General features: G+C 65.2%; 99 protein-coding genes, 4 tRNA genes, 3 rRNA genes and 1 pseudogene. 42 read left to right on the top strand and 65 right to left on the bottom strand.

From position 1 onward, the window contains the following. Nucleotides 1-35: 35 nt before the first annotated feature. From EUV02_RS06755 to EUV02_RS06745, 3 genes are all read right to left on the bottom strand, one after another. Entirely contained in the window at nt 36-1952 is a 1917-nt protein-coding gene (locus EUV02_RS06755) for a transglycosylase domain-containing protein (RefSeq protein WP_207790136.1), read from the bottom strand. A 97-nt stretch (nt 1953-2049) separates the two neighbouring features. After that, nucleotides 2050-3642 carry a peptide chain release factor 3 gene (locus tag EUV02_RS06750; protein ID WP_135245496.1) on the bottom strand — a complete coding sequence of 531 codons (1593 nt, stop codon included), beginning with the start codon at nt 3640-3642 and terminating at the stop codon, nt 2050-2052. A gap of 63 nt (nt 3643-3705) precedes the next feature. Then, nucleotides 3706-4905, bottom strand: a complete 1200-nt coding sequence (locus EUV02_RS06745) for a M23 family metallopeptidase (protein ID WP_135245495.1) — start codon at nt 4903-4905, stop codon at nt 3706-3708. Nucleotides 4906-5096: 191 nt separating this feature from the next. Between EUV02_RS06745 and EUV02_RS06740 the strand changes: the two genes are divergently transcribed. From EUV02_RS06740 to EUV02_RS06700, 9 genes are all read left to right on the top strand, one after another. Next, nucleotides 5097-6086 (top strand): D-alanyl-D-alanine carboxypeptidase family protein, encoded by a 990-nt coding sequence (locus EUV02_RS06740; RefSeq protein WP_135245494.1) that lies wholly within the window; start codon nt 5097-5099, stop codon nt 6084-6086. Nucleotides 6087-6092: 6 nt separating this feature from the next. Beyond that, nucleotides 6093-6491, top strand: coding sequence for a RidA family protein (locus EUV02_RS06735; RefSeq protein ID WP_135245493.1), 399 nt, complete (start codon nt 6093-6095; stop codon nt 6489-6491). 677 nt (nt 6492-7168) lie between these two features. After that, nucleotides 7169-7897 carry a PEPxxWA-CTERM sorting domain-containing protein gene (locus tag EUV02_RS06730; protein WP_243445806.1) on the top strand — a complete coding sequence of 243 codons (729 nt, stop codon included), beginning with the start codon at nt 7169-7171 and terminating at the stop codon, nt 7895-7897. A 92-nt stretch (nt 7898-7989) separates the two neighbouring features. Then, complete coding sequence (locus tag EUV02_RS06725; RefSeq protein WP_135245492.1) at nt 7990-8184, top strand: DUF1289 domain-containing protein; 195 nt, start codon at nt 7990-7992, stop codon at nt 8182-8184. Next, a complete protein-coding gene (locus tag EUV02_RS06720; protein WP_135245491.1) occupies nt 8181-9191 on the top strand; it encodes an LLM class flavin-dependent oxidoreductase in 1011 nt (336 codons plus the stop codon). The genes EUV02_RS06725 and EUV02_RS06720 overlap by 4 nt, the downstream gene beginning before the upstream one ends. A gap of 32 nt (nt 9192-9223) precedes the next feature. Next, the gene (locus EUV02_RS06715) at nt 9224-9709 is read left to right on the top strand and encodes a glycosyltransferase family protein (protein WP_135245490.1); all 486 of its coding nucleotides are present in this window, start codon (nt 9224-9226) and stop codon (nt 9707-9709) included. Then, entirely contained in the window at nt 9706-10200 is a 495-nt protein-coding gene (locus EUV02_RS06710; protein WP_166430544.1) for a glycosyltransferase, read from the top strand. Before EUV02_RS06715 ends, EUV02_RS06710 begins: the two co-directional genes overlap by 4 nt. Beyond that, entirely contained in the window at nt 10200-11003 is an 804-nt protein-coding gene (locus tag EUV02_RS06705; protein WP_135245488.1) for an acyl-CoA thioesterase, read from the top strand. Before EUV02_RS06710 ends, EUV02_RS06705 begins: the two co-directional genes overlap by 1 nt. A 152-nt stretch (nt 11004-11155) precedes the next feature. After that, nucleotides 11156-12043: a haloalkane dehalogenase gene (locus tag EUV02_RS06700; RefSeq protein ID WP_341533703.1), complete on the top strand. Its 888-nt coding sequence runs from the start codon at nt 11156-11158 to the stop codon at nt 12041-12043. Nucleotides 12044-12047: 4 nt separating this feature from the next. Here the strand turns inward: EUV02_RS06700 and EUV02_RS16010 are convergent, their stop codons facing one another. Continuing rightward, on the bottom strand, nt 12048-12182 hold the full coding sequence (locus tag EUV02_RS16010) for a hypothetical protein (protein WP_279379504.1): 135 nt from the start codon (nt 12180-12182) through the stop codon (nt 12048-12050). Nucleotides 12183-12192: 10 nt separating this feature from the next. Here EUV02_RS16010 and EUV02_RS06695 point away from each other — a divergent pair, with 10 nt between their 5' ends. Then, nucleotides 12193-13713 (top strand): FAD-binding oxidoreductase, encoded by a 1521-nt coding sequence (locus tag EUV02_RS06695; RefSeq protein ID WP_243445805.1) that lies wholly within the window; start codon nt 12193-12195, stop codon nt 13711-13713. 96 nt (nt 13714-13809) lie between these two features. Here the strand turns inward: EUV02_RS06695 and EUV02_RS06690 are convergent, their stop codons facing one another. Continuing rightward, nucleotides 13810-14082: a GlsB/YeaQ/YmgE family stress response membrane protein gene (locus tag EUV02_RS06690; protein ID WP_243445804.1), complete on the bottom strand. Its 273-nt coding sequence runs from the start codon at nt 14080-14082 to the stop codon at nt 13810-13812. 154 nt (nt 14083-14236) lie between these two features. Here EUV02_RS06690 and EUV02_RS06685 point away from each other — a divergent pair, with 154 nt between their 5' ends. Further along, entirely contained in the window at nt 14237-14719 is a 483-nt protein-coding gene (locus EUV02_RS06685; RefSeq protein ID WP_135245487.1) for a pyridoxamine 5'-phosphate oxidase family protein, read from the top strand. Nucleotides 14720-14759: 40 nt separating this feature from the next. Here the strand turns inward: EUV02_RS06685 and EUV02_RS06680 are convergent, their stop codons facing one another. Genes EUV02_RS06680 through EUV02_RS06670 form a run of 3 tightly spaced genes read right to left on the bottom strand, consistent with a single transcriptional unit; the run spans nt 14760 to nt 19311 of the window. Beyond that, nucleotides 14760-16073 carry an HlyD family type I secretion periplasmic adaptor subunit gene (locus EUV02_RS06680; RefSeq protein ID WP_135245486.1) on the bottom strand — a complete coding sequence of 438 codons (1314 nt, stop codon included), beginning with the start codon at nt 16071-16073 and terminating at the stop codon, nt 14760-14762. Next, entirely contained in the window at nt 16070-17869 is a 1800-nt protein-coding gene (locus tag EUV02_RS06675) for a type I secretion system permease/ATPase (protein ID WP_135245485.1), read from the bottom strand. The genes EUV02_RS06680 and EUV02_RS06675 overlap by 4 nt, the downstream gene beginning before the upstream one ends. Beyond that, nucleotides 17866-19311: a TolC family protein gene (locus tag EUV02_RS06670; protein ID WP_166430543.1), complete on the bottom strand. Its 1446-nt coding sequence runs from the start codon at nt 19309-19311 to the stop codon at nt 17866-17868. The genes EUV02_RS06675 and EUV02_RS06670 overlap by 4 nt, the downstream gene beginning before the upstream one ends. A 144-nt stretch (nt 19312-19455) precedes the next feature. On the opposite strand from EUV02_RS06670, the gene EUV02_RS06665 reads away from it, so the two are divergent. After that, nucleotides 19456-20793, top strand: coding sequence for an amidohydrolase (locus EUV02_RS06665; protein WP_135245483.1), 1338 nt, complete (start codon nt 19456-19458; stop codon nt 20791-20793). A 42-nt stretch (nt 20794-20835) separates the two neighbouring features. Here the strand turns inward: EUV02_RS06665 and EUV02_RS06660 are convergent, their stop codons facing one another. Then, nucleotides 20836-21768, bottom strand: coding sequence for a phytanoyl-CoA dioxygenase family protein (locus EUV02_RS06660; RefSeq protein WP_135245482.1), 933 nt, complete (start codon nt 21766-21768; stop codon nt 20836-20838). Then, the gene (locus tag EUV02_RS06655; RefSeq protein WP_135245481.1) at nt 21765-22040 is read right to left on the bottom strand and encodes a hypothetical protein; all 276 of its coding nucleotides are present in this window, start codon (nt 22038-22040) and stop codon (nt 21765-21767) included. The genes EUV02_RS06660 and EUV02_RS06655 overlap by 4 nt, the downstream gene beginning before the upstream one ends. 155 nt (nt 22041-22195) lie before the next feature. On the opposite strand from EUV02_RS06655, the gene EUV02_RS06650 reads away from it, so the two are divergent. The 3 genes from EUV02_RS06650 to EUV02_RS06640 all read left to right on the top strand — a co-directional run bounded on the left by EUV02_RS06650 (nt 22196) and on the right by EUV02_RS06640 (nt 25880). Further along, nucleotides 22196-23632, top strand: coding sequence for an aldehyde dehydrogenase family protein (locus EUV02_RS06650; protein ID WP_135245480.1), 1437 nt, complete (start codon nt 22196-22198; stop codon nt 23630-23632). A 172-nt stretch (nt 23633-23804) separates the two neighbouring features. Further along, entirely contained in the window at nt 23805-24092 is a 288-nt protein-coding gene (locus EUV02_RS06645) for a DUF1330 domain-containing protein (RefSeq protein WP_135245479.1), read from the top strand. Between the two features lie 33 nt (nt 24093-24125). After that, a complete protein-coding gene (locus EUV02_RS06640; RefSeq protein WP_135245478.1) occupies nt 24126-25880 on the top strand; it encodes an amidohydrolase in 1755 nt (584 codons plus the stop codon). 76 nt (nt 25881-25956) lie between these two features. Here the strand turns inward: EUV02_RS06640 and EUV02_RS06635 are convergent, their stop codons facing one another. Continuing rightward, the gene (locus EUV02_RS06635; protein WP_135245477.1) at nt 25957-26988 is read right to left on the bottom strand and encodes an AI-2E family transporter; all 1032 of its coding nucleotides are present in this window, start codon (nt 26986-26988) and stop codon (nt 25957-25959) included. 125 nt (nt 26989-27113) lie between these two features. On the opposite strand from EUV02_RS06635, the gene EUV02_RS06630 reads away from it, so the two are divergent. Both EUV02_RS06630 and EUV02_RS06625 read left to right on the top strand, forming a co-directional pair. Beyond that, on the top strand, nt 27114-27479 hold the full coding sequence (locus tag EUV02_RS06630; protein WP_135245476.1) for a beta/gamma crystallin-related protein: 366 nt from the start codon (nt 27114-27116) through the stop codon (nt 27477-27479). A 70-nt stretch (nt 27480-27549) separates the two neighbouring features. Next, entirely contained in the window at nt 27550-28506 is a 957-nt protein-coding gene (locus EUV02_RS06625) for an NAD(P)H-dependent flavin oxidoreductase (RefSeq protein ID WP_135245475.1), read from the top strand. 83 nt (nt 28507-28589) lie between these two features. Here EUV02_RS06625 and EUV02_RS06620 read toward each other — a convergent pair whose 3' ends face one another. Together EUV02_RS06620 and EUV02_RS06615 are read right to left on the bottom strand one after the other, a co-directional pair. Continuing rightward, nucleotides 28590-28967: a VOC family protein gene (locus tag EUV02_RS06620; RefSeq protein ID WP_135245474.1), complete on the bottom strand. Its 378-nt coding sequence runs from the start codon at nt 28965-28967 to the stop codon at nt 28590-28592. A 113-nt stretch (nt 28968-29080) separates the two neighbouring features. Continuing rightward, nucleotides 29081-29638, bottom strand: coding sequence for a cupin domain-containing protein (locus tag EUV02_RS06615; RefSeq protein ID WP_341533702.1), 558 nt, complete (start codon nt 29636-29638; stop codon nt 29081-29083). Between EUV02_RS06615 and EUV02_RS06610 the strand changes: the two genes are divergently transcribed. From EUV02_RS06610 to EUV02_RS06590, 5 genes are read left to right on the top strand one after another with little or no spacing between them, the layout of a single operon-like run. Beyond that, nucleotides 29624-31279: a M28 family metallopeptidase gene (locus EUV02_RS06610; RefSeq protein WP_135245473.1), complete on the top strand. Its 1656-nt coding sequence runs from the start codon at nt 29624-29626 to the stop codon at nt 31277-31279. The two genes, EUV02_RS06615 and EUV02_RS06610, sit on opposite strands and share 15 nt — an antisense overlap. A 10-nt stretch (nt 31280-31289) precedes the next feature. Then, complete coding sequence (locus EUV02_RS06605) at nt 31290-31661, top strand: limonene-1,2-epoxide hydrolase family protein (protein ID WP_135245472.1); 372 nt, start codon at nt 31290-31292, stop codon at nt 31659-31661. Continuing rightward, nucleotides 31658-32977: an APC family permease gene (locus EUV02_RS06600; RefSeq protein ID WP_135245471.1), complete on the top strand. Its 1320-nt coding sequence runs from the start codon at nt 31658-31660 to the stop codon at nt 32975-32977. Before EUV02_RS06605 ends, EUV02_RS06600 begins: the two co-directional genes overlap by 4 nt. After that, nucleotides 32974-34122: a succinyl-diaminopimelate desuccinylase gene (gene dapE, locus EUV02_RS06595; RefSeq protein ID WP_135245470.1), complete on the top strand. Its 1149-nt coding sequence runs from the start codon at nt 32974-32976 to the stop codon at nt 34120-34122. Before EUV02_RS06600 ends, dapE begins: the two co-directional genes overlap by 4 nt. Continuing rightward, a complete protein-coding gene (locus EUV02_RS06590) occupies nt 34119-34514 on the top strand; it encodes an OsmC family protein (protein WP_135245469.1) in 396 nt (131 codons plus the stop codon). The genes dapE and EUV02_RS06590 overlap by 4 nt, the downstream gene beginning before the upstream one ends. A 182-nt stretch (nt 34515-34696) precedes the next feature. Here EUV02_RS06590 and EUV02_RS06585 read toward each other — a convergent pair whose 3' ends face one another. The 4 genes and pseudogenes from EUV02_RS06585 to EUV02_RS06570 all read right to left on the bottom strand — a co-directional run bounded on the left by EUV02_RS06585 (nt 34697) and on the right by EUV02_RS06570 (nt 38188). After that, nucleotides 34697-35275 (bottom strand): urate hydroxylase PuuD, encoded by a 579-nt coding sequence (locus EUV02_RS06585; RefSeq protein WP_135245468.1) that lies wholly within the window; start codon nt 35273-35275, stop codon nt 34697-34699. A 147-nt stretch (nt 35276-35422) separates the two neighbouring features. Next, nucleotides 35423-35524: pseudogene (locus EUV02_RS16110) on the bottom strand (PEPxxWA-CTERM sorting domain-containing protein); the annotation flags it as partial. Nucleotides 35525-37161: 1637 nt separating this feature from the next. Next, complete coding sequence (folE, locus tag EUV02_RS06575) at nt 37162-37797, bottom strand: GTP cyclohydrolase I FolE (protein ID WP_424022178.1); 636 nt, start codon at nt 37795-37797, stop codon at nt 37162-37164. A gap of 16 nt (nt 37798-37813) precedes the next feature. Beyond that, entirely contained in the window at nt 37814-38188 is a 375-nt protein-coding gene (locus EUV02_RS06570; protein ID WP_166430542.1) for a hypothetical protein, read from the bottom strand. Here EUV02_RS06570 and EUV02_RS06565 point away from each other — a divergent pair. Together EUV02_RS06565 and EUV02_RS06560 are read left to right on the top strand one after the other, a co-directional pair. Beyond that, entirely contained in the window at nt 38181-40676 is a 2496-nt protein-coding gene (locus tag EUV02_RS06565) for a TonB-dependent receptor (RefSeq protein WP_135245465.1), read from the top strand. The genes EUV02_RS06570 and EUV02_RS06565 overlap by 8 nt on opposite strands. A gap of 139 nt (nt 40677-40815) precedes the next feature. Beyond that, nucleotides 40816-41457 (top strand): GntR family transcriptional regulator, encoded by a 642-nt coding sequence (locus EUV02_RS06560; protein ID WP_135245464.1) that lies wholly within the window; start codon nt 40816-40818, stop codon nt 41455-41457. A 90-nt stretch (nt 41458-41547) separates the two neighbouring features. Here EUV02_RS06560 and EUV02_RS06555 read toward each other — a convergent pair whose 3' ends face one another. Continuing rightward, on the bottom strand, nt 41548-42189 hold the full coding sequence (locus EUV02_RS06555) for an isochorismatase family protein (RefSeq protein ID WP_135245463.1): 642 nt from the start codon (nt 42187-42189) through the stop codon (nt 41548-41550). 10 nt (nt 42190-42199) lie between these two features. Continuing rightward, nucleotides 42200-43396, bottom strand: a complete 1197-nt coding sequence (locus EUV02_RS06550; protein WP_135245462.1) for a CaiB/BaiF CoA transferase family protein — start codon at nt 43394-43396, stop codon at nt 42200-42202. 76 nt (nt 43397-43472) lie between these two features. Between EUV02_RS06550 and EUV02_RS06545 the strand changes: the two genes are divergently transcribed. The 3 genes from EUV02_RS06545 to EUV02_RS06535 are packed head-to-tail and all read left to right on the top strand — an operon-like array spanning nt 43473 to nt 48360. Beyond that, nucleotides 43473-44396, top strand: coding sequence for a hydroxymethylglutaryl-CoA lyase (locus tag EUV02_RS06545; RefSeq protein ID WP_135245461.1), 924 nt, complete (start codon nt 43473-43475; stop codon nt 44394-44396). Nucleotides 44397-44421: 25 nt separating this feature from the next. Then, entirely contained in the window at nt 44422-46464 is a 2043-nt protein-coding gene (locus tag EUV02_RS06540) for a hydantoinase/oxoprolinase family protein (protein ID WP_135245460.1), read from the top strand. Between the two features lie 3 nt (nt 46465-46467). Further along, a complete protein-coding gene (locus tag EUV02_RS06535) occupies nt 46468-48360 on the top strand; it encodes a hydantoinase B/oxoprolinase family protein (protein WP_135245459.1) in 1893 nt (630 codons plus the stop codon). Between the two features lie 136 nt (nt 48361-48496). On the opposite strand, the gene EUV02_RS06530 is transcribed toward EUV02_RS06535, so the two are convergent. The 5 genes from EUV02_RS06530 to EUV02_RS15625 form a co-directional block, all read right to left on the bottom strand. Beyond that, the gene (locus tag EUV02_RS06530) at nt 48497-49306 is read right to left on the bottom strand and encodes an enoyl-CoA hydratase (protein ID WP_135245458.1); all 810 of its coding nucleotides are present in this window, start codon (nt 49304-49306) and stop codon (nt 48497-48499) included. 83 nt (nt 49307-49389) lie between these two features. Further along, nucleotides 49390-50778: an arylsulfotransferase family protein gene (locus EUV02_RS06525; RefSeq protein ID WP_166430541.1), complete on the bottom strand. Its 1389-nt coding sequence runs from the start codon at nt 50776-50778 to the stop codon at nt 49390-49392. A 258-nt stretch (nt 50779-51036) separates the two neighbouring features. Next, nucleotides 51037-54237: an error-prone DNA polymerase gene (locus EUV02_RS06520; RefSeq protein WP_207790135.1), complete on the bottom strand. Its 3201-nt coding sequence runs from the start codon at nt 54235-54237 to the stop codon at nt 51037-51039. After that, nucleotides 54234-55763 (bottom strand): Y-family DNA polymerase, encoded by a 1530-nt coding sequence (locus tag EUV02_RS15775; RefSeq protein ID WP_207790134.1) that lies wholly within the window; start codon nt 55761-55763, stop codon nt 54234-54236. Before EUV02_RS15775 ends, EUV02_RS06520 begins: the two co-directional genes overlap by 4 nt. Continuing rightward, complete coding sequence (locus tag EUV02_RS15625; protein WP_166430540.1) at nt 55663-56424, bottom strand: hypothetical protein; 762 nt, start codon at nt 56422-56424, stop codon at nt 55663-55665. Before EUV02_RS15625 ends, EUV02_RS15775 begins: the two co-directional genes overlap by 101 nt. 189 nt (nt 56425-56613) lie before the next feature. Between EUV02_RS15625 and EUV02_RS06510 the strand changes: the two genes are divergently transcribed. Beyond that, complete coding sequence (locus EUV02_RS06510; protein WP_135245454.1) at nt 56614-57387, top strand: SDR family NAD(P)-dependent oxidoreductase; 774 nt, start codon at nt 56614-56616, stop codon at nt 57385-57387. A 56-nt stretch (nt 57388-57443) separates the two neighbouring features. Here the strand turns inward: EUV02_RS06510 and EUV02_RS06505 are convergent. The 5 genes from EUV02_RS06505 to EUV02_RS06485 form a co-directional block, all read right to left on the bottom strand. Further along, nucleotides 57444-57530 (bottom strand) — tRNA-Leu (locus tag EUV02_RS06505). 86 nt (nt 57531-57616) lie between these two features. Beyond that, the gene (locus EUV02_RS06500; protein WP_135245453.1) at nt 57617-59131 is read right to left on the bottom strand and encodes an acetyl-CoA acetyltransferase; all 1515 of its coding nucleotides are present in this window, start codon (nt 59129-59131) and stop codon (nt 57617-57619) included. 103 nt (nt 59132-59234) lie between these two features. After that, nucleotides 59235-60455, bottom strand: coding sequence for an acyl-CoA dehydrogenase family protein (locus EUV02_RS06495; RefSeq protein WP_135245452.1), 1221 nt, complete (start codon nt 60453-60455; stop codon nt 59235-59237). Nucleotides 60456-60480: 25 nt separating this feature from the next. Then, on the bottom strand, nt 60481-61443 hold the full coding sequence (locus tag EUV02_RS06490; RefSeq protein ID WP_166430539.1) for a 2OG-Fe(II) oxygenase: 963 nt from the start codon (nt 61441-61443) through the stop codon (nt 60481-60483). A gap of 16 nt (nt 61444-61459) precedes the next feature. Next, complete coding sequence (locus EUV02_RS06485) at nt 61460-62134, bottom strand: zinc-ribbon domain-containing protein (protein ID WP_135245450.1); 675 nt, start codon at nt 62132-62134, stop codon at nt 61460-61462. Between the two features lie 224 nt (nt 62135-62358). Here EUV02_RS06485 and serS point away from each other — a divergent pair, with 224 nt between their 5' ends. The 3 genes from serS (at nt 62359) to EUV02_RS06470 (ending at nt 65409) form a co-directional block, all read left to right on the top strand. Then, nucleotides 62359-63639: a serine--tRNA ligase gene (serS, locus tag EUV02_RS06480; RefSeq protein WP_135245449.1), complete on the top strand. Its 1281-nt coding sequence runs from the start codon at nt 62359-62361 to the stop codon at nt 63637-63639. Nucleotides 63640-63713: 74 nt separating this feature from the next. After that, the gene (gene surE, locus EUV02_RS06475; RefSeq protein ID WP_135245448.1) at nt 63714-64502 is read left to right on the top strand and encodes a 5'/3'-nucleotidase SurE; all 789 of its coding nucleotides are present in this window, start codon (nt 63714-63716) and stop codon (nt 64500-64502) included. 40 nt (nt 64503-64542) lie between these two features. Next, nucleotides 64543-65409: a peptidoglycan DD-metalloendopeptidase family protein gene (locus tag EUV02_RS06470; protein WP_243445802.1), complete on the top strand. Its 867-nt coding sequence runs from the start codon at nt 64543-64545 to the stop codon at nt 65407-65409. Nucleotide 65410: 1 nt separating this feature from the next. On the opposite strand, the gene EUV02_RS06465 is transcribed toward EUV02_RS06470, so the two are convergent. Further along, the gene (locus EUV02_RS06465; protein ID WP_135245447.1) at nt 65411-66385 is read right to left on the bottom strand and encodes an NADPH:quinone oxidoreductase family protein; all 975 of its coding nucleotides are present in this window, start codon (nt 66383-66385) and stop codon (nt 65411-65413) included. Between the two features lie 163 nt (nt 66386-66548). On the opposite strand from EUV02_RS06465, the gene EUV02_RS06460 reads away from it, so the two are divergent. The 5 genes from EUV02_RS06460 (at nt 66549) to EUV02_RS06440 (ending at nt 70295) form a co-directional block, all read left to right on the top strand. Further along, nucleotides 66549-66992, top strand: coding sequence for a PaaI family thioesterase (locus EUV02_RS06460; RefSeq protein WP_135245446.1), 444 nt, complete (start codon nt 66549-66551; stop codon nt 66990-66992). Between the two features lie 145 nt (nt 66993-67137). Next, entirely contained in the window at nt 67138-67668 is a 531-nt protein-coding gene (locus EUV02_RS06455) for an RNA polymerase sigma factor (protein WP_341533701.1), read from the top strand. Next, complete coding sequence (locus tag EUV02_RS06450) at nt 67665-68330, top strand: hypothetical protein (RefSeq protein WP_135245445.1); 666 nt, start codon at nt 67665-67667, stop codon at nt 68328-68330. The genes EUV02_RS06455 and EUV02_RS06450 overlap by 4 nt, the downstream gene beginning before the upstream one ends. After that, complete coding sequence (locus EUV02_RS06445; RefSeq protein WP_135245444.1) at nt 68330-69598, top strand: S8 family peptidase; 1269 nt, start codon at nt 68330-68332, stop codon at nt 69596-69598. Before EUV02_RS06450 ends, EUV02_RS06445 begins: the two co-directional genes overlap by 1 nt. Continuing rightward, nucleotides 69483-70295 (top strand): TorF family putative porin, encoded by an 813-nt coding sequence (locus EUV02_RS06440; protein ID WP_135245443.1) that lies wholly within the window; start codon nt 69483-69485, stop codon nt 70293-70295. Before EUV02_RS06445 ends, EUV02_RS06440 begins: the two co-directional genes overlap by 116 nt. 66 nt (nt 70296-70361) lie before the next feature. Here the strand turns inward: EUV02_RS06440 and EUV02_RS06435 are convergent. The 8 genes from EUV02_RS06435 to EUV02_RS06400 form a co-directional block, all read right to left on the bottom strand. Continuing rightward, nucleotides 70362-70438, bottom strand: a tRNA-Met gene (locus EUV02_RS06435). A 92-nt stretch (nt 70439-70530) separates the two neighbouring features. Next, a 5S ribosomal RNA gene (gene rrf, locus EUV02_RS06430) occupies nt 70531-70645 on the bottom strand. A 94-nt stretch (nt 70646-70739) separates the two neighbouring features. Next, nucleotides 70740-73535, bottom strand: a 23S ribosomal RNA gene (locus tag EUV02_RS06425). Between the two features lie 273 nt (nt 73536-73808). After that, nucleotides 73809-73884: transfer RNA gene (locus EUV02_RS06420), tRNA-Ala, on the bottom strand. 38 nt (nt 73885-73922) lie between these two features. Beyond that, a tRNA-Ile gene (locus EUV02_RS06415) sits at nt 73923-73999 on the bottom strand. A 171-nt stretch (nt 74000-74170) separates the two neighbouring features. Continuing rightward, nucleotides 74171-75655, bottom strand: a 16S ribosomal RNA gene (locus tag EUV02_RS06410). Together the 16S, 23S and 5S rRNA genes with 3 tRNA genes alongside form the textbook arrangement of a ribosomal RNA operon. A 675-nt stretch (nt 75656-76330) precedes the next feature. Continuing rightward, nucleotides 76331-76756 carry a CBS domain-containing protein gene (locus EUV02_RS06405; RefSeq protein ID WP_135245442.1) on the bottom strand — a complete coding sequence of 142 codons (426 nt, stop codon included), beginning with the start codon at nt 76754-76756 and terminating at the stop codon, nt 76331-76333. Nucleotides 76757-76890: 134 nt separating this feature from the next. Further along, on the bottom strand, nt 76891-77616 hold the full coding sequence (locus tag EUV02_RS06400) for a haloacid dehalogenase type II (protein WP_135245441.1): 726 nt from the start codon (nt 77614-77616) through the stop codon (nt 76891-76893). 154 nt (nt 77617-77770) lie between these two features. Between EUV02_RS06400 and EUV02_RS06395 the strand changes: the two genes are divergently transcribed. After that, nucleotides 77771-78040 (top strand): hypothetical protein, encoded by a 270-nt coding sequence (locus tag EUV02_RS06395; RefSeq protein ID WP_135245440.1) that lies wholly within the window; start codon nt 77771-77773, stop codon nt 78038-78040. On the opposite strand, the gene EUV02_RS06390 is transcribed toward EUV02_RS06395, so the two are convergent. Both EUV02_RS06390 and EUV02_RS06385 read right to left on the bottom strand, forming a co-directional pair. Next, nucleotides 78037-79566 (bottom strand): OprO/OprP family phosphate-selective porin, encoded by a 1530-nt coding sequence (locus tag EUV02_RS06390; RefSeq protein WP_166430537.1) that lies wholly within the window; start codon nt 79564-79566, stop codon nt 78037-78039. The two genes, EUV02_RS06395 and EUV02_RS06390, sit on opposite strands and share 4 nt — an antisense overlap. A 177-nt stretch (nt 79567-79743) precedes the next feature. Beyond that, the gene (locus EUV02_RS06385) at nt 79744-81300 is read right to left on the bottom strand and encodes an OprO/OprP family phosphate-selective porin (RefSeq protein ID WP_135245438.1); all 1557 of its coding nucleotides are present in this window, start codon (nt 81298-81300) and stop codon (nt 79744-79746) included. Nucleotides 81301-81574: 274 nt separating this feature from the next. Between EUV02_RS06385 and EUV02_RS06380 the strand changes: the two genes are divergently transcribed. Next, nucleotides 81575-82585 carry a sulfate ABC transporter substrate-binding protein gene (locus EUV02_RS06380; protein WP_135245437.1) on the top strand — a complete coding sequence of 337 codons (1011 nt, stop codon included), beginning with the start codon at nt 81575-81577 and terminating at the stop codon, nt 82583-82585. A 133-nt stretch (nt 82586-82718) separates the two neighbouring features. Here the strand turns inward: EUV02_RS06380 and EUV02_RS06375 are convergent, their stop codons facing one another. The 6 genes from EUV02_RS06375 to hisS all read right to left on the bottom strand — a co-directional run bounded on the left by EUV02_RS06375 (nt 82719) and on the right by hisS (nt 89268). Then, nucleotides 82719-84353, bottom strand: coding sequence for a porin (locus EUV02_RS06375; RefSeq protein WP_135245436.1), 1635 nt, complete (start codon nt 84351-84353; stop codon nt 82719-82721). Between the two features lie 181 nt (nt 84354-84534). Then, nucleotides 84535-85128 (bottom strand): pyridoxamine 5'-phosphate oxidase family protein, encoded by a 594-nt coding sequence (locus tag EUV02_RS06370; protein ID WP_135245435.1) that lies wholly within the window; start codon nt 85126-85128, stop codon nt 84535-84537. A 2-nt stretch (nt 85129-85130) separates the two neighbouring features. Then, nucleotides 85131-85955: a DUF4167 domain-containing protein gene (locus EUV02_RS06365; RefSeq protein WP_135245434.1), complete on the bottom strand. Its 825-nt coding sequence runs from the start codon at nt 85953-85955 to the stop codon at nt 85131-85133. A gap of 189 nt (nt 85956-86144) precedes the next feature. Next, nucleotides 86145-86942, bottom strand: coding sequence for a peptide chain release factor N(5)-glutamine methyltransferase (gene prmC, locus EUV02_RS06360; RefSeq protein WP_135245433.1), 798 nt, complete (start codon nt 86940-86942; stop codon nt 86145-86147). Beyond that, on the bottom strand, nt 86942-88018 hold the full coding sequence (gene prfA / locus EUV02_RS06355) for a peptide chain release factor 1 (RefSeq protein ID WP_135245432.1): 1077 nt from the start codon (nt 88016-88018) through the stop codon (nt 86942-86944). The genes prmC and prfA overlap by 1 nt, the downstream gene beginning before the upstream one ends. Next, complete coding sequence (gene hisS / locus EUV02_RS06350; RefSeq protein ID WP_135245431.1) at nt 88015-89268, bottom strand: histidine--tRNA ligase; 1254 nt, start codon at nt 89266-89268, stop codon at nt 88015-88017. The genes prfA and hisS overlap by 4 nt, the downstream gene beginning before the upstream one ends. Before the next feature lie 166 nt (nt 89269-89434). Here hisS and EUV02_RS15900 point away from each other — a divergent pair, with 166 nt between their 5' ends. After that, the gene (locus EUV02_RS15900) at nt 89435-90112 is read left to right on the top strand and encodes a PEPxxWA-CTERM sorting domain-containing protein (protein WP_243445800.1); all 678 of its coding nucleotides are present in this window, start codon (nt 89435-89437) and stop codon (nt 90110-90112) included. Nucleotides 90113-90153: 41 nt separating this feature from the next. Here EUV02_RS15900 and EUV02_RS06340 read toward each other — a convergent pair whose 3' ends face one another. The 11 genes from EUV02_RS06340 to tsaE form a co-directional block, all read right to left on the bottom strand. Continuing rightward, nucleotides 90154-90468, bottom strand: a complete 315-nt coding sequence (locus EUV02_RS06340; protein WP_135245430.1) for a DMT family transporter — start codon at nt 90466-90468, stop codon at nt 90154-90156. Continuing rightward, nucleotides 90468-90944 carry a GNAT family N-acetyltransferase gene (locus EUV02_RS06335; RefSeq protein WP_135245429.1) on the bottom strand — a complete coding sequence of 159 codons (477 nt, stop codon included), beginning with the start codon at nt 90942-90944 and terminating at the stop codon, nt 90468-90470. The genes EUV02_RS06340 and EUV02_RS06335 overlap by 1 nt, the downstream gene beginning before the upstream one ends. Before the next feature lie 34 nt (nt 90945-90978). Continuing rightward, nucleotides 90979-92106 (bottom strand): flavodoxin-dependent (E)-4-hydroxy-3-methylbut-2-enyl-diphosphate synthase, encoded by a 1128-nt coding sequence (gene ispG / locus EUV02_RS06330; RefSeq protein ID WP_135245428.1) that lies wholly within the window; start codon nt 92104-92106, stop codon nt 90979-90981. 4 nt (nt 92107-92110) lie between these two features. Continuing rightward, the gene (gene pal / locus EUV02_RS06325) at nt 92111-92692 is read right to left on the bottom strand and encodes a peptidoglycan-associated lipoprotein Pal (RefSeq protein WP_243445799.1); all 582 of its coding nucleotides are present in this window, start codon (nt 92690-92692) and stop codon (nt 92111-92113) included. Nucleotides 92693-92765: 73 nt separating this feature from the next. Continuing rightward, on the bottom strand, nt 92766-94109 hold the full coding sequence (gene tolB / locus EUV02_RS06320; protein ID WP_424022192.1) for a Tol-Pal system beta propeller repeat protein TolB: 1344 nt from the start codon (nt 94107-94109) through the stop codon (nt 92766-92768). 134 nt (nt 94110-94243) lie between these two features. Further along, nucleotides 94244-94567 (bottom strand): thioredoxin, encoded by a 324-nt coding sequence (gene trxA / locus EUV02_RS06315; protein ID WP_135245425.1) that lies wholly within the window; start codon nt 94565-94567, stop codon nt 94244-94246. 120 nt (nt 94568-94687) lie between these two features. After that, nucleotides 94688-98125 (bottom strand): double-strand break repair helicase AddA, encoded by a 3438-nt coding sequence (gene addA, locus EUV02_RS06310; protein ID WP_135245424.1) that lies wholly within the window; start codon nt 98123-98125, stop codon nt 94688-94690. Then, complete coding sequence (addB, locus tag EUV02_RS06305; protein ID WP_135245423.1) at nt 98122-101091, bottom strand: double-strand break repair protein AddB; 2970 nt, start codon at nt 101089-101091, stop codon at nt 98122-98124. The genes addA and addB overlap by 4 nt, the downstream gene beginning before the upstream one ends. After that, nucleotides 101088-101807, bottom strand: a complete 720-nt coding sequence (locus EUV02_RS06300) for a nucleotidyltransferase family protein (protein ID WP_135245422.1) — start codon at nt 101805-101807, stop codon at nt 101088-101090. The genes addB and EUV02_RS06300 overlap by 4 nt, the downstream gene beginning before the upstream one ends. Continuing rightward, entirely contained in the window at nt 101804-102787 is a 984-nt protein-coding gene (locus tag EUV02_RS06295) for an aminoglycoside phosphotransferase family protein (RefSeq protein WP_135246419.1), read from the bottom strand. Before EUV02_RS06295 ends, EUV02_RS06300 begins: the two co-directional genes overlap by 4 nt. Next, the gene (tsaE, locus tag EUV02_RS06290) at nt 102784-103236 is read right to left on the bottom strand and encodes a tRNA (adenosine(37)-N6)-threonylcarbamoyltransferase complex ATPase subunit type 1 TsaE (protein WP_135245421.1); all 453 of its coding nucleotides are present in this window, start codon (nt 103234-103236) and stop codon (nt 102784-102786) included. Before tsaE ends, EUV02_RS06295 begins: the two co-directional genes overlap by 4 nt. Before the next feature lie 143 nt (nt 103237-103379). Here tsaE and EUV02_RS06285 point away from each other — a divergent pair, with 143 nt between their 5' ends. Then, nucleotides 103380-104054, top strand: a complete 675-nt coding sequence (locus tag EUV02_RS06285) for a nitroreductase (protein WP_135245420.1) — start codon at nt 103380-103382, stop codon at nt 104052-104054. A gap of 46 nt (nt 104055-104100) precedes the next feature. Here the strand turns inward: EUV02_RS06285 and ahcY are convergent, their stop codons facing one another. From ahcY to EUV02_RS06260, 5 genes are all read right to left on the bottom strand, one after another. After that, the gene (ahcY, locus tag EUV02_RS06280) at nt 104101-105510 is read right to left on the bottom strand and encodes an adenosylhomocysteinase (RefSeq protein ID WP_135245419.1); all 1410 of its coding nucleotides are present in this window, start codon (nt 105508-105510) and stop codon (nt 104101-104103) included. Nucleotides 105511-105630: 120 nt separating this feature from the next. Further along, a complete protein-coding gene (locus EUV02_RS06275; RefSeq protein WP_135245418.1) occupies nt 105631-106128 on the bottom strand; it encodes a hypothetical protein in 498 nt (165 codons plus the stop codon). Beyond that, the gene (locus EUV02_RS06270) at nt 106125-106889 is read right to left on the bottom strand and encodes an inositol monophosphatase family protein (RefSeq protein WP_135245417.1); all 765 of its coding nucleotides are present in this window, start codon (nt 106887-106889) and stop codon (nt 106125-106127) included. The genes EUV02_RS06275 and EUV02_RS06270 overlap by 4 nt, the downstream gene beginning before the upstream one ends. Then, complete coding sequence (locus EUV02_RS06265) at nt 106886-108046, bottom strand: CaiB/BaiF CoA transferase family protein (RefSeq protein ID WP_135245416.1); 1161 nt, start codon at nt 108044-108046, stop codon at nt 106886-106888. Before EUV02_RS06265 ends, EUV02_RS06270 begins: the two co-directional genes overlap by 4 nt. A gap of 56 nt (nt 108047-108102) precedes the next feature. Next, on the bottom strand, nt 108103-108693 hold the full coding sequence (locus EUV02_RS06260) for a TMEM175 family protein (RefSeq protein ID WP_135245415.1): 591 nt from the start codon (nt 108691-108693) through the stop codon (nt 108103-108105). Nucleotides 108694-108813: 120 nt separating this feature from the next. On the opposite strand from EUV02_RS06260, the gene EUV02_RS06255 reads away from it, so the two are divergent. Then, the gene (locus EUV02_RS06255; protein WP_135245414.1) at nt 108814-109272 is read left to right on the top strand and encodes a (2Fe-2S)-binding protein; all 459 of its coding nucleotides are present in this window, start codon (nt 108814-108816) and stop codon (nt 109270-109272) included. 3 nt (nt 109273-109275) lie between these two features. After that, entirely contained in the window at nt 109276-111465 is a 2190-nt protein-coding gene (locus EUV02_RS06250; RefSeq protein ID WP_135245413.1) for a xanthine dehydrogenase family protein molybdopterin-binding subunit, read from the top strand. Here the strand turns inward: EUV02_RS06250 and pgaD are convergent. The 3 genes from pgaD to pgaB are packed head-to-tail and all read right to left on the bottom strand — an operon-like array spanning nt 111462 to nt 115188. Next, entirely contained in the window at nt 111462-111905 is a 444-nt protein-coding gene (gene pgaD, locus EUV02_RS06245; protein WP_135245412.1) for a poly-beta-1,6-N-acetyl-D-glucosamine biosynthesis protein PgaD, read from the bottom strand. The two genes, EUV02_RS06250 and pgaD, sit on opposite strands and share 4 nt — an antisense overlap. After that, nucleotides 111905-113269: a poly-beta-1,6-N-acetyl-D-glucosamine synthase gene (gene pgaC, locus EUV02_RS06240; protein WP_207790133.1), complete on the bottom strand. Its 1365-nt coding sequence runs from the start codon at nt 113267-113269 to the stop codon at nt 111905-111907. Before pgaC ends, pgaD begins: the two co-directional genes overlap by 1 nt. Next, the gene (gene pgaB / locus EUV02_RS06235; RefSeq protein ID WP_166430535.1) at nt 113266-115188 is read right to left on the bottom strand and encodes a poly-beta-1,6-N-acetyl-D-glucosamine N-deacetylase PgaB; all 1923 of its coding nucleotides are present in this window, start codon (nt 115186-115188) and stop codon (nt 113266-113268) included. Before pgaB ends, pgaC begins: the two co-directional genes overlap by 4 nt. Nucleotides 115189-115343: the final 155 nt, after the last annotated feature.

The raw sequence follows: 115343 nt of genomic DNA, 5'->3' as shown, positions 1-115343 counted from the left end.
ACCTTAGCCGTGGTTGGTGCAGAATAGAACCGGCACTATTGCGGCGTCGGCGCGGCTTCGGGCGCGGGCTCGGGCGGCGGGGCCGGCGCTTCAGGCGCGGGTTCGGCCACGTCGGGCGCAGGCGCATCGGCAACGGTATCGGCAGTCGCCAGTGCCTCCTCGACCACCGCATCAAGGCTTGGTTGCGGCTTGGACTGGCGCGGTGCCGGTGTGTCGACGCTGCGCGCTGCCACCATGAAGCGCTTCCACAGCTTCGCCGGCACGCTGCCGCCGACGACCGAGCCGCTCATCGGGCTATTGTCGTCATTGCCGACCCAGACGCCGACAACCAGATCGCCGGCAAAGCCGATGAACAGCGCATCGCGGTGGTTCTGGGTGGTACCGGTCTTGCCGTACGTCGGAACACCGAGCTTGGCAGCGTTGCCGGTACCGTTGCGCACCGCGGATTGCAGCAGCTGCATCATTGGCTTGCGCGACGGCCAGTCCATGGGTTTGACGTCAGGCACGGGTTTGGCGAGCCCGGTCGCGACAATCGGATACTGGTCGGCCGCGACCGCGGCATAAGCAGCGGTCATTTCGATCAACGGCACCGCCGAAGTGCCGAGCGCGAGGCTGGGCTGGTCGGTGAGATAGGTGGTGACGCCGAGCTTGCGCGCCTGCTTGATGACGTTGGGGATGCCGACCTTCTGGCCGAGCTGCACCGCGACCGAGTTGCTCGACGCGGCGAAGGCGGTGGCGAGGCTGATCTTGCCGCGGTACTTGCCTTCGTCATTCTTGGGCGACCAGTCGCCGATCGTGATGGGTTCATCGACCATCGTCGTCGACGGCGTGTCGCCTTCGTCGAGCGCGGTCAAATAGACGAACAGCTTGAAGCTCGACCCCGGCTGGCGCATCGCCTGCGTCGCGCGGTTGAACACCGACGCCTTGTAGTTCGAGCCACCGACCATCGCGACGACACGCCCGTCAGGGCGCATCGCCACCAGCGCCGCCTGCGTGACATTGGCGCCCTTGAGCCCCGCCAGCGTGTCGGCGACGGCCCTCTCGGCGGCCTTTTGCATGCGCGTGTCGAGCGTTGTCTGGATGCGCGTGTCGCCGTACGCGCCTTCGTCCAAAGTCGCACGCGCCTGCGGCAGCACCCAGTCAGCGAAGTACGATCCCGTCGGTAGCGGCTTGCGCCCCGGCGTGTAGCGTGCCGGCCTGGCGCTATCGGCCTTGGCCTGCGTCAGCGCGCCGGTTTCAACCATCGCTGCGAGCACCAGATCGGCACGTTCCTGCGCGTCTTCGATATGGCGGCTCGGTGCCAGCCGCGAAGGTGCCTGCACCATGCCCGCCAGCATTGCCGCCTGCCCCAGCGTCAGCTCCTCGGGCGTCGTGTCGAAGAATGTCCGTGCCGCAGCGCGGATGCCGTACGCCCCGTCGCCATAATAGACGCTCGACAGATAGCGGCTGAGGATCTCTTCCTTGCTCAGTCGCGCCTCGAGCCACAGCGCGATGATGACTTCCTGCAGCTTGCGCTTGATGCTGCGCGATGAACTCAGGAAGCTGGTTTTCGCCAGCTGCTGGGTGATCGTCGAGCCGCCTTCGGCGACGCCGCCGGCCTGGGTGTTGCGCACCATGGCGCGCGCGATGCCCTGCGGATCGATCCCCCAATGGCTGTAGAAGCGTCGGTCCTCGATGGCGATCAGCGCGGCGGGCACATATTTGGGCAGCTTGGCGACATCGACCGGCGCTTCCTTGTAATCGCCACGCCGTGCGATCGGTTTGCCGTCCGCCGATAGCAAGACCAGCGAAGGCTCTTTGAGCGGCTCCAACGCCCGCCCCAGCGGTGCAGTGACGATCAGCCACGCCAGCGTTGCGACCAGCAGCAGCGCCAGCACCACCAGCAATTCGCGCCAGTGCCGCGCGGCAAAGCTGCGCGGTTGCGGGGTGGGTTCGGGCTGGATCAGTTCCAAAGAGCCTCCGGCGGGCAGGCCTGAGGCCTGCACCCATTTGTTGGCGCATAACAATCGGGTGCAGGCCTCAGGCCTGCCCGCCGGAGGCTCTTATCGTTCATGCCCGTTCGCGCGTCGCGGTGAACTTCACCGCCTTTTCGCGCTGCTCGGTATAGTTGAGCTCCCATTGGTCGCGCGCCAGGAACACCGGCGCGCCGTCGCGGTCTTCGGCAATGGCGCCGCGGTTGGTATCGATGAAGGTCTTGAGCGCAGCGGGGTCTTCGGCCGAAATCCAGCGCGCGGTATCGAACGGCGACGGCTCGAACCCGGCGGCGACATTGTATTCGGCACCGAGACGCGAAATCAGCACTTCGAGCTGCAACTGACCGACGACGCCGACAATCCACTGCGAGCCGATCATCGGGCGGAACAGCTGCGTCACGCCTTCTTCGGCCATGTCGGTCAACGCGGTGCGCAGCTGCTTCGACTTGGTCGGGTCGCCGAGTTTGACGCGGCGCAGGATTTCGGGGGCGAAATTGGGAATGCCGGTGAAGGTGATGTCATTCGGACCTTCGACGAGGCTGTCGCCGACGCGCAGCACGCCGTGGTTGGGGATGCCGATGATATCGCCGGGGAAGGCCTCGTCGGCGATCTCGCGGTCCTGCGCGAAGAAGAAGATCGGCGAGTTGATCGCGATGACCTTGCCGGTCGCGACCTGCCGCAGCTTCATGCCGCGCCGGAACTTGCCCGACGCGATGCGCATGAACGCGATGCGGTCACGGTGCTGGGGGTTCATGTTGGCCTGCACCTTGAAGATGAAGCCGCTGACCAATGGCGCATCGGGCGACACGGCTTCGGGCAAGGCCGGCTGCGGGCGCGGCGCGGGGGCGTATTCGGCGAGCGCGTCGATCAGCGCCTCGACGCCGAAGTCCTTGAGCGCCGAACCGAACAGCACCGGCGTCAACTGCCCGGCGCGGTAGAGCTCGGGATCGAATTCCGAATAGCCGCCGAGCGCCAGTTCTGCCTGTTCCTGCAGATGCGCCAGCTCGTCGGCGGGTACATAGTCGGCCAAGCGCGGGTCATCGAGACCGCTCATCTGGGTCGTCGCCCCGGCGCTGCGGCTGTCGCTGCCGTCGGGCGCGGTGAAGCGCGACTTGCGCAAGTCCCACAGCCCGCGGAACTGGCCGCCCTGCCCGACCGGCCAGTTGAGCGGTGCGACGTCGAGCGCCAGCATGTCGGCGATCTCGTCGATCAGCGCGAATGGGTCGCGGCCTTCGCGGTCGACCTTGTTGATGAAGGTGATGATCGGCACGTCGCGCAGGCGGCAGACTTCGAAAAGCTTGCGCGTCTGCGCTTCGATACCCTTGGCGGCGTCGATGACCATGACGGCGCTGTCGACGGCGGTCAGCGTGCGGTAGGTGTCCTCGCTGAAGTCCTCGTGCCCCGGCGTGTCGAGCAGGTTGAAGGTGATGCCGTTCCGTTCGAACGTCATCACCGAGCTCGTCACCGAAATGCCGCGCTGCTGCTCGATCTTCATCCAGTCCGATTTGGCGCGGCGGTTCTGGCCGCGGGCGCGAACTTCGCCGGCGAGATGGATGGCGCCACCGAACAGCAGCAGCTTTTCGGTGAGCGTGGTTTTACCGGCGTCGGGATGCGAGATGATCGCAAAGGTCCGGCGCTGATTGATGGAACTGGGATTGGCAGTCGACATAAGCGTTGGGCCTCTCGCACGAACGCGCGTTTCAGGCAATGTCGGGTTGGCGTGGCGATGCGGCTACTCGCCGAAATCGACGAGCTGGTTGTTGAGCGGCAGCCGGTTGACCTGTGGCCCCGCCAGCGCCCTGGCATCGATGACGGCCGCCGCCCCTTGGCTGAACACTGCCTCGCCACTGGCGTCGTCCATTACGCCCTGGCCGGTGAAGCGCGTGAAGACATAGGGCAGGCCGTTGGCATCGAGCGGCGACGGGCCGTCCATGACGTGGAAGTGCAGGTGCGGCGCATCGGTGTTGCCGGTGTTGCCGAGCAAGGCGATGACGTCGCCGGTCTTGACCTTGTCGCCCAGCTTGACGCGCAGGCTGCCGGGCTGGAGGTGCGCGAAGAACGCGTAGTTGCCGCCGCCGATGTCGATGACCAGCATGTTGCCGCCGATGTTTTCGGTTGTGATGCCTTTGGCATCGGCGCCCGGCACTTGCTCGACGGCGCTGGTGTAGATGTTGACCACGGTGCCGTCGGCGACCGCATGCACTGGCGTGCCGAAATAGGCGTAGCTGGTGAGCTGGTCGATCTTGCCGGTGTAGAGCCGGTGCTGGCTGTCGAGCTGCACCCAGTCGATGGCGAAGCGTTCGGGGACGCGCAGCGTGCCGTTCACCGCCATGACAGCGCCGCGGTGCGAGGTCTTGGCGTCGCAGCAGCCGTTGACCGCGACCCAGTTTGCCCCGCGCAGCGGCGGCGCGATAACCACCGCCGGCTTGCCGGGCACGGCGGTCGCGCCGCTGAAGCTGATCGTCGCGGGCACCGGCTCGGTGTTGGGGAACGGCGCCGGCTTGCCGTCGGCGCCGGCGATCTGGCGGGTCAGCGTGACGTGCGCGGTGACGCTGGCGGGTAGTGCGCCGGCGAATGCGGCGTCGAGGAAGATGATCGCGGTGCCGCCCGGCGCGATGGTGGTGCCCTCGCCGCTGTAGAGCGTCGCCATCGCCGCGAGCGCCGGGCCGCTGAGGCTCGACACGACGGCACCCGCCGGATCGACCAGCTCTACACGGTCGAGCGTCAGGAACAGCTTGCTGGCATTGCTCGCCACCAGTTCATACGCCAGATGCGTGCGGTCATCGCTGCCGGCCACCGGGTTGGGCATCGAAATCGGCCGCAGCGCCAGTGAACTCAGGACCTCGCCGGTCTTGAGCGACTGCGCCGCCAGCGGTGTCGCGGTCGCAGCAAGCAGCAGCGCCGCAGCGGTTGCGATCCAGCTTATGACCATATCCGGTGTCCCCCTTTCGCCTGCCCGCACAGTCTAGCGGCCCCGCCAACGAGTGCAATGCGACGGACGCTGTACCGGATGCGTTAAAACGACTTTGCAGCGACTCAGGAATTTGTTATGGTCGTCGTATTAGGTGGGTGAGCGAGATTCAAATGCAGAGTCAAAGCTTTGTTACGCGTTGCTGGCGCAGCATGCTAATTGCTGCGACCGTTCTGACGGCAGCCGCCACACCGGTCGCCGCGAAGAGCCTGTACGCCGAGCCCAAGTATGCCGCGATCCTGCTCGATGCCAAGTCGGGCGAAGTGCTCTATTCGCGCCAGGCCGATGCGCCGCGTTACCCCGCGTCGATCACCAAGGTGCTGACGCTCTACATCGCCTTCGAGGAGCTTTCGAAGGGCCGGATGCAAATGTCGGACAAGATCGTCATGTCGCGCTTCGCGACGACGCAGGCGCCGTCGAAGCTCGGGCTCAAGCAGGGCGCGACCATCACTGTCGAAGACGCGATGAACGTGATCGCCACCAAGTCCGCCAATGACATCGCCGTGGCGCTTGCCGAACATATCTCGGGCTCCGAAATCGCCTTCGCGTCGCGGATGACATCCACTGCGCGCCGGCTCGGCATGAAGTCGAGCACCTTCGTCAACGCCACCGGCCTGCCCGATGACCGCCAGCTGACCACGGCGCGCGATATCGCCACGCTGAGCCGCGCGGTGTTGCGCGACTATCCGCAATATTACCCGATCTTCTCGCAGGAATCGGTCGAATACAAAGGCCAGGAAATCGAAAGCCACAACCATCTGCTCGGCGTGCTGCCGGGCGTTGACGGCATCAAGACCGGCTATACCGCCGCCGCCGGCTTCACGCTGGCCGCCAGCGCCAAGCGCAACAACCAGCGGCTGATCGCTGTCGTGCTCGGCGGCCCGAGCCGGCTGGCGCGCGACAACAACATCACCGACCTGATCGACACCGGCTTCTATGTCATGGACCGCCGCGCGCACGGCGAACGCATCACCGTCGCGATGAACCTCGCCGAGCCCGAAGACCTGTCCGACGGCGCGCTCGAAACGCTGGTCGAACAGGGCTCGGGTGATGACAGCATCCACGTCAACGCCCTGCCGCCCGTGCAGGCCCCGCCGCCGCTGCTGGCGCGCCAGCAACCGAAGAAGTCGCGCGGCGACTGAAGCCGCGTGCAGCGCCGCCGGATTTCGTCGGGCTCAAGCTTCGAAGCGCAAATCGGCTATTCGCGCGCGCTCGTCGTGCCCGATGCGGGCGGTGACTGGATCTTCGTCTCGGGCACCACTGGCTTTGACTATACCGCCATGAAACTCGCCGACGGCGTCGTCGCGCAGTGCGAGACCGCACTCGCCAATATCGCCAGGGCCCTCGCCGACGCCGGCAGCAGCCTCGATGACGCCGTCCGCGTCCGCTACATCCTCCCCGACGGCGGCGATTTCGAAGCCTGCTGGCCGGTGCTGCGCGCGGCGTTCGGCAAGGCGCTGCCGGCCGCGACGATGATCATCGCGCAGTTGATGGACCCGGCGATGCGGATCGAAATCGAGGTCACGGCGCGCAAGATGGCGGGCTGAAGGGCCTCCGGCGGGCAGGGCCTTGGCCCTGCACCCGGTTGTTTGGGGTGCACCCACGACGAATTTCCGGCCAGCGGATATCCCCGCCCCGGTCCATCGTCCTTGGGTACTGACCCCCACCGCCACGGTGGAGATGTAATCCTCTTCCCGATGACGGCGTCCTTGGGAGGGTTGCTGGGTCATCGGGAAGAGGCAGGCTTTGTGACGCTGATCGGGATAGCCGGGTCGGAGGACGTTTTTGCGGTTTCTTACGCCGCTAGCACTAGGGTCAGCACTGGTTTCAGTACAAAGTTTAGCACTAGGGTAGAGGTGTCCTCCTTGGAACACTTGGAGCTGAAGTTCCCGATCTAACAGAGCGCGGGGCTAAAAAGCGCGGCGGTGAGACGTCACGTCCGGGAACGCAAGTGGCGATCGTGAGCCCGGACAGGTTGGACGAGGAACTCCCATTTCCCGCCGCCTTGAGAGCATCACTAACCGATTCGGTTCGTAATGTCAAGTGAAATCGCGTTTTCGGCTCAGTTACCTGCGAGCGCCTCAAGCTTTGCAACGCGGCGAAGGTCGCGCAACGCGAAGAGTCCCCTGCACGAAAATGAACGATTGTGTTCACAACCTGATTATTCTGCTACGGAAACAATCAGGGCCGGCATGCGGTTGACCCTTTAACGGGGAAAACAACCATGATCCGGATTCGCAACCTTGCCGTGGCGGCTACTGCCGCCATACTATTATCAACGACGCCTGCGCTGGCGGTCGTCAAGATCGCCACTTACAGCGGCACTATTGCGGCAGGCTATGACGCCACCGGTGTTTTTGGCATGGCAAATACCGACCTGACGGGTGCCAGCTGGGTCGCAACATTTACCTATGACAAGACGCTCGGCGGCTTCCAGTCAACCGACGGCAGCAGCTTTGACCGCAGCAGTGGCGGCAGCAACAATTCCAATGGCTCGCCGATCATTGCCAGCGCGATCACAATCAAAGGTGTGTCTCGTACGATTCTGGGGCAGTTTGACGGCCAAGTCTATACGGCCTCCACTCCGCGCTTATTCCACCTCGCGGTTGATGTTTCCGATAACGGATTCTTCGGAACCGACAATGAACTCATTTTGGATGTGGTTCCAGTCAGCGCGCCTGGGTCGCTTGATCAGAACTTCGGGCCGGTCGCCGCCACGGTCAATTTCAGCTTTGTTCAGTTTTATACTTACGACGCATTGAGCTTCGCAACGTTGGAATCCGCCAGTGCCGATCTAGGCACCGACGTGACCTATTCGGTGTCAGACCCGCTTCCCGACACCGGCGCAGTCCCCGAACCTGCAAGCTGGGCGTTGATGATCGCCGGCTTCGGCCTCGTCGGCGCGGCGCAACGGCGGGTACTGCGCCGGCGCATGGTTGCTGCCACCGCCTGAACGATTGCGGCGCGACCGCGCGGGGCTATGCCCGGTGCGGTATCGGCTACCAAAGCTTGCCAAACGACCTGCGAGCCGCCACCTACGGCTCCATGGCCGTCCGTTCGCCCTGTAACAACGTCTGCACCATCGACCGTCGCAGTGGCTGGTGCGCGGGCTGCGCGCGCACGGTCGACGAAATCACGCGCTGGCCACTGGCGAGCGAGGCCGAGCGCGTCGCCATTGTCGCGGCGCTGCCCCAGCGGCGCGCCATTCTTGAAACACGCAAACGCTGGTGGCGACGATGAAACTTTCGGTCCTCGACCAAACGCCGATCCCCGACGGCAGCAGCGGTGCGCAGGCACTCGCCAACAGCATCGATCTGGCGCGGCACTGCGAGGCGCTGGGCTATCACCGCTACTGGGTTGCCGAGCACCACGCATCGGCAGCGCTCGCCGGTGCGGCGCCCGAAGTGCTGATCGCGGCGCTGGGGGCCGCAACGTCGCACATCCGGCTCGGGTCTGGCGGCATCATGCTGCCGCACTACAGCCCGTTCAAGATCGCCGAAGTGTTCAGCCTGCTCAGCGCACTCTATCCGGGGCGCATCGACCTCGGGCTCGGCCGCGCGCCGGGCAGCGACCAGCGCACCGCGGTCGCGTTGCAGCGCGACCGGCGCCAGCATGCCCCGAATGACTTCCCCAACCAGCTGGCGGAACTGCGCGGTTATCTCGACGACACTTTGCCCGAAGGCCATCCGTTCGCACCGCTGGCGGCGACCTTGCCCGGCGGCAGCGAAAAGCCCGAATTGTGGATGCTCGGCTCGTCGCCCGACAGCGCCGCCTGGGCCGCCGAGTTCGGCTTGCCCTATTGCTTCGCCGACTTTATCGCCGGGTTCGGCGCGGCCAACACGCGCAACTACCGCGCCGGGTTCAAGCCGTCCGATGCACTCGCCGCGCCGCAGACGATGGTGGCGCTGTGGACGGTGTGCGCCGAAACCGATGCCGAGGCCGAGCGACTGTCGCTGAGTTCGCGGATGATGCTGGCGCACCTGCTGATGGGCAAGTCGATCGCGGTGCCGTCACCCGAAACCGCTGCCGCGTGGCTGGCCGAGCACCCCGAAATGGCGCAGGCCCGCGCCGGCAGGCGGGTCATCGCCGGCTCGCCCGCGACGGTGCGCGCCGGTATCGAGGCCGCCGCCGTCGAATACGGCGCCGACGAGGTCATGCTGGTCAACATCCTGTACGACCATGCAGCACGGCGGCGCAGCTATGCGCTGGTCGCCGAAGCGTTTTCGCTCGACGCCATCGCGGCTTGACAGCAGCGTCGCGCCCGACCTTTAACGCCCGCGTGACGCAGCCAGGAAACGCCAACGTGCCAGCGCAAAAACCGGTCAGGCTCCTCGCCATCGCTTCGGGCGGCGGTCATTGGGTGCAGCTGCTGCGGCTGCGCCCGGCGTGGGAGGGCTGCGCGGTCAGCTATGCCAGCGTCCACGCCAGTTCGGCCGATGATGTGCCGGGCTGCCCCTATTATGATTTCACCGATGCGTCGCGGCGCTCGCTGTGGCGCTTCCCGCTGGTGGCGCTGCAGATGCTGTGGCTGCTGCTGCGGGTGCGCCCGCAGGTCATCGTCACCACCGGTGCGATGCCGCCGCTGATCGCGCTGGTGCTCGGCCGGCTGTTCGGCGCGCGGACGCTGTGGGTCGACAGCATCGCCAACAGCGAGCGGCTGTCGGGGTCGGGCGATATCGCGCGGCGGTTTGCGCACCAGGTCATCACGCAATGGCCCGACCTCGCGCACGGCAACGACCCGGCCTATTGGGGGAGCGTACTTTGATCTTCGTTTCGGTGGGTTCGATGCTGCCGTTCGAGCGGCTGGTGCAGGCGATGGACGCATGGGCGGGCGCACACCCCGACACCAAGGTCGTCATCCAATACGGCAACGGCGCCTACAAGCCGCGCCATGCGCAGGGCTTCGCGATGATCCCGGCGGCGGAATATCGCCGGCTGGTGGCCGATGCGCAGCTGTTCGTCGCGCACGCTGGCATGGGCTCGATCATCACCGCGATCCAGGCCGGCAAGCCGCTGCTGATGCTGCCGCGGTTGCAGACGCTGGGTGAACACAATACCGATCACCAGCTGGCGACGGTCAAGAATGTCGGCAATCGCCCCGGGCTGTATTCGGCCGCTGACGAGGTCGAGCTGGTTGCCACCATCGACCGGCTGCTCGCCGCCGGCGCGGCCATCCCGGCGCCGATTTCGCCGCATGCCTCGCCCGAACTCATCGCCAATATTCGTGGGTTCATCCACGGCAAGAAGGTCGCCTGATGTCGCTCGTTGAAATCAAGTCCACGCACAATCCGTTCCGCTACACGCTGGCGGTCGAGCCGCGCATCAGCGTCGGCCCGCCGGGCAAGCAGTTCCTGTTCGGCGGCGCCGGCATGGCGGCCGCGGTCGCCGCGCTCGAAGCGACGACGCAGCGCCCGACGATCTGGGCGACGGCGCAGTACCTCAGCTACGCGCGCCCGCCGTCGGTGATGGACCTTGACGTGCTGGTGCCGGTTTCGGGCAAGCACACCAGCCAGGCGCGCGTCATCGCGCATGTTGCCGACGCCGAAATCCTGACGGTCAACGCCGCGCTCGGCAGCCGGCCGGGCGATGTTTCGGAGCAATGGGCGGTCGCCCCCAACGTGCCGGCGCCCGAAGACTGCCCGGTGCGTGAACACAGCTGGGCGCGCGACGGCGAAGACATCCACATGCTGTTCGACGAACGCGCCATCAAGGGCCGCTTCGGCAAGCAACGCGAAGGCGGCGCCAGCGACGATGGCCATTGCCTGCTGTGGGTGCGCCCGCGCGACCCCGCAACGCCGATCGACCGTGTCGCACTCGCCGTCATCGCCGACTTCCTGCCATCGGGCATCGGCAGCGCGCTCGGCCGCATGGCCGGCGGCAACAGCCTCGACAATACGCTGCGTATCCGCGGGCTGGTCGAAACCGACTGGGTGCTGTGCGACATCCGCATCCACGCCGCACACGCCGGTTTCGTGCATGGCCGGATGCACCTGTTCGCGCGCGACGGGACGCTGATGGCGACGGCGAGCCAGTCGATGATTTTGCGGATTCACGATTAAGGGCCTCCGGCGGGCAGGCCTGAGGCCTGCACCCGATTGAAGAGCGCCAAACAAATGGGTGCAGGGGTCACCCCTGCCCGCCGGAGGCTCTTTGCTTGACTCGCTATCTTTGATATGACACTCCGAGTGTCATAACTATACCCCAGGGAGCGATGATGAAGATTCTGCGGACGCCCGATGACCGTTTTACCGGCCTGGCCGACTGGCCGTTCGAGCCGCGCTACATGGTGCTGCCGGGCACCGAGCTGCGGCTGCACTATGTCGATGAAGGTCCCAGGGATGCCGCGCCGATCCTGCTGCTCCACGGCGAGCCGAGCTGGGCGTATCTGTACCGCAAGATCATTCCGCTGCTGGTGGCGAAGGGCCACCGCGTGCTGGCGCCCGATTTGATCGGCTTCGGCCGTTCGGACAAGCCGGCGGCGCGCACCGACTATACGTTTGAACGCCATGTCGGCTGGCTCGACAGCTGGTTCATGGGGCTCGACCTCAAGAAAGTGACGCTGTTCTGCCAGGACTGGGGCGGGCTCATAGGGCTGCGGCTGGTCGCGGCGCACCCTGAACGCTTCAAGGCGGTGTGCGCGGGCAATACCGGGCTGCCGGTCGGCACCGGCATGAGCGACGGCTTCAAGGCGTGGCTGCATCTCAGCCAGACAATTCCCGAAATGCCCATCGGCGGCCTGCTCAACATGGGCAGCACCCGCGAGCTGACGCCGGCCGAAATCGCCGCCTATGACGCGCCGTTTCCCGATGAAAGCTACAAGGAGGGCGCGCGCCAGTTCCCGACTTTGGTGCCGGTGACGCCCGAGCATGGCTCGGTCGCCGAGAATATCGCGGCGTGGCAGGTGCTCGAAAAGTTCGACAAGCCGTTCATGACGGCGTTCAGCGACAATGACCCCGTCACCAAGGGCGGCGAGGCGATCTTCAAGGCGCGCATCCCCGGCACCAAGGGGCAGCCGCACGTCATTCTGTCGGGCGGTCACTTCCTGCAGGAAGACAGCCCCGCCGAAATCGCCGCGATTCTCGATCGGTTGGCCAGCTAGCCCGTCAGTACCAGATGGCGACGCCAATCATCGCCAGCACCGACAGCGTCATCGAGATGATCAGCACGTAGCGCACGACGTGCGGCGTGCTGCCGGCGCGGGCCTGTTCGGCGGTCAGGATGATCGGTTTGTCGTCCATATGGAGGTCCTTGTTTTACAAGGCTTCCAACGCCTGTTCGCCGCAGTGGTTCCGATTGCGCGACAAGATGGTGGTGATCGCATTGTCGTGGAGCCTCTACCGCTGCCCGCCCGAAACGCGCTACACCCGCTCCATGACCGCGCCCGACCTAGCCACGCTGCGTGCTGCCTTTGCCGGGCGGCTTCTGACCGATGCGGGTGACATGGCGCCGTTCCTGACCGACTGGCGCGGGCGCTATACCGGTCGGGCGCTAGCGGTGGCGCAACCTGACAGCACCGCCGATGTCGCCGCCGTGGTGCGCTGGTGCGTGGCGCAAGGTGTCGCGGTGGTGCCGCAGGGCGGGAACTCAGGATTGTCGGGGGGCGCGACGCCGGACGCCAGCGGCAATGCGGTGGTCCTGTCGCTCGCACGGTTGAACCGGGTACGCGCGGTTGATCCGGTCGGGAATACGCTGACGGTCGAGGCCGGGTGCATCCTCGCCAATGTCCAGGCCGCTGCCGAGGCGGTCGACCGGCTGTTCCCGCTTAGCCTCGCGGCGGAGGCGACGTGCACGATCGGCGGCAACCTGTCGACCAACGCCGGCGGCACGGCAGTGCTGCGTTACGGCAACGCGCGCGCGCTGTGCCTGGGGCTTGAGGTCGTGACTGCCGACGGCGAGATCTGGGACGGGCTGCGCACGCTGCGCAAGGACAACACCGGCTATGCACTGCGCGAGCTGTTCATCGGCGCCGAGGGCACGCTCGGCATCATCACCGCAGCGGTGCTGAAGCTGTTTCCGCGGCCGCGCGGGCGCGCGGTCGGCTGGGCTGCGGTCGACAGTCCAGCAGCGGCGCTCGACCTGCTGGCACATGCGCAGGCCGGGCTGGGCGACACGCTGACCGCGTTCGAGCTGGTGTCGGACGTCGCGCTGGAGCTAGTCATCGAACATTTCCCCGGCAGCCGTGCGCCGCTGGGCGGCACGTCGCCGTGGCACGTACTAATCGAGGTATCGTCGCTCGAATCAGCGGCGGCAGCGCAAGCGGCGCTCGAAGCGGCGCTCACCAAGGCACTGGTCAGCGACGCAACGCTCGCGGCGAGCGAGGCGCAGGCGACCGCGCTATGGGCGTTGCGCGAAAACATCTCCGAAGCGCAGGCGCGCGCCGGCAAGAACGTCAAGCACGACATTGCCGTACCGATCGCGGCGCTGCCGGCGTTCATCACCGCCGCGTCGCGCGATCTCCACGCGGCGTTTCCCGGCATCCGGTTGGTAGTGTTCGGCCACATGGGCGACGGCAATCTGCACTTCAACGTCTCGCCGCCGGTGGGCGCAGACCATGACGCGTTCCTGCGCAATCAGGACGCGATCAACCGCATCGTCCATGATCTGGTCGCGGGTTTCGACGGGTCAATTTCCGCCGAACACGGCCTTGGTGTGCTGCGCCGCGACGAGGCGGCGCGTTACAAGTCACCGGTCGAACTGGCGCTGATGCGGCGGGTCAAAACGGCGCTCGATCCGGCGGGGCTGATGAATCCGGGGAAAGTGATTCAGTAAGAGCCTCCGGCGGGCAGGCCTGAGGCCTGCACCCATTTGAAGAGCGCCTAATAATTGGGTGCAGGCCTCAGGCCTGCCCGCCGGAGGCCCTTATTCTTAACGCCGTGCGCGAATGACCGCCGCATACACCGACAGCACAATGACAGCGCCGATGACGCCGCCGATGATGCCGGCGCGTTCGCCGGCGCTGTAGATGCCGAGTTGCTGGCCGAGCCAGGTGCCCACGAAGGCGCCGAGGATGCCGAGCGCGACGGTGACGAGGCAGCCTTGCGGATTGGGGCCGGGAGTGACCGCCTTCGCCAATATGCCGGTGATGAAGCCGGCGATGATGGTGCCGATGATGCCGCCCATGTGGACCCCCCAGGTCAATGCAGTGCCGTCAATTCAGGCCATTGTTATCGCATAGGAACTGCATCAAGTCATCGGGTTTTGCCACCGTTCGGCGCGTGCGACACCCTGCACCGGAACCGGCGTTGCGGCGGGTCGTTGTGGTGGTATCGACAACAGCCAATGGAGCGACCGCATGCCCACCCCGCAGGACCTCGAAGCCAAATTCTGGAAGGCGCTTGGCGCCGACATGACGATGATGATCGGCATCGACGGCACCGATGACGGCCATGCCCGGCCGATGACCGCACAGTTCGAAAACGACCGCGGCCCGATCTGGTTCTTCACCTCGACCGACAACGGCCTGGCGCAGTCGCTCATGGCCGGCAGCCGCGCCATCGCCACCTATGCCGCAAAGGACCATGACCTGTTCGCGACGGTGCACGGCAATCTGTCGCGCGATGCCGATGCCGCAACGATTGACCGGCTGTGGAATCGCTATGTCGCGGCCTGGTACACCGGCAAGGATGACCCCAAGCTGGTGCTGTTGCGCCTCGATCCCGAGCGCGCCGAAATCTGGCTCAACGAATCGAACGTCTTCGCCGGGCTGAAGATGCTGTTCGGCATGGACCCGAAGCCCGATTACAAGGACAAGGTCGCCGAAGTCACACTCGGCTGAGGCGTGCGGCGCGCCAGGCTGGCCTTGCGCGCCGACTCCACTATTTCTCGCGGAAAGCGTTGTCGCTCATCTTGCTGACCGGCGTCAGCAGGTACGACAGGATCGAGCGCTTGTGGCCGAGCACATCGACTTCGGCGATCATGCCGACACCGATCGGCAGTGGCTGGCCATCGGGCGAGGTCAGGCCCTTGCCTTTGGTGGTGACGCGGATGGTGAAGAAGCTTTCGCCGGTCTTTTCGTTGACCGTCGCGTCGGGCGAGATGCGTTCGACGACACCTTCGAGGCCGCCATAGACCGAATAGTCGTACGCTGTCAGCTTGACGAAGGCGCGTTGGCCGATGTGGACGAAGGCGATGTCGGCGGGGCGGACTTGCGCTTCGACGACCAGCGTATCGCCAACCGGCACGATTTCGACGAGCGGCTCGCCCGGCCGCACGGTGCCACCGATGGTGGTGACGAGCACGCGGTTGACGGTGCCGGCGATCGGCGCCTTGAGCTGGGTGCGGGCGACGCGGTCTTCGAGCGCCGGCAGCGTTTCGCCCTGCCCGGCGAGTTCGGTGCGGACCTGCGTCAGTTGCTCGACCGCCTGCGCGCGGAAATGGTCGCGGACGTTGCGCAGTTCGGATTCGGATTGCGTCACCGCGCTGGCGGCGCGGCGCACCGCAAGGTCGGCGCTCGTCTTGCCGGCGCGCGCCTGCGCAGCGATCGATTGCGCGCGCACCAGTTCGATCTGTGGCTCGATGCCCTTTTCGACGAGCGGCGCCACCATCGATAGTTCGCGGGCGCGCAGGTCCGATTCCTGCGCGCGCGCCGATGCGGCGGCTTCGGCTTCGCCGAGCGCGCGCCGCGCCTGGTCGAGGCGTGCCTGCGCGGCGCTGGTTTCGGTGGTGAGGTTGGCCATTTGCGCCGAATGGACGGCGCTTTCGGTGGTCACCACCGACGGCGTGCGGGCGGCCAGCCCTTCGGGAAAGCGCAGCGGCGTGCCGGCGACTTCGGCCTGCAACCGTGCGGCACGCGCCACCAGCGCGTCATAATTGCCGCTGGTCTTGCCGAGTTCGGCGCTGAATATCGTCTTGTCGAGTTCGAGCAGCACCTGGCCCGCCGCAACCTTCTGCCCTGGCTTGACGAGGATAGCCTTGACGACGCCGCCTTCGAGGTTCGAGACGATCTGCAACTGCTTCGACGGGATGACGCGGCCTTGCGCGGTCGCGACTTCGTCGACCTTCGAAAACGCCGCCCACAGGATCATCACCACGAAAAATCCGGTGATCGTCCACAACAGCAGCCGCGCCGCGCGCGACGGTTCGAGCCGCGCCGGAATCGATTCGATGGCGTCGGTGAGCGTGTTGGTCATGACGGCCTCCCGCCGGCGAGCGCCTTCAAGACATCGTCGCGCGGGCCGTTGGCGACGATCTTGCCCTTGTCGAGCATCAGGATGCGGTCCACGAGCTTGAGCATCGACTGGCGATGCGTGACGAGCACGACGGTGCGGTCCTTGAGCTTGGTTTCGAGCCGCGCGATCAGCGCATTTTCGGACTGGATATCCATCGCCGAGGTCGGTTCGTCGAACAGCAGGATCGGCCTGTCGAGCGTCAGCGCCCGGGCAATCGCAATCGACTGGCGCTGCCCGCCCGACAGGCCTTCGCCGCGGTCGGCAAGCCGCAAGTCATAGCCGTTCGGCATCTGGCCGACGAAATCATGCGTGCCCGACAGCTGTGCGGCGGCGAGCACCGCGGCATCATCGACGGCATGGTCGCCGAGCGAGATATTCTCGCGGATCGACCCCGACAGCAGGAACACATCCTGCAGCACCGCGCCGATGTTGCGGCGCAGGTCATCGGGGTGGAGCTGGCGGACATCGGCATCATCGACCAGGATGACGCCTTCGTCGGGCTGGTAGAGCCCGAGGATGAGCCGCGCGATCGTCGATTTGCCCGAGCCGACGCGGCCGAGGATCGCGACCTTCTCACCGGCCTTGATGGTGAACGACACATTGTCGAGCACGCGCGTGCTGGCGCCGGGATATTTGAAGCTGACGTTGCGGAATTCGATGGCGCCCGACAGCCGTTCGCGGCGCAGATAGGTGACGTCTTCGCGGGCTTCGTTGCCGCCCTGCATCAGCTTGTCGATCTGCGCATAGGCGGTGCGCGTGTGGTGCAGGCGCGTCAGCAGGCTGGCGATCTGGCCGAGCGGCGCGACGCAACGCCCCGACAGGATCGAGCAGGCGACCAGCCCGCCCATTGTCAGCTCGCGGTTGGCGATCAAATAGACGCCGTAGATGACGACGCCGATATAGGCGATGTTCTGCACCGTGCCGGCGACGTTGATCGTCAACGCCGACACCAGCCGCAGCTTGAGCGACGAGGCGGCCTGATCATCGACGGCATTGGCCCAGCGCCGCGCCAGCAGCGGGCCGGCCTGTGAGGATTTGACGGTTTCGAGGCCCGAAATCGCCTCGACCAGCACGCCCTGCTTCGACAGCCCCTGCCCCAGCCCTTCGGCCGACAACCGCGCCAGTGCCGGCTGCGACAGATAGCCGACGCCGATGACCAGCGGCACCATCAGCAGCGGCACGATGACCAGCGGGCCGCCAATCGCCCAGATAACCACCAGGAACAGAATGATGAACGGCACATCGACGAGCGCGGCGAGCGTCGCGCTGGCGAAGAAGTCGCGCAGCGCTTCGAACTCGCGCAGCAGTCCGGCGAACGCGCCGCTCGAACCGCGGCGGTTTTCGAGGCGCATCGACAGCATGCGGTCGAAGATCGCGGCGCCGACGGTGCGGTCGATGCGCTGCCCGGCGACATCGATGAAATAACCGCGCAGCGACTTCAGGATGAAATCGAACACCAGCACGATGGCGACGCCGATCGACAGCGCGACCAGCGACTGGGTGGCGTTGTTGGGGACGATGCGGTTGTACACCGTCATCGAAAACAGCGAGGTCGCGAGGCTGAACAGGTTGATCATCACCGCCGCGACGGCGACCTGCATATAGATGTGCGCGTTGTCGCGGATCGGGTCCATCAGCCATGGCGAAATGCGCGGTTTCGGTGGGGGGATCGACAGGTCGGGGTGCTTGTCGGCGCGGTACGAACGCGGCGCGCGCGGCGATTCCGGCGCGGCTGCCAGCGGCACGGTCTCGTTCATTGCCCCATCTCCCGGCTGGTCAGTTTGATGCCGAATACCGGCAGCATTTCGCCGGTGCGGGCCAGCAGGACATAGCGTGCGACGTCAAGTTCGACAGCCCCCTGCAGATAGTTCGATGCGCTGTTGAAGAAGTCCTGCTCGGCGCGCAGCAGGTCGAGCAGCGAGCCGCGCGAAACGCGGAACTGTTCGACGAACATGTCGCGCGACCGGCGATTGGCTTCATAGGCATCGGCCAGCGTATCGGTCGAGCTTTCAAGCAGCGCGATGTCGCTCCACGCCACGCCGGCATCGCGCGCGGTTTCGTTGGCGATGCGCGTCGTCACGTCCTCGGCACGCTGGTAGCGTGCCTTGGCCTGCGCGATGCGCGCCTGCGCGGCGCCGCCGGCGGTCAGCGTCTGGCGCAGCAACAGTTGCGCCCGCACGTCATAGTCCTGCGCGCCGCCCGACAGGTCGTACAGGCTGCCGGTGACGCCCGCCGACAGCCGCGGCAGCGCATCGCCCTTCGCCGCCGACCAGTCGCCCTTGGCGGCGGCGGTCTGCGCCGATGCGGCCGATACCGCAGGTGCGTCCTTGCTCAGCGCCAGTGCGTCGGCGAACGAGGTCGCCGATGACTGCGGCGGCAGCGGCCGCGTCAGGTGCAGCGGCGCGTCGACGCCGAACAGCTCACGGTAATTGCCGCGCGCGCTTTCAAGCCGGCGCTGGAAACGAATGCCCTGGACCTGCGTATCCGCGAGAAAGGCCTGTGCCTGCGCGACTTCGCTGCCGCTGCCGAGGCCCTGCTTGAAGCGCGTCTGGGTGTCGGCGAGAATCTGCTGGTGGCGCGTCACGCTGGCGGCATTGAGCTCGATGAGAATCTGGAACGTCAGCACGTCGTAATAGGCGGTGACGGCGCGCAGCGCGGTATCGGTGGCGACGCGCGCGACTTCGGATTCGGCGGCCTTGACGCGCGCACTAGCGGCGGAGACGCGGCTGCTGGTCGCGCCAAAATCGTAAACCAGCTGGTCGACATTGGCGATGGCGTCGTTGCGCAACGTCGGGCTGAGGCGTTCGACTTCGGTCTTGCTGCCCTGCAGGTGACGCGCAATCGAGCGGCTGCCCAGAACCTGCGCATCAAGCTTTGGAAACAGCCCGGCGCGGACTTCGGTGCGCACCGCGCTGGCTTCGACCTGCTGCTGGATGGCGGCGGTGACGGCGGGATGGACCTCGACCGCGTCACCGACGGTTTCGCGGAACGGCGCCGGCGGGGTGGCGTCGCGCATGAAGCGCAGAAACGGATCGCGGCTGAAGTCGATCTTCATCGGATTGCCCGACGGCGGCGGCAAGGTCGCAACGCCCGTCGGCAGCACCGGCCGCACTTCGGCCACCGGCGGCGCCGGCAGCGGCGCGACGGTCTGTGCCGCCAGCGGTGCGGCGAGGCAGGTCAACAGGGCGGGCAGCAACAAACGCAAAACTTGAACTTCCTTCAACGGCTGCGCACGACTTAGCGGCGAAAGCTTATGGCAAACTTACGCCGCCAACTCGGCAATAGCCAATACCGGTAAATCACTGCTAGATATTGGACATCCATAGCGTCGCGGGAGTGAAAAATGCGTGCCAACTTGATCAACACAGTGGCACGCGCCGCGCTTTCGGCACTGATCGTCGTTGGCGCCACCGCGCCGGCGCGCGCAGCTGACGCGCTAACCGCGGCTGCGACTGCCGAAACGCCGTATCTGACCGGGCTCTATACGCACCTCCATAGCAATCCCGAGCTGTCGTTCCAGGAAACCGCCACCGCCGCCCGCATGGCGACCGAGGCGAAGGCCGCAGGTTTCACCGTGACCACCGGCGTCGGCCAGAAGGGCGTCGTCGCTGTCATGGTTAACGGCCCCGGACCGGTGCTGTTAATTCGCACCGATATGGACGGGCTGCCGGTCAAGGAAGAAACCGGGCTGCCCTATGCCAGCACCGCGACCGGCAAGGCCGCCGACGGCAGCCTGACGCCGGTGATGCACGCCTGCGGCCATGACATCCATATGTCGGTGTGGGTCGGCGTGGCGCGCGCCATGGCGAAGGCCAAATCGCAATGGTCGGGCACGCTGGTGATGATCGCGCAACCCGCCGAGGAAATGATCGGCGGCGCCGACGCCATGCTCAAGGACGGGCTGTATTCGCGCTTCCCCAAGCCGCAATATGCCCTCGCCCTGCACGACGACAACCGCATCCCGGCCGGCAAGATGTCGGTGCCGCCGTACCGCGCGCTGGCGGCGGGGTCGTCGCTCGACATGGACGTGTTCGGCATCGGCGGCCACGGCGCCTATCCGGCGACCACCAAGGACCCGATCGTGCTCGCGGCGAACATCATCACCGGCATGCAGACGCTGATCAGCCGCGAGAACGACCCGTTCATGCCCGCGGTCATCACCGTCGGCTCGATCCACGGCGGCACCAAGCGCAACATCATCTCGAACGAGGTCAAGCTGGCACTCACCGTGCGCTCGTACGACAGCAAGCAGCAGGCGCGACTGATCGACAGCATCGGCCGCGTCGCCAAATACGAAGCGCTCGCCGCCGGCCTGCCCGATGACAAGCTGCCGACCGTCAAGGTCGTCGAAAGCACGCCGCCGACGCTCAACACACCGGCGTTCGCCGCGAAGGTCCAGGCGCTGTTCGTTCAACGCTTCGGCAAGGACCGCGTCGTCGACCTCGACCCGTCAATGGCCAGCGAGGACTTCAACGCCTTCGGCCTCGCCGACCCGTCAATCCAGACGGTGATCTTCTGGCTCGGCGCGGTCAAACAATCGACATATGACGCCGCGAAGGCCGCCGGCACCACGACACCATCGCTGCACAGCTCGAAATTCGCCCCCGACCCGGCGCCGACGATCGCCACCGGCGTCGAGGCGATGTCGGCGGCGGCGTTGATGGTTTTGGCGAAGTCGTAGAAAGGGCCTCCGGCGGGCAGGGCTGAGCCCTGCACCCGGCTTTCAGGCGTCGGCGCGGTTTTCGATGCGGGTGAGCCAATAGTCGGCGTCATAGGTCGCGTCGCCGGTGAGGTAGCGCCACAGCTTGATGCGATTCAGGAACTCCAGCCGCCCGGTGTCGTTTTCGAACCAGGGTTCGGGGGTCATCAGAATCTGTTCGACGCTGGGTGGCGGCGGCGCCTTCAGATAGAAAATCGGCCGCTGCGCCGCCTGCGGCACCAGCGTCGACACATCGAACTGGCGCACCTGCGACTGGCTCGGGTTGATGCGGATCTTGAACATCGTGCGGGTGCGGTCCGACAGGTTGACGCCGCCGCCGTGCCAGATGCCCGAATGGATGAACAGCAGCGTGCCGGCCTTGCACACCATGTGCTGCTGGCCGCGGATATTCTGGTAGCGCGCGATCGCCGCCTCGCTGACCTTGCGCAAATGGCTGCCGGGCAGGAAGCGCGTGCCCCCCATGTCGCGCGTCACCTCATGCGGATAGTACATGATCTGGATATCGAAGGCGCGACGCGGGTCGATCGTCGAGTCCTGGTGCAGGTGCTGCGAGACATTCTCGCCGCCGCCGGCTTCGTGATACGCCGGCGGGAAGGTGACGTGCAGGAAATGGTGGTCGAACACCGGCGCGGCGCCGACGAGGCTGCGTACCGCGCCCGCCAGCACCGGCAATTCGAGCAAGCGCGCCAGTGCCGAGCCCTTGGGGTAAACCTCGGCGAGCGGGGTGCCGGCGGCGACTTCGGGGACGCCGGCGCGCGCCATCATCTCGAAATAGGTCCACAGCAGCTTCTGCCCCGGCACCGGCGGCGCGATGTCGCCCATCTCGTCCAGAAACGCCGCGTTGATGTCATCGGGGACGACGGCGTCCATGCGCAGGAAGCCGCACGCGACAAAGCTCGCCATGGCTTCGGCATCAAGCAGCGGCAATGCGGTCATGGCGCCACCTCGACCAGCTTTTCGAAGAAGAATTCATATTTGAGATAGGCGAGGTCGAATTCCTCGCCGCGCGCGTGCGGCAGCAGCTGCGACGCCTGGAACAGCCGCCAGCCGTCCTTGAGCGCATCGAGGCCATTGCCATAGGGCGGCACCTCTTCGTCGCCGGCCATGCGCCGCGTCGCACCGGTGCCGTCATAGACCGACCAGCCGACGACCGCTGAATCGAGCGCCGAATTGGCCAGATAGAGCACCAGAACCTGTTGCCTGCGCATTGCGCCTCCCCTGCCGGCAACGCTAACACAGCGCGCGGCGGTGTCCAGACCGCAGCGACGTGCGGCGCTTCATCGCGCTGTCGCAATCGCAATTCATTCTGTTAGAGTGCCGCTCGAATCACCAAACCCCCACAAAAAACTAAGGAGCCTTGGGAATGCGCGACTATCTGAAATTTTACATCGACGGTGCCTGGGTCGACCCGGTCAAGGCCAACCCGCTCGACGTTATCAACCCGGCGACCGAAGCCGTTGCCGGCCGCATCAGCCTCGGCGGCACTGCCGATGTCGACAAGGCCGTCGCAGCTGCCAAGCGCGCCTTCCCGAGCTTCTCGCAGACCTCGCGCGCCGACCGGCTCGAGCTGCTCAACAACGTCATGGCCGAATACCAGAAGCGCTATGCCGAAATCGCCGCCGCGATCACCGAAGAAATGGGTGCGCCGGGCTGGCTCGCCATGCAGGCGCAGGCCGCCATCGGCATGGGCCATCTGCAGACCGGCATCGCCGTGCTGAAGGACTATAGCTTCGAGGAACTGCGCGGCACGACGATGCTCGCCAAGGAACCGATCGGCGTCTGCGCGTTCATCACGCCGTGGAACTGGCCGATCAACCAGATCGCCTGCAAGGTCGTTCCAGCGCTCGCCGTCGGCTGCACGATGGTGCTGAAGCCGTCCGAAATCGCGCCGTTCTCGGCACAGCTGTGGACCGAAGTCATGCATGCCGCGGGCGTGCCTGCCGGCGTGTTCAACCTCGTCAACGGTGACGGCCCGACTGTGGGCGCGGCACTGTCGTCGCACCCCGATGTAGACATGGTGAGCTTCACCGGTTCGACGCGTGCCGGCATCGAAGTCGCCCGCAACGCTGCGCCGACGGTCAAGCGCGTTGCGCAGGAACTCGGCGGCAAGTCGCCCAACATCATTCTCGATGACGCCAACCTCGAAACCGCGGTCGGCAGCGGCGTGGTCAGCATGATGATGAACTCGGGCCAGTCGTGCAACGCGCCGACGCGCATGCTGGTGCCCGCCGGCAAGATGGAAGCCGCCAAGGCGATCGCCAAGGCCGCTGCCGAAACCGTTACGGTCGGCTCGCCCGACGGCAACGCCAAGATCGGTCCGGTGGTCAGCGAAGTCCAGTGGAACAAGATCCAGGCGCTGATCCAGAAGGGCATCGATGAAGGCGCGACGCTGGTTTCGGGCGGCCCGGGCAAGCCCGAAGGTCTGGAAACCGGCTACTACGTCAAGCCGACGGTGTTCGCCGATGTCACCAACGACATGACCATCGCGCGCGAAGAAATCTTCGGCCCCGTGCTGGCGATGATGCCGTACAAGAGCGAGGAAGAAGCCATCGCCATCGGCAACGACACTGTCTACGGCCTCGCCGCCTATGTGCAGGGCGAGCCCGAGCACGCCCGCAAAGTCGCGCGCCAGATGCGCGCCGGCCAGGTGATCCTCAACTATGCCCAAGGCGACATGATGGCGCCGTTCGGCGGCTACAAGCAGTCGGGCAACGGTCGTGAGTGGGGTGACGCGGCGTTTGCCGAGTTCCTGGAAACCAAGGCTATCATCGGCTACGCTCCGGCTGCCGCAGCAGAATAAGCCGTTTACTTCTCCCCTCCCTGCAAGGGAGGGGTCGGGGGTGGGTAATCCGGCGGACGCCTGAACCACCCCCGACAGCGAAGAGCCCACCCCCGGCCCCTCCCTTGCAGGGAGGGGAGCAGAAGGTGCGAGCTTGTGCTCGCCGCTGCGCCTATCTTGGATTGGATCTCCCATGACCGCCTACATCGTCTTCACCCGCGAACGCCTCCGCGACCCTTCCGAATTCGCCACCTACGGCGAAAAGGCCGGCGCCACGCTCGCCGGTCACACCGCCAAGCCGCTGGTTTTCTACGGCAAGTCCGAAACGCTTGAAGGCGCGCCGATCGAAGGCGCCGTCATCGTCGAGTTCCCGAGCATCGAAGCCGCCAAGGCCTGGTACGATAGCCCGGCCTACAAGGAAGCCCGCGAACACCGCTTCAAGGGCGCCGACTACCGCGTCTTCATCACCGAAGGCATGTAAACAACCGCGCCAGCCAGCGGCGGGAGACAATCGATGAACTACGCATCGGCACTGTCACTACATCGCCGGCTGGCGCTCAGCCTGACAGCAACACTGGCGCTCGGTGCCGCCGCCGCAAGTGCGGCACCGATCACCGTATTCGTCGCGCGCCAGATCGTCACGATGGATGCGGTGCGCCCGACCGCTACGGCGGTGGCAGTGCGCGACGGCAAGATTCTCGGCGTCGGCTCGCTCGCCGACCTCGCGCCGTGGCTCAAGTCCGGCCCCTACACCATCGACGAGACCTTCAAGGACAAGGTGCTGCTGCCGGGCCTCATCGACCCGCACCTGCACCCATTGCTCGGCGCGCTGCAGTTCGGCACCGTGTGGATCACCCCCGAGCCCTGGGACATTATGGGCGTCAAAACCCCGGCAACGCAGGGGGCGGCGGCCTATATGGCGGCGCTCAAGGCAGCGTTCGCGGCGGACAAGGGCGACGATCCGTTCTTCATGACCTGGGGCTATAGCGAACCCGCGCATGGCCCGATGTCGCGGCAGATTCTCGACGGCTTGTCGACGACGCGGCCGATCATGGTGTGGCAGCGCTCGGCGCATGAAATCTACTGCAACACGCCGATGCTCGCCTATCTGGAGGCCCGCGGCGTCACCGAGGCGAAGCTCAAGGGCAACCCGCAAGTCGACTGGGCGAACGGGCATTTCTGGGAAGCCGGCTTCTTCAAGGGCGCGCTGCCGGCGATCGGACCGGCGCTGCTTGCGCCCGCGCGGGTCGACAAGCTGTTCCTGCGGACGCGCGACTATCTCAACTACAACGGCATCACCACCGTCGCCGACATGAACACCGGCGGCACCAACTGGGAGCTTGAAGTCGGCGCGCTGACGCGCAACTTCGGCGCTGCGGACTCACCGGTGCGCGTGCGGCTGACCCCCGATGTCGGGGCGCTGACCGGGTTCAAGGGCGCCGATGCGGCGCAGGCGTTCATCGCCGACGCCGCGCAGCACAACACCGACCATGTCTTCACCAACAACGCCGTCAAGCTGTTCGCCGATGGCGCGATGTTCAGCTTGGCGATGCAGATCCGCCCGCCCGGCTATATCGACGGCCACGCCGGTGAATGGCTGACCGAACCCGCGGCGTTCGAGACGCTGGCGCGGCGCTACTGGAACGCCGGCTACCAGATTCACGTGCATTCGAATGGCGATGCCAGCGACGACATGGTGCTCGACGTACTGCAGAAGCTCGAGGGCGAGCACCCGCGCATCAATCCGCGCTTCACGCTCGAACATTATGGCTACGCGACCGAAGCGACCAACCGCCGCGTCGCCGACCTTGGCGCGCAGGTGTCGGCGAACCCGTTCTACCTTTACGACCTCGGCGACAGCTATGCGCGGGTCGGGCTCGGCGCCGACCGCGCCGCGAGCATGACGCCGCTCGCCGGACTGGTGGCGCGCGGCGTGACGGTGTCGCTACATTCGGACTTTGCCATGGCGCCGGCGCAGCCGCTGCTCCTGGCGTGGACCGCGGTGACGCGCGAAACCATGTCGGGCAAGGTCATGGGGGCCGACCAGCGACTGACGCTCGACCAGGCGATGCGGGCCATCACTATCGATGCGGCCTACATCCTGCACCTTGAGGACAAGATCGGCAGCATCGTCGCGGGCAAACTCGCTGACTTCACCGTCGTCGACCGCAACCCCTATGACGTCGGCGCGGCGGGGCTGCGCGATATCAAGGTGTGGGGGACGGTGTATGAGGGTAGGCCGTTCAAGGCCAAGGCGGCAGTAAAATAGAGCCTCCGGCGGGCAGGCCTGAGGCCTGCACCCGATTGTTGGGTGCAGGGGTCACCCCTGCCCGCCGGAGGCTCTGCTACTTCTTCTCCGGCCCTGCCAGCAGCTCGGCGATCCAGCGCGTTGACGGGCGCTGCTCACACACCGTCAGGATGGCGATGGTCATCGGCACGCCGATGAACGCGCCGGGGATGCCCCACAGGAAACCCCACAGGAACACCGACAGCAGCACCAGGAACGGCGACACCGACACCGCGGTGCCCGCCATGATCGGTTCGAGGTAGCTGCCGATGACGAACTGGATCGCGGTCATGCCGGCCGCCACCAGCAGCACCATCTGCCAGCTGCCGAATTGCACCGCAGCGAAGATCATCGCCGGCACCACAACGATCAGCGGGCCAATGAACGGGATGAAGTTGAGGATGAACGCCAGCACGCCCCACGCCAGCGGCAATTGCAACCCGATGGCATAGGCGAACAACGCGGTGAAGGTGCCGGTCAGCACGCTGGCGACACCGCGCACGCGCATATAGGTCTGGAACTTCTTCGCGATGCTGGCGCCGGCTGCGGCGGGGTCCCAGTCGTCGCCCGCCAGCTTGCGCAATCGTGCGGCAATCGGTTCGACTTCGAGCAGCCCGAGCACGACGAACACGAACGCCAGCATGATGAAGCCGGTGGTATCGCTGAGCCGCGCCGCGACGGTCTGCAACAACGACATGACAGTGGCAGGCGACAGCCGGTTTTCGGTAACGCCGTCGACCAGAAAGCCCTGCGCCTCCAGCCATACCGTCGCATCGACATAGACTGCCTGGACGCGGCCGAAGTTCGCCATCGCCCAGCCGCCGATCTGCCCGGCGCTCAACGCCGCGCCGACCGCGAACACCGCGAGCACGGCGAGTGTCGCCAGCATCGTGATGATCAGCGCCAGCCCCTTCGGCAGCTTCGACGCCAGCGTACGTTGCAGCGGCCAGACCAGCGCCACCAGGAACAGCGCGAACGCCACCGGCTCGAACACCACGCGCGCCAGATGCAGTGCGGTGGCGAGCAGGATAACCGCGCACAGCGTCAGCGCCACGTTGCCGCCGGAGGTTTTGGCAACGGGTGTTGTCATCGGCGGTACTCCGGTGCGGGGGCGGGAATTGGCATGGTCTGGGCTAACAATATGACGGGCGCTTGTCCAACGCCGTTACGCAGCTTAGCATCGGCCAACCATATCGCGATCGGGGAGACGGGTTGATGTCGGGCAAATTCATGCGCGTTGCCGCAACTGTGCTGGCGCTGGCCATCGCGGCGCTGCCGGCGTCGGCGCAAACCACGGTCAATATCAATACCGGCGGCGGCGGTGTCGGGCGCTGGGCGTCGATCGACCTGTTCTCGCAGCCCAACTTTCGCGGCCAGCGCGTCCGGCTGACCACCAGCGTCAGCGACCTGCGCTGGTACGGTTTCGGCGACCGCACCGAAAGCTTCCGTGCGCATGGCCGCTGGCGGCTGTGCAGCCAGACCAATTTCCGCGGCCATTGCACCAGCGTGCGCGGCAACCGCTCGTCGCTCGGCGCGACGGCGGGCGGGCGGGTGCGTTCGGCACGCTTCCTGGGGAACTGACGCACCGGCGCTTGACCGCGCGCGTCGCTTGGTTCACGTTAACGTCAACTAGAACCCTGGGAGACGCGCGATGACCATCCATACCCCGATCTGCGACCTGCTCGGTGTCGAACACCCGGTGCTGCTCGCCGGCATGGGCGGCGTGTCATATGCCGAAATCGCCGCCGCGGTCAGCAACGCCGGCGGCTTCGGCTCGCTCGGCATGGCGGGTTGCACCCCGGAGTTCATCGGGGCGCAGATGCGCGCCGTCAAGGCGCTGACCGACAAGCCGTTCGGCGTCGATCTGCTGACCGCGCAACCCGAATCGCTGACCGCCAGCGTCGATATCATCATCAAGGAAGGCGCCAAGGCGTTCATCGCCGGATTGGGCGTGCCGGTGGCGATCATCGACCGTTTGAAGCAGGCCGGCGTCATCGTGATGTGCATGGCGGGCAATGTCCGCCACGCCGTCAAGGCCGCCGAAGCCGGCTGCGACGTCATCATCGCGCAGGGCACCGAAGGCGGCGGCCACACCGGCAGCGTCGCCTCGGTCGCGCTGTGGCCGCAGTGCGTCGATGCCGTCGATATCCCGGTCATCGCCGCCGGCGGGCTGTTCGATGGCCGCGGGCTGGCAGCGGCGCTCGCCATGGGCTGCCAGGGCGTCTGGATGGGCACGCGCTTCATCGCCAGCGCCGAAGCGCACGCCGGCCAGCCCTACAAGGACGCGCTGGTCAAGATGAGCGAAAGCGACACCGTCATCAGCAAGGTCTTCACTGGCAAGACGCTGCGCGCGCTCGCCAACCGCTCGACCCGCGACTTCGAAGGCCAGACCGCCAAGCCGTTCCCGATGCAGGCGCTCGAATCCGCCGCGATGAACCGCCTCGGCCCGATCGCCGGCGTCGTCGATGATGTCGATCCCGACTTCATGTGCCTCGCCGCCGGCCAGGGCGGCGGCGGCATCCGCGAAATCCTGCCCGCCGGCGAGATCGTGCGGCGGATTGTCAGCGAGGCCGAGGTGGCTTTGGGGCGGCTGAAGAAGTTCGGGTAAGCGAAGGGCCTCCGGCGGGCAGGCCTGAGGCCCTTTGAATCGAAAACCCGGCGACGTTGCCGCCGCCGGGTTTCAATAGTCGCTTACATGCGGTGCAGGGCGCACAGCTTGTTGCCGGCGGGATCGCGGAGGTAGGCGAGGTAGAGGTCGCCCATGCCGCCGCTGCGGACGCCGGGGGGATCTTCGCAAGCGGTGCCGCCGTTGGCGAGGCCGGCGGCGTGCCAGGCGTCGGCCTGGGCGGGCGAGGCGGCGGCGAAGCCGATGGTGCCGCCATTGGCGCATGATGCGGGGGCGCCGTTGATCGGCTTGGTGATGATGAAGATGCCCGTCGGCGTCATGTAGATGGCGCGGCCATTGGGGTCCATGATGCCCGGCGCAATGCCGAACGCGCCAAGCGTGGCGTCATAGAACTTCTTCGAGGCGGCGACATCGTCGGCGCCGAGCATGATGTGACTGAACACGACTCTCTCCCAAGATTCGGATTGGTTGCCGCGTCAGGCGCGACGGCGGTTGGCATGCCCCAGTTTGCCGGCGCTGTCGATTGCAAATGCGTGGGCAAAATGACCCGGCGGTGTCAGCCAGGTTCGCCGGACTTGCGGACGAAGCCGGTAGCACCTGACCAGAACATGTCGATGTCGGGATAATGGCATTCGTCGGTGTCGGGCGCGTCATTGCCGACTGCAAGGAACACAACGTCGGCGCTGGTGCGATTGACCAGATGATGCCCGTTCGCGACGCCGCGCGGGAAGGTCGCGATGTCGCCGGGGCGAAGGAGCGTTTCGCCACCGTCCTCGATCAGCACCGCCTCGCCCGAGACCATGATGACCAGTTCGTCTTCGGCGGTGTGCCAGTGGCGCTGGCTCGACCAGGCGCCGGGCTCCAGCCGCACCAGATTGGCGCCGAACGCCAGCAGGTCATCGGCAACGGCGCGGCGCGACCGCCCGGCGACGGCCTGCGCGTACGGCGGCAGATAGCCGGAGCCGCCCAGCACCGGCAGCGCGTCGAGATCGACCTTGGGCATCGCCCCTCCCCGTTTGTGCGCCGAAGCGCGGCAGATTTCGCGCGACAACATCGCGGCGGGCGCTAGATTGGCGCAATCACCGTGCAGGGGGAAGTCTTGGTCGCGTTTCATTTTCGTTTTGCCGGCGGTCTGGCGCTCGCGCTCGCCGCTGCCCCCGCCATCACCGCGCCGGTGCCGGTGTTTTCACCCGCTTCGATCGAGGCGAATGTCACCTATCTCGCCGATGACCTGCTCGAAGGCCGCGAAACCGGCACGCGCGGGCACGAAATCGCCGCGCGCTATGTCGCGGCGCAGTTCGCCAGCTACGGGTTGCAGCCGGGCGGCAAGGACGGCAGCTGGTTCCAGCGCGTGACGCTGCAGGAAGCGCGGCTGACCGATGATGTTCCGGCGCGCGTGACGATTGCCGGCGCCGGCAAATCGCAAAGCTGGGCGAACGGCACCGATGTCATCGTCGGCCCGAGCCAGGTCCGCGCCGTCACCAATGTCGAGGCCCCGGTGGTGTTCGTAGGCTTCGGGCTCGATGCGCCCGCACAGGGCTTCGACGACTATGCCGGGCTCGATGTGCGCGGTAAGATCGTCGCGGTGTTGAGCGGCGTCCCCAAGGGACCGCCGGATGAAATCTGGGCGCATCTGGCGACGCAGACCGGCCGGATGGCGGCAGCGCGCGGCGCCATCGGCATCGTCAGTATACCGACGATCGAATCGGAAGCGCTGCGCCCCTGGGCGAAGTCGCAGCCTTATGCCAAGCGGCCGCGACTGACGTGGCTGCAGCCCGACGGCAAGCCGTTCGTTTCGGCGCCCGGCATCATCGGCAGTGCGTCGCTCAATGCCGTTTCGGCGGCCGCGCTATTCGCCGGTGCGCCGGTGTCGTTCGCGGCGGTGCAGGCCGAAGCCGACAAGGTCGACGCCAAGGGCTTCGGCGGCCGGCCCAAGGGCTTTACGCTGGCGACGACGGTGCGCATCGAAGCCTCGTCGGCGACGCGGCAGATCACCTCGCCCAATGTCATCGGGCGCATCGAAGGCAGCGACCCCAAATTGCGCGACGAGTATGTCGTGCTGATGGGGCATCTCGACCATCTCGGCATCCGTCCTGAACGCGAGGGCGACAAGATTTATAACGGCGCGCTCGACAATGCCGCCGGCACGGCGATGCTGCTCGAAGTGGCGCGGGCGTTCGGCAAGGATGCGAAGAAACCGAAGCGCTCGCTGCTGTTCGTGTCGAGCACCGCGGAGGAAAAGGGGCTGCTCGGCGCTGAAAGCTTCGCGAATGACCCGAGCGTGCCGATCGGATCGATTGTCAGCGTCGTCGATCTCGACCAGCCGATGCTGCTGTACGATTTCACCGACGTCATCGCGTTCGGCGGCGACCATTCGACGATGGGCACCATCATCGCCAGGGCGGCGGCGCAGGCCGGGGTCAAGGTCGCGGTCGATCCGATGCCGGCGCAGACCATCTTCGTGCGCTCCGACCACTATACCTTCGTCAAGCGCGGCGTGCCGGCGGTGATGCTGGCGACCGGCTATGCCAATGGCGGCGAGGCGGCGTGGACGAAGTTCCTGTCGACCAATTATCACCAGCCGAGCGATGACCTGTCGCAGCCGATCAACTGGGCGGCGGGCGCGAAGTTTGCGCAGGTCAATTATCTGATCGCCCGCGACATCGCCAATGCGCCCGAGCGGCCGCGCTGGTATGCCGGGGATTATTTCGGCACGACGTTCGCGCCCGATGCGCCCACCGCCAAGCGTCCGTGAGGAGAGCCGCATGTCCGACAATGAAACCATCGTCCGCAACTTCGTTGCCGCCTGGTCGCGGCTCGATGCCGAGGAGCTGCTCGGCTATTTCACCGACGATATTGTCTATCACAACATGCCGATGGCGCCTTTGTCGGGGATGGCGATGGTGCGTGTCGGCATCACCACCTTCCTCAAAGACTGGACTGCGACGCGCTGGGAACTGCTCAACATCATGGCGGCGGGCGATGTCGTGATGACCGAGCGCGTCGACAATATCGAGGCGCACGGCAAGACGCTGGCGCTGCCGGTGTGCGGCATTTTCGAACTGCGCGGCGGCAAGATTGCCGTGTGGCGCGACTATTTCGACATGGCAACCTACGCCAAGGCGTTTGCCGGGTGAGCACGCCCGCAAAAGGCCAGTTGCTGCGCGTGCTCGGGCCGGGGTTTGCGCTTGCTGTCGTCATCGGCGGCATTATCGGGTCGGGCATCATGCGGTCGCCGGGGCTGGTGGCGGCCGCCATCCCCGATCCGACGCTGATCATGCTGGCATGGGCGGCGGGCGGCCTGCTGGTGCTGGTCTATGCCTTCCCGACGGTCGAACTCGCGGCCTCGATGCCGCATGCCGGCGGGCCGTATGTGTTTGCCGAGCGCGCCTATGGCCCGCTGACCGGGCTGATCGTCGGCTGGAGCGACTGGCTGCAGGGGACGATTTCGACCGCGTTCATGGCCGTGGTGTTCGCCGAATATGTCCAGCGGCTGGGTTTCGGCACCGGTTTGCCGACAGGCCTGATCGCGGTCATCGAAGTGCTGGTGCTCGGGCTGATCAACCTCAGCGGTACGCGGCTGAGTGGCATGACGCAGAACATCGGCAGCTTCCTCAAGGCGCTGGCGCTGATCGCGCTGATCATCGCAATCTTCGGCTTTACCGACGCCGCCCCCGCACCGGCGCACCCGGTGTCGTTTTCAAATGCGATGACGTTCGCCGGCATCATAACCGCGGCACGGCTGATCACCGGTACCTATGGCGGCTGGCAGGGCGCGGTGTACTTCCTCGAAGAGGTCAAATCGGCCGAGCGCAACGTCGTGCGCGCGACGTTCGGCGGCATCTTGCTGGTCATGGCGATCTACCTGCTGGTCAACGCCGCGCTGCTGCACGCGCTGCCGCTCGACGTGCTGGCGAAATCGAACCTGCCGGTGGCGGATGCGGCGGCGATTGTCGCGGGACCGTGGGGCGACACCATCATCACCGCGCTGGCGGTGCTGTCGGTGTTCACCATAGCCAACCTGCAGGTGATGATGCAGCCGCGCGTGCTGCTCGGCATGGCGCGGTCGCGGCTGCTTCCCGATGTGTTCACGCGCGTTTCGGCCAATGGCACGCCGGTGCCGGGTGTCATCTTTTCGACGGGGCTGATTGCGCTGCTGGCGGGCACTGGCAGCTTCCAGTTGCTGGTCAACATCTATGCGCCGATGGTGACGTTGATGTTCGCGATTCTGGGCTTCGCCGCGATCCGCATGCGGCGCATCGAACCGGGGCTGGCGCGGCCGTACAAGATGCCGCTGTTCCCGCTGCCGGCGCTGATTGCCGGCGGGGTCAACGCGATGTTCACGGTGCTGTTCTTTGTCGAGGACATGGACAATGCGCGTTGGTCACTGTTGCTGCTGGCGCTGCCGCTGCCCTATTATTTCTGGCGCAAATCCAAGGTTGTTTCCGCATGATCGACGCGCTCGCGCTCGCCCGCGACCTCATCCGCTGCCGCAGCGTCACGCCCGCCGATGACGGCGCGCAGGCGGTGCTGGGTGCGGCGCTCGAAGCGCTAGGCTTTGCCGTCCACCGGCTCGAACAGGGCAGCCCGCCCGACGGCCCGATCCACAATCTGTTCGCCACGATCGGCGAAGGCGCGCCGCATTTCGCCTTTGCCGGCCATACCGATGTCGTGCCGGTCGGCGACCACAAGGCATGGAGCGTCGATCCGTTCGCGGGCACGGTGGCGGATGGCCAGCTGGTCGGGCGCGGTGCCAATGACATGAAATCGGCGATTGCCGCATTCGTGGCCGCAGCCGAACGCCATGTCGCGCGCGGCAGCCCCGGCACGCTGTCGCTGATCATTACCGGCGACGAGGAAGGCCCCGCCACGCACGGCACCGCCGACCTGCTGACCTGGATGGCGGTGCGCGGCTTCGACCCCGATGCCTGCCTCGTCGGCGAGCCGACGTCAAACCAGCTGCTCGGCGATATGGTCAAGATCGGCCGGCGCGGCTCGGTCAACGCCTGGATCACCGTCAACGGCGCGCAAGGGCATGTCGCCTATCCGGCGCGCGCCGACAATCCGATCACGCGGCTGGTGGCGATCCTTGCCGAGCTCAAGGCGCGGCCGCTCGACAATGGCACCGACTGGTTCCAGGCGTCGAACCTCGAGGTTACCGACATCAACGTCGGCAACCCCGCGACCAATGTCATTCCGGCGCGCGCCACGGCGCGCATCAACATCCGCTTCAATGATCGCCAGCGCGGCGTGGAACTGGAGAACTGGATCCGCGACACAGTCGAACGTCACGCACCATCGGCCGAGGTGATCGTGAAGATTTCGGGCGAGGCGTTCCTGACACCGCCGGGGCCATTGTCCGACATGGTCGATTTCGCCGTCCAGCGCGTCACCGGGCGCACCCCCGAGCTATCGACCACCGGCGGCACGTCGGACGCGCGTTTCATCCGCAGCGTCTGCCCGGTCGTCGAGTTCGGGCTGGTCGGCAGCACCATGCACCAGGTCGATGAAATGGTGCCGGTCGCCGACATTGCGGCGCTGACCGACATCTATGATCTGGTGCTGCAGCAGTTTTTCAAAAGCGGAGACGCGGCATGATTACCGTCACCCGGTTGCGCAATGACGCGATGGCGCACCGCGTCGATGCCGGCGGGCACAGCTTTGTCGTCGATATTCCGGTGGCTGACGGCGGCGGTGACGAAGGCCCCGACCCGCATGACCTGTATGATGCGGCGCTGGGCGCCTGCAAGGCGACGACGATGGTGTGGTATGCCAACCGCAAGGGGCTGGCGCTGCGCGACGTCGAGGTCAGCGTCGAGCGCGATGCGTCGCAGGAGCGCGCCGGCGTTTACAGCCTGGCGGTGCGGATCCGCATTGACGGTGACCTGACCGAGGCCGAGCGAGTGCAGCTGTTGGGCGTGGCGCAGAAGTGCCCGATCCACAAGCTGATGACGGCGGTCGAGACCGTGGTGACGACCGAGCTGGTTTGAGCTTCTGGCGGTCAAGGAAGAGGCCGCTGCGCGGCGGGTAGGCAGAGGTAGAAAGAGCGTGGCAAAGCCACGCCGTCGGACGGGTTCTTCGGCTTCGCCTCCGCCCCGCCGGCCGGGCGAAACGCGAGTCCGCGCCGAAGCCGAAATTTGCGAAGAGCAAATTTCGGCTTCGGCGCTGGCCGCTACTTCGCCAGGTAAAGCTGCGTCACCATGCAATACAGCATCGGGAAGCTCAGCACGAAGTTGGTGCGCGAGAAGATCATCGCAGTCGTTGCCGACTTCGCCTTGGTGTCGGCGTCGGCTTCGACGATGCCGAGCGCGCGCTTCTGGTTCGGCCAGATGATGAACCAGACGTTGAACGCCATGATCAGGCCGAGGATCATGCCCAGGCCGATGACCTTGAAGCCCGGCTGGAAGGTGAAGGCTTCGTGCGCATAGCCCTTGAGCCACGCGACGATCAGCCCGGTGATGACGGTGCCGAGTGCGGCCCAGCGGAACCAGAACAGCGCAGCAGGTGCGATGTACTTGCCGACCGCCGGCTTCAGTTCGGCGGGCACCTTGGGCATCGTCGGGATCTGCACGAAGTTGAAATAATACAGCAGGCCGATCCACAGAATGCCGTTGAGCACGTGGAAAAACACCATCCACGGCGTCAGATAGTCGCCGCCCATGTCGGCCGCGTGCAGCCCGAACATCGCGAGCAGCAGCAAAACCGCGCCGATAACCAGCGCGTAGTGAAAATTACCCAGAATCTTGGCCATGCATCCGCACCCCGTTTTGTGAATGATGCGCAGTCTTAACGCAGCCGGGGCGCGGTTGGTAGCCGCAAACGCAAAACGCGCCGCCGGCAGGGGAACCGGCGGCGCGAAATGGCTGACTGCGGGGGGCAACAGTCAGTCGGGGGGACCTCAGGCCGTGACGGATTTGAGCTGGCGGCGACGCAGCGTCGTGCCGACCAGACCGAAGCCGGCAATCATCAGCGCCCAGCTCGCGGGCTCGGGAACCGCCGCGTTCGACAGGAAGAACATCTGGCCGCCTTCAGCCAGCGTCGCGGCCGGGAAGCCGGTGCCGTTGAGGCCGTGCGCCTGGACATTGCCGAGGAACAGCGAGCCGCGCTTGGCATAGCCGAACAGCGCCGAGACATCGAGGATGCCCGAGGTTTCCCAGTCGCCGAGGCCCGGCAACGTGTCGATGGCGCCAACCGGCGAGGCAGCGCGAACGATCTCGGCGGCGCGCGAGACCGAACCATCGAGGCCGACGACGAGAACGCTGCCGTCATGCGTGTTCGGCTGTCCGGTCCAGGTCGTGGCGCGATCTTCCATGGCGATAATCGACGTATCGCTGGCCCAATCGATGTTGTCGGGGCTGCGCAGTTCGCGGTTGGGATCAAGGTTACCGTTATAGACGATCGTCGTCGTCCCCGAGATCGGGTCGCCGTTGGCGTCGAAGCCGATCTTCAGCGTGTGGATGCGGCCCCAGGTGTCGGCCGCACCCGAAGCAGTGCTGGTGCCGCCGGTGGTGACGAAGGCAACGAGCGAGCCGTCGGCGGGGTTGGTGGCAACATCTTCAAGGCGCGAATAGGCGAAGCCGCCAAGCGCGCGGCCCTGCGCCTGCAACGTCGAAGCCAGTGCATAGCCCGCAGCGTCATAGCCCGGCGTGCCGGCCTTGCTGGCGTCCTTGACGGTCAGCTGGACCCAGCTGCCATTGCGGCTGTCGCCGTTGGCGCCGTTGAAGGTGTTCGAGTTGACGTCGCCACTGGCCGACTTCCAGACATAGAGCTTGCCGTTCTTGAGGCCGTTGCGATCGAGGAAGTCGCTGCTCGACGGGTTCTTGGTGCCGACATACAGCGTCTGCGGGGCGCCGGTGGTGTCATCAGCGAGCAGGAAGGCGACCTTGCTGGTGGTGCCGGTATCGACCTGCGCGGCGTTTTCGAACGAGGCATAGCCGAACGCCGGAACCGCGTGCATCGTCTTGGTCGCGGTATCGAGCGCGTACATCGTGCCGTTGCCGTTTTCTTCGCCGGTGAAATAGATGCGGTCGGTCAGCCCCTTGCCCGCACCAAAGCTGTTGGCTTCGAAGGCCGACGACGAACAGAAGCGGCTGAAGCTGGCAAAGCTCGACGTGGATGTCACAAGGTTGCCGGCACGGTCGTAGATGTTGTCATACGCCATGCCGCCGTTGACGATGGCCTTCGACGCGATGTTGATGTCGAAATAGCTGACGCGCGCGCCGGTCAGCGATTTGCCGCTGGCGAGCGTGTAGCTCTTGCCGCCCGACGACAGTTCATGGTTGACCATGACGCGCACGGTGCGCTTGTCGAGCTTGTAGGCGCCGATGCCGTCGGGAATGCCGACCGACTGGTAGCCATTCGGCAGCGTGTCGCCGATGGTATAGAGCGGCGTGACGACATAGTTGCCCTGACCGGTAATCATCGGCGCGGCCGAGGTTACAAAGCCGGCGGCACTGGCGTTGCCGGCGATCGAGGCAATGGCGAGCGCGGTGAGCGCGCTGGCAGTTTTCAGGCGAATCATGGAAGTGCTCCCGGGTTGACGAAGGTTGACCCGGGAGCAACTAGTTCCGCTGCATGACACGCACGCGACGCGAAAATGACGTTATTGCGAAGCCTTTGTGACGGCCTTGCCGCGCGTCAGCCCAGCCCCATCAGCGCCAGCACTTCCTTGCGTGAGCGTTCGTCTTCGCGGAACACGCCCATCATGCGGCTGGTGGTCATGGTGACGCCGCTGGTCAGCACGCCGCGCGCGCTCATACAGGCATGCGTCGCCTCGATGACCACCGCGACGCCGCGCGGCTCCAGATGCAGCTGGATGCAGTCGGCGACTTCGGCGGTCAGCCGCTCCTGCACCTGCAGGCGACGCGCATAGCCATGCAGCACGCGTGCCAGCTTGGAAATGCCGACAACGCGGTCCTTGGGCAGATAGGCGATGTGCGCCTTGCCGATGATCGGCGCCATGTGGTGTTCGCAGTGCGACTGGAACGGAATGTCGCGCAGCAGCACGATTTCGTCATAGCCACCGACTTCGCCGAAGGTGCGGCTGAGGTGCGTCCCGGGGTCCTCCAGATAGCCGCGGTAATATTCGCGGAACGCGCGGGCCACACGGGCAGGGGTATCGATCAGCCCCTCGCGCTCGGGGTCATCACCAGCCCAGCGCAGCAATTCGCGGACGGCTTCCTCGGCACGCTCCTGCGGAATCGGGAAATGCGCATGGACATGGGCAGGCAGTTCGGAATCATTGTCGTGATCGTGGTCCATGTGGCTCCCCATAGCATGAGCATTGCAGTCATTGCGGAGCCGATGTCGGACTTGCGGCGGCCGAGCGCAAGCCTGTGCCGATGTCGCAGCCTTGGGCGATTTGGTTATTGTATCCAGAAACATCACGGGTCGCGTTCACGCGATGGCGGTGAAACTGCTGCACAAAGCGATTGAAATACAAGAATTTACCCTTAGCAATTCGTCTGCCGGGCGCCAAAGCGCCGCCGGGCCAATGCGTGGCCGGTGCCGACATTTTTGCCACACTTGGCCGAATTGTATCCAAAATCGTCAAATCCGCATGCACTTTGCTTGACACCGGCGCGGTCACATACCCCAATGTCGCCCTGCTTGAGACGCCCGAACGTCGCGGCGCTTGCACGAAAAGGGGACATTCGATGCGCATTTCTTCCAGCCACCTCGCCGGTACCGCACTTGCTCTCGTGCTGACGGCGTTCGCTGCCGCACCCGCTGCCGCGCAGGATGCCGGCGGCGACATCGTCGTCACCGCGCGCCGCGTTGCGGAAAACCTGCTCGACGTGCCGATGTCGGTCGGCGTCCTGACGTCCGAAACCATCACCAGCGCCAACATCGTCGACACGCAGGAAGCCGTGAAGTTCATCCCCGGCGTCACCATCGTCACCGGCACTGCCGAAGTCGGCGACACGCAGATCAACATCCGCGGCGTCAACGGATCGCGCGACGCTGAATCGAACGTCGCGCTGGTCGTCGACGGCGTCCAGGTCAACAACATCAACTTCCTCAACATGCCGATGGGCACGCTGACGCAGTTCGAAGTCGTCAAGGGTCCGCAGGGCGCCTATTACGGCCGCAACGCCACCGCCGGCGCGATCAACATCACCACGGCGAAGCCCGGCAAGGAACTCGGCGGCTCGGCGCAGGTCGGCGTCGCCAACCACGGCACCTTCACCGGCCGGGCCGAAATCTCGGTGCCGCTGTCGCCCGACACCGGCTTCCTGGTCAACGGTTTCTACCGCAATTCGAACGGCTTCTTCCAGAACGACGGGCCGATTATCGGGCCGGGCGCCAACACCATCGACAACTATGACGGCGGCAACATCAACATCCGCCTCGTCAGCCAGATCACCGACAAGCTCGAGATCGATATCAAGGGCGGCTACAGCTCGCTGACGTCGGGCTCGATCAACTATAACGTCGTGTTCAACTTGCCGAACTTCGCCGGCATCAACCCGGCGTTCAACCTCGATGTCAACGATCAGGACTTCTACTACGATTCGAACTACCCGACCTGGGGTAAGCAGACCGCATGGATCGGCTCGGCGAAAGCGAGCTACGACCTCGATTTCGCCAACCTCGTCGGCTACGTCGCCTACACGAGCTCGGACGCGCAGCTCGCCGCCGACGGCACCGTGGCGGCATTCGGCTTCTTCAATGGCACCTCGCAGTGCCAGGCCACAGTCGCCAGCCTGCACGCGCAGGGCTACAAGCCGCAGACGCCACAGACGCTTGGTTCGGTGCCCACCAACGTGCTGTTCGACCCCAATGGCTCGCTGCTCAGCGCGTTCGGCGCCACGACCTGCGACGGCACCCAGTATCAGAAGCGCACTGAAAACGACTTCTCGATCGATGTCCGGATGATTTCGAACAGCACCGGCGCGTTCAAATGGACCGCGGGCGGCACCTATCTCAACATCAACCGCAACACCGGCGTCAACGTCGGCTGGGACAAGGGTCTGGGCATTACGCGCAACCTGTATAACAGCCCGACGAGCACCAACCCGACCGAGCAGCTGTCGAACGACGAATTCACCACCAACGCCTTTGCGCTGTTCGGCACTGTCGACTGGGAATTCGCGCACAATGTCACGCTGGCGGTCGCGCTGCGCTATGACAATGAAAGCCGGGACGTCCACAACCTCGTCGATCCGGCGTGGCGCAACCAGTGGATCAACGGCGGCAACCAGCCGCTCAACCCGGGCCTCATCTTCGGTCCGCTGGTCGACAAGTCGCAGACCTATGACAAGCTGCAGCCGAAGATCAGCCTGACCTGGAACGCCAGCGACGACTGGACGGTCTACGGCAACTGGGGCATCGGCTGGAAGGCTGGCGGCTTCAACAACCAGGGTTCGAAGGCGACGATCGACGCGGCGTTCAACAACCCGCTGATCAACGCCGGTCTCAACATCTATGATGACTATCAGCCCGAAACCTCGAGCGCATTCGAAGTCGGCGTCAAGGGCCAGGCCCTCGATGGCCGGCTGACGCTGACCGCCGCGGGCTATATCAACAACGTCACCGACATGCAGTTCTTCGAATTCTTCGTCGGCAGCTTCGGTATCCTGCGCGTCGTGTCGAACATCGACAAGGTCAACATCAAGGGCTTCGAAGCCGGCGCGACCTTCAAGATCCTGCCCGGCTGGTCGATGTACGCCGGCGGCAACTACAACGACTCCGAAATCACCGAAAACAACGCGCGTCCGCGCACGGTGGGCGGCAAGTCGCCGTACACGTCGCTGTACACCATCAACGCCGGCACCGACTGGAACGTGCCGGTCAACGACAAGTTCAACTTCGTCGGCCGCGCCGACCTCCGCGTCACCGGCCCGACGTGGTTCTCGACGGCGCAGACCGCCGACTATGCGACGGTGTTCAACGCCATCCTGCCGCTCGCTGGGCTGCCGGCGTTCCTCGGTACCGCGAACTACACCAACTCCGAACGCGACACCTTCACCACTGTCGATGTCCGCGCCGGCTTCACCTATGGCAACGCCTGGCGCGTCGAAGGCTGGGCGACCAACCTGTTCAACGCCCATACCATCGCAGAAGTCCTGCCCGCCCCTGAGTTCGGCGGCAGCTTCGCCTCGCCGGGTGCGCGTCAGGCCTTCGGCCTCGACGTGACGTTCAGCTTCTGATGCTGGCGGCGCCTCCCCCGCCGGGGAGGCGCCGGCCCATACGGCGGGGCTTTGACTTCGCTGCGCCTGCGCCATATCAGCGTTGCAGCAGCACGGCGGCGTCGAACATGAAGCAGACCTAACCATCGGGAACCCGGCCATGTCGCGCGCATCCGATTCAGCCTATGAAACGATCCGCGGCCGCATCGCCAACGGCACGCTGGCGCCCGGCGCGCCGCTGCGCGAGGAAGACCTCGCCGAAATCTGCGGCGTCTCGCGCACCCCCGTCCGCGAAGCGCTGCGCCGCCTCGAGGCTGAACTGTTCGTCCGCCGCGACCAGGGCAGCCGCGCCTTCGTCGCCGACTGGACCGCCGACGACGTCGGAGAGATGTTCGCGCTGCGCGCCCTCCTCGAAGCGCATGCCGCCGCACGCGCCGCCACCCGCATCACCCCCGACGAGCTCGAAGCGCTGCGCGACGTCAACAGCCAGCTGATCGCCGCGATCGATGCCCCCGGCGGCCCCGATGTCGCGGGCTTTCTGGCCAGCAACCGCGACTTCCACGACCGCGTCATCGCCGCCGCCGCCTCCCCGCGCCTCGCCGCCATGCTCGCGCAGCTCATCGAACAACCCGTCGTCCGCCGCACCGCGCGCCTCTACGACCGCGCCCAGCTCGGCCGCAGCGCCGCCGAACACGGCGAACTGCTGGCAGCGTTCGCGCGCGCCGACAGTGACTGGGCGCGTGCGGTGATGACGGGACATATCCGGCGGGCGTTGCATGCGTTTGCAGACCGGAAGGATTAAGGGCCTCCGGCGGGCAGGCCTGAGGCCTGCACCCGATTGTTTGGCGCACTTCAAATGGGTGCAGGCCTCAGGCCTGCCCGCCGGAGGCCCTTAGCCCTTCAACCCTGCAAAATACCGCATCACGTCGCCGCTCTCGACAACGTCCGCGTATTTCGCCTGCAGGTCGAACAGGTTGGCTGCCTGGACGGCGGGGTCGCGGTCGCCGCAGGCGTCGCGGACGATGAGCGGGATGAAGCCGTGGCATAGCGCATCGAGCGCGGTGGCGCGGACGCAGCCCGAGGTGGTGACGCCGGCGATGGCCAGCGTGTCGATGCCGCGTTGGTGGAGGCGGTCGGCGAGGTCGGTGCCGAAGAAGGCGCTGGGGTAATGTTTGGTGATGACGGTGTCGGTTGTGCGCGGGGTCAGGCGCGGGTCGAAGTCGGCGAGCGGGTTGCCGGTATCGAAGCTGCCGAGGATGTGCGGGATCTTGCGGTAGAACAGCCCGCCCTCGGCGCCGCCGGGGCTGTATTCGACGCGGCTGAAGATGACCGGCACGCCCGCGGCATCGGCGGCAGCGCGCAGCGCGATGGTGGTTTCGAATTCGGCCTCGACGCCGGCGTAGAGCGGCGCGCCGGGGGTCAGATAGGCCATGCCGAAATCGACGATGAGCAGCGCCGGGTGCCGGCCGAAGCCGAGCGCGCCGCCGAAACCGGCGGCGGCATAGTCGGCGTCGGTTGTGCGCTGGTCGCTCACCGCGCGCGGCTCAGATGACGCCGGCTTCGGTCAGTTCGGCGCGCTGGGCGCTGTCGAGCCCAAGCAGTTCGCCGTAGATCTCCTCGTTGTGTGCGCCGAGATCGGGGCCGGCCCAGGCGATTTCGCCGGGGGTTTCGGAAAGCTTGGGGAAGACGCTCTGCATCCACAGGTTGGCGAATTCGGGGTGCGCGACTTTCTGCAGCGCGTGGCGCGCGGCGAAGTGCGGGTCGGCCATCATGTCGGGCGCCTTGAAGATCTTGCCCGCGGGCACGCCGCCGGCTTCGAGCAGCGCCAGCAGGTCGTTCGCGGCAAAGTTGATCGTCCATTTGCCGATCAGCGCATCGAGTTCGGCCTGGTGTTCGCCGCGTGCGACATGGCTGTTGTAGCGCGGGTCGCTGCCCAGTTCGGGCTTGCCCATGACCTCAGCCATGCGGCTCCACACCGAGTCCTGGTTGGCGCCGATGAGGATTTCGCCGTCGGCGCACGGATAGACGTTCGACGGCGCGATCTTGGGCAGCACCGAACCGGTGCGTTCGCGGATGATGCCGGCTTCGGTATATTCGGGGACGGTCGATTCCATCATCGCCAGCACGGCTTCGTAGATGGCGCTGTCGACGACCTGGCCTTCGCCGGTGCGGTGACGGTGGTTGAGTGCCATCAGCGCGCCGAGGCAGGCGAATGTCGCGGCGAGGCTGTCACCGATGCTCAAGCCCACGCGGCTCGGCGGGTTCGACGGGTCGCCGGCGAGGTTGCGCATGCCGCCCATCGCCTCGCCGATCGAGCCATAGCCGGCGCGGGCGCTGTACGGGCCGGTCTGGCCGTAGCCCGAGACGCGGATCATGATCAGCGCGCGGTTCAAGGCATGCAACTGGTCGAACCCGAGGTTCCATTTTTCCAGCGTGCCGGGGCGGAAGTTTTCGAGCAGGAAGTCGGATTTCAGCGCCAGCTTGCGGACGATGTCCTGCCCACGCTTGTCGCGCAGGTTGAGCGTGATGCATTTCTTGCCGCGCGCGACGACGGGAAACCACACTGGCTTGCCGCGGCCCCAGGCGCGCATCGGGTCGCCGCCACCCTTGCCGTTCACCGCCGGCGGCTCGATCTTGATGACTTCGGCGCCGTGGTCAGCCATCAGCTGGCCGCAGAACGGCCCGGCGATCAACTGCCCCATTTCAATCAGCCGCAGACCGGCCAGTGCGCCTTGTGTCATACTCTCTCCAACCGATTTCGACCCTATACAGCCCATGCCGGCTTTTGTATACAATTCAGCATCCGGAGACGTTGAAATGTCCACCTCAATTCAGATCGTCGAAGTAGGCGCGCGTGACGGCCTGCAAAACGAGCCAGATATTGTATCCACTTCGGACAAGTTGGCGCTGCTCAACCGACTCATCGACGCCGGTGCCAAACGACTCGAAATCGCCAGCTTTGTCCATCCCGGCCGTGTCCCGCAGATGGCTGACGCCGAAGCCGTCATTGCCGGCATGCCCGATTTGCCCGGCGTTTCGTACATCGGCCTGTGCCTCAACAAGCGCGGCGTGCTGCGCGCGATTGCATCGCGTGACGGCGGCAAGCGCGGCGTTGACGAAGCCGGCTGCGTGATGGTCGCCTCCGACACCTTCGGGCAGAAGAACCAGGGCCAGACGATGGTCGAGGGCCTGCGCGAAAATGCCGAAATGCTGCGCCTCGCCAAGGCCGAGGGGCTGGTCGCGCAAGTGACGATCTCGGCGGCGTTCGGTTGCCCGTTCGAAGGCCATGTGCCGGCGCAGACGGTGGTCGATATCGCCAAACAGTTGGCCGAGTCCGGCCCCGCCGAAATCGCGCTGGCCGATACCATCGGCGTCGGCGTGCCGGCGCAGGTCAGCGACTTGTTCGGCCGCGTCCGTGCTGTGCTGCCGCCCGAAATCCGGCTGCGCGCGCATTTCCACAACACCCGCAACACCGGCATCGCCAACGCCTGGGCGGCGTATCAGGCCGGCGTCGAAGTGCTCGATTCGAGCCTTGGCGGGCTCGGCGGCTGCCCGTTCGCCCCCAAGGCGACTGGCAATATCGCCACCGAGGATCTGGTGTTCCTGCTCGATCGCAGCAACGTCGCCAGCGGTCTCGATCTCGAAAAGCTGATCGCGGTCAATCACTGGTTCGGTGAAATCATGGGCCGGCCATTGCCATCGATGGTCGGCAAAGCCGGCGGGTTCAAAGCGGCAGCATAATGCACAACAAAGGGGTCAAAACGGCATGAGTTATCGTTTGGGTGTCGATGTCGGCGGGACGTTCACCGATTTGCTGGTGATTGACGAGGCGACCGGCCGCACGTTCCGCGACAAGGTGCCGTCGACACCGCACGACCCGTCCGAAGCCGTGGTCGCCGGTGCGCGCAAGCTGACGGAAAGCGCCGGCATCGCGCCGGGGTCGATCGAGCTGTTCCTGCACGGCACCACAGTTGCCACCAACGCCGTGCTCGAAGGCAAGTTCGCGCGCGTCGGGCTGGTGGTCACCGAAGGCTATCGCCACATGCTGCAGATCGCGCGCAGCCTGGTGCCCGGCGGGCTGGCGGCGTGGATCGTCTGGCCCAAGCCCGAGCCGATGGCGCCGCTGGAAGCCACGATCGAAGCTCCCGAACGCATCGGCGCCGACGGCGAAATCGTCCGCGCGCTCGACGAGGCTGAGCTGCGTCGCCGACTGGAAACGCTGCGCCATGAAAAGGTGGAGGCAATTACCGTCTGCCTGATCAATTCGTACGTCAGCGATTTCCATGAACGACGCGTCGCCGAAATCTGCGCCGAGATGTTCCCTGACCTGCCGGTCAGCATCTCCGCCGACATCCTGCCCGAAATGCAGGAATACGAACGCGGGCTGACGACGGTGGCGAACAGTGCGGTGCGCCCGACGGTGTCGCGCTATGTCGCCAACCTCGAACGCGAACTCACCGCCTGGGGCACGCCCGCCAAGCTCAATTTGCTGCGCTCCGACGGCGGGCTGATGTCGGCCGAAAAGAGCCGCGCGGCGCCGGTCAATTTGCTGATGTCGGGGCCGGCCGGCGGTGTCGCGGGTGCGGTGTGGGTGGCGAAATCCGCCGGCTTCCCCAATGTGTTGACGCTCGACATGGGCGGCACCTCGACCGACGTCGCGCTGATCGAAAACTACACGCCGCGCCTGCGCCGTGAGACGTCGGTCGGCCATCTGACGGTGCGCGCCTCGTCACTCGACGTGAAGACCGTCGGCGCCGGTGGCGGCTCGATCGCCTATGTCCCCGAACTGACCGGCGCGCTGCGCGTCGGGCCGCAGTCGGCGGGCGCCGTGCCCGGACCGGCGGCGTACGGCAAGGGCGGCACCGAGCCGACCGTCACCGATGCCAATGTCGTGCTCGGCTATCTGCCCGAAAATCTGCTCGGCGGGTCGTTCAAGCTCGACCGCGCTGCCGCACGCGCGGCGGTGAAGAAGGTCGCCGACGCGCTCGGGCTGGGTATCGAGGACGCAGCAGCGGGCATCATCGCCATCGTCAATGAAAACATGTTCGGCGCGCTGCGGCTGGTGTCAATTGCGCAGGGCTATGACCCGCGTGACTTCGCGCTGATGCCATTCGGTGGCGCCGGGCCGCTGCATGGCAACGCGATGAGCCGGTTGATGGGCAGCTGGCCGGTGCTGGTGCCGCCGTCGCCGGGTGTGCTGTGCGCTTACGGCGATGCCACGACACGGTTGCGCGTTGATGCGCAGCGCAGCTTCAACAAGATCGTCTCGGCCACCAGCGATGCCGAAGTCGCGGCGGTGATGGACGATATCGCCGCGCGCGTCGGCGCCGAACTCGCGGCCGAAGGCGTGTCGGCTGCCGACCAGACGCTCAAGTTCGAAGTCGATGTGCGCTATGCGGGGCAGGCGTTCGAAGTGCCGCTCGAAGTCGAACGCCAGGGCTTCAGCATAGGCGCACTGACCGCGCGGTTCGATGCCGAGCACAAACGCCTGTTCACCTTCAACCTCGGCGTGCCGCAGGAGCTCGTCAACATCCGCGTCGTGGCGCTTGGCAAGGCGGCGAACGTCGGTGCCGAGGAAATCGCCCGCGGTGACGGCAACCCCGCCGCCGCCAAGATGCGCGACCATGAAATGTGGATGGACGGCAAGGCGCAGGCCGGCGCCATCTACGACCGCGCCAAACTGCGCAGCGGCGACACCATCAAGGGGCCGGCGATCGTCATCGAGATGGATTCGACGACGCTGATCCACGCCGGCCATGTCGCGACGGTCGATACGTACGGCAACATTCTCATTCGTCCGGAGGCCTGAGCGATGCCGACCACCATCATCGAAACCAACACCACGCCGTTCGGCAATCCGACGATTGATCCGGTAACGCTCGACATCGTCGAAAATGCGCTGCGCAACGCCCGCGTCGAAATGGACGCGACGCTGGTGCGCACCGCGATGTCGCCGGGCATCCGCGAACAGGGCGACGCCTTCCCGCTGATTGCCGACCGCGCCGGCAAGATGATCGTCGGCCAGTTCGGCAGCTTCATCGGCGGCTTTCTGAAAAGCTGGGACGGCAGCATCGAAGACGGCGACATGATCTTCCTGTCGGACCCGTACAGCTGCGAAGGCGCGATTTCGCACTCGAACGACTGGCTGGTGCTGCTGCCGGTGTTCCGCAAGGGGCGACTAGTCGCCTGGACGGCGATGTTCGGCCACCAGTCCGACATCGGCGGCAAGGTCGCCGGGTCGATGCCGATCGATGCGCGCTCGATTTTCGAGGAAGGCGTCCGCATCCCGCCGGTCAAGATCTACCGCAAGGGCGAATACAACGAAGACCTGATCAAACTGGTGATGCACCAGACGCGCAAGCCCGACTGGTGCGCCGCCGACTTGAACGCGCTGATCGCGTCGTGCCGCGTCGCCGCGCGCCGTGTCGACGAAATGTGCGAGCGTTTCGGTGATGACGTTTATGTCGCCGCGACGCAGGCGCTGCTCGAACGCAACCACCGCGCGATGAAGTCGCTGATTGAAAGCTCGGTCGGCGAGGCGCCGGTGAGCTTTGAGGATTACATCTGCGACGACGGCGTCGGCTACGGGCCGTATAAAATCAAATGCGCGATGTGGCGCGAAGGCGGCCGCGTCATCCTCGATTTCGCCGGTACCGATCCGCAGAGCCAGGCCTCGATCAACTTCTATCTCAACGAGAACATGTTCAAGATGTTCTTCGGCATCTACATGATCATGGTCTTCGACCCGCAGATCATGTTCAACGACGGTTTCTACGACCTGATCGACGTGCGGATTCCCGAAGGCAGCCTGCTCAAGCCGGTCTATCCGGCGGCACTGTCGGGCCGCACGCACGCACTCGGCCGCATCTTCGATATCCTCGGCGGGCTGCTCGGCCAACGCGCGCCCGAATTCCTGTGCGCCGCGGGCTTCTCGTCATCGCCGCACCTGATGTTTTCGGGCACCGACGAACGCGCCGGCAAGGCCAATGAATGGTTCCAGCTGTTCCAGATCGGCTTCGGCGGCATCCCCGGCCGGCCGTTCGGCGACGGCGCCGACGGCCACTCGCTGTGGCCGGGGTTCACCAACGTCCCCAACGAGTTCCTCGAACGCTATTTCCCACTGCGCATCGAAAAGTACGAGGCGCTGGCCGATAGCGGCGGCGCGGGCCAGTATCGCGGCGGCAACGGCATCCACATGACCTACCGTTTCCTCAGCGGCGGCACCGTCAGCATCCATGACGACCGCTGGTTCACCTACCCCTGGGGCGTCAACGGCGGCGACCCCGGCGCCCGCGCGCGCAAAATCCTCGAAAAGGCCGATGGCACGCAGACCATCGTTGCCAACAAGCTCGACCGGCTGACCGTCGAGGCCGGCGATCAGCTGCACTTCATCACCTGGGGCGGCGGCGGCTGGGGCGACCCGCTGCTGCGCGACCCCGCACTGGTGGCGCTCGAAGTGCGCCAGCGGCTGGTCAGCGTCGAAGGCGCGCGGCGCTACGGCGTCGTGCTCGACATCGAAGGCAAGGTCGATGACGTCGCGACAACCAACCTGCGCGCGCACATCGCCGCAACGCGCCCCGCGGCGCCGCTGTTCAACCGCGGCGAGGAGATCGAGGTGCTGCGCGCCAACTGCCTCGCGGAAACCGGGCTTCCGGCTCCGCAGGCGCCGGTGTGGGCGTCACGATTTGCCGAGGCGGCAGAGTAGAGCCTCCGGCGGGCAGGGCCTCAGGCCCTGCACCCAAATGTCGGGCTGGCGTTGCAAGTCCGGCGCCGGCTGATTTGGCAGCGTGCGAACAATCGGGTGCAGGGCCTGCGGCCCTGCCCGCCGGAGGCCCTTCAGCCTATCTCCCCTTGAACACCGGCGCGCGCTTTTCGACGAACGCCAGCGACGCTGCCTTGTGATCGTCGGTCGCCATGGTGCGGACCATGTGGATTGCCTCGATATCGAGCACGTCGGTCAGTGTGCCGTGTTCGGCCATGCCGAGGTTGCGTTTCATGTAACCGATGGCGACGGTCGGCAGCGCGGCGAGCTTGCGCGCCAACTGTCCGGCCTCGTGCGCCAGTTCGTCCGACGGCACGGCATAGTTGACGATGCCGAGTGTGGCGGCCTGTGCGCCGCTGATGACATCGGCGGTGAAGTAGAGCTCGCGCGCCTTGGCGGGGCCGACGAGGTGCGTCAGGAAGTAGCTGCCGCCATAGTCGCCCGACGCACCGATCTTGGAGAAGGCCGTCGTCAGCTTGGCGCTGTCCGAGGCGATGCGCATGTCGCAGGCGAGTGCGATCGACAGCCCGGCGCCGGCGGCGGGTCCGGGGATTACCGCGAGCGTCGGTTTTGGCATGTCGTGGAGGATGCGCGCTAGATCCATGCCGTGGCGCAGGCCGTTGACGCGCGCGTCGAAGCTCGGCGCTTCGGCGGGTTCGCCGGCGTCGGCGTTGCGTGCGACGAAGCCCTTGACGTCGCCGCCGGCGCAGAACGCGCCACCGGCGCCGGTGATGACGACCAGCCGCACCTTGGGATCGAGCGCGAGGCGCTGCGCGGCTTCGGACAGCGTCGCGAGCATGTCCGAGGTCAGCGCGTTGCGCGCTTCCGGCCGGTTCATGGTCAGTGTGGCAATGCCGTCTTCAAAGGTTTCGATGATTTCGTTGGACAATTTGGCCTCCCCGGCTGCGGTTGCGTCAGATTATGCCCGCAAGCCTAGGAGCGCCGGCGGCTTCGCACAAGCCGCACGCGGGGCTAGCGCTTTTCCGCAGCGCCGAGTCCGGCGTCGTTGAACTGCGCATCGGTGACATAATAGACGCCCCACATTTTCATCTGGGCGCGTGTTACCGGGGCCTTGATGCCCTTGGCGGCGAAGTAGGGCGCCAGGTCAAAGCTGTTGCGGTACGACCACAGCGGTTTGCCGCTCGCGACATCGATTTCAAAGGCGCGGCCGGGCTCCTTGCCGACCACGATCGCGCGGCTGCCGTCGGGGCTGACTTCGATATGGCCGGCAGTCTTGGTGAAGAACGGCAGTTCGGCGGTCTCGCCGGGTTGCGGGAACACCGTCGTGCTGGTGCCGGTGTTGAAGTCCAGCCGCACCACGCGGCTGCCGCCCTGCGCCAGCTGGCCGCCCTGGTTGTCGAGCACCAAGGCCGTGCCGTCGGGCAGGAAGCGCGGGCTGTGCTGCGCGGCGCTGCGGCCGGTGATGACTTTCTTGAAGCGGCCGTCGGTGCCGTCGATGATGGCGACGGTGCTGAGTTCACGCAGCGAAATCAGCAGGTCGCCGGCGGTGATGCCGGGGATTTTGGCGGCAATCGCCGGGGTGACGATGTCGATTGAGTTGAGGTGCAGCGGGTCGCAGCCACTGCGCACGCCGTAGAGCAGGCCGGGGAAATCCGATTTGTCGACGGCATCGAGTAGCGATATGCGCCGCAGCTGCTTGCCGTCGGCCGCGTAGACGCCGATGCCTTCGGCGCCGAGATTGGCCTTGCAGCGTGTTTCGACCGCGGTGCCGCCAAAGTGCGTCTTGCCGTCGATGGCTTCACGGTAGGGCGCATAGACGGTGCCGTCTGCCGCGACGGCAATCCAGTGATGGCTGTTGTTCCAGTGCTTCCAGACGACGTTGCCGTTGCGGTCGATACGCACCAGTCCGATCTGGAACGGGTAGGTATTGCGCCCCTGGATCGCCATCACCAGCCCGCCGTCGGGGGTCAGCGCAATGCCCGACGGGTAGAAGTTCTCGGGCTTGGTCTTGCCTGCCAGATGGGGGATCTGCGCGAAGAGCTTGGCGGTATCGACTTCCCAGCTGTGCAGGACATTGCCCTGCCGGTCGATCACCCACGCCATGCAGCCGAAAGTCGGGCAGCGCTGCATGAGTTCATACGGCCCGCCCGAAACCAGCAGCTTTTCGGTACCGGCGGCCGGGCTGAGCGTACGGATGACCGGCCGCGCTGGCGCGTTCTTGTCGAGTTCGTTGACGTTGGGGGGCAGGACATCGGGCTCGATCTCGCGCAGCGCGTGATAGGCGTCCCTGGCGTTGGCGTACAGCTGATAGGGAAACAGTTTGTAGGTTGCCGCCGCGAAGCCATAGGCCATCGCCGCCAGACATAGTGCCGCGACAAACAGCGCAAAGGATATGTCCATGCCGCCGGCTGCAACGCTGCGGACCGGGCGGGATGATGCATGCTCATGGCGCGGATTGTCCGGCACGGGATCATTTCCATTGTCTGCCGACGATGCGGCACATGCGTCCGTACGAGGGTTATCCTGCCAATTCAAGACATTGTGCCGATTCGTGTAGAGCCCCAGTCTGCGCTTCATCGCGCAGCTTCTGCCTGCCTACGATGATAACGTTTAATGTATCGTAACTGCGGTGGCCGATGCCGGTGTTGCGGCGGCGCGTCAGTGAAAATCACGCGAACGCGGCAGAATGCGGACATCGCGCGGATGTCGCCCGCGCATGGGCTCGGGCACAGCCGGGGTAGTGCCGCGCGCACCCAGGTTGGCGAGCAGCACCGAGCGGTCGGTGACGCGCTTGGCCATCAGGTGGACGACGCCTTCCTTGCTGCGCTGAACCTCGCCGTCGATGACCATCAGCCGCGCGCCCATCACCGCGGCGCGCTGCTTTTCGAGTTCGCTCGCCCACAGCAGCGCGTTGACGATGCCGGTCTCGTCCTCGATGGTGATGAACACGGCGTTGCCCTTGCCGGGGCGCTGGCGCACCAGCACGGCGCCGGCGCAGGACACGCGCGCACCATCCTTGGCATTGTTGACCGCGGCGCAGCTCAGCACGCCGCTGGCCGTCAGTTCGGCGCGCAGGAATTGCAGCGGGTGGCCGCGCAGCGACAGCCGGTGCGTCTGGTAATCGGCGACCACCTCTTCGGCGAGATGCATCGGCGGCAGTTCGGCATCGGGCTCAGTGCCGAGTTCGGGTGCAGCCATCGCGTCGAACAGCGATAGCTGTGCGGGATGGCTGCGTGGCGGCGGGATGCGGCGTGCCTCCCAGCCTGCCGCGCGGCGCCCCGTACCCAGCGAGCGCAGCGCATCGGCGTCGCTCAAGAGTTCGAGCGCACGCGGCGGCAACTGCGCACGGCGCGCGAGGTTCTCGATATCGACAAAAGCCCCATCGGCGCGCGCGGTGATGATCGCCTGCGCCCAGTCCTGGCGGAAGCTGCCGATCTGGCGCAGCCCGAGCCGCAGCCGCCGTTCGCCCTCCAGTATCGTATCCCAGTCGCTGATGCCGATATCAATGGGCTGCACGTCGACGCCGTGCGCGCGGCAATCCGCGACCAGTTGTGCCGGCGCATAAAATCCCATCGGCTGGCTGTTGAGCAGCGCGCAGGTGAAGGCCGCCGGAAAATGGCATTTCAGCCATGACGAGACATAGGCCAGCCAGCCGAACGCCTGCGCATGGCTTTCGGGGAAACCATATTCGCCGAAGCCCTTGATCTGTTCGAAGCAGCGTTCGGCAAAGTCGCGGGTGTAGCCGCGCGTCACCATGCCTTCGACGAGCTTCTCCTGATAGTGATGCATCGTACCCATATGGCGGAACGTCGCCATGGCGCGGCGCAAGCCGTCGGCCTGCGCCGGGGTGAAATGCGCTGCGACTATCGCGAGCTTCATCGCCTGTTCCTGGAACAGCGGCACGCCGAGCGTCTTTTCGAGCACGTCGCGCAGCTCATCGGGGCTGCCCGGCGGGCCGGGATATTCCACCCGCTCCTCGCCGTTGCGGCGGCGCAGATAGGGATGCACCATACCGCCCTGGATGGGGCCCGGCCGGACGATCGCCACCTGGATGACGAGGTCGTACAGGCAGGCGGGTTTCATGCGCGGCAGCATGGCGATCTGCGCGCGGCTTTCGACCTGGAACGTGCCGATGCTGTCGGCGCGCTGCAGCATCGCAAATGTCGCCGCGTCATCGGGCGGGACGCTGGCGAGGTCATGGTCGCCCATCCCGTGCCGGCGCATCAGCTCGAAGCATTTGCGGATTGCGGTGAGCATGCCGAGCGCCAGCACATCGACCTTCATCAGCCCGAGCGCATCGATATCGTCCTTGTCCCATTCGATGAAGGTGCGGTCGGGCATCGCGGCGTTGTGGATCGGCACCAGTTCGTCGAGCCGGGTTTCGGTCAGCACGAAGCCGCCGACATGCTGCGACAGATGCCGCGGGCATTCGAGCAGGCGCTCGACCATGTCGCGCAGCCGGACGAGTTCGGGGTTGGCGGCGTCGAGGCCCGCTTCGGCCAGCCGCGTGTCGGGCAGCTGTCCGGGGAGCTGGTCGGCATCCCAGCGGCCCCAGATGGTGCCCGACAGCCGCGCGGTGACATCCTCGGTCAGCCCGAGCGCGCGGCCGACTTCGCGGATCGCGCTTTTCTGGCGGTAATGGATGACGGTGGCGGCGATACCGGCGCGTTCGCGGCCGTAACGGCGGTAGATGTATTGCATCACCTCCTCGCGGCGTTCGTGTTCGAAATCGACATCGATATCGGGCGGCTCGTGGCGTTCTTCGGACATGAAACGCGAAAACAGCAGCTTCTCGCGCACCGGATCGATCGGCGTGACGCCGAGGAAATAGCAGACCAGCGAGTTGGCGGCACTGCCGCGGCCCTGGCACAGGATCGGCGGATCGAGCGAGCGTGCGTAAAACACGATGTCGTGGACGGTGAGGAAATACGGCGCGTACTGCCGCGCGCGGATGAGCTCGAACTCCTCCGCCAGCGTGGCGCGATAGGCATCGGGCAGCCCGTCGGGAAAGCGGGTGCGGCCGCCTTGCGCAACCAGATGTTCGAGCCAGTCCTGCGGCGTCCAGCCTGGCGGCACCGGTTCGTGCGGATATTCGTAGCGCAAATCATCGAGGCTGAATTTGATCGCACCGAATAGCTCGGCGGTTGCTGCTACCGCTTCGGGACAGGCGGCAAACAGCCGCGCTATTTCGGCGGGCGGCTTGAGATGGCGTTCGGCATTGGCGGCAAGCAGGCGACCAGCCGTGCGGACCGTCCGGCCTTCGCGGATGCAGGTCATCACGTCATGCAGCGGGCGACATTCGGGGGTCGCATAGAGCGCGTCGTTGGTGGCGATCAGCGGCACGCCGGCGGCCTGCCCGAGCGCCATGGCGCGCGCCAGTTGCCGTGCATCGCTGCCGGCGCGCAGCATCCGCGCCGCGAGCCAGACCGGGCTGCCGGTTTCGCGCAGCGCGTGCAGCAACGGCGCGTCGGCGGTGACGGCGATCAGCGCCAGCCCGGCGGCATGGTCGAGCAGGTCGCCAAGCTGGAGTTCGCAGTCGCCTTTGATGGTCCGCCGGTTGCCCAGCGTCAGCAAGCGTGTCAGCCGGCTCCAGCCGGCGCGGTCAACCGGATAGGCGATGATGTCGGGGGTCGCATCGGCGAACACCAGCCGCGCGCCGACGATCAGTCGGAAATTGCCGAGCTTTTTCGCCGCCACATGCGCGCGCACCACGCCGGCCACGGTGTTGCGGTCGGCAATGCCGATGCCCGCCATGCCAAGAGCGTGCGCATGCGCCACCATCTCGGCGGGCTGCGACGCGCCGCGCAGAAAGCTGAACGCGGTCGCGGCGACGGGCTCGGCAAAGGCCGGCGCGGTCATGCAAACAGCCCGTGGATATACCAGAGTGGATCGCTGCGTTCTTCGTAAAGACCGTGGCGAAACAGCCAGAAGCGCCGCCCCTCGGCATCCTCGACGCGGTAATAGTCGCGCGTCAGGCCGTGCTGGCCGGGGATATGGCCATCGCGGCGCCGCCACCATTCGGGCGCAATGCGTTCGGGCCCTTCGGCATGGCACACGACATGCACCTGCCCGCGCCAGCGAAAGCGCTGCGGCGGCCCGTCGGGAAAGCTGGTGATGGTGGTGACCGCGGCGGGCGGGTCGAGCAGCAGCAGCGGACGCAGCGGACGGCCGGCGGTGGTAGGCCATGGTGCCGCCGCGCCGGTGGCGGGCACCAGTTGCTGCGCGCTTTCGGGGATATGCGTGTCGCGCGGGCGCAGCTGGCAGATGTTGTCCGGGCCGAGCCGCGTCGCCAGCCGGTCAATCAGCGCCGCGACGCTGTCGTCACCGACACTGGCGCCATCGCCACTGTCGAGCGCAATCTGTCGCGCTGCGAGTGGCTGGGTGCGCGGTACGGCCAGCGTCAGGCTATCGAAGCCGAAGCCGGGGTCGAGCGGGTCGGACAGGCTGTCGATGCGTTCGCGCAGCAGACGCATCACCACCGCGGCGTCGCGCACCGGCAACCCGGTTTCGACTACCAGCCGTCGCCGCGCGCCGTCGCTGCGTTCAAGCGTCACGACAAAGCGCCGCCCGCCGATCTGGCGCGGCTCCATCTGGCGCGCGGTTTGCACCAGCAAGTCTTCGAGCACATCGAGTACGGCTTCGGTATGCGCCAGCGGCTCGGCAAACCGCGCGCGTGCGCCGATGGCGGCGGTTGCCTGGCGCGCGGCGATGGGATTGGACACCTCCCCCATTATCGCGCGCAGACGCTGCACCGCGTCCGCGCCGAAGCGCGCCGCCAGCCCCGCCATTGGCCGCCGTGCCAGATCGCCCAGCGTCGCCAGCCCGGCACGGCGCAGCCCCGACAGCGCGTCCGCAGACAGTTCGAGCGCGGTCACCGGCAGGTCGCGGACATCGCCGCCGGCGCGTCCGTACCGCGCCAGCGCACGTGCGGCCGCCGCATGCGCGGCAAAGGCATGGCGTGTCGTCAGCCCGGCGTCTGCGACTGCCTGCGCCGCCAGCACCGCCTCGCTGCCGAACAGGTGCGCGCAGCCGGTGATGTCGAGGATCAGGCCATCGGGCGGGTCGGTCGCCACCATCGGCGTGAAGCGCTGCATGTGCGCCGCCAGCCGTTCGAGCAGCACGGCATCGGCGGCCGCATCGTGCGGCAGCGTCAGCAAATCGGGGCGGCGCGCCCGCGCATCGGCAAGCGTCATGCCGACGCCCAGCCCGGCCCGCGCGGCCGCCGCACCGACCGCAGACAGCCGCAAGGCATTGCCGGCGCGCACCACCAGCGCGAAGGGGGTTTCAGGCGGCGCGGCTGGCGGCGGCAGCGCCGGCAAGGCCCGCTCGCACGGCAGATAGACGAACCACAGCGCCAGATAGCGGCGTGTCGTGAATGCCGGCATCCGGGGTTGGGGCGGTGTCGGGGGCTTCGCGGTAGCATCCATCTTGGTCATTCCATTCGAGTCGCCAGCGCCCACCGGACATGCCGCCGCGCCGCCGCTGCAGCTCGACATCGAGCGCGGGCAGCCCCGGCGCATTGGCTTCGCGCGGGCTGGCGCGCGCGCTGCGCACCAGCCAGCGCTGGTGCGCAGCACTGGGGCGCACCTCCGCATCGCCGCGCAGCATGATGACCGGCACGCGCGAGCGTTCGGCCGCCAGCACCAGCCGCCGGCTCGCGGTCAGCGCATATTCGGGAAAGCGCCGCCAACTCGCCAGCACTACCGCCGCCAGCCCAGGGCATCGCGCGCCCTCGAGCCCGGCGCGCAGCAGGCCGGTGCCGTCGCGCGCTTCGACCAGCACCAGCCGCGCCGGATCGAGCCCCAGCCCGATCAACCCCTCGCCGTAGGGCTGCATGTTGAGCACCGCCTGACGCGCGGCATGCACCAGCATGACCGGTCGCCGTCCGGCGGCATCAATCGCCGCAAACGCAAACGCCAGCGCTGCCGCCCAGTCATCGGCAGCAGCATGGATTTCGTGCAACTGGCCGCCGCCAAGCGCCGGCAAAGCTTCGGCGCGGGCGGCAAGCGGCAGTCTGGCGACAGCAGATGGTGCGTGTTGAAACATGGTGGCAGATGCCCGAATCGGTATCAATGTTCCTATTATGTTCTATTTTCGCCGACAGAGTCCACTGGCGTCGCGCGCGCCGCATCGGTGCCAATCCCCGACAGCGCCGATTGACGCGCGCCGATTTTCAGTCCCCTTTGTCAGCGTACTGACGATTCAACGCAGACAGACCTTGGGAGACAATTGCCGATGACTTTCATCAATTCGCGATCGGTGCGCGGTTCAATCGCCTTCATCACCGGTGGCGCCAGCGGCATGGGCGCCGCGACCGCACGGCTGTTCGCCGCCGAAGGCGCGCATGTCGCGGTCATCGACCGTGATGCGGCGGGCCTCGACGCCGTGCTCGCCGATATCGCGGCGGCCGGCGGCAGTGCGCGCGGCTGGGCCATCGACATCGGCGACCATGCCGTGGTCGATGCGACAGTGGCCGAGGCGGCAAAGCATTTCGGCGGGATCGACATCATCGTCAACAACGCCGGCATCGCCGGTTTCAGCGCGATCGACGGCGATGGCTATGACGACCTGTGGGAACGCATGCTGCGCATCAACCTGAGCGCGCACCAGTGGATCGTCCGCGCCGCCTTGCCGTGGCTGCGCCAGTCGAAGTCGCCGCGCATCGTCAACATAGCCTCGACCGAAGCACTCGGCGCCACCGCGTATGACAGCGCCTATGCAGCGGCGAAGGCCGGGGTCACCGGGCTGACGCGTGCGCTCGCCGTCGACCTCGGCCCCGAAGCGATCACCGTCAACTGCATCTGCCCCGGCCCGATCGACACCGGCATGACCACCGGCGTCGAAGCCGACAAAAAAGTCATCTTCGCCAAGCGCCGCACCGCGCTCAAGCGCTACGGCGCGCCCGAGGAGGTCGCGCATATCACGCTGAGCCTGTGCCTGCCGGCAGCGTCATACATCACCGGCGCGGTCATCCCCGTCGATGGCGGGTTGTTTGCACGCAATGCATGAAATGATTTGCTGAAAGTGTCACGCGGTCCGGGATTACCCCGGACCGGCTGGCTGAATGGTGCGGTCAAGAAGACTCGAACTTCCACGGGCTTTCGCCCACAACGACCTCAACGTTGCGCGTCTACCAGTTCCGCCATGACCGCACGATCAGTTGCATCCGGGGTCAGACCCCGTCCGGTAGAGGCGCGCGAGTAGCAGACCGCGCACAGCCATGCAACCATCTGTCGCGCTAAATCAGCACGGCGCTGTTGGCGGGGTTGCCGCTGGTGACGCGGATGCGGCGGCCGATGACCGGCACATCGATCAGCGCGCCGGGGTTGTCCTTGAGCTGCGCCAGGAAGCGTTCGCCGGAGTCGAGGCGCCCGATGATGATGCCGAGGGCGGGCTCGCCCTTGTCGTGCATCACGGTGAAGGCTTCGATGGCGCCTTCGCCGTCGGGGGTTTCATTGAGCGGCGGGCCCTTCAACGCATCGACTTCTGCCTGGTAGACATCAGGGTCATCGCGAACCCAGTCGTTCGCCGGCACGGTCGAATAGACGCCGAAGCTGTGCTTGGTCAGATAGCCGCCGTTGGCGGTGACCATGCCCCAGCTGCCGGGCTTGGCGCGGCAGTGCGCCACGACCTCGGCAATGCCGTGCATCGAATAATTGTTCCCCGGCCCGCCGAAATACGGCAGCCCGCCGGTCAGCGTCAGCCCGCGTGGATCGTCGTGCTTCAGGCCGATCATGTCGGCGGCGATTTCCACGGCGGAGGGGAAGCAGCTGTAGATATCGATGTGGCCGATATCGGCGGTGGTGATGCCGGCCTGCGCGAGCGCATGTGCGGCGCCGATGCGGATGGCGGGCGCGCTGTGGTAATCGACGCGGTCGCTGACCAGATAATGTTCATGCGTGTCGGCGCTGCCATGCAGATAGACGCGCTTCGATTCGGGCACGCCTGCGGCATCGGCGGCGGCCGTCGACATCAGCAGCACGGCGGCGGCCTGATCGACGAACATGTTGGAGTTGAGGTACTTGGTATAGGGGTAGCCGATGTAGCGGTTGTCGCCGACCGGCGAGATCAGCTCCTCGGCGCTGCGTTCGATCGGCAGCGCGGCATAGGGGTTCTTGGCGGCGACCTGCGTGAAGCGGTGCATCAGCGCGCCGATGGCGGCGCGCTGTTCAAGCGGGCTGCGGCCGTAATAGGTGCCGAGCGCGTTTTCGAACATCGGATAGACGCTGACCGGCATGATGATGCCATGCGCGGCTTCGTGGCGCGAGATCATCGTCGGTTCCTTGCCGAGCGATTCGGCCTCGTCACCGGTGTCTTCGGACCAGTCGAGCGCCAGCCCGGCCTTCTGCGCCTTGGCTTGGCTACGCAGCGGCTCGCAACCGGCGAGCAACGCGACATCGCATTCGCCGGTGCGGATGCTTTCGGCGAACAGATTGACCAGCATCTGCGGCGTGTTGCCGCCGACGGGGCCGTAGAGCAGGCGCTTGGGCGCCTGGCCGAGGCGCTTCGCCAGTGATTTCGGAAAGTTGGTGTAGCGACCAAACGGCGCCTTGAACGCCGGCGACGAATCGGCAAACAGCCGCACCACGGCAATCGCATCGACCTTGATGTCGTGCCCGCCGCTGTCGGCCAACGCGCCCTTGCCTACCGTTTCGAGCATGTCGAGCGGCGACTGTGCGTCCTGCGGGGCGGAGGTGCGGTCGGTGTATTGGCTGACGCCGACAAGGACGGGGGTGCGGGGGTTGGCGCGCATGCGAGTCTCCAAGTGGCAGAGCCTCCGGCGGGCAGGGTCTAAACCCTGCACCCATCAATTGGGTGCAGGGCTCAGCCCTGCCCGCCGGAGGCCCTTTCAGGCCTTAGTTGTAGCGGCGCAGTTCGCCCTTGGCGATGGCAGCGCGGTGGACTTCATCGGGACCGTCGGCGATGCGCAGCGTGCGCTGGCCGGCGTACGACGAGGCGAGGCCGAAGTCCTGGCAGACGCCGCCGCCGCCATGTGCCTGGATCGCCATATCGATGACCATCGTCGACATGTTGGGTACGATGACCTTGATCATCGCGATCTCGCGCGCTGCCGCCTTGTTGCCGACGGTGTCCATCATGTACGCCGCCTTGAGCGTAAGCAGGCGGGCCTGCTCGATGGCGATGCGGGCGTCGGCGATGCGCTCGTGCCAGACACCCTGTTCCGAAACCGGCTTGCCGAAGGCGACGCGCGCCTTGAGGCGCTTGCACATCTTTTCGAGCGCGCTTTCGGCGGCACCGATGCTGCGCATGCAGTGGTGGATGCGGCCCGGCCCGAGGCGGCCCTGCGCGATTTCGAAACCGCGGCCTTCGCCGAGGATGATGTTTTCGACCGGCACGCGGACGTTTTCGAGCAGCATTTCGAAATGGCCGTGCGGCGCATCGTCATAGCCGAAGACCTTGAGCGGGCGCAGCTTGATGACGCCGGGGGCATCCATCGGCACGAGGATCTGCGACTGCTGCGAATGGCGCGGCGCGTTGGGATCGGTCTTGCCCATGACGATGTTGATCGCGCAGCGCGGATCGCCGGCGCCCGACGACCACCACTTGCGGCCGTTGATGACATATTCGTTGCCTTCGCGGCGGATGCTGGTTTCGATGTTGGTGGCATCCGACGACGCGACCAGCGGCTCGGTCATCAGGAAGGCCGAGCGGATTTCGCCGGCCATCAGCGGCTTGAGCCACTTTTGCTTCTGCTCTTCGGTACCGTAGCTACGCAGCACTTCCATGTTGCCGGTATCGGGTGCCGAGCAGTTGAAGATTTCGGACGACCAGCCGACGCGGCCCATTTCTTCGGCGAGCGGGGCGTATTCGAGATTGGTGAGGCCGGGGCCCTTCCATTCGCCGGTGTCATGGTCGCAGATGTTGAGGAACATGTTCCACAGCCCGGCCTTTTTGGCGAGCGGCTTCAATTCCTCGATGACCGGCAGAACTTTCCAGCGGTCGCCTTCATACGCTTCGGCTTCGTACCGTGCTTCGTTGGGGTAGATATGCTGTTCCATGAACGCGCGGACGCGTTCGAGCCAGGCCTTGCCGTTGTCGCTGTATTCAAAGTTCATTTTTGCGCTTCCTCATAATGGACGGTTATCGCGCGCTCCAACTGTCATAGGCGCGCTGGCGAATCCAGCACGAACTTAGCCATTTGGTACCACGCGTGACGGGCGTGCCCGCGTGGCGCGTCGCCGGATCGGGTCGACCGGCTGAATCGAGGTTGCGAAACACCAGCACATCGCCGCGCTTGCCCTTCACCGAAAGCCCCGATTCGGGGAACACCGTAGCGCCGCCGTCATAGTCATCATTGAGATAGGTCAATACTGTCGTGTGGCGCTGGTTTTCGACGCCGGGCAGCGTATCGAGGTGGTCGCGGTATTCGTCGCCGGGCTGGTAGCGCAGCACCGCCATCGCTTCGAACTGCGGCAGCGTCGTGTCGCTGGCGCGCGCCAGCCGCTGCAAAAGCATCTGCACCACCGGATCGACACGTTCGGGGCCGAGGTTGGTCGCACCGGCGCGGCGCATCGGATCGGGACGCGACTGGCCGGTCACGGGATCGACGATCGTCGACGGCCGGATTTCGGGTGTGGCGGCGGCAATCAGCCAGCGACATTCGGCAGGCCGCACCAGCCCCGGATAGAGCACCGCATCAGGCGAATCCGCCAGCCGTTGCGGCGCGGGCAGCGCACGGCCGGCGCCGGCATTGTCGACCGCGTCCTGTGCCTTGAGCAATTCGAGCTGCGCCTTCGCCGGTGCGTCGCGCTTGGCAGCCTTGGTCAGCAACCGCATCGCTGCTTCCCAGTCGGCGGGGACGCCGGTGCCGTTGGCGGTCAGCGTCGCCTTGAGCGTCAGCGCCGGGGTGTGGCCGGCCGCAATCGCGCGGTCGAGCAGCCGGTGCATCTCGACCCAGTCGCGCGGCCCGTTGACGCCGTAGAGCCGCCAGAACGCCATCAGCAGCAGCGCGACGCCGTCGCCGCGGAACGCGGCATCCTCGATCAGCGCGCGCGCCTCCAGCCCACGGCCGGCGCGAACCAGCGCCTCTGCGCGCGCTGCCACGCTCATCGCGCGAAAATCATGGCTGCGGCTTGATACCGGGGAAGTGCACCGAAAGGCTGGCAGCGGCAGGGTCGATGTTGCTCGCCGCGCTGTCGAAACCAACGGTGCGACCCGCCGGCAGCACGCTCAGCGGCGCCGGAATCGGCCAGCTGTCGAGCACCTTGCCCTGTGCATCGAGCACATCGGCGACCATCGCCACGACCGGCTGCTCGGTCTTGGTCGGGTTGGTGATCGTGCCGGTGACCGCCATGAAATTGCCGCCCGACGGCAGCACGCGCAGTTGCACCGTCGCTTCGATGATCAGCGGGCTGGTGGTCGGTGCGGCGGTCTCGATCGCCGCACCGGCCGGCACCGGCACGCCGAGCGCCGACAGGTCGGCACGCCATACCGACGCTGCCAGCACGGTCAGCACCAGCCCGGTGACGAGCGCAGCGAGCGTCCACAACCAGTGGCTGCGCTGCGGCGCTTCGGGCTCGGGTGGCGGTGCGGGGCGCGGGATCGGTGCAGGCGCGGGGGCCGCGACCGGGGTCGGCGCCGGAGGCGTGGCGACGGCGGCGACAGCTGCCTGTTGCGGTGCGGCTTCGAACCAGCTGTGCTTGCAACTGGCGCATTGCACCGAGCGGCCGGCGGGCGGAATGGCATCATCGGCGAGGCGGTAGCGCGCACCGCATTCGGGGCAAGTCAGGATCATCGGGTACCACTCAAGAACATGACCGTAATAAGCATGGCGGAGGCGCCAGTGGCAAGGTGTCGCAATGGCCGGGGGCCTTAATACAGCGTTAAATCTGGTCAGTCTTTACGGGTGCGGCGCCTAGCGCAACCTGGACGCTCGCAGGCATCATATAAATACGCATCCGAAATGACAATGCCGCCTTGGCTTGATTCAACGCGGCGTCACCGGCATAGGCTCTCGCCATGCACGATATCAAAGCCATTCGCGCCGAACCTGCGGCGTTTGACGCAGCGCTCGCCCGTCGCGGGGTCGCGCCGGCGTCGGCACGGCTGCTGGCGCTCGATGCCGAATTGCGCGGGCTGCAGACGACACAGCAGGAAGCGCTGGCGCAGCGCAATGACGCCTCGCGCGCCATTGGTGCTGCCAAGGCCGCAAAGGACGAAGCCACGGCGGCCGCGCTGATGGCGGTGGTTGCCGAGCTCAAGGAAAGCCTGCCGGCGCTCGACGATCAGGTCCGCGACCTCGGTGCGGCAATGACCGCGGCGCTTGCCGAAATCGCCAACCTGCCCGCCGCCGACGTCCCCGAGGGCGCCGACGAGCACGGCAATGTCGTGCTGCACGTCAACGGCACCAAGCCCGAATTCGGCTTCAAGCCGCTCGAACATGACACGCTGGCGGTGCGCTTCGGCTATGACCCCGATGCCGCTGCGGCGATCGCCGGCGCGCGCTTTGCGGTGCTGGCGGGGCCGCTGGCGCGGCTGCACCGCGCGCTCGGCCAGTTCATGATCGACACGCAGACCGCAACGCGCGGTTACAGCGAGACGGTGGTGCCGCTGCTGGTGCGCGACAATGCGCTGTTCGGCACCGGCCAGTTGCCGAAGTTCGAAGAAGATTTGTTCAAGACCACCGACGGCCGCTACCTGATCCCGACCGCCGAAGTGTCGCTGACCAATCTGGTGCGCGAGAGCATTCTCGACGCCGAAAACCTGCCGCTGCGACTGACCGCGCTGACGCCGTGCTTCCGTTCCGAAGCCGGCTCGGCGGGCCGCGACACGCGCGGGCTGATCCGCCAGCACCAGTTCGAAAAGTGCGAACTGGTGGCGATCACCACGCCCGACACCGCTGCGGCCGAGCATGAATATATGGCGGCGTCCGCCGAAGCGATTCTCGACAAGCTCGGGCTGCATTACCGCCGCATGCTGCTGTGCACCGGCGACATGGGCTTTAGCGCACAGAAGACCTATGACCTTGAAGTCTGGCTGCCCGGCCAGAACGCGTTTCGCGAGATTTCGAGCATTTCGAACTGCGGTGACTTCCAGGCGCGGCGCATGGACGCCCGCTTCAAGGCGCGCGGCGAGAAGGGCACGGCGTTCGTTCACACGCTCAACGGCTCGGGGCTGGCGGTCGGCCGGACGCTGGTCGCGGTCATCGAAAACTACCAGCAAGCCGATGGTTCGGTTCACATCCCTGAAGTGTTGTGGCCTTACATGGGCGGCGTCACCAAGCTGGTGCCGAACGCCTGACAGGGCCTCCGGCGGGCAGGGCTGAGCCCTGCACCCGATTGAAGGCTCTGCTACTCCATTTGAAAGACTTCCCCATGCGCATCCTGGTTACCAACGACGACGGCATTACAGCTCCCGGGCTTGTCGTGCTCGAAGCCATCGCCGCTGAGTTGTCGGATGATGTCTGGGTCGTCGCGCCGGCCGAGGAGCAGTCGGGCGCCGGCCACTCGCTGACGCTGACCGCGCCGATCCGGCTGCGCCAGCTCAGCGCCAAGCGCTTTGCGGTGCGCGGCACGCCGACCGACTGCGTGATGATGGCGCTGGGCCAGGTGATGAAGGACCATCGCCCCGACGTGCTGCTGTCAGGCGTCAACCGCGGCGGCAATTTGGCCGAGGATGTCACCTACTCGGGCACCGTTTCAGCGGCGATGGAAGGTTGCCTCGCCGGCGTGCGCTCAATCGCGCTCAGCCAGGTGATGGCGGACTATACCGTCGGCCGCGAGGATTTCAGCGCGGCAGTGAAGTACGGCGCCGATGTCGTGCGCCGCTTGCTGGCCATTCCGGCGGCGCCCGGCGTGCTGATGAACATCAATTTCCCGCCGGTGCCGGCTGCCGAGGTGCGCGGCGTGCGCGTCACCGAGCAGGGCTTCCGCGACTATGGCCACATCGCCATCGAAGAACGCATCGATCCGCGCGGTTTTGCCTATTACTGGTTCGGCTATGGCCGCGAAGTGGCCGCACCCGGGCATGAAACCGACCTCAAGGCGATGCGTGAGGCGTGCATTTCGGTGACGCCGCTACACCTCGACCTGACGCACTATGCGACGATGGCGAGCCTGCGCGACGCGATGGCGGGCATGGAAGAGGCCGTGCGCCCAGCGTAAGGCGATTCCCTTGAACGCGGTTCGCGGCTAATGTGGCCGGGTGAGCCGCGCACCCCGTCCCCTGTTGCTGATGCTGGTGCTGGCGGTTGCCGCGTGCTCGACGCCAAAGCCGCCGCCGGCGGTAACCCCCGCACCCAAACCTGCGCCCGCCGCACCGGCACCCAAACCGGCGTGGAAGCCCGCGAAGGTCGTGCCCGATGCCGTGACCGTGCCGGGCGGGCGGCTGCACACCGTCAAGCGCGGCGAAACCGGCATTGCCATCGCGCAGGCTTACGGCGTGCCGTGGTCGAAGGTCGTCGCCGCGAACAAGCTCAAGCCGCCCTATGCGCTGGAAGTCGGGCAGAAGCTGCTGCTGCCGTCGACCAAGGCGGCGGCGGCCGCGACCGCCAACATGACCGTCGAACAGCGCGCGGCGGCGTTCAGCGTCAACATCGATGACCTGATCACCGGCTCGGCGCCCGCCGAAAAGCCGGTCACGACATCGAAGGCCCCGAGCGCCGCGTCCGCAGAAGCGCCGACCGCCAGTATCGCGCTGGTCTGGCCGGTCGAGGGGCGACTGCTTTCAAGCTTCGGCGCCAAGCCCGGCGGCCGCTACAATGACGGCATCAACCTGAAGGTCACCAAGGGCGGTGCAGTGCGTGCGGCCGCCGATGGCACCGTCGCCTATGCCGGCGATGCGATCCCCGGCTTCGGCAATCTGCTGCTGATCAAGCACCCCGGCGGCTGGGTGACGGCGTATGCGCACAATGAAGCACTGCTGGTGACGCTCGGCACCAAAGTGCGTGCCGGCGAGCCGATCGCTCGCGCCGGCGCGAGCGGCGCTGTCGACACACCGCAGCTACATTTCGAAGTGCGGCGCGGGCGCACGGCGGTTGATCCGCTGCGCTACTTGCCGCCGCGCGGCTAGCTCAGCTCACCGTCAGGATGGTCTTGCCGACCGCCTGACCGCCGAAGGCGTTTTCGAGCGCCGCACCGTAATCGGCCCACGCGAACGTCTTGCCGACCGGCGGATCGATGCGCTCGGTCGCCAGCCAGTCGGCGAGCGTATCGAGGTGTTCGGCAACGCGGCCGCGCTCGAACAGCATGAACTGGCGGACATCGACGCCGAGCAGCCCGGCGCCCTTCATCAACGTCAGGTTGCTCGGCAGCGCCGGAATCGGGCCGCCGACAAAGCCGACGACCAGATGCCGCCCGCCCCAGCCCAACGAACGGAATGCCGCCTCGAACAGCGGGCCACAAACCGGATCGAAAATGACATTGAGCGGCTTTCCGTCGAGCACGGCCTTCAGCCGGTCGCGCCAGCCTTCGACCGCGGTATCGATGGCCGCATCGGCACCCTGCGCCAGCGCAAAGTCGCGCTTTTCCGGCGTCGATGCCGCCGCAATGACGCGCGCGCCGAGCAGCTTGCCGATCTGCACCGCCGCCATGCCGACACCGCCCGCCGCGCCGAACACCAGGAGCGTGTCGCCCGCCTTGAGCGTACCGCGGTCCACCAGCCCGTGCAGCGCCGTCAGATAGTTGAGCGGCAGCGCCGCGCCGGCGGCAAAGCCGGCATCATCGCCCAGCCGCCGCGTCAGCGCCGCCGGCGCCAGCGCGAACTCGGCAAAACCACGTCCGGCGAGTGCCATCACCCGGTCACCCACCGCAAAGCCGGTGACACCCTCGCCCAGCGCATCGACAACACCCGCGACCTCGGCACCCGGCACATGCGGCAACGGCGGCTTGACCTGATAGCGGCCGAGCGCCAACAGCGCATCGACATAGCCGATGCTCACCGCGGCAACGCGGATGCGCACCTGCCCGGCGCCGGGTTCGGGGATAGGCAGCTCGACTTCGGCATAATCGGCGAGCGAATCGATTTTGTCGGCGGATATGGCTTTCATGGGGGCGACCATAGCGGAGGAAAAGTCGGTTCGGGAAGGGCCTCCGGCGGGCAGGGACTAGTCCCTGCACCCGTTTGTTTGGCGCTCTTCAAAAGGGTGCAGGCCTCAGGCCTGCCCGCCGGAGGCCCTTCTCTGGATGCCCTGCAGCCGCTATGCCCATGCCATGTCTTCACGCCCATCGCTCGACACACTCCGCCTCGACGCCGCCGAACTCGGTGCATTTCTGGTCGAGGCTTTCCCCGGCCGCGCGCCGGGCGAGATTGCCGCGATTGTCGCGCTGCGGCCCGGTTTCGCGCAGCTGCAGCTGGCGCCCAGCGAAAAGACGCTGAGGCCTGGCGGACTGATATCGGGGCCGACGCAGATGGGGCTGGTCGATGTTGCGGCCTATGCGGTGGTGCTCGCACATATCGGCATCGTGCCGATGGCGGTGACCAGCGGGCTCAACATCCAGTTCCTGCGCGGTTGTCCACTGGTGCCACTCAATGCCGATGCGGCGCTGCTGCATCTCGGGCGGCGCACGGCGATCATCGATGTGCGGTTGTGGCACGACGATGTGGCGCGGCCGGTGGCACAGGCGAGCGTGACCTACATGCTGCCTGCGGGTTGATTTGGCATTCGCGTCCGCTGCGCGGTATAGCGGTCATCGACAGGGACACCGCGAGCGCGGCAAAGGTCGATGTGAAAAAAATTCCGAAAATTTTCTTGGGTGCGGGAATAAATCCGCCGGCCATCCGTTTGATGGATGTCTGAAGGTGTCTGAAGCAGCCAACATACCGGTTCCCGACGATGTGCGTGCGCGCATCGTGGCATTCATCCCAAGGCTTCGCCGCTTCTGCGGCGGATTGTCGGAGTCGCGTCACCAGGGAGACGATCTGATGCAGGCCACGGTAGAACGCGCGTTGTCGCGCATCGACCAATGGCAGCCGGGCACCAGCCTTGAAAGCTGGATGTACCGGATGGCGCGCAACATCCGCATCGATCGCGCGCGCGCCGATCGCGTGCGCGGTGCCGGTGCCGATGTGTCGACCGATGTGCTGCCGTCCGACGATGTGCTGGCGCGGCTCGAGGCGCGTTCGGATCTCGATGCCGTGCGTGCGGCCATGGCGTTGCTGCCCGAAGAGCAGCGCGAATTGATGGCGCTCGTGGTGATCGACGGTCAGTCGTACAAGGATGCGGCAGACATTCTTGAGATTCCGATCGGCACGGTGATGAGCCGCATCGCGCGTGCGCGACGCAGCATCGCGCAGCATGTCAACCGCCGCCCGTGGGAGGCCGACGCATGACCATTCCTTCCGACGAAATGATTTCGGCATGGCTCGACGGTGCGGCCGACGAAGAGCAGTCGCGCGATATCGAGACGGCACTGGCCAGTGACCCGGTGTTTGCCGACCATGTTGCCGCGCTGGCGGCCGCCGATGATCTTGTGCGCGCCGCCTATCCCATCGATGCGCAGGTGTCCGATGAGCTGTTGATGCGTCTCGGTCTGGTCGATCCGGCCCCGGCAAATGTCGCGCCGCAGACCGCGGACGTTATCGACTTTGCGGCCGCACGCGCGCGCAAGCAGCCGGCACCGGTGCGCCGCATCTGGTCGGGCAATCTGTCGCGCGTCGCCGCGCAGGTCGCGCTGGTTGTCGGACTGGGCGGTCTCGCCACCGGCTGGTGGATGATGGCGCCGGGTGCCGACAGCCCCGATGCGCAGTATCGCGCGCTCGGCAATGCCAATCAGGATACCAGCGCCAACGGCATCGTCATGTTCCGCGCCACGACTAGTGCCGCCGATGCGAAGCAGTTGCTGGCGCATTCGGGCGCGCAGTTGGTCGCCGGGCCGTCGGAGGCTGGCGCGTGGCGCGTCGCGGTTGCGCCGGCACAGCGCGACGCGGTGCTGGCACGCCTGCGGGCATTGCCCGAAGTGACGATGGCCGCGCCGATCGATAGCGCCGGCTGATGGCAAATCGGGATCACCGCAAGGCCGTCTTTGCCGCAGCGCTGTTGTCAGCGATGCTGCCGGGCGTTGCGGCGCATGCAGCGGAAGCGCCTGCAGCTGCGGTTGCACAAGCGCCGGAGGCCGATGACCGGCGTATCCTTGTGATGCTCAAGCTGGGCGCGGAACATTTCCACGCCGGTGCCGACTATGGCGGCGGCGGTTATGGCGACGCCGTAGGGCAGGCGGCGCGGATGCGCGAAGCACGCCGCATCGCCAAGGAGCACGGACTGCATTTGGTGGAAAACTGGCCGATGCCCGTGCTGGGCATCGACTGCGTCATAATGGAAGTCCCCGTCGGGCGGTCGCTCGAAACCGTCACGACCGAACTTTCAGCGCTGCCCGATGTCGCCTGGTCGCAGCCGATCAACCGCTTCCATGTCGAAGGCGCCAAGGCGGTACCGATGTCGGCTGGCCCCAATGACCAGCTCTACGCGGCGCAGCCGGCGTCGCAGCAATGGCAGCTCGACCGGCTGCACGACTTTGCCACCGGCCGCGGCATCACCATCGCGGTCATCGACAGCCGCGTCGATGCGGCGCACCCCGATCTCGCCGGTCAGATCAGCACAAGCGAGAATTTCGCCGGCGAGGCCAACCGCGCCGCCGAACGTCATGGCACTGGCGTTGCAGGCATCATTGCGGCGCGTGCCAACAACAGCGTCGGCATCGTCGGTGTGGCCCCGGGCGCACGCGTCATGGCGTTGCGCGCCTGCTGGGAGCGACCCGGCGGCGGCACGGTGTGCGACAGCTTGAGCATCGCCAAGGCGCTGAGCTTCGCCATCGAGCGTCGCGCAAACATCATCAACCTGAGCCTGAGCGGTCCGGACGACCGGCTGATCGCGGCGCTGATCGGCATTAGTCTGTCGCGCGGTGCCGATGTCGTGGCGGCCGTTGATTCGTCACGCAAGGACAATGGCTTCCCGGCCTCGGTCCCCGGTGTCATCGCGGTTGCTGAGAAAGGCTTGTCGCCGCAACACGCGCACGTCTACATAGCCCCCGGAGCGGATGTCCCGACAACGGAGCCGGGCGGTAAATGGTATTTGGTGAACGGCAGTTCTTACGCGGCCGCGCATGTCAGCGGCTTGGTGGCCCTGATTCAGCAGACAAATCGTGCCAATGGTACGCATGTCGCGACCTCGACAGCGTTGGGCGGCCGCGGCGAGATCGACGCGTGTGCAGCGTTGGCGCGCGCCGGGTCGCTCGTTGACGGGAGTTGCTCTTTGGCGCGTTAGCCGCGCGAAAGTTTCAGTATGGTCCATCGCGGGCGGCTTGTGGCTTGCCGGCGCGGCCGCAGCGCAAGCCCAGCTTGCCGGAACCATCAGTCTGGCCACTGACGACATGTTCCGCGGCTATAGCGTCAGCAATGGCGATCCGGCGCTGTCTCTGGGGGTTTCGGCCGAGTTCGGCCACGGCATCTATGGCGGTGTCACGCTTGCCACCGCCTTTGGCGGCAGCCCGAGCCCGGTCGTCAACGGTTCGAACCAGTATCTGGGTATCGCGCATCGCATGGACAGCGGCGTGTCGGTCGATGCCGGCATCGTCCATCGCTATTACACGCAATATGCGACGAACGATTATGCCGATGATTTTGTCGAAGCCTATATCGGCGTGTCGATCCAGAACCTCAGCGCGCGGCTGTTCATGTCGCCCAACTACGGCGGCCCCGGCGCACCGGCGGCCTATTTCGAGGTCAACGCCACACCGTTCAACCGCAACAAATGGTCGGTTGCGGTCCATCTGGGCGGGATGCTCCCCCCCAGCACGCCTGGCCCTGACCATGCGAGCCTGGTGCTGATCGACTGGCAGCTCGGCGTGACCCGCAGCATTGGCCCGGTCGCCGCCACGGTGGCTTGGGTCGGGCAGGGTAAGACGATCGACGATCCTGACGTGATGCAGAAGATCGTCGGTTCGCTCGGCGTCGCGTTCTGACGCCCCAGCGGGCGCAACTAACAGCAAAAAAGCCCGTCAGGGATGAGCCTGACGGGCTTTTTGATGTGGTTGCGGGGACAGGATTTGAACCTGTGACCTTCAGGTTATGAGCCTGACGAGCTACCGGGCTGCTCCACCCCGCGCCAACAAGACAAATCGCGGTGACACTTATGCGGCACCGCGATTGAATTCGTGAATGGGTTCGTTTTTACTCAATTTCCATGCCGGCTGCAAAGCCTGGCGGCGTCCTACTCTTCCATCGCTTGAGCGATAGTACCATTGGCGCTGTTTGGTTTCACGGCCGAGTTCGAGATGGGATCGGGTGGGGCACAAACGCTATGACCACCAAGCTATGAAGCCGGCACGGAAATTGGGTGTGAAATCGAGTTGACGATGATTTTGACAAACCACCTTCACGACAATGCTGTCGATGACGGTGGGATCTCCAAGCGTGATCAGAGTAATTAGGACCGGTTAGCTGAACGCGTTACCGCGCTTACACATCCGGCCTATCAACGTGGTGGTCTTCCACGACTCGATGAGATCTAATCTTGAGGGAGGCTTCCCGCTTAGATGCTTTCAGCGGTTATCCCGTCCATACATAGCTACCCTGCTGCACTGTTGGCACAATGACAGGTCCACCAGAGGTATGTTCATCCCGGTCCTCTCGTACTAGGGACAACTCCTCTCAAATCTCGACGCCCACGGCAGATAGGGACCAAACTGTCTCACGACGTTCTGAACCCAGCTCACGTACCACTTTAATTGGCGAACAGCCAAACCCTTGGGACCTGCTCCAGCCCCAGGATGTGATGAGCCGACATCGAGGTGCCAAACAACCCCGTCGATATGAGCTCTTGGGGGTTATCAGCCTGTTATCCCCGGCGTACCTTTTATCCGTTGAGCGATGGCCCGTCCACGAGGGACCACCGGATCACTATGACCGACTTTCGTCTCTGTTCGTCCCGTCGGACTCACAGTCAGGCTGGCTTATGCCATTGCACTCTAACAGACGGTTTCCAACCGTCCTGAGCCAACCTTCGCGCGCCTCCGTTACTCTTTAGGAGGCGACCGCCCCAGTCAAACTACCCGCCACAGAGGGTCCCTCATCCAGTTTCATGGATGCAGGTTAGATATAAGAAACGAACAGGGTGGTATTTCACTTGGTGGCTCCACCCGGGCTGGCGCCCAAGCTTCAAAGCCTCCCACCTATGCTACACAGTTCATTTCCCATACCACTCTGAAGCTGCAGTAAAGGTGCACGGGGTCTTTCCGTCTAACCGCGGGTACCCCGCATCTTCACGGGGAATTCAATTTCGCTGAGCAGGTGTTGGAGACAGCGGGGAAGTCGTTACGCCATTCGTGCAGGTCGGAACTTACCCGACAAGGAATTTCGCTACCTTAGGACCGTTATAGTTACGGCCGCCGTTTACCTGGGCTTCATTTCGGAGCTTGCACCCCTCCACTTAACCTTCAGGCACCGGGCAGGCGTCAGACCCTATACGTCGTCTTGAAGCCGACTTAGCAGAGCCCTGTGTTTTTGTTAAACAGTCGCTACCCCCTGGCCTGTGCCCCCGATAAGAGCTTGCGCTTATATCGGGCCTCCTTCTTCCGAAGGTACGGAGGCAATTTGCCGAGTTCCTTCAACACCCTTCTCTCAAGCGCCTTGGTATACTCTACCAGCCTACCTGTGTCGGTTTCGGGTACGGTCTATACGGAGAGGCTATTTCCTGGGACCCCGTCAAAGCCTGATCAATCCAATAAGACCAGACAATATAAGGAATCCGTCACACATCTCCAGGCTACGGAATATTAACCGTATTTCCATCCACTACCCCCTTCGGGCTCGTGTTAGGGACCGGCTCACCCTACGCGGATTAGCCTTGCGTAGGAACCCTTAGGCTTTCGGCGACAGTGCATCTCACACTGTTTATCGCTACTCATGTCAACATTCGCACTTCCGATACCTCCACGGCCCATTACCAGACCGCTTCACAGGCTTACGGAACGCTCCGCTACCGCGTGCATAAATGCACACCCAAAGCTTCGGTACGTGTCTTGAGCCCCGTTACATCTTCGCCGCAGAAGTCCTTATCTAGACCAGTGAGCTGTTACGCTTTCTTTAAAGGATGGCTGCTTCTAAGCCAACCTCCTGGTTGTTTTGGGACTTCCACATGCTTTCCCACTTAGACACGATTTGGGGACCTTAGCTGTTGGTCAGGGCTGTTTCCCTCTCGACGACGGACCTTAGCACCCGCCGTCTGTCTCCCAGACTGTACTCGCACGTATTCGGAGTTTGGTTAGGTTTGGTAGATCTCGCGACCCCCTAGCCCATCCAGTGCTCTACCCCGTGCGGTAATCATCTGAGGCACTACCTCAATAGTTTTCGCGGAGAACCAGCTATTTCCCGGTTTGATTGGCCTTTCACCCCTAAACACAACTCATCCGATAACTTTTCAACGTTAACCGGTTCGAACCTCCAGTGCGTGTTACCGCACCTTCATTCTGGTCATGCCTAGATCACCGGGTTTCGGGTCTAATACGTCATACTCTATTCGCCCTATTCAGACTCGCTTTCGCTGCGCCTCCACCTAACGGCTTAAGCTTGCATGACATATTAAGTCGTTGACCCATTATACAAGAGGTACGCTGTCACTCCTCAAGGGAGCTCCAACTGCTTGTAGGCATTCGGTTTCAGGTACTGTTTCACTCCCCTAATCGGGGTGCTTTTCACCTTTCCCTCACGGTACTGGTTCACTATCGGTCATGCACGAGTACTTAGGCTTGGAGGGTGGGCCCCCCATATTCAGACAGGATTTCACGTGTCCCGCCTTACTCAAGGACCAACAATTCGCTGACGCATACGGGGCTGTCACCCGCTATGGCCTGGCTTTCCATCCAGTTCTGCTGACTTATTGTTGGCCACTGGCCTGGTCCGCGTTCGCTCGCCACTACTAACGGAGTCTCGGTTGATGTCCTTTCCTCCGGGTACTGAGATGTTTCAGTTCCCCGGGTTTGCTTCTCTATGACTATGTATTCATCATAGGATAATCTCACCACCAAACTTCATCGCAGATCCGAAAACCTGCGATCAAATTTGACAGAGAGATTGGGTTTCCCCATTCGGAAATCTGTGGGTCAAAGTTTGCTCACAACTAACCACAGCTTATCGCAGCGTGCCACGTCCTTCATCGCCTGTGCATGCCAAGGCATTCACCAAATGCCCTTACCTCACGCTTGAAAACCACACCATCAACGACAGCATTGCCCAAAGGCTCCGCTGACGCAGATAATTATGGTTCGTCAATCGTCATTAAACCGTTCCTCTCGGTGTTCCGCGCCAAGGCAGCACGTACACCGGATTTCCGGCCTCGATTTCACTAAACCCATTCACAATGTCAAAGATGGTCGTCAGCCTGAGCTGGCGACCGGTATTCACGGGCAAGGCCCGTAAAACTGGTTGCTTCATCCTGGTCGAATGATTGGTGAGCTGCATCTGCTTCAGTGCAAATTTGGTGGAGCCTATCGGGATCGAACCGATGACCTCAAGCTTGCAAAGCTAGCGCTCTCCCAACTGAGCTAAGGCCCCATTTGAAAGGCTGCACTTGCGTGCGCCAATCTGAAACATGGTGGGCCGAGGAGGATTTGAACCTCCGACCCCACGCTTATCAAGCGTGTGCTCTAACCAACTGAGCTACCGGCCCATGCTCGCAACACCAGCGCAAGCGCCGGCGGAGCATAAACGCGCCACTACAATGAGTGGAGTGCTCAGCGATTTCCAGGATGAAGGGACATGAGGGCGGCGGTAATGTTCTTTGAAAAGGGAAGAAGCATTCTGGCACTTAAAGCGCCGGCGCTTTCCACCCAATCCTTAGAAAGGAGGTGATCCAGCCGCAGGTTCCCCTACGGCTACCTTGTTACGACTTCACCCCAGTCGCTAAACCCACCGTGGTCAGCTGCCTCCTTGCGGTTAGCGCACTGCCTTCGGGTGAATCCAACTCCCATGGTGTGACGGGCGGTGTGTACAAGGCCTGGGAACGTATTCACCGCGGCATGCTGATCCGCGATTACTAGCGATTCCACCTTCATGCTCTCGAGTTGCAGAGAACAATCCGAACTGAGACGGCTTTTGGAGATTAGCTCACCCTTGCGGGTTTGCAGCCCACTGTCACCGCCATTGTAGCACGTGTGTAGCCCAGCGTGTAAGGGCCATGAGGACTTGACGTCATCCCCACCTTCCTCCGGCTTATCACCGGCGGTTTCCTTAGAGTGCCCAACTAAATGATGGCAACTAAGGACGAGGGTTGCGCTCGTTGCGGGACTTAACCCAACATCTCACGACACGAGCTGACGACAGCCATGCAGCACCTGTGTGCAGGTCTCTTACGAGAAGAAGTCCATCTCTGGAAATCGTCCTGCCATGTCAAACGCTGGTAAGGTTCTGCGCGTTGCTTCGAATTAAACCACATGCTCCACCGCTTGTGCAGGCCCCCGTCAATTCCTTTGAGTTTTAACCTTGCGGCCGTACTCCCCAGGCGGATAACTTAATGCGTTAGCTGCGCCACCGAAGCTCTAAGAGCCCCGACAGCTAGTTATCATCGTTTACGGCGTGGACTACCAGGGTATCTAATCCTGTTTGCTCCCCACGCTTTCGTACCTCAGCGTCAAGAATGGTCCAGTAAGCCGCCTTCGCCACTGGTGTTCTTCCGAATATCTACGAATTTCACCTCTACACTCGGAATTCCACTTACCTCTCCCATCTTCAAGCGATCCAGTCTCAAAGGCAGTTCCACGATTGAGTCGTGGGATTTCACCTCTGACTTAGAAAGCCGCCTACGTACGCTTTACGCCCAGTAATTCCGAACAACGCTAGCCCCCTCCGTATTACCGCGGCTGCTGGCACGGAGTTAGCCGGGGCTTATTCTCCCGGTACAGTCATTATCTTCCCGGGTAAAAGAGCTTTACAACCCGAAGGCCTTCTTCACTCACGCGGCATTGCTGGATCAGGCTTTCGCCCATTGTCCAATACTCCCCACTGCTGCCTCCCGTAGGAGTCTGGGCCGTGTCTCAGTCCCAGTGTGGCTGATCATCCTCTCAGACCAGCTATGGATCGTCGCCTTGGTGAGCCTTTACCTCACCAACTAGCTAATCCAACGCGGGCTCATCCCTAGGCGATAAATCTTTGGTCCGAAGACATCATACGGTATTAGCACACGTTTCCATGAGTTATTCCGTACCTAAGGGCAGATTCCCACGCGTTACGCACCCGTGCGCCACTAAGCCCGAAGGCTTCGTTCGACTTGCATGTGTTAGGCATGCCGCCAGCGTTCGTTCTGAGCCAGGATCAAACTCTCAAGTTAATGTCCGAAGCATCACCACCCCAGCTGACCGAAGTCCGCTGGACCAATGACGACCCGTTCAAGGAGCGTCCTAATTGCACAAAACTATTCTAGCATTTCTTAGACCTGTGATCGGTGACCGAAGCCACCAACCTCAAGCCGATAGTGCTTGTGGTAGTTTAAGACATATAGGAGGCGTGTTTTAACCATGACGACCAAGCCCTTGTACGCTTGGAGCCATGGACCGCCGCCCACATGTCCCTTCATTCAACCTACAATGAGAAAGAGCGACATCACTCTGGTCCCCGTGAATAACGGGGAGACCCGAGTGACTAATTTTTCGAAACCCGAAGCGAACCCGCTGGTTCGTCTCGGCGTCGGGAGCGGCTTATGGGCCGTGTCTCTTTTCCCGTCAACCGTTTTTTTGAACTTTTTTGGTCGAAACCGTTTCAGTTCAAAATTCCCTGCTCCGTTAGGCTGGAAAATGAACCTAGCCTTTACAGGGGCTTGGTCGGCTTCTCTGGCCTACCGGGGTAACTGGCTGCCCGGAAGAACCGCGCCGCCCGTTGCCGGGAGCGGTCATCTAGGCCGGGGCCATGGGCTTGGCAACACCTTTCTGCATTGCACCATAAAATAATCGGGAACTTTCCAGGCCCGCGCATGATTCCAGTGTTGAAATGCCCCTGACGCGCAGTTTCAGGCTGTTGCGATATAGTCCTTGAGCAACAAAGCCTCCTGCTCGGCATCCTCGATGCGGCGCTTCACCAGGTCGCCGATCGACACCAGCCCGATCAGCTCGCCATTTTCGACCACCGGGAGGTGGCGAATCCGGCGATTCGTCATCACCGACATCGCTTCGGCGATGCTCGCCTGTGGCGGCAGCGTCAGTACCGGGGATGTCATGACGTCGGCGGCGGGGGTGTCGAGAATCGCCGCGCCATGGGTGTGCAGCCCCGCTGCAATGTCGCGTTCGGAGACGATTCCGCGAATCGCGCCACCGTCCATGACCAGAACCGCGCCGATTCGGTGTTCGTAAAGCAACGCGACAATCGCGCGGACCTGCGATTCGCCGCTGACGCCGATAACCGGCTTTCGGCCTGAAATGATCGATCCTACCGACATGCCGCGCTCCCCATGCACTGTTGGTCCATCGCTCGCCGGCCGCGTTACGGGGTGTCGGACATCCCGGTCGCAGCACTTAGGGTGAGTGTCACCCGATTCGGCGGCAAGGTAAAGAGCGGGTCGCGCCGTGCCGGCTAGCAGCCGAGCTGGTCGGCGAGGTCGGTAAAGCTGGTGGCACTATATTCCCATGCCTGCACCGCATCGCGATCGGGCGCCGGGCGGCCACCATATTCCATCGGCCGGCTGACGAACGCGCACATCAGCCCGGCCTTGCGCGCCGCCGCGAGGTCGGCGTGGTGGGCCGCGACAAGGCAAAGCTCGCCGGGTGCCACATCGAGCGCAGCAGCGGTGGCCTGATAAGTCTGTGCTGCCGGCTTATAGGCACCCGCAACCTCGGCACCGAGAATCGCGTCCCAGGGCAGGCCGGCGCGACGCGCCATCGCCACCATCATCGAGATATTGCCGTTCGACAGCGTAACGATTGGAAAGCGCCTCTTGAGTCGCGTCAGCCCCGCGACGGTATCGGGCCAGGGGTCGAGCCGGTGCCAGCCGCGCGTCAGTTCGGCGCGGGTCGAGTCGTCGAGATCGATGTCGAGTGTGGCAAGCAGATCGTCGAGCATCGTCCGGTGCAACGAATCGAGTTTGACGAACGCCGTCGATTCGGATGCCGCCCGCGCCTTGTTGGCCGCCAGCATCGCCGGGACATAGCGTGCGCGCCACTGGTCGGCGAAAGCGTGCGGGTCGATATCGCTGCGCCCGGCCGCCACCAACACTGGCGCCGCTTCGCGCGCAATGCTGCCGCGCCAGTCGACGACCGTGCCGAAGACGTCAAAGGCCAGCGCCTTGGGAAGAACGGACAAGGGTCACTCCATCGCTTGCAGTGCGACAGGCATGTCAGCCCGATTCGCGGCTGGCAAGGCTGGCGGTTGCGGCGTCACGCCACGGGCGCGCAAATTGCCACCGGTCGCTGAACCCTGCACAATGGCCGTATCTTCACAAACAGGGCTCAATGGCATGGAACACGGCGAACCGGCGCGCGACCATTGGCAGCGCTTCCGTCAACTGATGCGTTGGACCACCATCACCGCAATTGTTGCGATTGTCGCCGCCATCACGGCGCTTATTGTCAGTGGTGCGCCGATTCGCCTGCACATGCTGATTGCGGTCGCGCTCGGCATCGGGCTATCGATCATGCTCTCCGGCGCGCTGATGGGGCTGGTGTTCGTCAGCGCGCGGTCGGGCCATGACGGCGATGCGCATACACCGCCGCCGGGGTTCGATTAGAAATCGAGTTGCGCGCGCAATGTCACGACATTGACGCCGTACGAGCGATCCGTGAGCAGCGAAGTGCTGGTCGGGTCGACCGCCCCGGCATTGGGGCCGCCGGTAATTTGCGCCCGGTCATATTGGGTGGTGAAGCGCACGAAATCGGTCGGCCACCAGTTGAGCGCCAGCTGGTAACCGGTCTGCTGGCCGCCGTTGAGCACGCCGGCAACAATACCGCTTCCGGTGCCGCCGACCCATTTCGTCAGGTTGAGATAATCGATTCGGCCAACGAGCTGCACGCCGCCCCAGCCGCCCTTGTCGAATGGATTTCGGATGTTGGTGCGGGCAAACTCGCCCTTGCTGTAGCCACGGGTCTCGCCGGTCAGCCAATAGCCGATTTCGCCATAGACCGAGAAGAATGACGGATCATTGAGCAGGCGCTGGCCGGTCGAAGCCTGGCCCGGCGGCAGGACCTGGCCGGGCTTGATCGCCGCAACCATAAGGTACTGCGCTTCGGCGGCGAAATGCAGCGGTCCCCAGATGCCGGCGAGTTCGGCGCCGAAGATCTGGTCGCCCGACGCCGCGATGCCTGACGCGATGGTACCGGTGTTGTTTGCGGGTCCGGTGCCGACAAAGCGCACGCTCGTCGTCTGGGTGAACGGTCGTGCCTGATAGAGATTGCCCTGCGCCGACACCTGCGTCTTACGGTACTGATAGCTCGCGCCGAAATGCAGCTGGCCGCCCAAGGCCCGCGGATAATAGACGCCGCGTACCGCCGTCTGCCACTCGGTGTTCGTCGCCTGTGTGTTGATGGCGCCATTGAACAGGCCGGCGTCGATCAGCCAGGTGTCGGCCGTATAGCCGACCGCTGCGCCGATGCGTCGGCCATTGTTCCACGCATCCTGAAACTGCGAGGCCTCGACGAACGAGGTAAACTCGTTGCTGGTCATGTTATCGAGGCCGTTGAACGGAATCATGTAGCCGATCTGGGCGGACCATTTTGAGTTGACCGGCTGATAGGCGAGGATGACGTCCTCATAGCCGACGACGCCACCGGCAAAGTTGAGGTTGATACTGTAGGTGAAACCGCCAGGTACGTCGCCCTGTGCCGACACCATCAGCCGGCGGACGAAGCCGTTGTAGCCGAGGTTGGACGTGGCAAGGGCGTTGTTCGGGTTCGAAACATAGCCGAAGTCATACTGGACTTCGCCGCCGGGCTTGAACGAGAAGCCGTTGCCATTGAACTGCGGGCCGCCACGCCAGGCCGGGGCATTTTGTGCGACCTTGGCGTTGACCGAATCAATCTGTGCCTGTTGCGACGCGAGTTGCGTGGTCGAGATGGCCGGCGGCCCGGCTGTCGCAGACGCGGCGGCTGGGGCCTTTGCCTGTTGCGCGCGCAGCGCGGCGACCTCGGCCGCCAGCGCATCGATCTGCTTCTGCTGCGCCGCGATGATGCTGCCCAGGTCGGGCGCGGTTGCTTTGGCGGGCGCCCCGAACGCCGGCGCTGCTGCCAGTACCGTCGTCGCCGACACTATGATGGACAATCGCGAAATCGGCTCTCATCCCGACAATTGGACAGGCGTTCAACCGCGCACATGCGTGTGCTGCGTTGACCGAGTCTCTCATTCGGGAAGCGTGGATGCAATTAACAATTGTGGATGGTTTGGCCGCGCGGGCGCTGCCCTGACGGCGACGCCCGATGCGCCGCCGTCAGGGTTCGATTAGAAGTCGATCTGTGCGCGCACCGTCAGGACATTGACGCCAAACGAACGGTCGGTGAGCAACGAAGTACTCGTCGGGTCGACGGCACCGGCGTTGGGGCCGCCGGTGATGTCCGCGCGGTTGTACTGCGTCGTGAAGCGCACATAGTCGGTGGGCCACCAGTTGAGCGCGAGCTGGTAACCGGTCTGCTGGCCACCGTTGAGCACACCCGCGACAATACCGTTGCCGGTGCCGCCGACCCATTTGGTCAGGTTCAGGTAGTCGATTCGGCCGACGAGCTGGAAGCCGCCCCAGCCGCCCTTGTCGAACGGGTTCTTGATCTTGGTGCGGCCAAAGCCACCCTTGCTGTAGCCACGCGTTTCACCGGTGAACCAGTAGCCAGCCTCACCATAGACCGAGAAGAACGACGGGTCGTTGAGCAAACGCTGGCCGGAAGAGGCCTGACCCGGCGGCAGGATCTGGCCGGGCTGGATCGCATTGACCTTCAGGTACTGCGCCTCGGACACAAAGTGCAGCGGCCCCCAGATGCCGGCGAGTTCGGCGCCGAAGATCTGGTCGCTTGATACCGCGATGCCCGACGCGATGGTGCCGGTATTGTTCGCCGGCCCGGTGCCGACAAAGCGCACATTGGTCGTCTGCGTGAATGGCCGCGCCTGATAGAGGAAGCCCTGCGCTGAAACCACCGGCTCGCGATACTGGTAACTCGCGCCAAAGTGCAGCTGCCCGCCCAGTGCCTTGGGATAATAGACGCCGCGAATCGCCGCTTCCCAATCGGTGTTGGTGGCCAGCGTATTGATCTGGCCATTGAACAACCCGGCGTTGAGGCGCCAAGTGTCGGTTGTGTAGCCCAGCGCGGCGCCGATGCGGCGGCCGTTGCCCCAGGCATCCTGGAACTGCGAGCGTTCGACGAACGAGGTGAACTTGTTGCTCGTCATGTTTTCGAGGCTGCTGAACGGGTACATATAGCCAACCTGCGCCGTCCATTTCTTGCCCGCGGGTTCATACGAGAAAACGACATCCTCATAGGAAATCACGGCGCCGGCGAAGTTGACATTGATGTTGTATTTGAAGCCGCCGGGCACATCTCCCTGCGCCGACAGGATCAGGCGTCGCGCGAAGCCGTTGTAGCCGAGGTTGGCAGTGTTGATGGCGTTGTTCGGATTCGAGACATAGCCGAAGTCGTACTGGATCTCGCCGCCGGGCTTGAACGAGAAACCGCTGCCCTTGAACTCGGGCCCGCCCTTCCACGATGGTGCGTTGGTGTCGGTTTTGGCTTTGACCGAATCGATCTGCGCCTGTTGCGCTTCGAGCTGTGCGGTCATGAATTCCGACTTGCTGTCTTCCTCCTCGGCATTTGCCGCGACCGCTGCCGGCACCTTGGCCTGCTGCGTGCGCAGCGCCTGAACCTCGGCCGCCAGTGCATCGATTTGCTTTTGTTGCGCGGCGATGATGCTGCGCAGATCGGCATCGGCCTTTGCCGATGAAGCTGCATGCGCTGGCACACCGGCCAGCATTGTCGTCAACAGCAATCCTGCTGCGAAATTTTTGAGTGTCATCGGTGCGTCCCCTAATCCGTCATAAGCCCCGGAACCGGCGCCCGTGCGCCGATGTCCTGCGCCGCCATACTGCTCATCCCCGGGCAGAGCTGACGCGCAAGAATTATTATCCTACTTATTAGGTGGGATTTCAATCCCGCGCTTGCATGGGTCCCTCCATGACGCGAGGCTTGGACAAAGCGAATCTACGCGACGGTAAAAATTTGGCCTATTGCCTATCAAATTGATGGGAATAAGATTGCGTCACTGGAATCGATTCTTCGGGAGGCAAGAAATGCGTTTGGCGATTTTGTTGGGGGCCGTCGCGAGCACCTTGGTGGCAGCGGCAACGCCAGCCGCTGCGGCAAAGGTTGAGATACTCAACGTCAGCTATGATCCGACGCGTGAGCTCTACAAGGACATCAACGCCGCCTTCGCCAAGGACTGGAAAGCCAAGACTGGCGACGATGTGGTGATCAACCAGTCGCACGGCGGCTCGGGCAAGCAGGCGCGGTCGGTGATCGACGGGCTGCAGGCCGATGTGGTGACGCTGGCGCTGGCGTATGACATCGATGAGATCTCGGCGCGCGCCAAGCTGCTGCCGGCGACCTGGCAGACGCGCTTGCCGAACAATTCGACACCTTACTACTCGACGATCGTGTTCCTCGTGCGCAAGGGCAATCCCAAGGGCATCAAGGATTGGGGCGACCTGATCAAGCCCGGCGTCGAAGTCATCACGCCGAACCCCAAGACCAGCGGCGGGGCCCGCTGGAACTATCTTGCCGCCTATGGCTGGGCGCGGCGGACGCTCGGCTCGCGTGAAGCGGCCGAGGAGTACATTACCAAGCTGTTCTCGCACGTGCCGGTGCTCGATTCGGGTGCGCGCGGCTCAACGACGACCTTCGTCCAGCGCGGCGTCGGCGACGTGCTGCTGGCGTGGGAGAATGAGGCGATGTTGTCGCGCAACGAATTCGGTGCCGACAAGTTCGACATTGTCATCCCGTCGATCTCGATTCTGGCCGAACCGCCGGTCGCGGTCGTTGACGCCAACGTCGATCGTCACGGTACGCGCGCCGTGTCTGAGGCCTATCTGAAGTTCCTCTATACGCCGACGGGTCAGGACCTGATCGGCAAGAACTTCTACCGCCCGCGCACGCCGGCCGCGATCGCCAAATACGCACCGCAGTTTCCGGTCGTAAAGCTGCTCACCGTTGAAACCAACTTCGGCGGCTGGGCGACAGCACAGAAGACCCACTTCGCCGATGGCGGCGTCTTCGATCGCATCTATTCCGAGGCCAAGCGCTAGGGGGCGCGTTCGGTCGGCCCCGGACGCGCGGGCAGCGACTCCCAACGCTGCCCGCGCCACTGGGGTAGGAACAAAAAGCAACGGGCAGCAATCTCGCGATTGCTGCCCGTTCTGTTTGAGCGTGAGTTGCGGCTTAGAAGTCGACCTGACCGCGCAATGCGAAGACGTTGACGCCGTAGTTGCGGTCATAGACTGGCGGCGAACCGACCACCGTCGGATCGACAATCGCCGCGAGCGGGCCGCCCTGGATCTTGGCGTGAGTGTACTGCGCCGAGAAGCGGACATAGTCGGTCGGCCACCAGTTGACCGCGAACAGCGCGCCGAGCTGCGAGCCGCCATTGAGCGTACCGTTGACGACGGCGCCATTGTTGCTGCCGGTCGCGCCGCCAACATAATAGTTCATGTTGAGGTAGTCGACGCGGGCCACGGCCTGGATGCCGCCCCAACCGCCCTGATCGAACGGCTTGATGATCTTGGTGCGGTCGAACTTGCCGTTCTTGTAGCCGAGCGTTTCACCGGTGAACCAGTAGCCGACTTCACCGAAGACGGTGAAGAAGTTCGGATCCTTGAGCGTGCGGAAGCCCTGCGTCGCCTCGCCGCCCGACAGCACGTCGCCAGGCTGAATGGCATCGACCATCAGATACTGGCCTTCCGACTTGAACGACAGCGGACCGTGGATGGCGGCAAATTCATAGCCGAGGATCTGGTCACCGAACGACGCGATGCTGCCGTTGAGCGAGCCCGACAGGCCCGGCGGGTTAGCAGGCAGCGGCGACGGCTCGACGCCGGCACCGATGAAGCGCACCGTGGTCAGGCGGGTGAACGGCCGCGCAGAATAGGCACCGTTGAGCGCGCTCTTCTGGTTAGTGCGGTTCTGGTAGCTACCACCGACGTGCAGCTGGGTGGTCCCGAACTTCGGATACCAGACGCCGCGCGCCGACAGCTGCCAAGCCGTGTTGTCGCCGTTGTTGTTGATGCTGGTGCCGTTGAACAGGCCGACCTGCGCGAGGAACGTCGGGTTCTGATACTTACCGCCAACACCGATGCGACGGTCTTCGTTGAACGCTTCGGTGTATTGGGCGCGTTCCATGACCGACAGGAAGCGGTTCGACGTCTGGTTTTCCATGCCGTTATAAGCGTAGAAATAGCCGAGCTCGGCCGACAGGTGGCTGCCTTCGGGCTCATAGGCGAACAGCACGTCTTCGAAGCCGACCGCGCCGCCGGCGAAGTTGAACTGCATCTTGTACTTGAAGCCGCCGGGCACGGTGCCTTCGACGCCGAACAGCAACCGACGGAACAGGCTGTTCCAGCCGAGGTTGGTCGTCGGCACGCGGTTGTCGGGGTTCGAGACATAGCCGGCATCGAGCTGGATGACGCCGTTGGGCTTCCAGGTGAAGCCGGTGCCGCTCTTGAGTTCGGGCGCACCCTTCCAGTTCGGAGCGTTGGTGGCAGTGGTCTTCTTGAGCGCATCGAGCTGTGCCTGCTGCGCTTCGATCGTCGCCTGCATGAACTCGATATTCGAGGCGTTTTCTTCGGCGGCCGTCGCATCGGCAGCAACCCCGCCGGCGAGCGCGCCAACGACCGGCGCTGCATTGGCCTGCATCGCCTGAATCTGCGCGGTCAGCGCATCAATCTGCTTTTGCTGGCGTTCAACCACCGCGCGCAGTTCCGAATCGCTCGACTTCTTCGACGCCGCAAGCGCGGGTGTCGCGACTCCACCAAGCATTGTTGCTGCCAGCAGCACCGCCGTCATATTGTTCAATTTCATCGAAAAACCCCTGTCCCTCGCGGCAACCCCGCCGCACAACACCAAAACGTCAGGGCAATCCCGGTGGTTTTCCGGTGCTGCCTTCGTGGTGCTGCCTATGTCCAGCGCGCGACGCGAAGGTGACGGATTTGTTACAGTTTAAAGACAGCGCCCGCTGTTGCTGCGGCGCAACACCGCCGGGTCAGGGGACGCGCCAAGTGCCCGTCCAGCCGCCCGCGCTGGCGTCAAACACCGCCCGGCTGTGGCCAGTGGCGGCAAGGTTGAGCCAATCAATGTGTGCAATGTCCACGATCATGCGCGCGAAATTGCGTCGTGCAGTCGCATCGTCGATCGATTCGGGTTGGCCGTCGCCGGCGGATTCGAGTCGCGCGCCCGGCGGCAGGTGGGTCGCATAGTTGCGTCGCGCTGTCGGCGATGTTGCCCGCCACGCAGCATCAATGGCGGCCTCGTCAGTTTGGAAGTGCGCCCGACCCTGCAGGCGCAGCTGGAGCGCACGCGTCGCATCATAGCCAACAATCGCCACACGCGAATCGCGTTGCAGATTTTTCGCCTTGGACGAGCGCAGGTCGGTGTGGAAAATCAGCTGTGCCGTCGACGGGTGACATTCGCGCAGCACCATGACGCGGCCATCCGGGACATTGTCGGCGAGTCCGATGACCACGGGCGTGCGCAGCGGTGCCGCGATATCGCCAGCCGCAGCCTCAAGCAGCTGCCATGCGGCGTTCAATACCGCAGCAAGATCGCCTGGCAACGACGCGGCGTGCCCGGCGGTCATGGTCAGCCTTCGGCTTCGCCGGTCGCTTCGGCGACAACCTTACGCGGCCGGCCGCGGCCACGACGCGGTGCGGCGGGGGCATCATCGGTTTCGGCGCCGAGTTCGATGGCCGGCGGCAGACCCTGGATGATCGGCATGTCATCGACGACAGGGGCGGGCTCGCGGCGCGGCCGCGGGGCCTCTTCCTGACGCGGCGCACGGCCGGCATCATTACGATTGCCGTCGTTGCGGTTGCCTTCATTGTAGTTGCGGTCGCGGCGACCGTCATTGCGCGGGCGTTCGTCGCGGTTGCCGTTATCGCGGCCACCATTGTCGCGGTTGCCATTGTCACGGCCGCCGTCGCGCAGCGCCTCCACCGGCGCGGCGTCGTCATCGGCGCCGTCGTCATTGTCGGCATCGACTTCGGCGACGCCCTCGGCACGCGCGGCGTAGGACTGTGCGCCATAATTCGGCGCGGCATCGCTGGCGGCGTTGAAGTTGCCGTTATTGTAGTTCTGGCCCTCGTCGCCGTCGTCGTCCTGATCGCGGCGCGCCTGCGGACGCGCCTCGTTTTCACGGACGCGATAGTCGTTGAGCACGCGGTAATAATGATCGGCGTACTGCATGAAATATTCGGCAGTGACGCGGTCACCCTGCTGCGCGGCGTCGCGCGCCAGCGACTTGTACTTTTCGAGCAGCTGGTTGGCGTTGCCGCGCTGGCGGTTGTCGCCGCGGTTCGGCGTATAGTTGCCGCCCGAAGGTGCACCCTGCGGCGGTCGTGCACCACCGCCGCCACCTGCGCCGCCTCCGCGTCCGCGCCGCCGACCATTCTGGTTATTGCGTATCAAAGGCTAGATCCTGTTCGTCTGGCCAGGCGTTGAGCACTGGCCGCAGCGGTAGAGTCTGACTGACAAGGCGCGACGCCCGATTGTTGCGAGGCGTGACCACAGCGATGTGAAAGTCAGCGACATGGGGAGCAAGTTCAACCCGCGTCTGATCTGGCCTTAGCCGCAAAGATGCGCCGCTCCAAGCGCTATTTATGCTTGGCGCAGCGCCAGAGCGCGCGGATTGCCCGCCAGATCGCGGTGCAATTGCGCCGCCAGCCCGGCCTGAGCGGCCAAGTCGGTCACCGCATTGGCCTGCGTCGCGCCGATTTCGACCAGCGCAACACCGCCGTCGGCGATCAGCGCGGGCAATGCCGGCACCAAGACGCGGTAGGTGTCGAGCCCGTCATCGCCGGCAAACAGCGCCGACGCCGGTTCATGGTCGCGGACGTCGCGCGCCAGATTAGCGTGGCTTTCGACATAGGGCGGGTTGGCGAGCACGAGATCAAAACGCGCATCGAGCGCGGTCGCCCAGTCGCCGACCATGAACGCTGCGGGCATAGCCAGCCGCAAAGCATTGGCACGGGCGACGCGGGCCGCTGCTTCGGAACGGTCGATGCCGACCCCGAATGCGTCCGGCCAGCAGTCGAGCGCCGCAAGCAAAAGCGCGCCGCTGCCAGTGCCCAGGTCGAGGATGGATTGCGGCGCGACGTCGCCAAAAGCTGCAACAGCCGCCTCGATAAGCGTTTCGCTGTCGGGTCGCGGGATCAGCACATCAGGCGTCACCGTCAGGTCGAGCGACCAGAATTCACGCTTGCCGGTGATGTAAGCGACGGGTTCTCCAGCCGCGCGCCGGTCGACCAGCAACTTGAACGCCGCGTCGTCGATGTCGCGGTCCTGCGCCAGCAGCAGTGCCATGCGGTTGGTATCGAGCAGATGCGCGAGCAACACTTCTGCGTCGAGCCGGTCAATACGCGCGGCTGCGGCGCGCAGCGCGTCGCCGGCGTTCATCAGCCGGCTTCGAGGTTCGCCAGTCGCGCCGCCTCGTCCTCGGCAATCAGCGCCGAGATCAGCTCGTCAAGCGCCGGGCCCTCCATGACTTCGCTCAAGCGGTGCAGCGTCAGCCCGATGCGGTGGTCGGTGATGCGGCCTTGCGGGAAGTTGTAGGTACGAATGCGCTCCGATCGGTCGCCGCTGCCCACCATCGACTTGCGATCGGCGGCGCGCGCATCGTGCAGCTTCTCGCGTTCGGCCTCGTAAAGCCGCGTTCGCAGCACCTTCAAGGCCTTGGCCTTGTTCTTGTGCTGGGATTTTTCGTCCTGCTGGATGACGACCAACCCCGACGGGATGTGCGTGATGCGCACCGCGCTGTCGGTGGTGTTAACCGATTGCCCGCCCGGGCCCGACGAGCGGAACACGTCGATGCGCAAGTCGCGCGCCTCGTCGATCTGGACGTCTACTTCCTCGGCTTCGGGTAGCACCGCGACCGTCGCTGCGCTGGTGTGGATGCGGCCCTGCGTTTCGGTCGCCGGCACCCGCTGCACGCGGTGGACGCCGCTTTCGAACTTCAACCGCGCGAACACCCCGGTGCCGGTGACGCTGGCGACGACTTCGCGAAACCCGCCGACGTCGGATGATGACGCCGAAATCACCTCGACACGCCAGCCCTGCGATTCGGCGTAGCGCTGGTACATGCGGAACAGATCGGCAGCGAACAGCGCGGCTTCGTCGCCGCCGGTACCGGCGCGAATTTCGAGCATCGCGGCGCGCTCGTCGGCCGAATCGCGCGGCAGCATCGACAGCGCCAGCTTGCGTTCGGCGTCGGGCAGCTTTTCCGCGATCTCGGCGAGCTCCGCTTCGGCCATTTCACGCATTTCGGGGTCGGCAAGCATCTCGCCCAACCCGGCCTGCTCCTCGCGCAGCAGCCGCACCGCTTTCGCCGCCTCGACCACCGGCGTCAGCTCGGCATAGTCCTTCGACAGCTGGACGAACTTGTCCGACGCGAGATCGGGGTTGCCCATCTGCGCGGCCAGGTCGGCATGGCGGCGTTCGATCTGCGCGATACGTTCGGGGGGAATCGAGATCATGCCTCGACATCGCCCGACAGCGCCGCGACGACATCGACCATGCGGACGCGCTCCTGCGTGCCAGTCGACAGGTTGCGCACGGTGACTTCGCTCAGCGCCAGCTCGTCCTCGCCGATGATCAGCGCGAAATCGGCGCCCGAGGCCCCGGCGCGCTCCATCTTCTTCTTGAGGTTGCCGCGCCAGCTCATTTCGGCGGCAACACCCGCCTGGCGCAGCCGTTGCAGCAAGGTCAGCGCATAGCCCTGCGCCGCATCGCCGGTCGCGACGACCGCGACTTCGACATGCTCGCGCTCGGGTTCGGCCACCAGCATGGCCAGCCGCTCGATGCCGCCGGCCCAGCCGACGGCGGGGGTTTCGGGGCCACCCATGCTGCCGATCAGTCCGTCATAGCGGCCGCCGCCGATGACCGTGCCTTGGGCACCGAGATGTTCGGTGACGAATTCGAAGGCGGTGTGGCGGTAATAGTCGAAGCCGCGGACCAACGCCGGGGTGCGCACGAACGCGACACCGGCAGCTTCGAGTCCGCGCTGGACGGTGTCGAAAAACTGCCCGGCGTCAGCCGTCATATAGGCATCGATGCCCGGCGCGCTGGCGACGAGTTCGCGGTCACCCTCCGACTTCGAATCGAGGATGCGCAGCGGGTTCTTGGCCAGCCGTTCGCGGCTTTCGGCGCTCAGGCTGTCGGCGTGTGCGCTGAAATGCGCGACGAGCGCGTCACGCCACGCCGCACGGGTTTCGGCGTCACCCAGCGTGTTGAGTTGCAAGGTGACACGGTCGGCGATGCCGAGTTCGCGCAAAAGCTGCGCGGCAAAGGCAATGACTTCGATATCGGCGGCGGGTTCGGCTGCGCCGACGACTTCGGCATCGAGCTGGTGGAACTGCCGGAAGCGACCCTTTTGCGGGCGCTCGTAGCGGAACAGCGGGCCGTGCGCGGCGAGCTTCATCGGCGCATGCTGCTGCCAGCCGTTCGAGATGAAGGCGCGCGCGATGCCGGCGGTAAATTCGGGGCGCAAGGTCAGCGACTCACCGCCGCGATCCTCGAAACTGTACATTTCCTTCGACACGACATCGGTGGTTTCACCGAGCGAGCGCGCGAACACGCTGGTAAACTCGAACACCGGCACATCGACGCGGCGGAAGCCGTAAAGCTTGCGGACGCGGTTAAAGGTTTCGACGACATGGTCGAAGCGCGCGAGTTCCTCGCCGTATAAGTCCTGCGTGCCGCGAACGCGTTGTACTTTGTCTGCCATGGCGGGGCTGATAGGCGCGACACCCCCCTCCACGCAAGCGCGACAAATCGGGCAAAGGCACCGGAACATTCGGGCGAAGCCGGCGTTGTCGCTTCGGGTCGCAATGTCATTTCCCCATGGCGCGGCCTAGACGACATGGGTTTGGGGTCAAACCAAGGAAAACAATATGCGTTACGTTTCAAAGTTCGCGCTGCCGATGGCAGTTGCGCTTCTCGGGCTATCGGCTTCGGCCAACGCTGTTATTATCAGCGGCGTTTACAATACCGGCCTCGGCATAAACGGCACAGCACTTGCGGCGGGTGACGGCCAGACCGACGCGCATTATACTGTCGTATCAAGCGACGCACCCGGCGTCGTTGCCGGCACCAGCGCGCTGACCTATTACAACCCGGCCTATTTGCAGGACGGCCCGCTGTCGCGCATCGTCAACGCGCTCGGCGACGGCACCGGCACCGCCGGCACGACGACGACCTTCGCCACGACTTTTAGCCTTGCCGGCTTCGATTCGATGAACGCTACGCTTTCAGGTCAGGCACTGTTCGATAACTTCGGCGAGGTTTTCCTCAACGGCAACCAGGTCGGCGGCACGATCACCGGCTTTGGTTCGCTGTCGCCGTTCGGCACCAACAGCAACTTCTTTGTCGCTGGGCTCAACACGCTGAGCTTCGTGCTGCACAACGAAGGCGGTCCGGAAGCCTTTCAGGTCGCCGGCCTGACGGTAACTGCCGCGCCGCTGGCAGGTGCCGTGCCTGAACCCGCGAGCTGGGCGCTGATGCTGGTCGGCTTCGGCATGACCGGCGCGGCCGTCCGCCGTCGCAGCCGTGCAATGACGGTCGCGAACTAAGTCGGAATGGGGCATCGCGGCAACGCGGTGCCCTTCTTCGTTCAGCGTAACAGCCGCAGCCCGACGATGCAGCCGATCAGCCCGGTCAGCAGCAGCAACCGCGGCAGGCTGGCGGCTTCGTGATAGACAAGAATCCCGACGATCGCGGTACCCGCCGCGCCGATTCCCGCCCACACCGCATACGCAGTGCCCATCGGAATCGAGCGTGAAGCGACTTCGAGTAGCCCCATGCTCAGGCTGACCGAGACCAGGAACGCCAGCACCCACGGCCAGTTGCGGAAGCCATCGACGTGGCGCAGCGACGTGGTGAAGCCGACTTCGAACAGCCCGCCGGCGATGAGCAGCAACCACGCCATCAGCGCGCCGCATTATCCAGCGTATCGCCGTCGAGACGGTAGACGGTCCATTCGTCCATCGCCTTGGCGCCCATCGCTTTGTAGAAGCCGATCGACGGGGTATTCCAGTCGAGCACCCACCAGTCGAAGCGGGCATAGCCGCGCGCCACCGCCAGTGCGGCAATCGCCTTGAGCAGTGCTGTGCCGGCACCCGAGCCGCGCGCATCGGGATTGACGTACAGGTCGTCGAGCCAGAAGCCCGGCTTGCCGGTCCAGGTCGAGAAGGTCTTGAAGAAGATCGCAAAGCCTTGGGCAACGCCGTCGATTTCGGCAATCAGCGCCTCGACCAGCGGCTTGGCACCGAACAGCCCCTCGTGAATGTCAGCCTCGGTCGCGCTCACCGCGTCGGGCTCGCGTTCATAGGTCGCCAGATCCTTGGCGAATTGCAGGATCTGCGGCACGTCGGCCGGGGTTGCGTCGCGGATGGTCAGTGTCATTTTGCCCCCTTTGCGCGTGGAGTCTTGGGGGCGCTCACTGCGCTGCCTGTAGCTCCGCCGCGGCTTTGGCTGCTTCGATTTCGGCAGCCTTCTTCTCAACCAGCTGCACGATGTGATTGACCATCGCCGGCTCGTCGATGTGGTGGCTGGTGACGCCCGACAGATAGACCATGTGCTTGCCGTTGCCGCCGCCGGTGATGCCGATGTCGGTTTCGCGCGCCTCGCCGGGGCCGTTGACGACGCAGCCGAGCACGCTCAGCGACAGTTCGGTCGTCACATGCGCCAGCGCCGATTCGAGCCGTTCGACGGTTTTGACAACGTCGAAGCCCTGCCGCGCGCAGCTCGGGCAGCTGACGACGCGCACGCCGCGGGCGCGGATGCCGAGCGACTTCAGGATATGATAGCCGACCTTGACCTCTTCGACCGGATCGGCGCTCAGCGACACGCGGATGGTGTCACCGATACCGCCCCACAGCAGCATGCCCAGCCCGATCGACGATTTGACGGTGCCGCCCTGCAGCCCGCCGGCTTCGGTGATGCCGAGGTGCAGCGGATAATCGCAACGCTCCGCCAGTCCCTGGTACGCCGCGACCGCGAGGAATACGTCGGAGGCCTTCACGCTGACCTTAAATTCGTGGAAATCCTCGTCCTGGAGCATTTTCATATGCTCGAGCGCGCTTTCGACCAGCGCGTCGGGGCAGGGCTCGCCGTATTTTTCGAGCAGATGCTTTTCGAGGCTGCCGGCGTTGACGCCGATACGCATCGAGCAGCCATTTGCCTTGGCGGCGCGCACGACTTCGCGGACGCGTTCTTGGCTGCCGATGTTACCGGGGTTGATGCGCAGGCAGGCTGCCCCCGCATCGGCGGCTTCGAGTGCGCGCTTGTAGTGGAAATGGATGTCGGCAACGATCGGCACCGCACTGGCGCGAACGATTTCGGCCATCGCCGCGGTCGATTCCTTGTCGGGGCACGATACACGGACGATGTCGGCGCCGACTTCGACGCACTGACGGATCTGTTCGATCGTCGCCTTGGCGTCTTCGGTCGGCGTGTTGGTCATCGTCTGCACGGCAATCGGCGCACCGCCGCCGACGGGCACCTTGCCGACCATGATCTGCCGCGACGGGCGCCGGATGATGTCACGCCACGGGCGAACGCTCATGGATTTAGCCCTTGGCCCCGACGAGGATGGTCACCGCACGGCGGTTCTTCGCCCAGACATCTTCGCCGCTGCCATCGACAGCCGGGCGCTCCTTGCCGTAGCTGATCGTGGTGATGCGCGACGCATCGACGCCTTGTGCGGCGAGGAAGTTCTTCGCGGCGTTGGCGCGACGGTCGCCGAGCGCGAGGTTATATTCGCGCGTGCCGCGGTCATCGGTATGGCCTTCGATGGTCACGGTGATGTTCGGGTAGCGTGCCAGCCATTCGGCCTGCTTGCCAAGAATGGTGCGCGACGGATCATCGAGCTCGTAGCTGTCATAGCCAAAATACACCGTATCGCTGCCGGCCTGCGCGACGAAATCGGCGGTGCTGCCGGGGATATTGGTCGACTGGACGCCGGCCGGTGGCGGCACCTTGGTCGGCGTCGTCGCGGTGGGCGGCACCACAGGCTCGCTGGCCGGCGGCGGCGGCGGCGGCAGGTCCTTCTTCTTGGTCGAGCAGGCACCGACGCCGATCAGCGCGGCGACGAGCGTCAACTGCACCGTCGTCTTCAGCTTGGGCCTATTGAGCATCGACCGATTCAACATGGGCAACCACCTTTCCACAATAAACGCACCCTATCCTGTCCGCCTGTAACGCGCAAAGCCCTTGGCGGCCGCATCACGGCAAAAGCGGCGACCAGGCCGGGTCCGACGCATCGAGCGGGGTCTTGAGCTTGCGCTCGTTCTGCCCGGAGAGGTCCACCGTCCACAATGCCGTAGCGCCGCTGCCCTGCGCGGTGCGGAAGAACATGATGACGCGGCCGTTGGGGGCCCAGGTCGGGCCTTCATCCTGCCAACTTGACGTCAGCAGGCGCTCGCCGCTGCCGTCGGTCTTCATGATGCCGATGCGGAACTGGCCGCCGCCAATCTTGGTGAAGGCGATGGTATCGCCGCGCGGACTCCATACCGGCGTGCCGTAGCGGCCCTCGCCGAAGCTGATGCGCTGCTGGCCGCTGCCGTCGGCGTTCATCACGTAAAGCTGCTGGGTGCCGCCACGGTCGCTTTCGAAGACGATCCTGCTGCCATCGGGCGACGGGCTCGGCGCGGTATCGATGCCCGGCGCGCTGGTCAGACGCGTGACCTTCCGGCTGGCGAGATCAATCCTATAGACATCGGTGTTGCCGCCGACGCTCATCGAAAACACCATGCTGCCGCCACCGGGCATGAAGCGCGGCGCGAATGTCATGCTGGGGAAGTCGCCGCTCGCCGGACGCAATGCCGTCTGCACGCCGCTGCCCAGCGTGTAGAGCCAGATGCGCGGGCGGTTATCGGCGTAGGACATATAGGTGATGGTCTGGTCGTCAGGCGCGAAGCGCGGCGTCAGCACCAGATTCTGGCCGTTGGTCAGGAAGCGGTGGTTGGCGCCGTCCTGGTCCATCAGCGCCAGCAGCTTGATGCGTTTGGTGCGCGGGCCGGTTTCGCTGACATAGACGATGCGCGTGTCGAAATAGCCGGTCTCACCGGTCAGCCGCGAATAGACAAGGTCGGCGCATTTGTGCGCCGCGCGGCGCCAGCCGGCTGCGGTCGTGACAAAGCCCTGCCGCGCGAGCTCCTCCGATGTGAACACGTCATAGGCGTAGCAGGCGACGGTGATGTTGCCGTCAGGGTTGACGCTGACCGCACCAGTGAGCAGCGCCTGCGCCGCGAGGGTCCGCCACGCGCCGAAGTTGGGCTTGGTAACGTCGCCGTAGCCGACAGTGGTGGTAAATGCCGCCGGATCGAGCGGCTTGAACAGCCCCGAGCTGCCGAGGTCGGCCGCGATGACCGCCGCTACTTGCCGCCCGAGGTCACCAGTAGAGCCTGCCGCTGTCGGCGCCGGGGCCGGTGTCGCAAAGGCCGGCACCGCGATCGGCATCGGCGCGGCAATGCCGCTGTTGATATCGACGCGCAGCACGGCAGCGGCGGGCACCGCGATGAACGCCAAAAGCGCGGCGGCTACAAACTTGCGCATCTGTATTCCCAACTTCATGGCCCTACATCCCGACCTATCCGGGCCGCGCAACCGGCAATGCGGTAGCGCGCCGGATTGCAGCGGCGACTTGAAGTCGGGACAATGCCCCTGCAGGGCTTTGAAAGTCGAGGCCTATTCGAAACCGGTCAGGCGAGTTCGCCAACCAGCCAGCTTTTCAGCTGCGACTTCGGGGCGGCGCCGACCTTGGTCGCGGCCGGCGTGCCGTTCTTGAACAGGATCATCGTCGGGATGCCGCGCACGCCGTAGCGCGTCGGGGCATCGGGGTTTTCGTCGATGTTGAGCTTGACGATTTCGACATCGCCGCCGAGTTCGGCAGCAAGTTCTTCGAGCGCCGGGCCGATCTGGCGGCACGGGCCGCACCATTCGGCCCAGAAGTCGACGAGCACCGGCTTGCCCGAGGCAATGACATCGGCGTGGAACGAGGCATCGGTGACGTGCTTGGCGGCCATGATGGCGTCTCCTGAAGAACTATACCGTGAAGTTAGGCGCGGTGGGCGGGGCAATCAATGGGGCGCGCGACAAGGCTTTCTTCGCGGTGGCCAATGCAAATTCGCAGCACGGCGACGCTCTCAAGCCGTCACGTCGGCAATGACACCTGGCGCGTGCGCGGCGAGAAGCGCGGCGGGCAGTTCGATCAGTGTCGCGTCATGCGTGAACAGCAGCGCCGCGGTGATGTGCCGGTCGGGGAATATCTTGGCCAGTGCTGCCGCATAGGCCGCCATCTGGCGCAGGTGGTAGCGCTCGACGGCGGCAGCATTGCGCGGCACGCGGCTGCCGGTCTTGAAGTCGACAATCTGGATGAAGTCATCGGTGACCAGCAGGCGGTCGACCTTGCCGGCAATGACGATTTCACCGACGACGGCAGCAATAGGGGCCTCGGCCAGCGCGTCGGGGCCGAAAATCGCGGCATGCGCCGGCGCTTCGATGACCGCGAGCGCGCTGTCGACCAGCGCAGCCTGCGCGGGCGCATCGAGCCCGGCACCGTTGACCGCGACCCACGCCAGCGCGGCAGCGCGACGCTGGTCGGGCGCGACACCGGGCAAGCGTTCGAACAACGCATGCAGCAGCTTGCCGCGCTCGGCGGCGGCAATCATCCCCGGCGACGGCGGCGGCATCACGATATCGTCTTCGGCAAGCTTTGACGGGCTCAGCGGCCGCGCCGGCCGCGCTTCGGCAGGTGCGGGAGTGGTCGCCCAGGCCGGCAAAGTCATGTCAACGGCGCGTCCACCGGCACCGTCGCCATCGCGCACCGGCGCACCGGCACCGCCCCGGTGGGTGCGGCGGCTGCCCCAGACGCTGTCGGGCACCTCTTCGAGCGGGAAATTCTTGTCCATCGCGCGTTCGATCAGCGCGTACCAGCTGGCATCGGGCACCGGCGCGGGCTTGTCACCGCGCGCACTCGGCAGCGCCCCGCCGATAAACAGCATGTCCTCGGCGCGCGTCATCGCGACATACATCAGCCGCCAATGCTCCTGCAGCCCGGCTTCATCGGCCTCGTCGGCGCGTTCCGCGATCGGGCCGATCCGGCCGGCCTTGCCGCCGTAATAGACCGGCACCTTGGCGGTGACGTCGTCGGGGTTGAGCGCGACAAAGCCGTCGCGGTCGCCGGGCACATCGCGTGTTGCATCGGCGAGGATGACGACGGGTGCCTGCAGTCCCTTGGCGCCGTGGACGGTCATGATGCGCACAGCATCGAGCGCGGCTTCGGGGTCGCGCTTCAAGTCGCTGTCATCGCGCTCGATCCACGCCAGGAAGCCCTGCAGCGACGGCGCATTCTGCTGTTCGAACGCCAGCGCCTGCGCCAGCACCGCGCCGATGGTGTCGCGCGCTTCGTCACCCAGCCGCGCCAGCAGGCGTTTGCGTCCGCCCAGCGGCCCCGACAGGATGGTTTCGAGAAACTCGTAAGGCGCGCAGAAATCGGCGAGCCGCAGCGCGGCGCCCAGCCATTCGTAGGCAGCCTTAGCATGCGGTTCCGCCGACTGGCGCAGTCGTGTCCACAGGCTGGCATGGCCGCGGCCGTGAGCGAGCGCGAACAGCTGGTCCTGGCTCCAGCCGAGCAGCGGCGAGGTCAGCAGGCTGGCGCAGGTCAGATCGTCACGCGGCTGCAGCACGAAGCGTACCAGCGCCAACAAGTCCTGCACCGCCAGCGGCGTCGTCAGCCGCAACCGGTCGACACCGGCGACCGCGACGCCCTTGTCATGCAGCGCACTGACCAGCGGTGCCATGAACTCGCCGCGCTTGCGCACCAGCACGAGGATATCCTGCGGACGGACGTTGCGGTCGCGCGCCGGCAGATATAGCGGCGTCGCCGGATCGAGCCAGACGGCTATCTGCGCGGCGACCTGCTGTGCCATGCGGACATGGTTTTCGGCGATCCAGACCATCTCGGTTTCGGTCGCGGTGTCATCTACTTCGGCGTCGCCGAGCGCCGGCCACAATGTCACCGAGCCCGGCAGGCCTTCGCGCGCGGCACGGTGTGGCGGCACCGGTTCGCGCATGCCGAGCGTCGTATGGCCGAGTTCGTCGAGCGTCGCATCGACGACTTCGAGCACCGTCGGCACCGAGCGGAACGATTCGCTGAGCGGCTCGGCGCGCCACGCCTGGTCGGCATCGCGGATGCGCTGTTCGAAATCGAGCGCGCGGTCGCGGAAGACGCGCGGGTCCGAGCCCTGGAAGCTCATGATCGCCTGCTTGAAATCGCCGACGACGAACAGCGTGCGCACGATGTCGCGCGCGCCCTGCCCGTCGAAGAATTCGTCGGTGAGCGCCTTGATGATGTCCCACTGCGCTTCGTTGGTGTCCTGCGCCTCGTCGACAAGCAGGTGGTCGATACGCTGGTCGAGCTTGAAGCGCACCCAATTGCCCATGCCCGGCGCATCGAGCAGTGCCGCGGCGCGCGCGATCATGTCGTCATAGTCGATGAACCCGCCACGCCGTTTGTGTGCGGCATAGGCCGCGGCGAGCCGTTGGCCGACGCGCAGATAGCGCGCCGCGTGCGCCGCCGTCGCCAGCCGGGCACGCAATTCGACCACGTTTGCGACTTGCGCGATGAGCACCTCGGACAGCGGGGCAAGTGACGGGTCGCGCTTGAGCGGCCCGGCCGGCACCGGCTTGGCGAGCGGTTCGCCACCCTTGGTAAACAACGTGCCGATCAGCAGATCGAGTTGTACCGCGCGCACTTCCGGCACGAAGCCGATCCAGCACAGCATGTCATCGGCGCGCCGCGTAGCGACCTTGCCGCCATCGCCCGCCAGCGCGACGGCCAACCGCCGCAACCCGGTCAGGTCGATACCCCCAAGCGCGGCCGTCAGCACGGCTTCGGCGCTGCCATCGACGGGCAGCCCGAGCCAGCGCCGCAGCTTGGCTTCGAAACCCGCCGGCGCGCCGAGCGCGGCGATCGCATCGGCGTGGGCGATCATTACGCCCGCGACCTGCGTCAGTCGCTGCTCGCCGCCGGCGATGCTGAGTGCACCAATGTCATCGAGGAAGCCCTGGTCACCGGTCGCGGTCGCCGATTCGATTTCCTCGGCGAGCACGCGCGTGCGCAGCGCCAGTGCCGAGCGGTCGTCAAGTGCGGTAAACCCCGGCGCAATCCCGGCCTCGACCGGGAAGCTGGCGAGCAAGGACTGCGCAAAACCGTGCAGCGTCGAAATCCGCAGGCCGCCGCGCGCGTCGAGCGTGCGTGCGAACAGCTGCCGGGCGCGGGCGCGGGCTTCGGGGCCAGGTGCAGCGCGGATGGCGATCAGGTCATGGTCGAGCGCGACATCGTCGGCGAGCACCCAGTCGGCGAGGCGTTCGAAAATGCGCGCCTGCATTTCGGCCGCCGCGGCCTTGGTAAAGGTCAGCGCGACGATCCGTTCGGGCGCTGCGCCGTCGAGCAACAACCGCAGCACGCGAGCGGTCAGCACCTGCGTCTTGCCGGTGCCGGCAGATGCCGAGGTCCAGGCATTGACCGCCGGATCGGCGGCAGCGGCCTGGCTTTCACGGAGAGGATTAAGCCGGCTCATTCGGACGGCACCGGTTTGCCGAGCCATTCGGCGACGCGCGCCAGATGGTCGAAATCCTGGTACTTTTCGGCATATTCAGGGTGCAACTTGGCCGTGAATGGTTTGGTGCCGAGCAGCATGTCGTGGCACAATGCCTTGAACAGCTCGACCGTTGCGGCAATGTGTTCGGCGGGTGTGACGAATGCCTTACCCTTGTGCGACAACGGATCGCTAGCTTTGCCGGGATCGTTGCCGCCGCTGACTTTCCAATAGCTGAAGCGCCCGACTGGTCCCGCAGGCACGCCGGCCAGCACCCCTTGTTCAGCCAACGCGCCGAGCAGCCCCATCTGCAACGCAAAGCCGCCGCTGACCTGGGCATAGGTCGGCACCGTGCCGGTCTTGTAATCGACGATGGCGAGCTGGCCATTGGCGTGCCGGTCGACGCGGTCGGCGACACCGGTCAGCGTTACCGGCGATTCGCCGCGCGCGCCGAATTCGAAGATGCGCTGGCCCTTGGCTTCGACCGCGAGCGGCGTCCAGCCTTCGGAATCCCATTCGTCGAGCGTTGCCTTGGCCCAGTCGAGCGCGCGGCGCACGCGTGGCGCCCACAGCGCCTGCATCAGCGGGTGATTCGTCCAGTCGGCCAGTTCGTCGTCATAGGCCTTGGCCAGCGCGGCATCGCTGCCGCCGGCCTTGATCCATTCCTCCAGGATGCGGTGCACGGCCGAGCCGCGGTCGGCGCCGGTCGGATCGCTATCGAGCGGGTCGAGCACCTTCAGAGCGAGCATTGTCTGCGCGTAGAAGCTGAACGGATCGGCGCGCAGCTTTTCCGCCGCTGTCACCGACAGCCGGCGCGGCCGCTGAGCCGCCGGCGGTGCGGGGGCGGGACGCGGCGCGGGCGCCGGCGGGCCGGCGGCATCGATGGCGCGCGCCAGATCGACCAGCCGTGTATCCTGCGGCAGCGTATCGCCCGCCAGCGCCCGCAGCCGCAGCCAAAACCGCGACGCCACGCGCGGGCCGCTGTCATCACGGCGTGCGCGCGTCAGCAGCACGCGTGGCGCGCCAAGTCCGGCGACAAAATCATGTGCGGCCTGGCCGATGGATGCTTCCAGCCCGGGCAAACCAAGCTTCCGCCGTATGGCTGGCGCCAACCACGGGTCGGGCGAGGGCAGCGCCGGCCAGACGCCTTCGGAAAGCCCGCCGAGGATGACGAAGTCGGGGCGCTGCAGACGCGCTTCGATCAGGCCCCAGATCGCCAGCCGCGGGTGCTTGCCGATCACCGGCCGCACCGGCACATCGGCGAGCAATGTGTCGAGCAGCGCCGGCGCATCGGCGGGGTCGAGCGCATCAAGCGCGTCGCCGTGCTGCGTCAGTGCCGCGATGCGGTCGGCGAGCGCGCGACCATCGGCGCCGCGCCAGATGGCATCGCCGGTCAGCGCCACGAGCGTCGCGGCCAAGGCTTCGACCAGTTCGGCGAGGTTGAGGCTGCGCGCCCTGAACACGATTTCGAGCGGCGCCAGCAACGCCGTGACGTCGGCCCACCAGCCCGCCAGCGGCATCCGCCGGTCACGGACGTCGACAACGCGGTCGGCTTCGGCAACTTGCGCGGCGATGCCACCGAGCCCTGCCGCCGGCCGCACGCCGCGCAAGTCGATATCGAGTTGGCGGACGCGGTCGAGCCATTCGAGACGCGTCGCTTCAGTACTCGAAGCCACTAGCGGGTGTTTGAGCACGGCAAGCAGCGCCACCGGCGCAAAATGCTGTGCGGCGGCCTCGGACAGTGCCAACGCCAATGCGCCCGGCGGCGTCGCGGTCAACGCAACACCTGCCGAATCATCAATCTCGATGCCCCAGCGCGTGCAATGCGTGGCGACACGTCGCGCCAGATTGCGATCGGGGGTGACCAGCGCCGCCGTTGCGCCGGGGGTTTCCAACGCCTCGCGCAGCGCCAGCGCAATTGCCTGCGCCTCTGCGGCCGGATCGGCGGCTTCGAGCCAGGATACGCCGTCAAATGTGCCCGCTGCGACCGGCGTTTCGCGCCACTGTGCCGTGAACGCTGCCGGGCAGAGCGCGCGCGCCACCGCGGTCGCGCGGGTCGCGGAAGAGCCTGTGTCGGTAGGCCAGTTTTCGACTTCCGCCCGCGCGACGCCGATATCGTCGAGTAGCCGCTTGAGACCGTATTGCGCATGTTCTTCGCTATTGCGTCGTGTCTCGTCGCCCGCGGCGTCGGTGACCAGTGAGTCCCAGGCGTCGGCAGGCATCGCGGCATCTAGGCCCGGGAGCACCAGCATGCCGTCTGGCAGCCGCGCGATGGTGCCGAGCAGCGCTGCCTGTGCCGGCGTCGCACCGTTCATGCCGGCCGCCACCACCAGCCCCGGCGGCGGCGAAGCCTCCCAATGCGCCGCGATGATGCCAAGCAGAGCATTGCCGCGTGCGGCGCGGTCGCTGCAGCCTTCGGCTGCGAGGATGGCCGGCCAATGTTCGATGACCAGCTCGAAGAATGCGAAGGTTTCCAGCCAATGGCTGGCGAGATCGTCCTTGGCGACGTCTTTCAGTTGCGCCGGATCAACCCCTTCGCGCGCCAAGGTATCGAACGCCGCGCCGAGCTGGTCGGCGAGCCGCAGCGCCTCGACACTGCCGATGATGTCGCGCCAGCGGCGGATCAGCCGCGTCAGCAGCAAACGGCGGCGGATTGGATCGATCGGCGGCAGGAGGCTGGTTTCGAGTCCGGCGACAAGGTCGAGTGCGTCGTCGACATCGATGTCACCAAGCGGTGTCATGCGCGGCAGCAACAGTCCGCCATCGGCGCTACGAACAAAGGCGTCGGTCAAGGCCCGCACGGCGCGGCGGCTAGGCAGCAGGATCTGCGCGCGCGCCAGCACCAGCGGATTGCCGCCGGCGCGATCGATCAGCCCCTTCGCCAGTGCATCGGCAAACGCCGCTTCGGGCGCGATGGTATAAACGCTGGGGCGGGTTGCCGCGCTCAAACTGTTGCCAGCAGCGTTTCGGTTGCTGCAACCGCCGGCGGCGTACCGACATCGGCCCACAGCCCGGCATGCGTCACGCCGAACAGCCGGTCCGCTGCCATCGCCTTGTCCCACAGCAATCGGAAACCGAACGGCCCTGACGGCGCGCCGTCGAACAGGTGGCGGGCTACAATCATCACACCGGTATAGACGAACGGCGCCATGCGGCCATCACGGCGCCAGCGCAGCCGTCCGGCGGGGTCCATGTGAAAATCGCCGCGGCCGCTGTGGCTCGACGCGCGCGCCAGCGGCACGAGCAGCAGCAGCGCATCCATGATTTCGGGGTTCCACTGTTGCGCCAGCAATTGCAGCGACGGTACCGCGCCATCGACCCATAGGTTGTCGCTGTTGACGACGAAGAAGTGATCGCCGTCGATCAGCGGCAGTGCCTTGGTGACGCCACCACCGGTTTCGAGCAGCTCGGCGCGCTCGTCCGAAATCGCGATCTCGAGGCCCTGTTCACGGCCAGCCAGATGCGCCTCAACCTGATCGGCGAGGTAGTGAACATTGACGACTGCCTTTTGCACGCCGGCGGCACGCAGATGGTCGAGTGTGCGGTCGAGCATCGTACGCCCGCCGACTTCGACGAGCGGCTTGGGGCGCAGCGCCGTCAACGGCCGCATGCGCTTGCCCAGCCCGGCCGCCAGCACCATCGCCGTTGTCGGGAAGTCGCTCATGGCAGCGCCTTGAACTGCTGGCGCGCGGCAGCCGGGACGTGGGTGGCAAACCAGTCGGCGACCGGTGCGAGCGCAGGATGCGCGAGGTTGCGGTCAAGATAGCCCCAGACGCGCGGGTTGAAGCGCGGATAGGCAGGCTTGTTGTCGCGCTTCCAAAGCCGGGTGAACACGCCCAGAATCTTGGTGTTGCGCTGGGCGCCGAGGATTTCATAGGCGGCGCGGAATGCCGCCGCATCGGGGATGCCGGCCGCAGCGACATAGCGGTCGAGCATTGCGGCTTCGAGCGCCGGCGCGACATCGCGGCGTGCATCCTGCAATAGCGAGACAAGGTCGTACGCCGGATGCCCGGCGAGCGCGTCCTGATAATCGAGCAGTCCGAGACCACGCAGGCCGGGCCGGTCGAGCAGCATCAGATTGTCGGCGTGATAGTCGCGCAGTGTCAACACGGGCTTGGCCTGGGTTTCGGAAAGGATTTTCGGAAACACAGCATCCCATGCGGCGTCGTATCCCGGCGCCTCGGCGTGACCCGCCGCGGGCAGGTACCATTCGGGGAACAGCCGCACTTCGCGGCGCAATTCGGATTCGCCGTAGGGCGCGATGACAGGTGCCGGATGGCGATGCAATTCGGCGAGCACGTCGATCGCAGCAGCATAGATTTCAGCCTCGCGCGCCGGCGCTTCGGCGAGCAGCGGATTGACGCGTGCATCACCGAAATCTTCGAGCAGGATCAAACCTTGTTCTAGGTCGGTCGCCAGCGGTTGCGGCGCCGAAAACCCCAGCGAATCCAGATGCGCGCCGATGGCAAGGAACGGCCGGCTGTCTTCCTTGTCAGGCGGCGCATCCATCAGCACGGCGCGGCGGTCGCCGTCCACCACGCGGAAATAGCGCCGGAACGACGCGTCGCCGGCAAGCGGCAGAATCTGCGCGCCTGCCCAACCGTTGGCGGCGAGGAACGCGGGTGCAGACGCGGGCGGAATCATATGCGGGGCCATCGCCCCTCCCAAGACGGCGGCACCGAAACTGTCAAGCGCCGCGTCACCTCACCGGCGCCATCGATGCTGATTCGCAGTGCGTCGTGCGGCAACAAGGCGCCCAGCCGTTCGGGCCATTCGATCAGCGTCACCTGGTCATCATAGGCTTCATCAAGGCCCAGTGCCGCCGCTTCGTCGGGGCTGTCGAGCCGGTACAGGTCGACATGCCAGACCGGCGGCTGCGTGTCATACGGCTGGACCAGCGTAAAGGTCGGGCTCGGCACATCGCCCTGATAGCCTAGCCCGCGCAGGAAGCCGCGGGCAAAACAGGATTTTCCGGCGCCCAGATCGCCCGACAGCGCCAGAATATCGCCTGCCCGCGCCTGCGCGGCCACACGCGCGGCAAAGTCGGCAAGCGCTTCGGGGGAGTTGAATATCACGCTGCCCATCTGCAACATTGTGGCCGCGCCGCGCCAGTGGAAACGATGCGGCTAGCCGGCCCACACGGCCAAAACCGACACTCGGAGGCGACAGGTGGGTTCCATCGGGCCCATAAACCGCTACCAACGGATGTTGGACGTATAATCCTTGGGAGCCATCAATGCAGTTTGACGACGTAATTCTCGGCCGCCGCAGTATCCGCGGTTACAAGCCCGATCCGGTGCCGCGGGCGCTGATCGAAGAAATCATTGCGCTCGCCATGCGCGCCCCGTCGTCGATGAATACGCAGCCGTGGAACTTCACAGTGGTCACCGGTGAACCTCTTGACCGCATCCGTGCCGGCAACACCGAACGCAACATCGCCGGTATTCCGCACAGCCGCGAGTTTCGCACCGGTCAGGCGTTCGCCGGCGTCCATCGCGACCGGCAGGTTGGCGTCGCCAAACAGTTGTTCGCGGCAATGGACATTGCGCGCGACGACAAGGAAAAGCGCACCGACTGGGTGCTGCGCGGGTTCCGCCAGTTCGATGCACCGGTGTGCGTGATCATTACCTATGACCGCGTGCTCGACGGCAGCGACGATACACCGTTCGATTGCGGTGCGGTGGCGACGGCGCTGGTCAATGCGGCGTGGTCGCGCGGGCTGGGGGCCGTCATCAACAGCCAGGGCATCATGCAGTCACCGGTGGTGCGCGAGCATGCCGGCATCGCTGACGACCAGATCATCATGAAGAGCATTGCGCTCGGATGGCCGGACGAGAGTTTCCCGGCCAATGCAGTCTATTCGGAACGCAAGTCGGTCGAGGAAGCCACCAAATTCGTCGGCTTCGACTAGACTCAAAAAGGCCCCCCGGTTTGCACCGGGGGACCCTTCAAATCGCTTAGTAGCGGTAGTGGTCGGGCTTGAACGGGCCGGTCTGCGCGACGCCGATATAGCCTGCCTGCTTGTCGGTCAGCTTGGTCAGCTTGACGCCAAGCTTTTCGAGGTGAAGCATCGCGACCTTCTCGTCGAGGTGCTTGGGCAGCACATAGACCTGGTTCTGGTACTGCTCCGACTTGGTCCACAGTTCGATCTGCGCCAGCACCTGGTTGGTGAAGCTGGCCGACATCACGAACGACGGGTGGCCGGTGGCACAACCAAGGTTCACCAGGCGGCCCTTGGCGAGCACGATGATCTGGTTGCCTTCGGGGAACTCGACGATGTCGGTGCCCGGCTTGACTTCGGTCCACTTGTAGTTCGACAGCGCGGCGATCTGGATCTCGCTGTCGAAGTGGCCGATGTTGCAGACGATGGCGTTCGACTTCATCGCCTTCATGTGCTCGGCGGTGATGACATCGGCATTGCCGGTGGCGGTGCAGAAGATGTCGGCGCGCTTGACGGCGTCTTCCATCGTCACGACTTCAAAGCCTTCCATCGCCGCCTGCAGGGCGCAGATCGGATCGATTTCGGTGACCATGACGCGTGCGCCGCCGTTGCGCAGCGACTGTGCCGAACCCTTGCCGACATCGCCGAAGCCGGCGACGCAAGCAACCTTGCCCGCGAGCATGACGTCAGTGGCGCGACGGATGGCGTCGACCAGCGATTCCTTGCAGCCGTAGAGGTTGTCGAACTTCGACTTGGTGACGCTGTCGTTGACGTTGATCGCCGGGAACGGCAGCTTGCCGTCCTTGGCGATCTGATACAGGCGGTGGACGCCGGTGGTGGTTTCTTCCGACACGCCCTTGATGTGCGCGACCGACATGGTGAGATAGCCGGGCTTCGCCTTGATGAACGCCTTGAGCGCGCGCTGGAATTCGACTTCTTCTTCGTTCGCCGGTTCGGGCATGGTGTCCCCGGCTTCGAGGCGCGCGCCCCACAGCGCGAACATCGTCGCGTCGCCGCCGTCATCGAGGATCATGTTGGCGGTCTGGTCGCCCCAGTCGAAGATGCTGCCGACATAGTCCCAATAGTCCGCGAGGCTTTCGCCCTTGATCGCGAACACCGGGATACCGGCGGCGGCGATCGCGGCAGCAGCATGGTCCTGCGTCGAGAAGATGTTGCACGTCGCCCAGCGCACTTCGGCACCGAGCGCGGTCAGCGTTTCGATGAGCACGGCGGTCTGGATGGTCATGTGCAGCGAGCCGGTGATCCGCGCGCCCTTCAGCGGCTTCGACGCGCCGAATTCAGCACGCAGCGCCATCAGGCCGGGCATTTCGGTTTCGGCGATGTTGATTTCGCGGCGACCGAAGTCGGCGAGGCCGATGTCGGCAATGACGTAATCGGTAAGCGGGGTGTTCGACTGGGTCGCCATGGGGCGCACTCCTGAGAATGGTTTGGGATGCGCCCGCATAGGGGCAAGGGCCTCGCAGAGCAAGTATAAAGATATCTTTATATGATTTTTGGCGCAAATCCCTAGGCTACGCCTTGCCTGCTAGGGCGTCAGCCGTCGCTTGACCATCGGCGGCGTCTCGCCATTGTTGACGCTGCGACCCCAGCCGATGAGCGCGCGCATCGCGAGGCCATCGGCTTCTGTCGGCTGGCGGTAGAACAGCGCCAGTCGGGCGTTATCGGCACAGCCAGCGGGCGTGCAGAAATAGTGCAGCAGCGCGGCAGCGCGAATCTTGCCCGCCGGCGTCACCACCATGGCGCCTTTTTCAGGGCAGCTATGGGCGCGGCAGGCGGCGAACAACAGGTTGCCGTCCTTGAGCCGCAGCGGCGCCTCGGGCGGTCCGCCCAGCGCTTCGCGTGCCTGCTTCCAGACGAGCGTGTTGGGCATCAGATAGTCGCCGCGCGCCTTGCCGAAGAAGGTTTTGAGCGCCGCCTCGGTACCCGGCGCCCACATCAGCTCGTTGGTGGTGCGGCAATCGGCCGGCTGCGCCATGCTGCACGCCGGAGTGGCGGCGGCGAGCAGCAGCGCCAGTAGAATCATCCCAGCAACGCCTGTGTCGCTGCAGCGACGCGCGCATCGCCCGCTGCGATCACGCGACCGTCGCTGCCTTGCCGCAGCGGCAGGCCGGCCCAATCGGTCATCACACCGCCAGCACCGGTAACGACGGGGACCAGCGCCGCCCAGTCGTGAATCTTCAGCCCCGATTCGACGACCAGGTCGAGATGCCCCGAAGCGACGAGGCCATAGTTGTGGCAATCGCCGCCGAACAGACTGTCGGCCACCTGACCGCGCAGCGCATCGACGCGCGGCATGTCGGCGGCATCGAACAGGAACGGCCCGGTAGTGCCGAGCCGGGCCGCACCCAAAGCTTCGCAGGCACGGACATGGGCGCGCTCGCCATTGAGTGTTGTCGGGTGGTCGACGCCGCCGACCCAGCGGTCACCAATGATGCATTGATCGATGATGCCAAGCACCGGCACGCCGTCTTCCATCAGCGCGATCAGCGTCCCGAAAATCGGCCGGCCGGCGACAAAGGCGCGGGTACCGTCGATCGGATCGAGCACCCAGACGCGCGCGTTGTCCGGACGGTCGTCGCCATATTCCTCGCCGATGACGCCGTCACCGGGGCGGTGCCGGGCAAGCAGCGCGCGGATGGCGGCCTCGCCCTCGCGATCGGCGATGGTGACGGGGGAGAAGTCCTCCTTGGTTTCAACCAGGAACGGCCGGCGGAACCATGGCCGGATGGCGGCGCCGGCGGCGTCGGCAAGCGCATGGGCGAGGCTGATGTCATCGGGGGTCAAAGCCCAAGCTCCTTCAAGATCGCTGCGCGGTCGGCATCGAGTGATGGCGCGCCCGGCCGTGTCACCGGGTCGCCATGCCCCGATATCTTGACCGGATTGCCCGCCGCCAGCAGCGGCGTGCCATCGGGATAGGCGGCGTGGATCGCCATGTTGCGGGCGCGCGTCTGTGGATAATCGAGCGCCTGCTGGATATTGTGCAGCGGCCCGCACGGCACGCCCGCAGCATCGAGCAGCGGCAACCAATGCGATGGCGGCGCATCGGCCAATCGCGATTCGATGACGTGTGCGACAGCATCGGCATGGTCGGAACGCGCGCTGTTGCTGGCAAAGCGCGGGTCATCCTTGAACATCCCGAGGTCGAGCGCATCGAGCATCGCCTGCCACAGGCCGTCATTGCCCGCGGCGATGACGATATGGCCGCCCTGACAGGCATAGGCGGCAAATGGCGTGATCGACGGATGACGTGCACCGAGCGGCCCGGGCGAAACGCCGGTGACGGCATAGCGCGCGACGGCGTTTTCAAGGATGGCGATCTGGCAGTCGAGCATGGCGACATCGACAAACGCACCGACGCCGGTCTTTCCGCGCTCGTGCAGTGCTGACAAAATGCCGATGACGGTGAACAGCCCGGCGGTAATGTCGCCAACCGAGGTGCCGACGCGCGTCGGTGGCCCACCCGGCCAGCCGGTGACCGACATGATGCCACCCATCGCCTGCACGACCATGTCGTACGCGGCCTTCTGGCTGTCGGGTCCCGTGTGGCCGAAGCCGCTGGCGGCGGCGTAGATAAGCTTTGGATAGCGCGCGTGCAGCGCCTCCCAACCGAAGCCGAGGCTTGCCATGACGCCAGGGCGATAGTTTTCGACCAGCACGTCGGCGCGCGCCAGCAGCGCTTCGAAAATCGCGCGGTCGCCGGCATCCTTGAGGTTGAGCGCGATCGACTGCTTGCCGCGGTTGATGCTGGCGAAATAGGCGCTTTCGGGGACGCCTTCTGCCTTGAACGGTCCGATATGCCGCGAATCGTCGCCACCGTCGGGGCGTTCGACCTTGATGACGCGCGCGCCGAGATCGGACAGCACCATCGTCGCATAGGGTCCCGCGAGCACGCGCGACAGATCGATGATGGTTAGGTCGGAGAGCGGGCCGGGCTTGGTCATGTTGTCGGTGATAGCGACAATCGCGGGGTGCTGTCATCCCGCGCGTGCGCAGGCGCTTAGCGCCGTGGATGCTGCGTATCGAACAGTCGCGCGATGCGCGGGTCGGGCACCACCCACATCAACGCCGGGATCAGATAGCAGACGAAACCGACCCAGGGCGCGACCAGCGTCAAGCCGACACCGCTGGCGTAGAGCACTTTCGACAGCTTGCCCTTGATGTCATGGCCGATCGCATCGGCGAGCGTGTGATCGTCGCCGTTGGCCGCGATGATGGCGCGCTGAAGGATGGTGAAGGCGAACGCCGCGAGCAGCAGGTTGGTACCGTAAAACATGTCGGGCAGCGGCGCGAAGTGATTCTCGCCCATCCAGCCGGTGGTGAACGGCAGCAGCGACAGCCAGAACAGCAGATGCATGTTCGCCCACATCACGGCGCCGGTCACATGGTGGCAGGCGTGCAGCATGTGATGGTGGTTGTTCCAGTAGATGCCGACATAGATGAAGCTCAGCACATAGCTCAGGAACACCGGCCACAGACCTTCGAGCGCCGCCCAGTCGGCGCCGTGCGGCACCTTGAGTTCGAGCACCATGATGGTGATGATGATGGCGAGCACGCCGTCGCTGAAGGCTTCGAGCCGGGTCTTGTTCATCGTGTTGGCATCACTGTGGCACCTCGGCGTGCAAATTGCGCGAATCGCGCGCCTGCGGCAAGCTCGACTCTGGCGCCTGAACGGGCGCGGTGGCAGTATAGCCGCAACAGGGAGGTCGCGATGGCTTATACGATTTCGGTGAACGGCGCGCCGCAGCAGGTCGATGTCGATGGCGAGATGCCGTTGCTGTGGGTGCTTCGCGAAGTGCTCGACCTGCCCGGGACCAAGTTCGGCTGCGGCATCGCGCAATGCGGTGCCTGCACAGTCCACCTCGACGGTGTCGCGGTCCGCAGCTGCCAGACGCCGGTTTCGAGCGTTGGCAAGGCCAAGGTCACGACCATCGAGGCGATCGGCGCAACGCCGCGGGGCAAGGCACTCCAGGACGCCTGGGTTGCAGGCGATGTCGCGCAGTGCGGCTATTGTCAGGCCGGCCAGATCATGTCGGCAGCGGCGCTGCTGGCGAGCAAGCCCAAGCCAACCGACGCCGATATCGACGCCGCGATGGCGGGCAATTTGTGCCGCTGCGCCACTTATCCCCGCATCCGCGCGGCGATCCACGCCGCTACGACGGAGGCCTGAGCGATGACGGTGCAAATCAACCGGCGTTCGTTGCTGACCGTACTCGCCGCCGCCGGTGGTGGGCTGACCCTGGGCTTCGGCCCCGTGGCGCGCGCCCTTGCGGCAGGAACAACCGACGCGAAGCTCAACACCTATGTCACGGTGCATGCCGATGGCAGCGTCACCATCATGGCGCAGAATCCCGAAATCGGGCAGGGCGTCAAAACATCGATCCCGCAGCTCGTCGCCGAAGAGCTCGATGTCGACTGGAGCGCCGTGACCATCGAACAGGCGATTGCCGACACGGCGGTCTACGGGCGGCAGGTCGCCGGCGGCAGCATGGCGACCACGCTGCAATATGACCCGTTGCGCCGCATGGGCGCGACCGCGCGCGCGATGCTGGTCACCGCCGCGGCGACGCGCTGGGGCGTGCCGGCGGGCGAATGCACCACCGCCAGCGGCACGGTGCTGCACGCGGCTTCGGGACGCAAGCTCGGCTACGGCGACGTTGCGGCGGACGCGGCGAAACTGCCGCTGCCCGATCCCGCGACCATCGCGCTCAAGGACCCGGCGAATTTCACGATCATCGGCCAGCCGATGACCGGCGTCGACAACTACAAGCTGGTCACCGGCCAGCCGCTGTTCGGCATCGATGCCAAGGTGCCGGGCATGGTCTATGCCGCGTATGAAAAATGCCCGGTGTTCGGCGGCACCATCAAGAGCGCCGATCTGACCAAGGCCAAGGCAATCAAGGGCGTCATCGATGTCTTTGTCATCCCGGGCAGCGGCGACCCTGCGGTCACCGGGCTGAGCGAAGGCGTCGCCATCATCGCCGACAGTTGGTGGACCGCCAACCGTGCCCGCGCGGCGCTGGCCATCGTCTGGAACGAGGGGCCGCGTGCCGGTGCAAGCAGCACCGCCATTGCAGCGCAGGCAGCAGCTTTCGCCAAGCAGGCACCACAGCAGAGCATTGTTTCGACGCTCGATACCGACAAGGCGCTGGTGGGCGCCGCCAAGCGCGTAGATGCGGTCTACAGCTACCCCTATCTGGCCCATGCGCCGATGGAACCAATGAATTGCACGGCGCGCGTCGCCGGCGGCAAGGTCGAGATCTGGGCCCCGACGCAGAACCCCGAGCCGGGACGCGCACAAGTCGCCAAAGCGCTCGGTGTGCCGCCCGCCGACATCACCATCCACATGATGCGCTGCGGCGGCGGCTTCGGGCGCCGGCTTGGCAATGACTATATGGTCGAAGCGGCCACGATATCAGCGCGCGCCGGCAAGCCGGTCAAGCTGATCTGGTCGCGCGAACAGGACATTCAGCAGTCGTTCTACCGACCGGGCGGGTTCCACAACCTCAGTGGCGGCCTCGATGCCAGCGGCAAGCTGATTGCCTGGCGCAACCACTTTGTCAGCTACGGCAGCGACGGCAAGTTTGCTCGGTCGGCGCAGATCGCGCCCGGACTGTTTCCCGACGGCTTCGTCGAGAACATTGCCATTGGGGCCTCGCTGATGCCGACGCCGCTCGAGACGGGACCGCTGCGCGCGCCGGTCAGCAACGCCTTCGGCTTCGTGATGCAGTCGTTTCTCGACGAATTGGCCCTCGCGGCCAAAATCGATCCGCTGGCATTCCGGCAGCAGCTGCTCGGCAGCGCGCGCATCGTCGGCGACACGTCTAACGGCCATACCGGGCTCGATACCGGACGTACGCGCGCCGTGCTCGATGCGGCCGCCAAGGCGGCGGGCTGGGGCCGCGCCCTGGCGCCGCGCTCGGGGCTGGGGATTGCTTTCTATTTCAGCCACCGCGGCTATTTCGCCAGCGTCGCCGAGGTCACGGTCGCCGAAGATGGTGCGGTAACGGTGGTCAAGGTCTGGGTCGCAGGCGATGTCGGGCGCCAGATCGTCAATCCGAGCGGCGCGAACAACCAGATTGTCGGTTCGACGCTCGATGCCATCAACGCGACGCTCAATCAGCAGATCACCGTGGCCAACGGTCGCGTCGTGCAGCGCAATTTCGATGACTATCCGCTGCTGCGGATGCCCGATGCGCCGCCGGTCGTTGTCGAGATGGTGGCCAGCGACAACCCGCCGACGGGGCTGGGCGAACCCGCCTATCCGCCGGTGCCGCCGGCCATCACCAATGCGATTTTTGCGGCGACAGGCGTGCGCGTACGGTCACTGCCGGTCGACACGGCGCTGCTCAAAAAGGCCTAGCGGCCCGGTTCAAGTTTGCGGTAGGCGCCGTCGTCGTCAAAGTGGATGGTCAACACCTGGCACTCGCGGCATTCGGCGAGCGTTTGGGGACTCACGCCAAAAAACTGCGCCAAGGCTGTATCGTCAACCATCGGCGCCGGGGCCTTTTTGGTGGCGGGTTGCAGCAACAAGAACACCGTCCACACCAGCCAGGCGGCGAGCAGGATCAGGATGGTGTGTCCCGACATGTCCATCAGGTACTGGAAGCGCTTCCAGCCGCCGAGCGCGACGACTTCGTTCGCGAGCTGCCGGAATCCCGCCAGCCAGCCGCCGAGAATCGCCACCGGAATCAGGAAATACAACCAGCAGGCCAGCGAAAACAGCAACGCGCCGATGCGTTGCCGCAGCCCGAGCAAGTGCGGTAGATTGATGATCGGAGCAGGCGTCGTTCGCGCGTCCATCAGGCCCGCACTCCACGGTCGCCAGTGACCCAGACCGCACGCTGGCCCTGCTTCTTGGTGACCGCCTTGTACAGCCCGACCAAAGCGGTGCCGACGCCGATCATCCAGTAAACCAGCGGGTACCAGACGATCCAGTAATAGAATTGCCCCATGCCGCCATTGCCGCGTTCATAGCGTGAATCGATGGCGATGCTGGTGCCAAACTGCAGCAGGCAGGTGATGCCGAGCAGCACGCTGGTCCAGCGCGGCAAGAAATCGATCCAGCTATCAGCGCCGTCAAAGCCGATCATCCGCACCGTGACAACGATAAATGCCGCTACCATAAGTGCTGACCAGGCGATCGACGTCAGATATTCGATATACAGCGGCCACATCCGTCGAGCGGGCCAGCGCATGATTTCACGCGAGTAGCGCAGCATGGTTTCGGCGCCGCCCTGCGCCCAGCGCACGCGTTGCTTCCATAGACCCTTCAGCGTTTCGGGCATCAACACCCAGCAAAGTGCGTTAGGTTCAAAGCGAATCGTCCAGCCGGCGAGCTGGAGCTTCCACGAAATGTCGATGTCTTCGGTGATCATGTCTGGCGACCAGTAACCGACATCGTGCAATGCCGATTTGCGGAATGCCGCGATGACCCCCGACACGGTGAATATGCGTCCATAGGTGCGCTGCGCGCGCTTGATCATGCCAACGATGGCCGAAAACTCGCCGACCTGGATTCGTCCCATCAATGTCGAGCGGTTGCGTACGCGCGGATTGCCGGTGACGGCGCCGACGCGCGGGTTGTGGAGGAAGTGTCGCACCATCCACACCGCGGCCTGCGGCGCCAGCAGCGAATCGCCGTCGATGCCGATAACGATTTCGCCGCGCGACAACAGGCAAGCCGCGCGCAGCCCCATCGCCTTGCCCTGGTTGGTGGCAAGGTTGATGACGCGCAGTTGCGGATGCGCCTCGGCGAGTTCGCACAATATGTCGAGCGTGTCGTCGCGGCTACCATCATTGATCGCGATGACTTCGAAGTCGGGATAGTCCTGCGCCAGCGCATAAGCGATCGTCTCGCGGACGTTCTGGCCTTCGTTGTAGCACGGGATCAGGATCGAGATCGGCGGGTAGGATGCCAGCTTGGGCAGATTGCCGACGGGATCGCCGCGGCCGACCTCCCAGCGCAGGTAGAAGATAATCGCGCCGATCATCCAGACATAGGCCATGACCAGCGGATAATAGAACAGCAGCCCCGCGGCCGTATGTGCGAGATGCCGCAACCCGCCCCAGCCGGCGAATTCATGCAGCGTTGCAATGGCGTCAGTCGACAGCCCCTCGGCCCAGTCGGGCAGCGGCGATGTATCGATGGCGGCAGGAGTCGTCACGGTTGGACTTGTACAGCAAATTCGCGCTTCATGTCGCTGAGCTTCGGTTGGTCGCGATAGGGGTTGTCGGGATAATAGCCCAAATTGATCGCGCCGGCCTTTTTGAGCAGCTCGATCTGACCCAGCAACACCGGCATCGCTACCGGTTGCTTGGTCTTCCAATCGACAGTCTGCAGTTCAAACACCGACTTCGCCAGCCCGTCGGGTTGTTTGGCGACGTCGATGACCAGCTGCTTCAGCCATGCGTCAGCATCGGTGGCGTTTTCCATCTCGGGCATCGCTTCGATGCCGACATAGTCATAATGTTTGAGGAATACCGGCAGTGACTGGGCATACCATTCCTCGGCATCGGTCTGCAGAATCGGACGCGAATAGATGTTGCGCGCGGTCTTGATGTACGGTCGATAGACGCGGACGCGCGCTGTCAGCTCGTCGGTAAACTCAGCGAGGTATTCTGACTTGTGCTTGGCCCACGCCAGCCGCATCGCCGGCGTTGCATGCAGCTTGTCGAAGTCGGTCGGCAGTCCCCAATGCTTGTGGCCATAAGCCAGCGCCGCAGGGGAAACATCCTCATAGTCCGATAAGATACCATCATCGTGGAAAAGCACGCCGTCGAAAATCGCGTGGACGGCGAGGTCTTCATAGATGTCGCCGACCCAGGCCCGTGCCTTGGGGTTGAACGGCGACAGCCGCGTATAGATGTGCTGCGATGGGCCGGCCTTGCCGTCATGCCATTCCTGGACATACCAGTCGGCGGGAAGCTTGGCCTTGTACGCCATCATCGGCATCCAGGCGTAGACCTTGACCCCGGCGCGCGTCTTGAGCTGCGTCGCGGCATAGGCGAACAGGTCGGCGCGCATCGGCAGGTGGCGATTGGGGAAATAGACGGCATCGGCATTGCCGTCGCCATCGGGGTCCGAATAGGCCTGCAGGTAAACCGTACTGACCCCCATGTCGCGGATGCGGTCGACCAGCGCGCTGAGGTTGCGGTGCGTCTGCGCCGGATCGGCGTCGTAGATATAGTCGAGATCGACATGGACGACGCGCTGTACACGCGCCGCGCGCTGCGTTTCGACAATGTCCGAAAACTGCCCGATGCCAGGGTCATCGGTCAGGATCAGCCGGTCGATTACTGACAGGTTGGGCAACGCGTTCTTGCCATCAGCCAGCGCCATAGTGATCGGCATCCCCGCCTTGGCGGCGTCTGCTACTGCGATGGCGTTGTATTCACCGTAAGGCCAGACCATGACGCGCACCGGGTGGCCGAGCTCGCGCTTCAGGAACGCCGCGCTCTTCTGCATGCCAGTGGCAATGCGGGTGCGGTATTCGGCATCCGTCTCGTAGCGCCCGGTGGCCGCATCATAGCGCCGCGTCGTGACTGCAGCCTCCTTGCCGCCCTGCGGGTTCGACGGGATGGCATTGTGCAGGCCGTAAGTGTGTGAGGCGATTTCGACGAGTCCCGACTTGTCGAGCTCGCGTACCTGCGCCCAGGTCATCACCGGCTTGTAGCCCGGTACATCGGGCTTTGCCTCACCGTTGATCCAGGTGCCGATGATCGCCGCGACTGCCGGGAAGTTGTGCTTCTTCAGCAGCGGATAGGCGCGCGTGTAGAAGCTTTCATAGCCGTCATCGAAGGTCAGCAGCACCGCCTTTTCGGGGAGCTGCGACTTGCCTGCAGCCGCATCAACCAAGTTCTGGACACTAATCGGGTGATAGCCCTCACGTGCGAGCCAATCGAGCTGGTCGGCAAAATGCGCCTCGCTGACCCCGACACGGTCGAACGGCGGCGTGTGCTGCCCGGTGGCCGTAATATCATGGTAATTGAGGACAATATAGTCGTGTGGCGGGGTCGAGGCGGCCGCGACGCCAGCTGTCGTGACAAATGCCAGAACCAATGCAGCCAATAGCGTTTTGAACACGGCAGTTCCAATGATGCGGCGCGTGGCGCGGCCATAACAGCGCCTGACTTATCCGAACATGAACAGGTCGTTTCGCAGCACCGGCGCCGTCCGCCAACGCCAAGACCTGCGGAAAGTGGTGCCCGGGGGCGGATTGCTATCGGGGATTATGGTCG

Source organism: Glacieibacterium arshaanense (genome assembly GCF_004681125.1).
GTDB classification, from domain to species: Bacteria; Pseudomonadota; Alphaproteobacteria; order Sphingomonadales; family Sphingomonadaceae; genus Polymorphobacter_A; species Polymorphobacter_A arshaanense.
Note: the sequence above shows the minus strand (reverse complement) of the source record. Positions and strands in the feature narration are given on the sequence as shown.

What these genes read in the sequence shown, in the direction of transcription:
- EUV02_RS06335 (WP_135245429.1), bottom strand. Translation starts at nt 90,944, where the DNA reads ATGACACTGACCATCCGCGACGCAACCCCGGCCGACGTGCCGCAGATC.
- serS (WP_135245449.1), top strand. Translation starts at nt 62,359, where the DNA reads ATGCACGATATCAAAGCCATTCGCGCCGAACCTGCGGCGTTTGACGCA.
- EUV02_RS06255 (WP_135245414.1), top strand. Translation starts at nt 108,814, where the DNA reads ATGGCTTATACGATTTCGGTGAACGGCGCGCCGCAGCAGGTCGATGTC.
- EUV02_RS15625 (WP_166430540.1), bottom strand. Translation starts at nt 56,424, where the DNA reads ATGTTTCAACACGCACCATCTGCTGTCGCCAGACTGCCGCTTGCCGCC.
- EUV02_RS06550 (WP_135245462.1), bottom strand. Translation starts at nt 43,396, where the DNA reads ATGACACAAGGCGCACTGGCCGGTCTGCGGCTGATTGAAATGGGGCAG.
- EUV02_RS06605 (WP_135245472.1), top strand. Translation starts at nt 31,290, where the DNA reads ATGTCCGACAATGAAACCATCGTCCGCAACTTCGTTGCCGCCTGGTCG.
- EUV02_RS06635 (WP_135245477.1), bottom strand. Translation starts at nt 26,988, where the DNA reads ATGACAACACCCGTTGCCAAAACCTCCGGCGGCAACGTGGCGCTGACG.
- EUV02_RS06500 (WP_135245453.1), bottom strand. Translation starts at nt 59,131, where the DNA reads ATGCGCGCCAACCCCCGCACCCCCGTCCTTGTCGGCGTCAGCCAATAC.
- ahcY (WP_135245419.1), bottom strand. Translation starts at nt 105,510, where the DNA reads ATGGCGACCCAGTCGAACACCCCGCTTACCGATTACGTCATTGCCGAC.
- trxA (WP_135245425.1), bottom strand. Translation starts at nt 94,567, where the DNA reads ATGGCCGCCAAGCACGTCACCGATGCCTCGTTCCACGCCGATGTCATT.
- EUV02_RS06465 (WP_135245447.1), bottom strand. Translation starts at nt 66,385, where the DNA reads ATGAAAGCCATATCCGCCGACAAAATCGATTCGCTCGCCGATTATGCC.
- EUV02_RS06585 (WP_135245468.1), bottom strand. Translation starts at nt 35,275, where the DNA reads ATGGCCAAGATTCTGGGTAATTTTCACTACGCGCTGGTTATCGGCGCG.
- dapE (WP_135245470.1), top strand. Translation starts at nt 32,974, where the DNA reads ATGATCGACGCGCTCGCGCTCGCCCGCGACCTCATCCGCTGCCGCAGC.
- EUV02_RS06535 (WP_135245459.1), top strand. Translation starts at nt 46,468, where the DNA reads ATGCCGACCACCATCATCGAAACCAACACCACGCCGTTCGGCAATCCG.
- prfA (WP_135245432.1), bottom strand. Translation starts at nt 88,018, where the DNA reads ATGATCTCGATTCCCCCCGAACGTATCGCGCAGATCGAACGCCGCCAT.
- EUV02_RS15900 (WP_243445800.1), top strand. Translation starts at nt 89,435, where the DNA reads ATGCGTTACGTTTCAAAGTTCGCGCTGCCGATGGCAGTTGCGCTTCTC.
- EUV02_RS06645 (WP_135245479.1), top strand. Translation starts at nt 23,805, where the DNA reads ATGACCGCCTACATCGTCTTCACCCGCGAACGCCTCCGCGACCCTTCC.
- EUV02_RS06650 (WP_135245480.1), top strand. Translation starts at nt 22,196, where the DNA reads ATGCGCGACTATCTGAAATTTTACATCGACGGTGCCTGGGTCGACCCG.
- EUV02_RS06440 (WP_135245443.1), top strand. Translation starts at nt 69,483, where the DNA reads ATGGTACGCATGTCGCGACCTCGACAGCGTTGGGCGGCCGCGGCGAGA.
- prmC (WP_135245433.1), bottom strand. Translation starts at nt 86,942, where the DNA reads ATGAACGCCGGCGACGCGCTGCGCGCCGCAGCCGCGCGTATTGACCGG.
- EUV02_RS06525 (WP_166430541.1), bottom strand. Translation starts at nt 50,778, where the DNA reads ATGGACATATCCTTTGCGCTGTTTGTCGCGGCACTATGTCTGGCGGCG.
- EUV02_RS06445 (WP_135245444.1), top strand. Translation starts at nt 68,330, where the DNA reads ATGGCAAATCGGGATCACCGCAAGGCCGTCTTTGCCGCAGCGCTGTTG.
- EUV02_RS06750 (WP_135245496.1), bottom strand. Translation starts at nt 3,642, where the DNA reads ATGTCGACTGCCAATCCCAGTTCCATCAATCAGCGCCGGACCTTTGCG.
- EUV02_RS06730 (WP_243445806.1), top strand. Translation starts at nt 7,169, where the DNA reads ATGATCCGGATTCGCAACCTTGCCGTGGCGGCTACTGCCGCCATACTA.
- EUV02_RS06625 (WP_135245475.1), top strand. Translation starts at nt 27,550, where the DNA reads ATGACCATCCATACCCCGATCTGCGACCTGCTCGGTGTCGAACACCCG.
- surE (WP_135245448.1), top strand. Translation starts at nt 63,714, where the DNA reads ATGCGCATCCTGGTTACCAACGACGACGGCATTACAGCTCCCGGGCTT.
- EUV02_RS06565 (WP_135245465.1), top strand. Translation starts at nt 38,181, where the DNA reads ATGCGCATTTCTTCCAGCCACCTCGCCGGTACCGCACTTGCTCTCGTG.
- EUV02_RS06640 (WP_135245478.1), top strand. Translation starts at nt 24,126, where the DNA reads ATGAACTACGCATCGGCACTGTCACTACATCGCCGGCTGGCGCTCAGC.
- EUV02_RS06265 (WP_135245416.1), bottom strand. Translation starts at nt 108,046, where the DNA reads ATGACCAAGCCCGGCCCGCTCTCCGACCTAACCATCATCGATCTGTCG.
- EUV02_RS06285 (WP_135245420.1), top strand. Translation starts at nt 103,380, where the DNA reads ATGCAGTTTGACGACGTAATTCTCGGCCGCCGCAGTATCCGCGGTTAC.
- EUV02_RS06630 (WP_135245476.1), top strand. Translation starts at nt 27,114, where the DNA reads ATGTCGGGCAAATTCATGCGCGTTGCCGCAACTGTGCTGGCGCTGGCC.
- EUV02_RS16010 (WP_279379504.1), bottom strand. Translation starts at nt 12,182, where the DNA reads ATGGACGACAAACCGATCATCCTGACCGCCGAACAGGCCCGCGCCGGC.
- folE (WP_424022178.1), bottom strand. Translation starts at nt 37,797, where the DNA reads ATGGGGAGCCACATGGACCACGATCACGACAATGATTCCGAACTGCCT.
- EUV02_RS06675 (WP_135245485.1), bottom strand. Translation starts at nt 17,869, where the DNA reads ATGAACGAGACCGTGCCGCTGGCAGCCGCGCCGGAATCGCCGCGCGCG.
- EUV02_RS06540 (WP_135245460.1), top strand. Translation starts at nt 44,422, where the DNA reads ATGAGTTATCGTTTGGGTGTCGATGTCGGCGGGACGTTCACCGATTTG.
- EUV02_RS06660 (WP_135245482.1), bottom strand. Translation starts at nt 21,768, where the DNA reads ATGACCGCATTGCCGCTGCTTGATGCCGAAGCCATGGCGAGCTTTGTC.
- EUV02_RS06395 (WP_135245440.1), top strand. Translation starts at nt 77,771, where the DNA reads ATGGAACACGGCGAACCGGCGCGCGACCATTGGCAGCGCTTCCGTCAA.
- EUV02_RS06460 (WP_135245446.1), top strand. Translation starts at nt 66,549, where the DNA reads ATGTCTTCACGCCCATCGCTCGACACACTCCGCCTCGACGCCGCCGAA.
- EUV02_RS06615 (WP_341533702.1), bottom strand. Translation starts at nt 29,638, where the DNA reads ATGAAACGCGACCAAGACTTCCCCCTGCACGGTGATTGCGCCAATCTA.
- EUV02_RS06740 (WP_135245494.1), top strand. Translation starts at nt 5,097, where the DNA reads ATGCTAATTGCTGCGACCGTTCTGACGGCAGCCGCCACACCGGTCGCC.
- EUV02_RS06655 (WP_135245481.1), bottom strand. Translation starts at nt 22,040, where the DNA reads ATGCGCAGGCAACAGGTTCTGGTGCTCTATCTGGCCAATTCGGCGCTC.
- EUV02_RS06495 (WP_135245452.1), bottom strand. Translation starts at nt 60,455, where the DNA reads ATGAACTTTGAATACAGCGACAACGGCAAGGCCTGGCTCGAACGCGTC.
- EUV02_RS06560 (WP_135245464.1), top strand. Translation starts at nt 40,816, where the DNA reads ATGTCGCGCGCATCCGATTCAGCCTATGAAACGATCCGCGGCCGCATC.
- tsaE (WP_135245421.1), bottom strand. Translation starts at nt 103,236, where the DNA reads ATGTTGCAGATGGGCAGCGTGATATTCAACTCCCCCGAAGCGCTTGCC.
- EUV02_RS06700 (WP_341533703.1), top strand. Translation starts at nt 11,156, where the DNA reads ATGATGAAGATTCTGCGGACGCCCGATGACCGTTTTACCGGCCTGGCC.
- EUV02_RS06590 (WP_135245469.1), top strand. Translation starts at nt 34,119, where the DNA reads ATGATTACCGTCACCCGGTTGCGCAATGACGCGATGGCGCACCGCGTC.
- addA (WP_135245424.1), bottom strand. Translation starts at nt 98,125, where the DNA reads ATGAGCCGGCTTAATCCTCTCCGTGAAAGCCAGGCCGCTGCCGCCGAT.
- EUV02_RS06545 (WP_135245461.1), top strand. Translation starts at nt 43,473, where the DNA reads ATGTCCACCTCAATTCAGATCGTCGAAGTAGGCGCGCGTGACGGCCTG.
- pal (WP_243445799.1), bottom strand. Translation starts at nt 92,692, where the DNA reads ATGTTGAATCGGTCGATGCTCAATAGGCCCAAGCTGAAGACGACGGTG.
- EUV02_RS06380 (WP_135245437.1), top strand. Translation starts at nt 81,575, where the DNA reads ATGCGTTTGGCGATTTTGTTGGGGGCCGTCGCGAGCACCTTGGTGGCA.
- EUV02_RS06680 (WP_135245486.1), bottom strand. Translation starts at nt 16,073, where the DNA reads ATGACCAACACGCTCACCGACGCCATCGAATCGATTCCGGCGCGGCTC.
- EUV02_RS06685 (WP_135245487.1), top strand. Translation starts at nt 14,237, where the DNA reads ATGCCCACCCCGCAGGACCTCGAAGCCAAATTCTGGAAGGCGCTTGGC.
- EUV02_RS06340 (WP_135245430.1), bottom strand. Translation starts at nt 90,468, where the DNA reads ATGGCGTGGTTGCTGCTCATCGCCGGCGGGCTGTTCGAAGTCGGCTTC.
- EUV02_RS06745 (WP_135245495.1), bottom strand. Translation starts at nt 4,905, where the DNA reads ATGGTCATAAGCTGGATCGCAACCGCTGCGGCGCTGCTGCTTGCTGCG.
- EUV02_RS06405 (WP_135245442.1), bottom strand. Translation starts at nt 76,756, where the DNA reads ATGTCGGTAGGATCGATCATTTCAGGCCGAAAGCCGGTTATCGGCGTC.
- EUV02_RS06375 (WP_135245436.1), bottom strand. Translation starts at nt 84,353, where the DNA reads ATGAAATTGAACAATATGACGGCGGTGCTGCTGGCAGCAACAATGCTT.
- ispG (WP_135245428.1), bottom strand. Translation starts at nt 92,106, where the DNA reads ATGAGCGTTCGCCCGTGGCGTGACATCATCCGGCGCCCGTCGCGGCAG.
- EUV02_RS06485 (WP_135245450.1), bottom strand. Translation starts at nt 62,134, where the DNA reads ATGATCCTGACTTGCCCCGAATGCGGTGCGCGCTACCGCCTCGCCGAT.
- EUV02_RS06725 (WP_135245492.1), top strand. Translation starts at nt 7,990, where the DNA reads ATGGCCGTCCGTTCGCCCTGTAACAACGTCTGCACCATCGACCGTCGC.
- EUV02_RS06720 (WP_135245491.1), top strand. Translation starts at nt 8,181, where the DNA reads ATGAAACTTTCGGTCCTCGACCAAACGCCGATCCCCGACGGCAGCAGC.
- EUV02_RS06665 (WP_135245483.1), top strand. Translation starts at nt 19,456, where the DNA reads ATGCGTGCCAACTTGATCAACACAGTGGCACGCGCCGCGCTTTCGGCA.
- EUV02_RS06260 (WP_135245415.1), bottom strand. Translation starts at nt 108,693, where the DNA reads ATGAACAAGACCCGGCTCGAAGCCTTCAGCGACGGCGTGCTCGCCATC.
- EUV02_RS06250 (WP_135245413.1), top strand. Translation starts at nt 109,276, where the DNA reads ATGACGGTGCAAATCAACCGGCGTTCGTTGCTGACCGTACTCGCCGCC.
- EUV02_RS06450 (WP_135245445.1), top strand. Translation starts at nt 67,665, where the DNA reads ATGACCATTCCTTCCGACGAAATGATTTCGGCATGGCTCGACGGTGCG.
- pgaD (WP_135245412.1), bottom strand. Translation starts at nt 111,905, where the DNA reads ATGGACGCGCGAACGACGCCTGCTCCGATCATCAATCTACCGCACTTG.
- EUV02_RS06385 (WP_135245438.1), bottom strand. Translation starts at nt 81,300, where the DNA reads ATGACACTCAAAAATTTCGCAGCAGGATTGCTGTTGACGACAATGCTG.
- EUV02_RS06705 (WP_135245488.1), top strand. Translation starts at nt 10,200, where the DNA reads ATGTCGCTCGTTGAAATCAAGTCCACGCACAATCCGTTCCGCTACACG.
- hisS (WP_135245431.1), bottom strand. Translation starts at nt 89,268, where the DNA reads ATGGCAGACAAAGTACAACGCGTTCGCGGCACGCAGGACTTATACGGC.
- EUV02_RS06510 (WP_135245454.1), top strand. Translation starts at nt 56,614, where the DNA reads ATGACTTTCATCAATTCGCGATCGGTGCGCGGTTCAATCGCCTTCATC.
- EUV02_RS06520 (WP_207790135.1), bottom strand. Translation starts at nt 54,237, where the DNA reads ATGACCGCGCCGGCCTTTGCCGAGCCCGTCGCCGCGACCGCGTTCAGC.
- EUV02_RS06370 (WP_135245435.1), bottom strand. Translation starts at nt 85,128, where the DNA reads ATGACCGCCGGGCACGCCGCGTCGTTGCCAGGCGATCTTGCTGCGGTA.
- EUV02_RS06295 (WP_135246419.1), bottom strand. Translation starts at nt 102,787, where the DNA reads ATGATTCCGCCCGCGTCTGCACCCGCGTTCCTCGCCGCCAACGGTTGG.
- EUV02_RS15775 (WP_207790134.1), bottom strand. Translation starts at nt 55,763, where the DNA reads ATGCCGGCATTCACGACACGCCGCTATCTGGCGCTGTGGTTCGTCTAT.
- EUV02_RS06300 (WP_135245422.1), bottom strand. Translation starts at nt 101,807, where the DNA reads ATGAGCGACTTCCCGACAACGGCGATGGTGCTGGCGGCCGGGCTGGGC.
- EUV02_RS06275 (WP_135245418.1), bottom strand. Translation starts at nt 106,128, where the DNA reads ATGATTCTACTGGCGCTGCTGCTCGCCGCCGCCACTCCGGCGTGCAGC.
- EUV02_RS06570 (WP_166430542.1), bottom strand. Translation starts at nt 38,188, where the DNA reads ATGCGCATCGAATGTCCCCTTTTCGTGCAAGCGCCGCGACGTTCGGGC.